Origin of the sequence: Nocardioides sp. (genome assembly GCF_035503875.1) — a bacterium.
Classification (GTDB): Bacteria; Actinomycetota; Actinomycetes; order Propionibacteriales; family Nocardioidaceae; genus Nocardioides.
Window position 1 is genome coordinate 1 of record NZ_DATJTA010000101.1, and the last position, 114,024, is coordinate 114,024.

A 114,024-nucleotide genomic window follows, 5' to 3' on the forward strand; every position below is an offset into this window, starting at 1 on the left:
GAAGTTCGGCAGCGTCATCAGATCATTGCCGAACACCGCCGACTCCGAGGTGAACCGGTCACCCGTCAACTGCATCCCGTCACCAGAGTCACCCGCGAACCGGATGATCACCCGATCGAGCTGCTTCACCTGCTTGGACACGCGCACTCCTCGGACCTCGGGCCACTATTGCTATGAATCATAAACATAAATAACGCAAGGTGTTCCAGTTCATGTTCATCATTGCTATGGTCTTGGGGTCGGGGTGCCCCCGGGGGCACGAGCAAATCTTGTCAGGAGACGTGATGTCAGTGGAGAAGCGGAGCACGAGCACCTACATCGACTCCCGGTGGATCGACGGGGCCTCGGGTGCCTCCCTGGTCTCGTCGGACCCGTCGACCGGATCGCCGCTCGGCGAGGTCGTCACCAGCTCCGTGGAGCAGGTCGACGCCGCCGTGGCCTCCGCCCAGCGTGCCTTCCGCTCGGACGAGTGGCGCAGTTGGGGTCCCCAGCAGCGTGCCGACGCGCTCAACCGCTTCGCCGACATCCTCCAGCGCGAGATGGAGCCGCTCGCCCGCCTCATCGCCTCGGAGGTCGGGACCCCGATCGCCGCGTGCCGCAGCATGCAGGTCGGCGGGCCGATCGAGGTGCTGCGCTGGTACGCCCAGATGGCGGTCCGCGGTCCGCGCGGCGGCTACGAGCAGGCCCTCGGCCACTACGACACCCCCGTCGCGTCCGGCAGCCTGCTGCGCTACGAGCCCGTCGGCGTCGTCGCCTGCCTCCCGGCGTACAACTACCCGCTGAACCTCCTGGTCTGGAAGCTCGGCGGCGCGATCGCGAGCGGCTGCACGGCCGTGGTGCTCCCGTCGCCCCAGGGCATGTGGAGCACCCTGCGGATCATCGAGCTCCTCGACGAGGTCGGCCTGCCCGAGGGTGTCGTCAACCTGGTCGTCGGTGGTCCCGAGGTCGGGATCCACCTCACCGGCCACCCGGACGTCGACCTGGTGTCGTTCACCGGCTCCGACGCCGTCGGCGCCCAGGTGATGGCCCAGGGCGCGCTCGGCTCGCTCAGCAAGGCCGTCCTCGAGCTCGGCGGCAAGAGCCCCAACGTCATCCTCCCCAGCGCCGACCTCGCCGCCACCGTCGGCGCGTCGATCCTGCGCTTCGCCCGCAACGCCGGTCAGGGATGTGCGGCCTGGAGCCGCATCCTCGTCCCCGAGGATCAGGTCGACGAGTTCTGCCGCCTGGCCGACGAGTTCATCGCCGGCGTCGTCGTGGGCGACCCGCAGGACGAGGCCAGCGTCGTCGGACCGGTCATCTCCGAGGCGCACCGCGCCCGGGTCGAGGGCTGGGTCGAGGAGCTGCTGGCCCGCGGCGCGACCTGGGGTGCCGGCGGCGGCCGTCCCGAGGGCCTCGACGAGGGGTCGTACCTGCGTCCCGGCGTGCTGCGCGGCGTCGACCCGGACGACCCGCTCGCCGACACCGAGTTCTTCGCCCCGATCGCCATGGTCTTCGGCTACCGCGACGTCGACCACGCCGTCGAGCTGGCCAACAACACCCGCTACGGCCTGGCGTCCAACGTCTTCGGCCCGCTCGACGAGGCGATCGCGGTCGCCCGCCGGATCCGCGCCGGCACGGTCACCGTCAACGGCGGCTCGGGCATGCGCCCGGACGCGCCGTGGGGCGGCCCCGGCCGCAGCGGCGTGGGCCGCGAGCTCGGCGAGGACGGGTACGCCGAGTTCTTCGAGGTCAAGCACATCCAGTACGCCCTCGCCGGCATCACCCGCCCGCCGGGCACGTGATCGCACCCGAGTCGTCCGTCCGGAACGCGCCGAACTGAAGGAAAGGCACCACACCACATGCTGCTCGAGAACAAGGTCGCGCTGGTCACCGCCGGCGCTTCGGGAATGGGACGCTCCGGCTCCGAGACGTTCGCCGCCCACGGCGCCCACGTCTACGTCGTCGACATGAACGCGGAGGCGGCGAAGGAGGTCGTCGAGGGGATCCGGTCCGCCGGCGGCTCCGCGACGGCGTGCGTCGTTGACGTACGCGACCTCGACGCCCTCAAGGCGCTGGCCGAGCAGGTCACCGCCGAGCACGGCAGGCTCGACGTCCTCTACAACAACGTCGGTATCCCCGGCGCGGCCGGCCTGGACATGCAGGTGGAGGAGTGGGACACGGGCATCGAGATCAACGCCCGCGCCAGCTTCTTCCTCTCCGGCTACCTGACGGACGCGCTCAAGGCCGCCGACAACGCTTCGGTGATCTTCACCAGCTCCACCTCGGGCCTGGTGGGCTCGCCGTTCAGCCCGATGTACTCCTTCACCAAGGGCGGCGTGATCGCCCTGGTGCGCTCGATGGCCCTCGCGCTCGCTCCCGACGGGATCCGCGTCAACGCCATCGCGCCGGGCTCGGTCGAGACCCCCGGCCTGCCCGCCTTCTTCCGGGCCAGCCCGGAGGAGACCGAGAAGCGGAAGGCGGCGTTCTTCGCCCAGATCCCGCTGGGCCGCGCCGCGCAGCCGGAGGAGATCGCCCAGGTGGCGCTCTTCCTGGCCAGCGACATGTCGAGCTTCGTCACCGGGGTCACCATCCCGGTCGACGGCGGCCTGACGGCGAAGTAACGACCCACCCAGCCGGCGACGGCGCAGAGGAGAAACACGCATGGAGTTCGGCATCCTGATGGGCGACCAGCCGGTCTCGGTCTCGCCCACCGAGCACCTCGACCTGATGTTGCGCAAGGTCGAGGCCGCGCAGAAGGCGGGGTTCACCTACCTGACCATCGGTCAGCACTACCTGTACGACGGCTTCCGCTGGTTCCAGCCGATCCCGCTGCTGGCCCGTCTCGCCGCGGAGCTCGACGACCACGTCCGGATCGGGACGACCGTCCTGGTCGGTCCGGTGCAGCACCCGGTGCAGCTCGCCGAGGACCTGGCGACGCTGGACGTGATCACCCGCGGCAAGCTGGTGGTCGGCATCGGCACCGGCTACCTGCCGCACGAGTACGAGGTCTTCGACAAGCCCTTCAAGCAGCGCTACTCGCTGCTCGAGGAGCTCATCGAGGTGATGACCAAGCTCTGGACCTCCGACCGGGTCACGCACCACGGGAAGTTCTTCGACATCGAGGACCGGCCCACCCACCTGCGTCCGGTCCAGCAGCCGCGGCCGCCGATCTGGCTGGGTGCGATGAAGGAGACCGGCGTACGCCGCGCCGCGCGGCACGGCGACGTCTGGACGATCACCCCGCAGCAGACGATCGAGCAGGTCGAGGAGCTGATCGGCGCGTACGTCGACGAGCGCCTCCAGCACGAGCTCCCGCTCAACAAGTTCCCGCTGCGCCGCGAGCTCCAGCTCGGGGACTCCTTCGAGGACGCGCTCACGTCGTTCGCGGACGTCGCCCGCGTCAAGTACGTGTCGTACGCCGGCCAGGGGATGCAGCTGCTCGACCGCGAGCGGGTCGAGAGCGACTTCCTGGAGAACGTCAAGGACCACGTCCTGCTCGGTACCGGCGAGCAGGTGCGCGAGCAGATCCGCGACATCGCGGCGCGGCTGCCCATCGGCCCGCTGCTCGTCCGGCCGCACTGGCCCGGGATGGACGCGGAGCAGACCGAGGCGTACCTCGAGCGCGTCGGACGCGAGGTCGTGGCGCCGCTGCGCGACCTGGAGAGCATCGGCTTCGAGGAGAGCGTCCTCGCCGGCCGTTCCGCCTGAACCACGGCAACGACTCGGCAACGACAGAAGGGCCGCCCGGTTCGGGCGGCCCTTCTGTCATGTCCGGAGCAGGTCGTCAGGCGTCCGTGGGCCGCTTGAGCATCAGGCCCGCGCGGTGGGCGATGTGCACGAGCTCGTCGCGCTGGTTGTATCCGCGGTGCTCGAAGTTCACGATGCCCGAGTCGGTCCGGCTCTTGGACTCCCGCTTGCCGAGGATGGTGCTCTCGGCGCGGATCGTGTCGCCGTGGAAGACCGGGTTCGGGAAGTCGAACTTCGTGTAGCCCAGGTTGCCGAGCGTCGTGCCCATGGTGAGGTCGTAGACGATCATCCCGCCGATCAGGCCGGCGGTGTACAGGCTGTTCATCAGCCGCTGGCCGTGGGGCTGGGTCGACATGTACTCGGCGTCGAGATGGATCGGCGCGGGGTTCATGGTGATCGAGGTGAACAGGATGTTGTCCATCTCGGTGACGGTCCGGCTCCAGGGGTGCTTGAACTCCTGGCCGGCCTCGAACTCCTCGAACCACATTCCGGGCATGGTGGGTCTCCTCTCGGTGGGGGTGCCGTACGGCGCTGCGCCGCGGCACGTGGGACAGCTAGGGAAGGGGCGTGGGTACGGCGCGCTCCGGGTCCGGGTGGACGGTGTCGCGCGCCGGGTGCGCGGGGCGCATGCGGACGAGCAGCAGCAGGCTGGCCACGCTGACGCCGAGCATCACCGTGAAGCCCGGCCGGAGGCTGCCGCTCCAGTCCTGCAGGGCGCCGACCAGCAGGGGGCTGAGGGCGCCGGCGGTGAAGGAGAAGAGCATCGCCATCGCGCTGAGGCGGGTGGCGTCGGCGGCGTCGCGTGCCTCGTCGTGGACCTTCACCAGGGCCAGGGAGCTGATCCCGCCGATGCCGAACCCGGCGAGCAGCGCACCGGGGATCGCCATCCCCGACGGATCCACGACGAGCAGCACGAGGCCCGCGGTCGAGGTCAGCATCACCGTGGCGAACACGCCCCGTCGTCCGTCGATGCGGTCGGTGAGCGGCGCCAGGGACAGGATCGAGACGATCTGGATGGTCTGGAAGACGACCAGGTAGGCGGCGGCCGTCGCGGGCGCGATGCCGGCCTCGATGAAGAGGCTGGGCAGCCAGGCGATCACCCCGAACCCGAGGACCATCGCCACGCTGGAGATCGCGGTGAGGAACCAGGCCCGGCCCTCCCGCAGCGGCAGCCGCACCCGGACGCTGGGTCCGGCGTGGGCGGGAAGCCGAGCGCCGCGCGCGCGGGCGACGAGCAGGGCGGCGACGAGGAGGAGCGCCGTGACCCCCCAGATCGACAGCGTCAGCCGCCAGTCGCCGAGGGCGTCGGTCAGCGGCTGGGCGGTCCCCGCGGCCAGGCCCACGCCCAGGGCCATCGAGGTGGAGTAGATGCCGGTGGCCAGTCCGCGCAGGCGGGGCAGGTGGTGGGCGATGAACGCCGGCACCAGCGTCGACAGCGCGCCGAGCGCGCCGCCGATCAGACCCGCGGTGATCACGAGCGGGACGGGGGAGTCGATCAGGGGCCGGGACAGCTCGGCCAGGCCGAGCAGCACGAAGAGCACCAGCATCGCCGCGTCGCCGCCGTACCGGCGCGACAGGGCGTGCCCGAACGGTGCGCACAGCCCCATGGCCAGCACCGGCATGGCGGTGAGCAGGCTCGCGGTGGTCGCGCTGATGCCGAGGTCGTCGCTGATGAGCGGCACGAGGGGCGGCGTCGCCCCGAAGATCGCGCGCACGTTGACGCCGATCGCGACGATCAGGCAGATCGCCGCCCACGGGGCCAGACGGGTCGGGTCGGGGGAGGGGGCCGCGGTCCGGGGCTCCATTCGGCCCTAGTCCACGGCCGAGGCGGGGCCGCCGACCGCGGCCCGGGCCTTCACCACGTCCTTGGTCGCGTCGACGCCGAGCCAGGCCGTCAGGACACCGTCGCGGCTCCACGCGGCGCGGGCCAGCGACCCGTCGTCGCCGAGCCGGACCTCGACGTCGTCGCCGTCCTCGTGCGCGCCGACGTACTGGAGCTTGCGGCCGAACTGGTCGGACCAGAAGTACGGGACCGGGTCGTACGACGGCCCTGCGTCGGGCGTCAGCAGGCTGGCGACGGCCGCCGTCGCGACCATGCTGGCGTCGTCCCAGTGCTCGATCAGGCGGTGCGCGCCGGTGCGCTCGCTCCAGCGCTGGGCGACGTCGCCGACCGCCAGCACGCCGGGGAGGTTGGTCCGGCACCGGTCGTCGGTGAGGATCCCTCGACCGGTGGCCAGCCCGCTCCCCGCGAGCCACGCCAGGTCGGGCCGGACGCCGACCCCGGTGACCACGAGGTCCGCGGGCAGGACCCGGCCATCCGCGAGGTGTACGCCGTCGCTCTCGACGCGCGCGACAGCGGTGTCGGTGAGCAGCGTGATGCCGGCCCACCAGGGGAGCGTCGCGGCACCGACCTCGGCGCCGAGCGCGCCGGCGAGCGGCTGCGGGCCGTACTCGACGCAGGTGACCTCGCAGCCGGCGCGGTGGGCCGCCGTGGCGACCTCCGCCCCGATCCAGCTGGCTCCGATGATCACGACCCGGGCTCCGGGGGTGAGCCGCTCGCGCAGCGCCAGGGCCTCGGGGAGGGTGCGCAGCGTGAGCTGTTCGCCGTCGCCCGGGAGCCGGACCGGCTCCGCGCCGGTGGCGAGCAGGAGGGCGTCGTACGCGATCTCCTCGCCGGCCTCCGTGACCACGGTCCCGCCGTCGGGGGTGCTGCGCAGGGCGGCCGCCCGGGTGCCGAGCCGGAGGTCGACCTCGAGCTTCGTGACGTCGAACGGCAGCGGCGCGGTGTCGGCGTCGCCGGCGAGCACGTCCTTGGAGAGCGGGGGCCGGTCGTACGCCGCGTCCTGCTCGGCGCACAGCACGGTGACGGGGCCGCGGAACTTCTTGCGCCGCAGGGTCGTGACGACCCGGACGGTGGCGAGGCCACCGCCGACCACCACGAGGTGCCCGTGCTCGAGGTCCAGGCCGGCCCGGTCGCCCACGCTCAGACCCCGGCCTTGGTGTAGTGCTCGCCGAACAGCGGGGTCTCGCCCAGCAGCCGCTCGCCGGGGGTGAACGTGACCGGGATCGAGTGGAAGCCGGCGTTGGTGCCCTGGTCGGGGTAGGTGACGAGCTTGTCGAGGTCGACGACGTAGTCGCCCATCCGCGCGAGGACCTGACGGATCATCTCGCGGGCCATCGCCTTGCCCAGGTGCGAGCCGGCGCAGCGGTGGATGCCCAGGCCGAAGGCCACGTGCCGGTTCGGCCAGCGGGTGATGTCGACCTCGTCGGGGTTCTCGAACTGCTCGGGGTCGCGGTTCGCCGATGCCCAGGCGAGCAGGGCGCGGTCGCCCTTGCGGACCGGGCAGCCCTGGAACTCGGTGTCCTCCATGATCGTGCGGGCGAGGGCCTGGGTGGGGGAGAAGACCCGGAGGAACTCCTCGACCGCGATGTCGACCATCGAGGGGTCGTCGATGAGGCGCTGACGCTGGTCGGGGTTCTGGTAGAGCCACACCAGGGACTGCGTGACCAGGGACGCGGTGGTGCCGACGCCGCCGGAGATGACGAGCTCGAGGATCGAGTAGACCTCGTCGTCGTCCATCCGGCGGCCGTCGACCTCGACGTTGATGAAGTGGGTGGTCGCGTCGTCGGTGGGGTGCTCGCGGCGGTGGGCGATGTGCTCGCGCACGGTGCGGCTGACCCACGGCACGGCGACCTCGGCGGCGTGCACGTACTCCGGCGAGCCGGGCGCCGCGGAGACCAGGGTGTGCATGCCGTCGACGTAGTTCTGGTACTCCGAGGGGTCCAGGCCCAGCCAGTCGATGGTCACCGCTGCGGGCACCGAGGCCACGATCGCGAGGTCCGCCTCGCCCTTCTCGATGATCGAGTCGATGAAGCCGGTGACGTAGTGCTTGATGACCTCGTCGAGGTTCTCGACCGCCGCCGGTGCCGTGACCTGGTTGACCGCCTTGCGGTAGGGGCGGAAGTCCGGCGGGTCGAGCTCGATCGGGATGTGGAACGCCGTCGGGGCCTTGGGGATCGTGACCGACAGCCCGGGGCCGCCGTACTCGTCGTGGCGGGCGGAGGAGAACAGGTCGTCGTCGCGCGAGGCCTGGAACAGCGCGGCGTAGTTCGAGATCACCCAGTAGCCCCCGTGCGCCTCCGTCCACGCCACCGGCGACTCGTCGCGCAGCTTGCGGTAGACCCCCACGTGGTCGCCCGCGTGCTCGGCCGAGTGGTGGTCGAAGTGGACCACGGGACAACGGGACTTCTCAGACATGCATCCTCCTCGGCGCGGGCTTCCCTGGTGAGCCAGATCATGATAATAGTTATACCGAGGGAAGAGTCAAGGGATGCGTGAAGATCCCGAGGGCTCGGGCACGAGAAGGTGGGCCTGTCCCGGAGAAAGCAGTCCATCCAGCAAGGAGCGTCTCGATGAAGATTGTCGCCGATCTCGACAAGTGCCAGGGGCACGGGCTGTGCCGCATGTCTGCTCCCGACGTGTACGACGTGACCGTCGACGAGGGTCAGGTCATCGTGAAGTTCGACGGTGACGTTCCCGAGGAGCTCGAGGACGCCGCCGCCCTGGGTGTCGACTCCTGCCCGGAGATCGCGCTGAGCATCGTGGAGTGACCGCCGGCGCCAGTTGGCGGGCCCCGACCTGGGTCGTGGCCATGCTCGCGCTGGTGCTGCTCGGCACGGCGATCGTCGTCCCGACGCTGGTGGGGCTGCTGTCGGTCGAGCTGTCGACCGACCTGGAGTTCGGCGAGACCGGGCTCGGTCTCGCCGTCTCGGCGTTCTGGGCGGTCACGGCCCTCGCCGCGCCCGTGGCCGGACGTGCCGCGGACGTCCGCGGCTGGCCCAGCGTGGCGGCCCTGGGTGCGGTCGTCACAGGTGGCTGCCTGGTGGGTGCGGCGATCCTCGTCGACTCCTGGCCGGCTCTGGTCGTCGTGATGATGCTCGCCGGGGTGGGCTACGCACTCTGCTCGCCCACCAGCAACCTGCTCGTGGTGCGGATGGCCCCGCTGCGGCGCCGGGCCTCCGTGCTCGGGTTCAAGCAGTGCGCACCGCCGCTGCTGATGGCGGTGGCCGGTGCGTCGCTCCCGGTGGTCGCGAGCCAGCACGGCTGGCGGTGGTCGATGGCGCTCGGTGCGGTGCTGCCGCTCGCGGTGCTGGCGGCCCTCGGCTGCATGCGCGTCGCCGGTGCGGCGGCGCGACGCTCCGGCGAGGCCGGGCCTCGCGGGCGTCCGGCCCGCGCGGCCGAGGGCGACCCTGTGGTGGCGCCCCTGCGCACCGTGCCGGTCGTGGCGGCCGCGGGACTCGGCACGCTCTCGGTCGCGACCCTGACGGGCTTCGCCGTCCTCACGCTCGTCTCCACGGGCCTGAGTGGCGTCGAGGCGGCCGCGGTGGTGTCCGCGGGCAGCCTGGCCGCGGTGCTCGTGCGCCTGCTGTCGGGCGGCTACCTCGACTCCCGGCCCGTGGACGACCTCCGCCTGCTGTACGTCGTGATGGGGCTGGCCGTGCTCGCGCTCGCGCTGGTCGGGGTCGGGCTCTTCGGGGTCGACGCCGGCGCGTCGATGCCCGGGGTACGCCGCTGGCTGGTCGCCGGGGGAGTGATCCTCGGCCTGGTCGCGGCGTGGACCTGGCCGGCGCTGCTCCTGCTCGCGGTGGTCCGGCGTACCTCCCGTCCGGGGTCGGCCAGCGGAGTGCTGCAGGTCGGCAGCGGGTTGGGGTCCGCGGTCGGGCCGATGGGCTTCGGCGTGCTGTCCACGCACGGGGGGCGGGACTGGGCCTGGCTCGCCATGGCCGGACTGACCGTGGCCGCGATGGAGCTGGTCCGCCGGGCCGGCCAGTCCCCGGACCAGGGGGTGACATCCGCGCCACTCAATGATAACTATGATAAGCAACTGAGGTCGACGCTGGTCGAGCCTCTCCGAGCGACCAGAGAGACCAGGAGGATCCATGGACTTCGCAGTGGACGAGACCCACGAGGCCATCCGTGAGGCCGTCCGGGCCATGTGCTCCAAGTTCGACGACACGTACTGGATGGAGCACGACGAGTCCCACGAGTTCCCCTGGGACTTCTACAACGCCGTCGCCGAGGCGGGCTGGCTCGGCCTGAGCATCCCCGAGGAGTACGGCGGGGGCGGGCTCGGCGTGACCGAGGCCGCGATCGTCGAGCGCGAGATCTCCGCCTCCGGGGCGGGCATGGCCGGCTGCTCGGCCGTGCACATCGGGATCTTCGGCTTCGAGCCCCTGATCCGGCACGGCAGCGAGAGCCTGAAGCAGCGGTTCCTCCCGCGCGCGGTCTCCGGCGACCTGCACGTCTCCTTCGCCGTGACCGAGCCGGACGCCGGCACCGACACGCTCAACCTCCAGACTGCGGCCCGCAAGGTCGACGGCGGCTGGCTGGTGACCGGCAAGAAGGTGTGGATCACCAAGGCGCAGGAGGCGGAGCGGATGTTCCTGCTCGTGCGCACCTCGCCGCGCGAGGGCAAGGCGCACCGCGGCCTGACGCTGATGTTCGCGACCCTGGACCCCGAGCACGTCAAGATCCGCGAGATCCCCAAGCTCGGCCGCAACGCCGTCGACACCAACGAGCTGTTCATCGACGACCTCTTCGTCGCCGACGAGGACGTCATCGGCGAGGTCGGCGAGGGCTTCAAGGTCATCCTGGGCGGCCTCAACGCCGAGCGCGTCATCTCGGCCAACGCGGCCCTCGGGCTCGGCGAGGCGGCGCTGCGCCGGGCGGTCAACTACGCCAACGAGCGCGTGGTCTTCGGTCGCCCGATCGGCCAGAACCAGCTCATCGCCGGGCAGCTCGCCGAGGCGCGGATCCGCCTGGATGCCGCGACCGCCATCTGCGAGAAGGCCGCGTGGATGGTCGACAACGACGTCCCGTGCGGCCGCGAGGCCAACGAGGCGAAGTTCCTGGCCAGCGAGGCCGGCTTCAACGCCGCCGACGTCGCGATCAACGTGCACGGCGGCTACGGCTACGCCCGCGAGTACCACGTCGAGCGGTACTTCCGGGAGTCCCGGCTGAACCGGATCGCGCCGATCAGCCAGGAGATGGTCCTCAACTACGTCGCCGAGCACGTCCTCGGCCTGCCGCGCAGCTACTGATCGGAGACCAGCGATGACGAACGACGCACAGCTCCTGGCCGAGCTCGAGAGGCAGCACGCCGCGCAGGCGCTGCTGCACGAGTACCAGCGGCTGGTCGACGCCAAGGACATCGACGGCCTGGCCGAGATCGTGGTCCCCGACGTGGTCCTCGCGCGCCAGGACGGCGAGAGCCGCGGGGCCGAGCAGTTCCTGAACCTCTACCGGAAGTTCGCCGCCTCCGACGTCCAGGTCGCGCACCACATGGTGACCAACGTCGAGGCCCGCGAGCTGCCGGCCGATGGCGACGCTCGGGTGGTCCGGGTCGACTCGTGCTTCCTGGCGATCACGACCCACGCGTCGGGGGAGGCCCGCTTCGTGTGGGGCCGCTACAGCGACGACATGGTCCGCACCGCCGAGCGGTGGAAGATCGCCGCCAAGCGGATCGCCGTCGTGCGCACGGCGTTCGTCGACTCCCTCGCGCCGCTGGCGATGAACTCCTTCGGGCCGCGCCAGACCGAGGATGCCGTGCGATGACCCGCGACCTCGAGGACCGGCTGCGGCGGATCGAGGACAAGCAGCAGATCGCGGACCTGGTCGCGCTCTACGGCTTCGTCATGGACGAGCGCGACCTGGTCGGCCTGCCGACGCTGTTCACCGACGACGCGCGGCTCGGCTCGGCCGACGGGGTCTTCGACGCGCACGGCCTGGCGGCGATCGAGGAGGCGTACGCCGGCCGGTTCGCCGTCCTCGGGGCGACGAACCACTTCGTGCACTCGTCGATCTCGCGGTTCGAGGACGACGACCCGGACCGGGCGCACGGCCTGGTCAGCGGTCACGCGGAGGTGGTGCGCAACGGCGAGACCCTCCTCGTCGCACTCCGCTACCACGACGCCTACCAGCGGACCGCGCGCGGCTGGCGGATCCGCGAGCGGGTGATGTCGTACATGTACTACCTGCCGGTGGCCGCCTACGCCGCCACCCTGCCGACGGCCGACCGCAGCCTCGTGTACGGCGAGCCGCGCCCGGCCGACTGGCCCTCCGTGCTCGCCGGGGGAGACCTGGGCTGGCTGCGCGCCCACTACCACCAGGCGACGTGATGGCCGCCGGGCCGAGCTTCGACCGGACCCACGACGTCGTGGTGCTGGGCAGCGGCTGCGCCGGCATGATGTCGGCCCTCGTCGCCGCGGACCAGGGTGCCGACGTCGCGCTCTTCGAGAAGGCCGGCGTGCTCGGTGGCACGACCGCGCTCTCGAGCGGTGTCGCCTGGCTGCCGGCCAACCGCTACCAGGCCGAGCACGGGGTCTCCGACTCTCCGGACGAGGCGCGCGACTACCTCACCGCGCTGTCCAACGGCCTGATCCGGCCGGAGTTCACCGACGCGTTCGTCTCCACCGTCGACGAGATGCTCGAGTGGACCGAGGAGCGCACGCCGCTGCGGATGCGGCTGGTCCCCGGCTACCCGGACTACCACCCGGAGTTCCCCGGCGGGAAGCCCGGCGGCGGGCGCTCGACCGAGCCGACGCTCTTCTCCTTCGACGAGCTGGGGGAGTGGGCGGACCGGTTCCTCGGCGTACGGCGCTCCATGTACGTCGCCGAGACGCCGGTCGGGGGTGGGACCGGCTTCCTCACCCCCGAGGAGGACGAGCGTCGAGCCGCGCAGCGCCTCGAAGGTCTGGGCCGCGGGCTGCTCGGTGCGCTGTTCAAGGGCCTGCTCGACCACGGCGTCCGGGTGGAGACGGGGGCCGAGGCGACGCGCCTGGTCACCGAGGACGGTCGGGTCGTCGGCGTCGAGTTCGCCGACGGCACCCGGGTCGGCGCCCGGCGCGGGGTCGTGCTGGCCACCGGCGGGTTCGAGCGCGACCCGGAGCTGGTCGCCGCGTTCCTGCGCGGTCCGCTCAGCCACTCGCCCGGTGCCCCGAGCAACACCGGGGACGGTCTGCGGATGGCGATGCGGGTCGGCGCCGGGCTCGGGGTGATGCGCGAGGCGTGGTGGGTCCCGGTCGTCGCCATCCCCGGCTTCGAGGGCGAGCAGTACTCCGGCCACGGGATCCAGCTGGTCCAGCGCGAGCGCACCCTGCCGCGCACCATCATGGTCAACGACGAGGGTCGGCGGTTCACCAACGAGGCCGCCAACTACAACGCCCTCGGCGCGGCCTTCCACGTCTTCCACCCGACGCGCTTCGCCTACGAGAACCAGCCCGCCTGGATCGTCTTCGACCAGGGCTTCCTGGACTCCTACGGCGGCTACGGCGTCCCGCCGGGCGGCCCGGCCCCGGACTGGCTCGACCGGGCGGACACGCTCGAGGAGCTCGCCGGGCGGATCGGCGTACCCCCGGGCGCGCTGCGCTCCACCGTCGACCGGTGGAACGAGCTCAGCGACCGCGGACGCGACGACGACCACGGCCGCGGCGACTCGGCGTACGACGGGTGGTGCGGCGACCGGGACCTCTACCCCGGGACGATGTCCACCCTCGGCCGGATCGACCGGGCGCCGTACTTCGCCGCGCCGATCCACTCCAGCAGCCTCGGCACCAAGGGTGGCCCCCGTACCACCGTGGACTGCGAGGTGCTCGACGTCGAGGGCGCTCCCATCCCCGGCCTGTGGGCCGTCGGCAACGCGATGGCCGCGCCCACGGGGATGGTCTACGGCGGCGCGGGCGGCACCCTCGGGCCGGCGATGGTCTTCGGCTATCGCTGCGGGAGGTCCGTGGCTGCGGTGTGATGGTGGACATGTGACCCAAACCATGCGCACAATACGCAGCAATAGGTTCGCGGTCGGATGCGAACCCGTGTGAGGAGGCCCGTATGCCCGAACGCTCCGCCATCGAGAATCTCGCCAACACCTACTCGCTCTGCTACGACAGCGGCGACCTGGAGACCATGGCCGGCCTCTTCACCGAGGACGCGGTCTTCTCCCTCGTGGTCGCCGGAGGCGACCGGATCGCCTTCGAGTCCCGTGACGCGATCATGAAGCTGATGGGCGACTCGCTGGCCACGCAGACCGACCAGCGTCGGCACATCAACTCCAACCTCATCGTCGAGGGCGAGGCGGACGGGGTCACGAAGACGACCCACTACCTGACCCTCGTGGCCACGGAGGACGGGGCGATCTCCCTGCTCTCCGCCGGCGTGTACTCCTCGACGATCGTCGAGGACGCCGGCGTGCTGCGCTTCCGGACCCTGCACCTCGACCTCGACAAGGCGTACTGATGAACCAAGGGCTCATCCCTGCCAAGTGGGCGTCCCTGACGCCGCAGCGGCAGGCCGTGTACGACGCGCCGAACGACCGGCGCGTGACCTGGGCGGAATTCGACGAGCTGGTCCGGCGCCTCGCCAACGGGCTGCTCGGGCTCGGCCTGGAGAAGGGCGACCGGGTCGCCATGCTCTCCCGCAACTGCGTGGAGTTCCAGGCGCTCTACTTCGCCGCCGGCCGGGCGGGTCTCGTGACTCAGCCGCTGAACTGGCGCCTCGCCGGTCCGGCGCTGCAGTCCGTCGTCAAGGACGCCGCCCCCAAGGTCGTGATCGGCCAGGCCGAGTTCCGTGACGCGCTCGAGGACATCAAGCGCTCCGTCGACGTACCGCACTGGCTGGAGTTCGGGGAGTCGTCCGACGGCACCCTGGACGACCTGATCCAGCGGTCGTCGACCCTGGAGATCGCGACCAGCTCGCTGATCGCGGACGACGACCCGTTCTTCCTGCTCTACACCGGCGGCACCACCGGCGAGTCCAAGGGCGCCCTGCACACGCACCGCAGCGCGGCTGCCGGCATGCTCAACCAGACCGTGGCCGAGCGGATCGTGCCCGACGACGTCTACATGCTGACCGGGCAGATGTACCACATCCCCGTCGTGCTCGCGATGAACTACATGAAGCACGGGTGCCCGCTCGTGCTGATGAACTTCGAGCCCAAGCTCGCCCTCGACCTGATCGAGAACGAGAAGGTCTCCGCCTTCCTCGGCGTCACCACGATGCTGAACTGGATGATGGCGCAGGAGAACTTCGCCGGCTACGACCTCTCCAGCCTGCGCAACATCCAGTACGGCGGCGGCCCGATGCCGTCCAACATCGTGCGCCAGGCCCTCGACTCCTTCCCGTGCACCCTGATCCAGGGCTACGGGCAGACCGAGGGCACGACGATGACGTTCCTCTCCCAGGAGGACCACCTCGACGCCGTCCGGGGCATCCACCCCGAGCGGCTGCGCTCCTGCGGGCGGGAGGGCTTCGTGACGCAGGTCCGGGTCGTCGACCTGGACGGCAACGAGGTCCCGCGCGACGGCATGACCCCCGGCGAGATCGTGGTCAAGAGCCCCGCCAACATGTCCGGCTACCTGAACCGTCCCGACCTCACGGCGCGGACGCTGCGGGACGGCTGGATGTGGACCGGCGACGTCGCCACCTGGGACTCCGAGAGCTACGTCTACATCGTCGACCGCGCCAAGGACATGATCATCTCGGGCGGGGAGAACATCTACTCCGTCCAGGTCGAGGAGGCGATCGCGTCGCACCCCGCCGTCCTGGAGGTCGCGGTCATCGGCGTACCGGACGAGGAGTGGGGCGAGACCGTCAAGGGGTTCGTCGTGCTGAAGCCGGGCCAGGAGGCCACCGAGCAGCAGATCATCGACCAGGCGAAGAGCCAGCTGGCGAGCTACCAGAAGCCGCGGTCGGTCGAGTTCGTGACCGAGCTGCCCAAGGCGCCGACCGGCAAGATCCTGAAGCGGGAGCTGCGCCGGCCGTTCTGGGAGAATCAGGAGCGCAATGTCTGAGACCGACTACGGCGACCGGGTCGGACGGGAGTTCCCGGGGGGCAGCTACTCGCTCGACGTCTGGCGCTGCTGGCTGGTCGCCGACACGCTCCTCGACGACCCGTGGGAGACCACGCCCCACCCGGTGCTGGCCTGGATGGCCGGCGTCGGCGGCATGGGCATGACCTGGGACGACCTGTTCGCCTGGTTCGACGCGTCGGCCGACGACGGCCCGATGTTCGGGGAGCACCGCACGACGCTGCACCGCCCGCTCGAGGCCGGGGCGACGTACGCCGTCTCGGGCCGCGTGGTCTCGGTCGTCCGCAAGGTCGGCCGCCGGGCCGGCGCCTTCGACATCGTCGGCTACGAGCTCGACCTTCACCAGGAGGGGACCCACGTGGCGAACTGCTACAACTCGATCGTCTTCCCCCGCAGGGGAGCGGCATGAGCGCGCCGGTCGCCGTCGGCACCGTGGTCCCGCCCCACGAGCTGGACGTCGACCCGGAGAAGATGAAGGTGATGGCTGCCCTGCTGGGCGACCCCAACCGGATCCACTTCGACTCCCGGCTGCTGGAGGAGCTCGGCCTGGACCCGCGTCCGGTCAACCAGGGCCCGCTCAACATGGGCTACCTGCAGACCATGCTGGCCCGCTGGGCGGGAGGCCGCGACCGGATCCTGTCGTTCCAGGTGCGCTTCCTGGGCAACGTCCTCGCGGGTGACCGGGTCCGTGCGGAGGGCACGGTGACCGAGGTCCGTGCCGACGAGCGCGGCACGATCGCGACCTGCGACGTCTCCCTCACCGTCCTCGGTGGGGCCGTCGCCCTGGCGGGCACCGCCGAGGTGCTCGTCGATCCCGAACCGACCCAGGAGAACGACGCGTGAACCTGACCCACGAACCGGCCGCGGGGCGCCTGCAGTTCCAGCTGGCCTACGGGGACACCGACACGGTGGGCATCGCCTACTTCAGCATCTACTACCGGTGGATGGAGCGCTGCTACTCCACCTGGTTGCACGCGCACGGCATCCGCAGCGGCCAGATGGTCGACGACCTCGGGATCGTCACCGTCGGGATCAGCTCCGGCTGCCGGTACGTCGACACGGTCGAGGTCTTCGACGTGGTCGAGTGCCAGCTGGTCGCCGACCGGATCGGCACGAGCTCGTACGTCGTGGGCATGGAGTTCACCCGCGACGGCGAGCTGGTCACGAAGGGGCAGATGTCCTTCGCCGCCCGCACGCCGGGCGACTTCGCAAAGACGCCGGTCCCGGCGCGCCTGCTCGACGTCATCAAGACGCTTCCCGCCCCGAGGTTCGACGTCCAGGTCTGAGCCGCTCCGAGCCCGTGGTCACGGACCCGAGGTCACGCCCGACGTGACCTCGGGTCCGTCGGCGCGCCCGCGTGCCGGTCCGGCGGACGAGGAGCGGGGCGATTTTGCCAATCCATGCGAATCATCCGGTTCAACCGGTTGACACGATCCTTGATCATCATATTCACTCTTGTCCTAGTTGATGTGACCTCCGACACCCGTCCGACAGGAGCGTGGAAACGATGAGCGAGCTCGGTGCCGAGAACCCGGTCCTGGTGGTCGGTGCAGGGCTGTCCGGACTGGCGACGGCGCTGACCTGCTCCCTGGCCGGACGCCCGGTGATCGTGCTCGAGGCGGCCGACCTCGTCGGGGGCGCCGCGGCGTACTCCGGCGGGCAGGTGTGGTGCGGCGCCAACCACGTCGCCGACCGCGAGGGCATCGCGGGCGACTCGAAGGCGCTCACCGAGACCTACATCCGCGACGTGGCCTCGCACCTGGCCCCCGAGGTCCTCGACGAGCAGGCACTGCTGCGCTGGATCGACACCGCGCCGGACGCGATGCGCTTCTTCGAGGACAACGACGCCATCCGCTGGACGGTCATCCCCGGCCTCGCCGACTACCACAACGAGGCGGACGGCGCGCTCCCGCAGGGGCGCTACCTGACCAACGAGGTCATCGACGGCTCGGTGCTGGGGGAGTGGCGCGAGCGGCTCCGCTACAGCCCGTACTTCCCCGTCGGGACCACCTACGCCGAGCTGCTCGGCAAGGGTCGGCGGGCGACGTACGTCGACGACAGCGGCGACGAGCAGGACGCGGTCAAGCGCTCCCACGCCGGCCTGCCCGCCTTCGGTCTCTCCGACGGCACGCGGTTCGACCGGGCCGCGGACGCGGACCCGCTGACGTACGGCACCGGCGTGGTGGCCAGCTTCCTGGCCCGGGTGCTGCGCGAGGCCTCGATCGAGATCCGCACCGAGCACCGGGTGGTCGAGCTGGTCCGCGACGGCGACGCCGTCGTCGGGCTGCGCGCCGACACCCCGGCCGGCCAGGTCGAGCTGCGCGGTCCCGTGGTGCTGGCGACCAGCACCTACGACTGGGACCCGGACCTGGTCGAGGAGGTACTCGGGCTCTCCGCCGACGACTGGGGCTCGGTGGCCCCCGAGACGCTGCGCGGCGACGGGATCAAGCTGGCCCGCCAGGTGGGCGGCCAGCTCGCCCGGATCCCGGCGAACGCGACCCCGATCCTGCCCGGCTGGCGCTCCGAGGTCGGCACCGGCTTCGGCTACGGCCCGGAGTACGCCATGCCGCACTCGATGATCGTCGACCGGCACGGCAACCGGTACTGCAACGACTCCTACTGGGTCGACATCTGCCGCAAGACCCTCGACCCCGACGACTCCCACCTGCCGTTCTTCCTGGTCTGGGACGACCAGCACCGCGCGAAGTACGGCCTGGCGGCCACCCCGCCCGGCGGCGAGTACCCCGAGGGCTGGGTGTCCTCCGCGTTGACGCTGGCCAAGCTCGGCGAGCAGCTGGGCATCGACGGCGAGCAGCTCACCCGCACGGCCGAGCGCTTCAGCGCGAACGCCGCCCGGGGCGAGGACCCCGACTTCGGCCGCGGCACCGTCGACTACGTCAACAAGTTCGCCGGCGACCCGGAGAACCGGCCGTCGCCGGTGCTCGGCCCGATCGAGCGCGCGCCGTTCCACGGCATCCGGCTCCGTTTCGTCGGGACCGGCATCGGCACCTCGGGCGTCCGCATCGACGGTGACGGCCACGTGCTGGACGAGGCCGGCGCGCCGATCGACGGCCTGTACGCCGCCGGGTCGGTGGCGGCGCTGACGACCACCGGCACGGCGTACAACTCGGGGATCGCGCTGGGGCGGGGCCTGACCCTCGCCTACCTGGTCGGACACGAGCTGTCCGGCAAGTCCATCTCCTGACCCAGACCTCTCGGTGGTCCGCGCTCGTCGGACCAGCAGGAACAACCAACAGCTGGAGGAAACTCATGCGTGGAACTCGGATCCGCAGGACGGTGCTCGCCTCGCTGGCGGCCACCGCGCTGCTCAGCACGGCCGCCTGCGGAGGCAGCAGCTCCGGGAGCGGCGGCGACGGCGGCATCGCCGACGAGATCAAGGTGGTGGCGGTCCGCGACCACACCGGCCCGGTGGCGTACGCCGGCCTCGGTGGCGCCAAGGGCACCGAGCTCGCGGTCGAGGAGATCAACTCCTCCGGCTTCCTCGGCGACGGCGTGAAGCTCGTCGTCGACGAGGTCGACAGCGCCGGCGAGATCGAGCGCGCGTCCAGCGAGATGACCAAGGCCATGTCCGACCGCGACGTCGTGGCGATCCTCGGCCCCACGCAGGGTGCCCAGGCCGCGAGTGTCGCGCCGCTGGTCGAGCGCCAGAAGGTGCCCACCATCTTCACGCAGTCGGGCTCCGAGGGCGTCGTCATCGGCGACTGGACCTTCCGCGCCACCGCGCCGATGCAGGCCTACTACGACATCGCGATGAAGAAGCTCGCCGACGACGGGGTCAAGACGGTCTCCGTGCTCTACAACGCGACCTTCGCGACCTTCGCCGAGCTGGGCGAGGACGTCGTGCCCGAGCTCGCCGAGGAGAACGGCATCGAGATCGTCTCCTCCGACTCGGTCCAGTCGACCACGCAGGACTTCACCGGCCAGACCCAGTCGATCGCCAAGTCCGACCCGGACGCCGTCGTCATGCTGCTCATCGCGCCCCAGTCGGTCACCGCGCTGGGCCAGCTGCGCCAGGCCGGCTACGACAAGCAGGTCATGGCCACCTCGGTGCAGGCCGCCGGCAACGTCTCGGCCGCCGGTGCCGCCGCGCACGGGCTGATGTACCCCGTCGACTACTCCACCGCGATGGACCACCCGGAGGCGCAGGCCTTCGCGACCGCCTTCCAGGAGAAGTTCGGCGAGGAGCCCGACCCGTACGCCGCCGAGGGCTACGACGGCACCTGGTGGCTCGCCCGCGCGATCAAGGCCTCCGGCGACTCCTCGCGCGAGGGCATCCAGGAGGGCCTGACCCAGGTCGCCGAGGAGGGCTTCACCGGCGCCATGGGCGACATCACCTTCGAGGGCAACGACATGCGGGTCCCGGGCGTCGTCGTCCAGTGGGACGGCACCACCGAGTCGCTTACCGACTGAGCGGTTCCACCGCCCGTCCCGGGCATCCCGACCCGGCCGGGCCGCTGGACACGTCCAGCGGCCCGGCACGCCCCGTAGCTCCGAAAGGAGGAGAGACATGCAAGACCTGCTGAACGCCGCCACCCTCGGCTCGATCTACCTGCTGTTCACGCTCGGCATGGCCCTGGCCTGGGGCACGATCGGCATCTTGAACTTCGCCCACGGGGCGACGTTCATGTTCTCGGCGTTCGTCGCTCACGTGCTCTCCCGCGAGACCCCGCTGCCCTTCCTGGCGGCCGTCGCCATCTCCGTGGTGGTCGGCGCGCTGATGTCGGTGGCGACCCAGGTGCTGGCCTTCCAACAGATCATCAAACGGGCCAAGTCCCAACACCATGCGGAGCTGCGGATCCTGATCGGCGGCATCGGCGTCGCCGCGATCCCGCTGGCCATCGCGCAGCGCGAGACCAAGTCCAGCCCGTTCGGCATCAACTCCGACTACACGGCCACGGTGTTCGAGTTCGCCGGGCTGCGGCTCTCCTCCACCGCCCTGGTGATCCTGATCGCCGGCCTCGGCATCGGGATCGGGCTCACGGTGTGGCTGCGCCGGTCCCGGCAGGGCCTGGCCCTGCGCGCGCTCGGCGTCGACGCCGAGACCAGCGCCGGCATGGGCGTGAACCGCCAGGTGATGGCGATCGGCACGATGGCCGTCGCGGGCGCGCTCGCTGGTCTGGCCGGCGCCCTGCTGACCTTCCACCTCAGCGCGATCGCGCCGGAGACCGGCGACCAGCTGATCATCAAGGCGTTCGCCATCGTCGTCCTCGGGGGCCTCGGGTCGATGGCCGGCGCGGTGATCGGCTCCTACGTCCTCGCGGGCACCGAGACCCTCGTCCTCGTCGCCGGCCACGGCACCTGGGTGGACGCCGTCTCGTTCGGCCTGATCTTCCTGATCCTGCTCGTGCGCCCCCAGGGTCTGCTGGGACGCAAGGAGGTGCGTCGCACATGAACGACTGGTACCTGTCGAACATCGTCCTGGTGCAGTCCACGTTCACGACGCTGCTGCTGGCCCTGAGCGTGCAGATCCCGATGCGGATGGGCGTCTTCTCGTTCGCCGGGATCGGCGCCTACGGCATCGGCGGCTACGTCGCCGCGATGTGCATGGTCCACCGGGAGTGGACGACCGTCCCCGCCATCGTGGCCGGCACCCTCGCCGCCGGGATCGCGACCTTCCTGCTCGGCCTCGTCGTGCAGCGGCTCACCGGCCTCTACATGGGTATGGCGACGATCGCGTTCACCCTGATCGTCGCGGTCCTCGCCGTGAACGGCGGCGAGTGGACCGGCGGGGCCTCGGGTCTCTTCGGCGCCCTCGGCGACATCACGACCGGCCTGATCATCGGATGCGCCGTGGTCGTGGTGGTGCTGCTGCAGTTCACCGAGATGGGTGGGCTGGGGCGCCGGATCGACACGGTCCGCGAGGACCCCGAGCTCGCCAACGCGATGGGCATCAACGTCGCGCGCTACCGCCGCCTGTCGTTCCTGGCCTCCGGGCTGGTCGGTGGCCTGGCCGGTGCGCTGGTGACGCTGCTGCGCAGCACGATCACCCCGGACCTGGTCAACTTCCACCTGGTGGTGCTGGCCCTGACCGTCATCGTGGTCGGCGGCTCCGGCTCGTGGATCGGTGCCCTCATCGGCTCGCTGATCTTCGTCTGGCTGCCGACCTGGCTCGTCTTCATCGGCGAGTGGGAGGAGATCGTGTACGGCGTCATCGTGGCGCTGGCGGCGATCTTCCTGCCCTCCGGCGTCCTCGGCGTCGCGAAGAACCTGTGGCACCGATTCCGCACCCGCGACGAGCGCGCCCGGCTCAAGGCCGGTGGCGGCACGCCCGCCGGCGAGACCGGCGACGCCGGCGGCCGCGGACTGGTCCCGAGCGTGGAAGGAGAGGCGTGATGACGACGCGAGCACAGAGCGACGCGCGGCCCGCGGACCGAGGTCCGGGGCAGGTCCTGATGGAGATCCGGGACGCCGCCGTGCACTTCGGCGGGGTCAAGGCGGTCGACGGCATCTCCATGACGCTGGAGGCCGGCAAGATCTACGGGGTCCTCGGTCCCAACGGCTCGGGCAAGTCCACCCTCCTGGGCGCGGTCACCCGGCTCACGCCGCTGACCCGCGGCGAGGTGGTCTTCGACTCCGTCGACTACACGCGGCGGCCGGCGCACCACGTGCACCGGCTCGGGATCGCCCGCACCTTCCAGACCGTCCGCCTGCTGGAGGACCGGACCGTGCGCGACAACATCCTGCTCGGCCAGGACACCCTGGCGCGGGCGTCGCGCAAGGAGCTGGCGGGTGCGGCCGAGGACGTGATGGAGCGCCTCGACATCCGCGAGTACGCGCGGATGCGGCCCGACGAGCTGTCGTACGGCATGCAGCGCCGGGTGGAGTTCGCCCGCGCGATCGTGGGCAAGCCCAAGCTGCTGCTGCTGGACGAGCCGACCGCGGGCATGAACTCCGCCGAGCGCGAGGAGGTCGGGGCGCTGATGCGCCAGCTGCTCGACGAGGGGCTGACGCAGTTCATCGTCGAGCACGACGTGCAGATGATGGTCGACACCTGCGACTACCTGTTCGCCATGAACTTCGGAAAGCTCATCGCCGAAGGCCTGCCGCAGGACGTGGTCCGCCACGAGGCAGTCCAGGAGGCCTACCTGGGTAAGCGGGGGCGCAAGCATGCTTGAGGTGAAGGACCTGCAGGTCAGCTACGGACCGGTGAACGCCGTCCAGGGCGTCTCGTTCGGGGCCGAGAAGGGCAAGGTGACCGTCGTGCTCGGCGCCAACGGCGCCGGCAAGACGACGAGCCTCCGGGCGGTCGCCGGGTTCCACAAGCCCCGTGGCGGGACCGCCAGCCTCGACGGGAAGTCGATCCTGGGTGCTCCGGCGCACCGCGTCGTACGCCAGGGCATGTCGCTGGTGCCCGAGGGGCGCAAGATCTTCTTCCCGCTCACGGTGGAGGAGAACCTGCGCATCGGCGGGTACGCCGCGCCGCGGGGGAGCCACGACACGGCGATCGACGGGATCTACGACCAGTTCCCGATCCTGCGCGACCGCCGCGAGATGCCGGCCGGTCTGCTGAGCGGCGGCGAGCAGCAGATGCTCGCCTTCGGACGGGCGATGATGTCCCAGCCGCGGGTGATGCTCATGGACGAGCCCTCGATGGGGCTGGCGCCGACCATGGTCGACCGGGTGATGAGCAGCGTGCGGGCCATCGCCGACACCGGGATCGCGATCCTCATGGTCGAGCAGAACGCCGACGCCTCCCTGGAGATCGCCGACTCCGTCGTGGTCGTCAACCGGGGCCGGACCGTGTGGTCGGGGCCCGCCACGGAGGCGCGCGAGAACACGGCGATCGTGCACGCCGTGCTCGGGGAGACGGCCCTGGATGGCTGAGCCGGACCTGGCCCCGGGACGACCGGGCGAGAAGCACATCGAGAACCTCGCGGCCGCGCGGATGGCGGTGAGCGACCAGCGCGAGCTCTGGGACGCCCAGACCGAGTGCGTCCTGACCTTCCTGCAGGACGGCGAGCCGACCGCGGTGGTGATGAGCTACCGGGTCGACGACGACGGCACCTTCTGGTTCGCGACGGTCGAGGGACGCCGGCAGGTGCGCGGGGTCGACGGCGACCCCCGGGTCGCCGTCGTCGTGTCCAGCACCGGTTCCGGCCTCTCGGGCCGCCGGATGGTCGCGCTGCGCGGCCGCGCGACGGTGCACCGGGACCGCGCGGTGGTGATGGCCGCCGTCGAGGGGCTCGCGCCGCGCCTGGCCCCCGAGGACCCGGCGGCGTTCGTCCGGCTCCTCGACAGCCCGAACCGGGTCGTGATCGAGGTCGTGCCGACCCGGGTCACCGCCTCGCACGACTCCCGTCGGCTGGCCGGTGACGGCCGCGGCGGGTCGTGAGGGTGCCCGGGTCCGGTGACCTGAGCCTGGGTGCGTGGCTGGCCGAGGTGGCCGCCGACCCGGCCCGCTCGGGTGGCCTGGTCGCGATCGAGGACGAGGTCGTCACCGCGTCGGAGCTGCACCGCGACGCCGACGCGGTGGCCTCGGGCCTGCTCGCGCTCGGCCTGCGGCCGGGGGACCGGGTGGCGGTGCTCCTGCCGGCCCGGGTCGCCGCGCTGCAGACCTGGTTCGGGGTGGCCCGGGCCGGACTCGTCGAGGTGCCGCTCAACCCGGCGGCCGGCTCGCTCGTCCTGGCTCACTGCCTCGCCGCCTCCCGGGTGCGCGCGGTGGTGTGCGACGCCGCGCTGCTGGGCCTCCTCGAGGAGGCCTCGGTGGACGCGGCGGCACTCGACCACGTCGTGGTGGTCGGCGGTGACGCACCGCCCGGGACCGTCGGTTTCGCGGACCTGCTCGACCACCCGGTCGCCGACCTCCCCGTCGTACCGGCCGCCGACACGGCCGTCATCCTCTACACCTCCGGCACCACCGGCCCGCCGAAGGGCGTCCGGCTCTCGCACCGCGCCAACGTGAACCTGGCCCGGCACACGGTCGAGCTGATGGGCTACACCGCGGCCGACCACCTCTACAGCGTCTTCCCGCTCTACCACTCCAACGCCCGGTTCTGCTCGGTGATGGCGGGCCTGCACGCCGGGGCGCGGGTGCTGCTGCACCGCCGGTTCACCGCCTCGGGATTCTGGGACATCTGCCGGCGGCACGGGATCACCGCCTTCAACTACCAGGGCGCCATGATGAGCATCCTGCACAAGCAGCCGCCTCGTGCCGACGACGCCGACCACGCGGTCCGGGTCGGCTTCGGGGCGCCCTGCCCGGCCGAGATCCTCACCGACTTCGAGGACCGCTTCGGCGTCGAGCTCACCGAGATCTACGGCAGCACCGAGGTCTCGCTGGTCTGCGAGATGCCGCCCGCTCGTCGACGGGTCGGCACGGCCGGCCGGGCGTCCTCGATCTACGAGGTCGCGGTCGTCGACGAGGAGGACCGGCTGCTGCCGCCCGGGACGCCTGGCGAGATCGTCGCCCGGCCTCGTGACGGCGGCTGGATGTTCGACGGGTACGACGGCGACGCCGAGGCCACCATCGCCGCGTGGCGGGGGCTGTGGTTCCACACCGGCGACCGCGGTGTGCTGGACGAGGACGGCTACCTGACCTTCCTGGACCGGATGAAGGACACCGTCCGTCGCCGAGGCGAGAACATCTCGACCTGGGAGGTCGAGCGGGTGCTGGCCGAGCATCCGGGCGTGGCCCAGGTGGCAGCGTACGGCGTCGCGTCGGAGATCTCCGAGGAGGAGGTCATGGTGGCCGTCGTACCGGCGACGGGGGAGGACCCGGCCCCCGAGGACCTGTGGGAGCACTGCCGGGGGCGACTGACGAGCTTCGCCGTCCCGCGCTACGTGCGCTTCCTGCCGCAGCTGCCCCTGACCCCGAGCCAGCGGGTGGAGAAGTACCGCCTCCGCGGCGACGGGGTCACCCCGGACACCCACGATCGCGAGGTCCACCGATGAGCGCCCATCTCCAGGGGTACGAGCGGTTCGCCCTCGACTCGCGCGAGTCGGGGGTCCTGGTCGTGACCATGGACCGCGAGGACAAGCTCAACGCGATGGACCAGCGCTGGTTCGCCGAGCTCACCCGGCTGATGCGGTCGCTGGGCAAGGACGGCGACCCGCACCGCGCCGTCGTACTCACCGCACGGGGCCGGGCGTTCTCGGCAGGCGGCGACATCGACATGTTCCACGACCTCGACGGCGACGTGGCCCGGGTCCGCCCGCACCTGGCCCGGGTGTACGACGCCTTCCACGCGGTCGAGAAGTGCGCGATCCCCGTCGTGGCGGCCGTCAACGGCCTCGCCTTCGGCGGCGGCACCGAGCTCGTGCTCGCGTGCGACATGGCCCTGGCGTCCGAGGCGGCGACGTTCTCGTTCAAGGAGGCGTCGGTCGGGCTGATGCCCGGGTACGGGATCGTGCGGGGGCCGGACGTGATCGGCCGGTCGTGGACCCGGCACCTGGCGCTCACGGGGCGGACGGTGGACGCGGCGACCGCGCTGCGGATCGGGCTGGTCCACGAGGTCCACGGTGCCGACGAGCTGCTGCCCGCCGCCGTTGACCTGGCCGAGCAGGTCGCCTCGAACTCGCCCCTCGCCGTCCAGGTGGGCAAGGCGTTCGTGAACCGCGGGACCGAGGTGGGCTACCCCGAGTCGGTCGAGGCGGTTGCGCTGCTGTTCGGCACGACCGAGCACCGCGACGCCGTCGCGGCCTTCCGCGCCCGCCGGTCCTGAGCCTCAGCCGTCGGCCGACATGGTCGGGTCAGGATGATTGCCACGGTGGGTCACTTCGGCTAAATTGCTGATCATGAACACCATGAATATCTGAGGAGGATCGCTGGTGGGCACCATCGATGTGACCGAGCGTCGCGACGTCGTCTGGATCACGATCAACGCGCCGGAGCGACGCAACGCCTACGACCTCGAAATGGCTCAGGCCATGATCGCCGCGGTCGAGGGGGCAGCCGAGGCGCGCGCCGTCGTACTCACGGGGGCCGGAGGCAGCTTCTGCGCCGGCGGTGCCCTGGCCAACCTGGGCGACCCCGACCCGGTCCTGCTGCGACAGCTCTTCACGACCTCGCTGCGGCTGCTCGACGCGATCCGCGCCTGCCCGCGTCCGGTCATCGCCGCGGTCGACGGCCCCGCCGCCGGCGGCGGCAACGAGCTCGTGGTGGCCTGTGACTTCGCGATCGCCACGGAGCGCTCGACCTTCGGGCAGACCGGCCCCAAGGTGGGCTCCGCGCCGGTGCTCGGCGCGACGAACGTGATGGCCGTGCAGATCGGCGAGCGGCGCGCCAAGGAGATGGCGATGCTCTGCCGGCGCTACTCGGCGCAGCACGCGCTCGAGTGGGGCCTGGTCAACGAGGTCGTCCCCGACGACGGGCTCGACGAGGCCGTGGAGCGGTGGCTCGACGAGATCGACGCGCTCAGCCCGCGCTACCTCGAGATCGCCAAGACCAGCTCCAACCAGTGGTGGCACCAGTCGCGCGACAACATGGTCGCCAACCTCGGCGCGCTGATCCAGGCGATCGGCAGCGAGGACATGCGGGAGGGCGCGCGCGCCTTCCTGGAGAAGCGCAAGCCCGACTTCCGTGGCGCCCGGCGCCGGAAGTCCTGAACCGAGGGACCGACCAGTGACCTTCCGCTACTACCGCGACATCACGCCCACCTTCGCCGACCGCTCGAAGTGGACGCTGCCCACGGTGCTGCGGCACCAGGCCCGGGTGCGCCCGGACCAGGTGTGGCTCGATGCCCCCGAGGAGGGGCTCACCTGGACCTACGCCGAGATGCTCGCTTCGGCCGAGCGGGTCGGCCGCAACCTCCTCGCCGCCGGCGCGACCCCGGGCGACCGGGTGGTGCTGATCGCCGCCAACAGCTCGCGCTTCGTCCGCACCTGGATCGGCACGATGGTGGCCGGCCTCGTCGAGGTGCCGATCAACACGGCGTACGAGCACGACTTCCTGGCCCATCAGGTCCGCACCGTCGAGGCGCGCCTCGCGGTGGTGGAGGACGTCTTCGCCGAGCGCATCGTCCAGGTCGCCGAGGCCGCCCGCGACATCACCAAGTTCTGGGTGATCGACACCGGCGAGCAGGACAAGGCGGTCGCGCTGCTGCGCGAGCACGGCTGGGACGCTGCCCCCTGGGACGAGCTCGAGGCGCAGCAGGCCGAGCCCGTCGAGCTGCCGGAGGTCGCGGCCTCCGACCTCGCCTCGGTGCTCTTCACCTCCGGCACCACCGGCCCCTCCAAGGGCGTCGCGATGCCGCACGCGCAGATGTACTTCTTCGCAGACGAGTGCGTCTCGCTGGTCCGCCTGACCGACGCGGACGCGTGGATGTCGGTGACGCCGCTCTTCCACGGCAACGCGCAGTTCATGGCGGCGTACCCGACCCTGGTCGCGGGAGCGCGCTTCGTGATGCGCAGCCGGTTCTCGGCCAGCCGCTGGGTCGACCAGCTCCGCGAGAGCCGGGTGACGGTCACCAACTTCATCGGCGTGATGATGGACTTCATCGCCAAGCAGGACGTGCGTCCCGACGACGCCGACAACCCGCTGCGCTGCGTCTTCGCCGCCCCGACCGCCGCCACGCTGGTCGAGCCGATGAAGGAGCGCTACGGCATCGAGGCCTTCGTCGAGGTCTTCGGCCTCACCGAGACCTCGGCGCCGATCATCTCGCCGTACGGCGAGGCCCGGCCCGCCGGCGCGGCCGGTCTGGCCGCCGACGAGTGGTTCGACGTCGCGCTGGTCGACCCGGAGACCGACGAGGAGGTCGCGGTCGGCGAGATCGGCGAGCTCGTGATCCGGCCGAAGGTGCCGTTCATCTGCTCGATGGGCTACTTCAACATGCCCGAGAAGACCGTCGAGGCCTGGCGGAACCTGTGGTTCCACACCGGGGACGCACTGCGCCGCGACGCCGACGGCTGGTTCTACTTCGTGGACCGGTTCAAGGACGCGCTGCGCCGCCGCGGCGAGAACATCTCGTCGTACGAGATCGAGACGGCGGTGCTCAGCCACCCGGCCGTCGTCGAGTGCGCGGTCATCGCCGTACCGGCGAGCTCGGAGGCCGGCGAGGACGAGGTGATGGCCTACGTGATCACCCAGGGCGACGTCGACTCGGCGGAGCTGTGGGCGCACTGCGACAACCGGATCCCGTCGTTCGCGGTGCCGCGCTTCCTGCGTTTCGTGGAGGAGATGCCCAAGACTCCCTCGCAGCGGGTGCAGAAGGCCGAGCTGCGCAAGCTCGGCGTCACGCCCGACACCCACGACCGTCTCGCCGGCTGACGGCGCCAGGAAGGCAGATCTCGATGCATCCCTACCGCTCCGTCCTGTTCGTCCCGGGGCACAAGCCGCACTGGGCCGACAAGGCCCTGGCCACCGGCGCCGACTGCGTCGTCTTCGACCTCGAGGACTCCGTGCCGGCGCAGGACAAGGAGGCCGCCCGCGAGCTGGTCCACGCCGCGATCGGCCGGGTGGCCGAGACGTCACCCGGCACCGGGGTCTTCGTGCGGCCCAACGCCCTCGACACCAAGATGGCCGGCGCCGACCTCGAGGCGGTGACCCGTCCGGGCCTGACCGGGGTGTTCGCGCCCAAGATCCGCAACGCCACCGACGTGCTGCGCTGGGAGACGCTGATCGACTGGTTCGAGGCACGCAACGGCGCCTCGGGCCTGGAGATGATCGTCCCAGTGGAGATGGTCGACGCGATCACCAACTGCGTGGAGATCGCCGGCGCCTCACCGCGGGTCGGCGCCATGATCGGCCCGACCTCGGAGCACGCCGACATCGCCCGGGCGGTCGGCTACCGGCAGTCCCGCGAGGGCTCGGAGACGCTCTACCTGCGCAGCCGCATCCTGCTGGCCTGCCGGCAGTTCGGCCTGCACGCCCTGACCGGCCTGTGGGAGGACCTCGACGACCTCGACGGGCTGCGCGCCTTCGCCGACTACGGCCTCCAGCTCGGCTTCCGCGGCCAGATCCTCATCCACCCCTCCCACGTCGGGGTGGTGCACGAGGTCTACACCCCGAGCGACGCCGAGGTGGCCTACCACCAGGAGCTCGTCGACACCGTCGAGGCCGCCGTCGCGGCCGGCCACGGCGCCGTCCGCTTCCGCGGCACCCACGTCGACCTCGCCCACGCCGACAAGGCCCGCGACTGGCTCGCCCACGCCCGCCGCGTCCGCGGCGAAGCCTGACCTCGCCCGACGCTGGTTGAGGTGCGAAGGACGAAGTCCTGAGCCTCGAAACCCGGTGAGCCGAGGATCGGCCTGTGGTCGGCGTGGTCGCCTGGCTGGCGGGGTTTCGAGGCTCGCTTCGCTCGCACCTCAACCGGCGTCACGCTGGTTGAGGTGCGAAGGACGGAGTCCTGAGCCTCGAAACCCGGTGGGCCGAGACTCGGCGTCGATCCAACGCGCGATCGAAATGCGAGTGGCCCGGAGCTGATGCTCCGGGCCACTCGCGTTTTGGTCTGGTTCGGCTCAGTGCCCCGTCCACTGGGGGGCGCGCTTCTCGACGAACGCCGCGGCGCCCTCCTTGGCATCGGCGGAACGGCGTACCGGGTCGACGTGCTGCTCCTGCCGGTCGAACTTCTCCGCCAGCGGCCAGTCGACGGAGTCGACCAGCACCCGCTTCGAGGCTGCGAGCGCCAGCGGGGCGTTGCCGGCCACCTCCTCGGCGAGCTTCAACGCCTCGGTCAGCGCCTCGCCGGGCTCGGCGAGGCGGTTGACCAGGTGTACGGCGGCGGCGTCGGTCGCCGGCCACATGCGGCCGGTGAGTACGAGCTCCATGGCCAGGTGGTACGGGATGCGGTGCTGGAGGCGCAGCAGCCCGCCGGCCGCGGCGCTCAGGCCACGCTTGACCTCCGGCAGCCCGAAGTTCGCGGTCCGCGAAGCCACGACGAGGTCGCAGGCGAGCACGATCTCGAACCCGCCGGCGAGCGCGTACCCCTCGACCGCGGCGATCAGAGGCTTGCGCGGGGGAGCCTTCACGAGGCCGGCGAAGCCCTTGCCCTCGACCACGGGTATCTCGCCGCGGGCGAAGCCCTTCAGGTCCATGCCGGCGCAGAACGTGCTGCCGGCGCCGGTGATCACGGCGACGCTCAGGTCGTCGCGGGCGTCCAGGGTCTCCAGGGCCGCGGAGATCTCCTCGGCCAGCTGGAGGGACATGGCGTTGCGCGCCTCGGGCCGGTTCATGGTCAGGACCAGGACCCGGCCGTGCTCGGTGACGTCGAGCTGTGCGGTCATCTCGGTGTCCTCTCTCGTCAGCGGGGCGACATGCGGATCGCGCCGTCCAGGCGGATCGTCTCGCCGTTCAGCATGGGGTTCTCGACGATCTGCATCGCCAGTCGCGCGAACTCGTCGGGCTGGCCCAGGCGGGCCGGGTGCGGCACCTGCGCGCCGAGACCATCGCGGACCTCCTGGGAGAAGCGGGCCAGGATCGGGGTGTCGAAGACCCCGGGGGCGATCGTCGAGACGCGGATCAGCTTGGTGGCCAGGTCGCGGGCCGCGACCAGGGTCATGCCGACGACACCGGCCTTGGCCGAGGCGTACGGGATCTGGCCGATCTGGCCCTCCCAGGCGGCGACCGAGGCGGTCAGCACGCAGACGCCGCGCTCGCCGTCGATCGGCTCGTTCTTCGCCATCCGGGCCGCGGCCAGCCGCAGGCAGTTGAAGGTGCCGACCAGGTTGATGTTGATCAGCTGCTGGTAGAGCTCGAGGTCGCCGGGCGACCCGTCGCGGTTGACCAGCCGGACCGTCCCACCCTTGCCGGCGCAGTGCACCAGCGCGCGGAGCGGGCCGCGCTCCTCGGCGAGGTCGTACGCCGCGTCGACGGCGGTCGCGTCGGTCACGTCGCCGAGGGCGAACTGCCCGCCGATCTCGGCGGCGAACTTCGTGCCGAGCTCCTCGTTGAGGTCGAGCACGACCACCTGCGCACCGGCCTCGGCGAGCCGGCGCGCGGTGGCGGCGCCCAGGCCGGAGGCGCCTCCGGTGACCAGGGCGGATCCTGCACTGACGTCCATCTGAACTCCTCGTTGTTGGGCGGGCTCAGAGCCGCTCGATGATGGTGGCGTTGGCCATGCCGCCGGCCTCGCACATGAGCTGGAGACCGAACTGCTGGTCGTTGTCCTCCAGGGCGTGCAGCATCGTCGTCATCAGCCGCGCGCCGGAGGCGCCGAGCGCGTGGCCGAGCGCGATCGCGCCGCCGCGCGGGTTGAGCCGCGCGAGGTCCAGGTTGAACTCCGCCAGCCAGGCCAGCGGCACCGACGCGAACGCCTCGTTGAGCTCGACGTGGTCGATGTCGCCGAGGCTGAGCCCGGACCGCTCCAGCACGCGGTGGGTGGCGGGGATCGGCGCGGTCAGCATCAGCATCGGGTCGTCGCCGACCACGGACATCGAGTGGATGCGTGCGCGGGGACGCAGGCCCAGTGCGTCGGCACGGGCGCGCGACATGACGAGTACGGCGCTGGCGCCGTCGGTGATCTGCGAGGAGTTGCCCGCGGTGACGCCCCAGGTGACCTCGGGGAACCGCTCGGCCAGCTCGTCGGTGCGGAAGACGGTCGCCAGGCCGGCGAGCTTCTCGGTGCTCGAGCCGGGGCGGATCGTCTCGTCGGCGGCGAACGGCCCGCCCGGCGTGGCGATCTCGACGATCTCGCGGGCGAACCGACCGCTCTCGGCGGCGGTCGCGGCCAGCTCGTGGCTGCGCACCGCGTAGGAGTCCAGGTCGTGGCGGGAGAGCCCCCACTTCGCCGCGACCAGCTCGGCGGCGACGCCCTGCGAGACCAGGCCGGGGGCGTAGCGGCGCGCCACGCCCGCGCCGTACGGGTCGGCGCCCATCCGAGCCGAGCCCATCACCACGCGGCTCATCGACTCGACGCCGCCGGCGACGACGATGTCGGCCTCGCCGGAGCGGATCGCCTGGGCGGCGAAGTGGATCGACTGCTGCGACGAGCCGCACTTGCGGTCGATCGTGGTGGAGGGGACGTGGTGGGGGAGCCCCGCGCCCAGCCAGGCGACGCGGCCGGGCGTGGCCGACTGCTCCCCGACCTGGGAGACGCAGCCGACGATCACGTCGTCGACGGTGCCGGGGTCGAGGTCGTTGCGGCCGACCAGGTGCGTGAATACCTGCCCCAGCAGGTCGACGGGGTGGACCTCGCTCAGCGAGCCGCCGGCGCGGCCTCGCCCGCTCGGGGTGCGGATCGCGTCGACGATCACCGGGTCCGTGGGGAGCGAAGAAGACATGGTAGATGCCTATCATGATCAGCAATAAAGGTCCATGATGGGCGTCACGCCAGCGGCGGACCGATCTCCGGGCAGAGGTCGCCGGCTCGCCGCCTGTTGACCTCAGTCCCGGATATCCATAATAATGATTAGCAATTAGGAGGTGGGTAGCTTGACCCAGTCTGACGAGTACGCCGACGTCCGTGCCATGGCGGCACAGGTCGCCCGCGAGGTCTACGGCCCGATCGCGGAGCGGCTCGACGTCGACCGCACCCCGATCACCAAGGAGCAGCGTCTTCAGCTCGGAGAGCTCGGGCTCCTGGGCATCGCGCTCCCGGAGCAGTACGGCGGGTCAGGTGCCCCGCTGGCCCAGGCACTGGCCGTCATCGAGGAGTTCGGCCGGGTCTGCCGCCCGGCCGGCTTCCAGATCTTCGAGGCCAACACGGGCCCCGCCCAGGTGATCAACCACCTGGGCAGCCCCGAGCAGCGTGAGCGCTGGCTCCCCGACATCGTCACCGGCGAGCGGACGATGGCCGTCGGCATCTCCGAGCCCGACGCGGGCTCGGCGGCGACGGACCTGCGCACCACCGCGAAGGAGACCGACCGCGGCTGGGTCATCAACGGTTCGAAGCGGTGGATCTCCAACGGCGGCGAGGCCGACCAGTACCTGGTGTACTGCCGTCTCAACGACGCCCCCGGCGCCAAGGCGATCGGTGCCATCGTCGTGGACAAGGGCACCCCGGGCTTCTCCTTCGGCGCTTCCGAGCGGCTGATGGGCTTCCGCGGGATCCCCTCGGCCGACCTCTACTTCGACAACGTCGAGGTGCCCCTGGAGAACCTGGTCGTCCCGGCCGGCGACTTCGGCAAGCTGTTCGGCGTCTTCTCCATCGAGCGCCTCGGCAACACCACGATGAGCCTGGCGATCGGCCAGGAGGCCCTGGACCGCACGGTCGCCTACGTCACCGAGCGCGAGCAGTTCGGCAAACCGCTGATCGACTTCCAGAGCGTTCAGCTGCAGCTGGCCGACATGATCCTCGCCGTCGACACCGCGCGGCTGCTGCGCGACCGCGCCGCGGCCACCGCCGGCACCGGCATCCCGAACACCCTCGAGGTGTCGCTGGCCAAGTGCACGGCCAACGAGATGGCCAAGCGGGTCACCGACCTGGCGATCCAGCTGCACGGGGGCAACGGCTACACCGAGGAGTACGGCATCGAGCGCCTGCACCGCGACGCCCACGGCTGGGCCATCGCCGGCGGTACGCCGAACATGCAGCGCTCGCGGATCGTCTCGGAGTACGTCGGCCGTAAGTTCGACCAGCGCAAGTGACCTCCCGCCCCGGTGGGCGGTGAAGAGAGGATGGACCCATGTTCGAGCTGAACGACGCCCAGCGGGAGCTCCAGGAGCGCGCCCTCGAGGTCGCCCGCAAGGTGGAGCCCTTCGCGGCGGAGGCCGACGAGGCCACCGACGTGCACCAGGGCTGCCTGGCCGCGCTCCGCGAGAGCGAGCTGGCCAGGATCGTCGTACCGGCCGGGTACGGCGGCGTCGACGAGGTCCTCGACCCGCTGTCGATCGCGCTCGTCCGCGAGGCGTTGATGTCCTCCTCCGCCCACCTGGACTCGATGTTCGGGATGCAGGGCGTCGGCTCGTACTCGCTGTCCGTCGGCGGGTCCGAGGAGCTCAAGGGCGAGTGGCTGCCGCGGGTGGCCACCCTCGACGCGATCGCCGGGCTCGCGCTCACCGAGCCCGACGTGGGCTCGGACCTGCGGGCCGTGACGACCACGGTCGTCCAGGACGGCGACGAGCTCGTGGTCAACGGGCGCAAGTCGTTCATCACCAACGGCGGCGCGGCGTCCTTCTACTGCGTGCTGGCCAAGGAGGACGAGGGCTACTCCATGGTCCTGGTGCCCGCCGCGACGCCCGGCGTCACGGTCACGCCCGGGGCCGACCTGATCGCTCCCCACATCCTGGGCGAGCTCGAGTTCCGCGACGTCCGCGTCCCGGTCTCGCACCGACTCGGCGTCCCGGGCAAGGCGTTCCGGCTGATGCTGCAGACCCTCGCCGTCTTCCGGGTCACCGTGGCGGCGTCCGCCGTCGGGCTGGCCCAGGCGGCACTGGAGGAGGCGCGCTCGCACGCCCTCTCGCGCCAGCAGTTCGGGGCACCGCTGATCGAGCTGGGCGCCGTCTCGCAGGCGCTCGCCCTGTCGTGGACCGAGGTCGAGGCGGCCCGGTCGATGACCTACCGCGCCGCGGCGATGGCCAAGGCCGACCCGCTCAACACCCTGCACTTCAGCTCGATGGCCAAGGTGCACGCCACCGAGACCGCCGCCCGCGTCGTCGACCGCTCCCTGCAGACGATGGGGCGCTTCGGCCTGGTCCGAGGCTCGAAGATCGAGCGGCTCTATCGCAACGCGCGACCGCTGCGGATCTACGAAGGCTCGACCGAGGTCCTGCTGGACTCCCTGGCGCGCAAGCTCGCCAAGGACGGTGTCTGATGGATCTGCGCCTGCGTGATGACGTCGTCCTCGTCACCGGGGCATCCCGGGGCCTCGGTGCCGAGATGGCGATCGCCCTCGCCCGCGAGGGCGCGCAGGTGGTCGCCGCCGCCCGCAGCCGCGACAGCCTGGAGCAGGTCGCCGCGGCCGGCGAGGGCCGGATCAGCATCGTCGAGGCCGACATGGGCGACGACGAGTCGATCGCGCGCCTGGTGCCCACGGTGCTCGAGCGGCACGGCCGCATCGACGGCCTGATCAACAACGCGGGCATCGCGCCGGCGGGAAAGTTCGTGGACCAGGACCCCGACATCTGGCGCCAGGCGCTCCAGGTCAACGTGCTGGCCCCGATGCTGCTCGCCCAGGCGGCCGGCGCCGCGATGATCGCCGGCGGAGGCGGGCGGATCGTCAACGTCGCGTCGACCACCGGGGTGCGGGGCAAGCCGTACCTGGTCGGCTACTCCACCTCCAAGGGCGCGGTCGTGCGCTTCACCGAGGCGCTCGCCGCCGAGTGGGCGGCCAAGAACGTCCAGGTGAACTGCATCGCACCCGGCGCCTTCCGCACCGAGGCGCAGAAGGCGGTCACCGACTCCGACGACCTGCTCGCGCGGCGGGTCGCGAAGATCCCAGCCGGCCGGATGGCCGACCCCGAGGAGCTGGTCCCGCTGGCCTGCCTGCTGGTGTCCCGACTGTCGTCCTTCACCACCGGAGCGATCTTCGTCGTCGACGGTGGCGAGTCCGGAAAGCTGTGAGGTTGAGATGATCATCGACGCGCACACCCACGTCTGGCCCGACAAGATCGCCGAGGTCGCCCTCGGCGGCAACGCGCTCCCCGGCCTCGAAGCACGGGGGAACGGCACGGTCTCCGGGCTCGACTCGGCGATGGACCGAGCCGACGTCGCGGTCTCGTGCTGTCTCGGGATCGCCAACGAGGCCCGGCACGTGGACGGGGTCAACCGGTTCATCTCCGGGCTCGAGGACGAGCGGCACGTCGGCTTCGGCACGGTGCACGTCGAGCTCAGCGTCGAGGAGAACCTCGAGAGCCTGCGTCGCCACGGCCTGCGCGGGGTGAAGATCCACCCGCTGTTCCAGAACTACGCGCTCGACGACCCGCGCCTGTGGGAGATCTTCGAGGCCTTCGGTGACGAGATCGCCGTGATCACCCACGTCGGGGCCGGGGGAGACGCGCACCAGAACTCCCTGTCCAGCCCGCGGATGATCCAGAACATCGTCCGGACGTTCCCGAAGCTGCGGCTGATGGCGTGTCACTTCGGCGGCTACAAGATCCTCGACGACGCCGAGGAGATGCTCAGCGGCGCCGACGTCGTCCTCGAGACCTCGTGGCCGCCGTCCCTGACGACCCTGGCGCCCGAGCGGGTGCGCGAGCTGATCCGCAAGCACGGTGCGGAGCGGATCGTCTTCGGCTCGGACTGGCCGATGACCTCGCCCGCGGACGAGATCGCCGCGATCCAGGCCCTCGGCCTGAGCGACGACGAGACCAAGGCGGTGCTCGGCGGGACCCTCGCGCGGTTGCTGGGCATCGAGTCCAGCTGGAGCCGTTAGGCGCCGTACGCTCCACGAACAGCGAGAGGGCCGTCGACCGAACGTGGTCGACGGCCCTCTCGCCGTTGGTGCAGGTCGCGGATCAGAACAGGTGGCTCCACGAGATGGGCTCGTTCAGCACCTCGGGGAACTTCCGCTCGGCGTAGCGGACGTACTGGTCGATGTGGTCGGTCATCGCGGCGGCCGAGGCGGCCGGGTCGTGCGAGGTGATCGCCTCGGCGATCGTCAGGTGCGCCTTGTGCACGGCCGCCCGGCGGTTCTCCGGGTAGTCGATGCCGATCGCGGAGCCGTCGAGGATGTCCAGCAGGGCGTCGACCAGGTGCCCGAACAGGGCGTTGCCGGAGCCGTGGGCGATGATCTCGTGGAAGCGCTTGTTCTCCTCCAGGAAGATGCCCTGGTCCCGCAGGTTGTCGCTCATCCGGTCGACGCTGTTGCGGAGCTCGGTCAGGGCGTCGTCGGACATCCGCTGCGCCGCCAGCTCGGCCATCAGCGGCTCGAGTCCGACCCGGGCCTCGGCGATCGTGCGGAACGGGGCGTTGCCGAACTGCAGGAGCAGCGTGAGCGCCGTCGCCAGGCTGGTGGCGTCGGGCTGCTCGACGACCGGGCCGCCGCCGGGTCCGGGCTTGAGGGAGATGACGCCCTGGAGCTCCAGGAACCGCAGGGACTCGCGCAGCGTGCCGCGGCCCACGTCGTACTCCTCCAGCATCAGCCGCTCAGGGGGCAGCCGATCACCGATGGTCTTTCCCTGCTTGAAGATGTCGTCGACGATCCGCTGGGCGACGATCACCGCGGTCTTCTGAGGGCGGTTCCGAGGAGGAGGCATGGGCCTGGGTCCCTGTCATGGCTGTGGATCGATGGGCAGGTTGATGGTAATGATTGGCTGCCGCTCGGGCAGGTGCAACGCGCACATCCGCGGTAGATAGCGGTCGCGGGGCCGCTCGGCGTACCCGACTCAGGCCACCGCGCCGGCGAGCGAGTCGACGGCGCCGGCGTCCAGCCCGAGCTCGGTCAGGACCTCACGGGTGTGCTCGCCGACGGTCGGCACGCCGTCGTACGTCGGGCGCTCGCACTCGTCCATGTGCAGGATCGGGCCGGGCACCAGCGCGGGGCCGAGGACCGTGTTCGCGAGGTCCATCAGGGTGCGCTCGGAGAAGTGCGGGTCGGCCACGACGTCCGAGGAGTCGTTGACCGCCGCCGCCACCACCTCGAAGGTGTCGAGGATGGCGAGCGTCTCGTCGCGCGGGCGCTGCTTGACCCAGTCGATGACGATGGCCTGCATCGCGTCGTTGTTGGCCATCCGCGCCTCGTTGGTGGCGAAGCGCGCGTCCTGGGCGAGCTCGGAGCGGCCCATGGCGTCGAAGAGCCGCAGCGCGATGCGCTGGTTGCTGGCGGCGATCGAGAGCCAGCCGCCGTCGGCGGCCTCGTAGATCCCGCGCGGGCTGGCCGCGCCGGAGGCGTTGCCGTGGCGCTGCATGATCGTGCCGGTGGCGGTGTAGTTGAGGACCGCGTCACCGAGGATGAACATCAGCGGCTCGTACAGCGCGATGTCGACCTCGGCGCCGATGCCGGTCCGCTCCCGGCGGAAGAGCGCCATCGCGGTGCCGAAGGCGGCCGAGATCCCGGCGATGGAGTCGGCGAAGCCGAACGGGGGAGCGGTGGGCGGCGTGTCGGGCCAGCCGTTGAGGAAGGCGTACCCGCTCGCGGTCTCGGCGACGGTGCCGAAGCCGGGGCGGCCGCTGTACGGGCCGCTCTGGCCGAAGCCGCTGACCCGCGCCATCACCAGGCCGGGCTGGGTCTTCGACAGGTCCGCCCAGCCCATGCCCCACGCCTCCATCCGCCCGGGGCGGAAGTTCTCGATGAGGACGTCGGCCGTGCCGATCAGCCGGCGAGCCACCTCGCGGCCGCCCTCGTCGCGCATGTCCAGCGCCACCGACCGCTTACCGGAGTTCAGCCGGGAGAAGCCGATGGAGAGGCCCTCGTGCTGCGGCTGCCACTGGCGGGCGAAGTCACCGCCGTTGGGGTCCTCGATCTTGATGACCTCCGCCCCGAAGTCGCGCAGCATGCGACCGGCGGTGGGGGCGGCGTACATCGATCCGAGCTCGACGACGCGAACTCCGGACAGGGGCTGGGCCATGAGAGGTTCCTCTCCGTGGTGCGGCACGGCGCGGGTGGTGGACCAGCGCGGCATAACGTTGAATATGAATACTATGATTCCGGTGCGCGGTCCACAAGCCCAGGAGTGGTACGTCGTGGACCTACCGCTCCGGCGGCGCCGGTGAACCACGACGCCAGGGCAACGAGCCCTCCAGCTCGATCTCCAGCGAGAAGCTGAGGAACGTCCGCACCAGCACGATCAGGCCGAGGGCCGCCGCGCTCTCCAGGGTCGGATCCACCGTGATCGTCATGACGATGTCCGCGATGATCAGGAACTCCAGGCCGAGCAGGATGGCCCGGCCGACGTTGCGCCGCGCCTGCTCGTAGGCCCCCATCCATCCGACGTGCCGGTAGGACAGGGCCGCGACGACGAAGGCGGCGACCGAGCCCACCGCGAGGATCAGCACGCCACCGATCTCGAAGCCCCGTACGACCGTCTCCATCAACTCATCGAAGTCCGCGCTCGTCATGTGCCCAGCGTCCATCCTCGCGCTGGTTCCCGCACCTGGCTGCGAGCACCCTCGCTCCGCGCGCGTTCGATAAGAGCCGTCTCATTCGGGTCTCACGTCCCGATCATCGCCGGCCTGGAACGTCTTCCTCGTCAGGGCCCTCGGGGCCACGAACGAACAGAAGGAGAAGCCATGGCCCGCTCCGGTGTGATCAAGGCGCTCGCTCCAGCACGGATGGCTCGTGCTGCCGGTTCCAGGTCCGACGACAGCGACGACCGCCGTCGTCGCCGCCGCCGGATCCGTCGTCGGCGTCGGCTGCGTCGCCGCAGCCGCAGCCGCAGCAACTCGCGCACCAACTGACGTACCCCACGAGCCGTGTCCGGGCCGCGTGCCCGGACACGGCTCACCCGTCCGCCCGACCCACTTGAGCCCACCTGAACCCACCCGAGGAGGCACCAGTGCCCGCCTGGTCCCGCGTGAGCGCCTCGCTGCGACCGCAGGCCGACGACGCCCCGCTGGTCGACGACGCGCCGGGAATGACCCTGGGCCAGGTGCTCCGGCGCTTCCTGCCGCGCCTGCGGCCGATGCGCTGGTGGCTGCTGCTCGCGCTGCTGATGCTGGCTGCCGCCCCGGCGATCGAGATCGCCGAGATCTGGCTCTTCCAGCGACTGGTCGACGACGCCCTGGTTCCCGCCGAGTGGCGCCCGCTGATCTGGCTCTCGCTCGTCTTCGTGGGACTCAACCTGGTCAGCGCCGTGGTCTCGGGGCTCGACGACTACCTGACCACCTGGATCTCCCAGAAGTTCCTGCTCGACCTGCGAACCGACCTGTTCCGCCACGTGCTCTCACTGCCGCTGCACGTGCACGAACGCCGACGGCTCGGCGACGTGATGTCGCGGTTGACCTCCGACGTCGCCGCCGTCGAGACCTTCATGGTGGGTCATCTCGCCGGCGGCATCGACGCGGTGGTGCGGCTGCTCCTCTTCGCCGGTGCACTGCTGGTGCTGCAGTGGGAGCTGGCGCTGGCGTCCTTCGTGGTGATCCCGCTGTTCTGGTGGATCTCGACGCGGTTCGCCTCGTTCGTACGACGCCTCTCACGCGAGCGCCGTCGCCGCTCCGGCTCCCTCTCGGCGGTCACCGAGGAGCATCTCGCCAACGGCGCGCTGGTGCAGGCCTACCACCGCGAGGACGAGGCCGCGGCGGCGTACACCCGGCAGAACCGGGCGATCTTCGAGGCGGAGCTGGCCGGCTCCCGGGTCCGGGCGCTCTTCCTGCCGCTGGTCGACCTGACCGAACTGCTCGGCACCCTGATCGTGGTCGGGATGGGGGTGTGGGCCTTGCAGACCGACCGGCTCACGCTCGGCGGCCTCCTGGCGTTCCTCACCCTGCTCGCCCAGTGCTACCGGCCCGTCCGAGACCTCGCCGACCTGCTGCCGTCGATGTACGCCGCCACCGCCGGTGTCGAGCGGGTGGTCGAGCTGCTCGACGAGGAGCCGCCGCGGGACCGGCCGGACGCCGTCGCGTTGGTGGACCCCCGTGGGCACGTGCGTCTCGTCGGCGTGACGGTCCGCTACCCCGGTGCGCCCGGAACCGCCCTGGACCGACTCGACCTCGAGATCCGCCCCGGCGAGATCGTGGCGCTGACCGGACCGTCCGGGGCCGGGAAGTCCACGGTCGTGCGCCTGCTGACCCGCCACCTCGACCCCGACGAGGGCCGCGTGCTCGTCGACGGCCGTCCGGCCACGGACTACCAGGTGCGCTCGCTGCGCGAGGCGGTCACCATCGTCCTGCAGGAGACGATGCTGCTGGACGCCAGCGTCGCCGACAACATCGCCTTCGCCCGGCCCGGCGCCACCCGGGCGGAGGTCGAGGCCGCCGCGCGGGCCGCCGACGCCGACGAGTTCGTCCGCGCGCTCCCGCAGGGGTACGACACCCGGGTCGGCCAGCGCGGTCGCAGTCTCTCCGGAGGCCAGCGCCAACGGCTCGCACTCGCTCGGGCGCTGCTGCGCGACACCCCGGTGCTGATCCTCGACGAGCCGACCACCGGGTTGGACCCGGAGAGCGCGCGTCGGGTCCTGCGCCCGCTGCGCGAGGCCGCCCGCGGGCGCGCGGTCCTGCTGATCACCCACGATCCCGTGGCCGAGGCCTTCGCCGACCGCACCGTGCGGATCGAGCGCGGGAGACACGTCGAACCCGACCTGGAGGTGCACCGGTGAAGCTGCGACGACGTGACGAGGACGCGCTCGGGACAGGCACGCTCGCCGCCGGCGAGGAGGTCCTGCCTGGCTACCGGGTGGTCGCGCTCCTCGCGCACGGCAGGCGGGTGGACACCTACGACGTGTGGTCCGAGCATCGGCAGTGCCGGTGCGTGGTCAAGATCCTGCGTGAGGACCGGCGCGACGATCCCCGGGTCCGCGACGCGGTACTCCTGGAAGGACGGCTGCTGCGCGACCTGACCCACCCGCACCTGGTGCGCGGCTACGAGGTGCACGACCACCCCGCGCCGGCGATGGTCCTGGAGACGCTGACCGGCGCCACCCTGGCCGCGCTGGTCGACGACGGCCCGCTGGGCGCCGGCGACGTCGCACTCCTCGGCCTCCAGCTGTCCTCGGTGCTGGGCTACCTGCACCGCGAGGGCTGGCTGCACCTGGACGTGAAACCCGCGAACGTGGTGGTCGAGGAGGGTCGGACGACCCTCATCGACCTGTCCCTGGTCGACACTCCGGGCTCCGGGCGTCCGGGCGCCGGAACGCGCGGCTACCTGGCGCCGGAGCAGGCCCGCGGCGAGGGTCTCTCGTCGGCGACCGACATCTGGGGCCTCGGAGTCACCCTCGTCGAGGCGCTGACGGGGGAGATGCCGTACGGCGACGAGGCCACCTGGGACTCGAGGCGCCGGATCCCGGTGGTGCACCGACGTGCACCGCGACCGCCCCGTCCGCTGACGAGCGTCCCGCGCGAGCTCGACGAGCTGCTGCGCACCTGCCTGAGCCAGGACCCCGCGGCGCGACCGCGGCTCGACGACGTACGCGCGATCCTGTCGCCACTGGCGGGTGAGGCGGCCGGAACCCGCTAGCCACGAAGTCGGGTTCCGTGTGAACGACGAAGCCCCGCCTCCCGAGAGCCGGGAAACGGGGCTTGACCTGCTGGTGGGCGATACTGGGTTTGAACCAGTGACCTCTTCCGTGTCAAGGAAGCGCGCTACCACTGCGCCAATCGCCCGAGGTGGAGACGGGATTTGAACCCGTGTAGACGGATTTGCAGTCCGTTGCCTCGCCTCTCGGCCACTCCACCAGTAGGAGGTCAAACCAAGAGAGAGACCTCTCCGAGCGGACAACGAGACTCGAACTCGCGACCTCAACCTTGGCAAGGTTGCGCTCTACCAACTGAGCTATGTCCGCCTGCTCCCTGGGCCGTGGCCCTGAGTGCGTGAGAACATTAACCCACGGCCAAGGGCGTGCCAAATCCGGGTCCCGGCGTGGCGCGGGGCCGCGTCACGCCGCGCTTTCGGCGGTGCGCGCCCTCCTAGAGTGACGGGTGTGGGAGCGCGGGTCGCGGCGGGCGACGGGGTCTTCGAGGCGGTCAAGGTCGTCGACGGGCGGCCGTTCGCCCTCGACCTGCACCTTGCCCGTCTCGCGCACGGCGCGGCCGCCGTCGGGCTGCCGCCGCTCGACCAGGACGACGTACGACGCCGCGTGGCCGTCGCGCTGGCCGCGGATCACCTGCCGCTCGGCCGGCTCCGCATCACCTGCACCGGCCCCGGGGTCGTCACGGTGACGGCGTCGGCGATGACGCCCCACCCGGACACGACGACCATCGCCACCGCGCCGTGGCCGCGCAACGAGCGAGCGGCGGTCGCCGGCCTGAAGGCGACGGCGTACGCCGAGAACGTCCTCGCGCTCGCCCGGGCCGAAGGGGCGGGGGAGGCGGTGTTCGCGACCCAGGCCGGCCGGCTCTGTGAGGGCACCACCACCAACGTCTTCTACGTCGTCGACGGCGAGCTGCTCACCCCCAGCCTGGCGAGTGGCTGCCTGCCGGGGGTCACCCGCGCCCTGGTCCTGCAGTGGTACGGCGGTCGCGAGCTCGACGAGCCGCTCGCGGAGGTCCGGGGGCGGGCCGACGAGGTCTTCCTGGTCAGCACCACCCGTGACGTCCAGGGGGTGAGCCGCTGGGACGACCGGACGCTCGCGGCGCCGGGACCCGTCACCCGTGAGGTGGCCGCGACCTGGCGGCGGCGGGAGCCGGAGCTACTCGGTCCCTGACGCCAGCAGCGCGGCCAGCAGCTCGTCGGCGTCCACCTGCTCGTCACCGAGGGCGACGACGTCGAGGGTCCGGGCCAGGAAGACGCCGAGATCGGCCCGGGGCAGCGTCGTGGTCAGGCTGCCGTCGGGGGAGCGGAACCGGATCTCGACCGCCTCGCCCCCGCGTCGCGGCCGGATCCGGATGTCACCCTCCCCGACGGACGACTCCAACCCGGCGATCAGCAGCTCCCGGTCGACCAGCCACGTGACCTCGTCCTGCGGTCCGTGGAACACGACCCGGACGGCGTACGGGTCCAGGTCGGCGAAGGCCAGCGTCGCCGTCAGCGTCGTACGGCGCCCCGAGGGGGTCCGGCAGCGCAGCAGGACGGCCTGAGTCACGGAGGTGGAGGCGGTCATGCTGGTACGACGCCGCGAACGGCCGTTCGGTTCGCGTGACCTGGGTCGCGCCCCGGTTGGGAGGCCGGGCGCGCCATGGGCTACAGTTTCGGCCGCACCACGCGGGCGATTGGCGCAGTGGTAGCGCGCTTCGTTCACACCGAAGAGGTCACTGGTTCGAACCCAGTATCGCCCACCTAGCGCAAACAGGCCCTGACCAGCGGAAACGCAGGTCGGGGCCTGTTCGTCATTTTATGCCGTGTCGGATACGTGTCGGATGCGCGACCTTCAACGCCTAGGTGCCGTGTGCTTCGCTTCGAAGGCAACGTCGTCCGCACCGACAGCGGACCGGGAGTGCCGACCATTGCGCTGGCAGCGGACGCATGGCGCCAGCTCACACCCCACCCAGGCACGCTGTCTTCGCCACCTGTCCGCATCGTCGGAGACGCGGAGATCGACGGCATCGTCCGGAACGTCAGCTCGTGGCTGCAGATGCCGGCGCCCACCAACTTCGTTCGGTTAGGCGATCGGGACACCTGCATCGCAACTAACCGCGTCGCCGCCCGAGACGCTGAGCGGGATTTCTCAATGACGACCCAGACGAGTAGCGGATTCTGCCCACAGTCGGCCTACGCGTCCCACGTTCGAGCCGTCTGCTTCGCGCTGGGGGCTGATGTGCCAACTGACGACGGACGTCAGCGACCGGGTCTGCTGCACTGATCCCCGCGACCGAGTCTCCGCCTTCGTCGCAAATCAAGATATGACTTAGCGGAGGGCTCTCGCCCAAGAATGTTCGCCTCTTGGCAGGCCCGGTCGGGTTCCCGTGAGCCGTGCCTGCCCCGAGGGTTTGGAGGCGTAGATCAGGACACCCGTTGACGGGCGTGAGGTGGATGCCGGGTTCCCGTGCCGACTGTCGGGCGTCCGCTCAGCTGAGGGCGGTCTCCATCTCCACGCACAGGTCGCGCACGCAGTCCTCGAGGGGCTCGCCGGTCTGGCGGTGCAGCAGCCCGAGGCTGAGCTCGGCCACCAGCAGGGCGCCGCCGGCGAGCTCGCTCTCGCTCTCGAAGGTGCGCATGAGCTCCCGGGCGCCCGCCGCGTCGCCGCGTCCGCGCGCTGCGACGATGCCGGCGACGCGTTGCGCGGCCGAGACGACCGGCGCGAGCTCGGCGCGCCGGTCGTCGGGGTCCGCGGTCACAGGATCAGCCCGGGTGTCTGGGTGCGGGCCCGGTCGAAGCGCTGCTGCACGTCGGCCCAGTTCACGATGTTCCACCACTGCTTGACGAAGGTGGCCTTGTCGTTCTTGTACTGCAGGTAGTAGGCGTGCTCCCACATGTCCAGCATCAGCAGCGGGACCATGCAGATCGGCACGTTCCCCTGGTGGTCGAAGTGCTGGATGATGAATGGTCGCTGGGCGACCACGTCCCAGGTGAGCACCGACCACCCGGAACCCTGCACGCTCAGGGCGTTCGCCTCGAAGTGGGCGCGGAACCGGTCGAAGCCGCCGAAGTACTCGTCCAGGACCTGGGCGAGCTCGCCCGTCGGCTTGTCGCCGCCGTCGGGGGACATGTTGGGCCAGAACACTGAGTGGTTGACGTGCCCGCCCAGGTGGAACGCGAGGTTCTTCTCGTAGGCGTTGAGCGGGGCGTACTCCGCCTTGTCCCGCATCTCGGCCAGCTGCTCGACCGTGGTGTTGATGCCCTTGACGTACGTCGCGTGGTGCTTGCCGTGGTGGAGCTCCATGATCTCGCCGGCGATGTAGGGCTCCAGGGCGGAGTAGTCGTAGGGGAGGTCGGGGAGGACGTAGTCGGTCATGTCGCCACCCTCTCGTTGTTGCAAAGAGTTTGCAACAACGAGCCTGGTCGCTATCGGCTCGCGCAGAGGGCCGGTTGGATCGTCCGTGAGTTGTTCATCGGCATCCCAGATTCGCCATGCGCGTCGGGCGTCGGATCGACGACGCCCTAGGCTCCGCTTTTATTGCGCATAATGTGCAACAGCGACAGCGTCGCGTTCATCGCCGTGGAGAGGACACCCGCACCCCATGAGAGCTGCCCGAGCACGATCCGTACGCCGTACGCGGGGGTGGGCCGCTGGCTCCGTCCTGCTGCTGGCGCTTTCCGCCGCCCTCGCCGGGTGCGGTGGAGAATCCTCCGGCGGCTCGGGCGACGCCGGTCGCGACACCATCCGGGTGGCGGTGGCCGAGCCGGTGGGCGACCTGAACCCGTGGGACTTCCTGGGTCAGTTCCACGCGATGGACCTCGTCTACGACCCCTTGGTGGCGTACGGCGAGGGCGGCGAGCTCGAGCCCGCCCTCGCCGAGTCCTGGGAGGTCTCCGAGGACGGACGGATGGTGACGTTCGCGCTGCGGCAGGGGGTCACCTTCCATGACGGCACCGCCTTCGACGCCGAGGCGGCGAAGTTCAACATCGAGCAGTGGGCGGGGCAGGAGAAGTTCTCCTTCCTCGGTGCCGCGACGGTGATCTCCTCGATCGAGACGCCGGACGAGCACACGCTGGTGCTGAAGCTCTCGGAGGCGTACCCGCCGCTGATCCAGGAGCTCACCATCGTGCGGCCGGTGCGCTTCGTCAGCCCCACGTCGGCGGAGGGCGGGAACTACACCGAGCCGGTCGGGACCGGCCCCTGGGTCTACGAGTCGTCGACGGACACGACCGGTGCGTTCGCGCGCAACGAGGACTACTGGGGCGAGAAGCCGTCGCTGGAGCACGTCGAGATGAAGGTCATCCCGGACTCCCAGACCCGGCTGTCGGCGCTGCGCTCCGGTGAGGTCGACCTGATCGGCGGCGGGTACCTGGCCCCGATCAACGCGGTCGAGGCGCAGACCGTCGAGGGCGACTCCAGCCTGGAGCTGCTCACCGGCGACGCCGACACCACGATGTCGCTGATCTTCAACCCCCGGGGGCCGCTGGCCGACCCGGCGGTCCGCGAGGCGGTGTCGCTCGCGACCGACGTCGAGTCCATCAACAACGTCCTCTACGGCGGCACGGACAACGTCGCCCGCGGCTACTTCCCGCCGACCGTGCCGCACAGCGGCACGCCGGTCGAGCGCGCCTTCGACCCCGACGCGGCCGCTCAGGTGCTCGACGACGCGGGCTGGGCACTGGACGGGAAGGCGCGCAGCAAGGACGGCAAGCCGCTCGAGCTGGAGCTGCTCCTGGTCTCCGACCCGGTGCACGGGATGATGGACTCGCGCACCGTCGGCCAAGCGCTGCAGGACGCGTTCGCGAAGGTCGGCATCGGGGTCGAGTTGCGGGTCGTCGACGGGGCGGCGTACTTCGACGAGGAGGCCGCCGGCAACTTCGATCTCGCGTTCTCCACGACGTACGGCGCGCCGTACGACCCGACGAACACCGTGCTGTCCTTCCTCACCAGTGACGCCGAGACGCCGACCTGGACGACGCCCGAGCTGGACGGTCTGGTCGAGGCAGCGGTGGCCGCCAGGGAGCCGGCCGATCTCGACGCCGCGTACCAGGCGATCTACGACTACCTGGAGGAGGCGTCGGCGTTCGTGCCGATCACCAACCCGCCGCGCTACTACGCGGTGCGCTCCGAGGTCGATGGCTTCGAGATCCCGCCGCACGAGTACCACCTCGACCTCACGGGCGTGACGATTGGCTGAGCACCATCGCGTCGGCGGGGCCAGGGCGCGTGCCCTGGCCCGCCACGTGCTCACGGCGGTCGCGGTGCTGCTGGTGGTGACGTTCGCGACCTTCGCGTTGGTGCGGGCGACGCCCGGCAACACGGCGTCGTCGATCGCGGTGCGCCAGGCCGGTCCGGGCGCCACGCAGGAGCAGGTCGACCGGATCCGCGAGGAGCTGAAGCTGGACGACTCCGTCGTCGCGCAGTACGGCGTGTGGCTCTCGCGCGCCGTCTCCGGGGACTTGGGCCGCTCCGAGAAGACCGGGCGCCCCGTCGCGGAGGAGATCGCGGAGAAGTTGCCCCGCACGCTCTTCCTTGCGCTCGGGAGCACGCTCATCGCGGTGGTCGTGGGCTTCGCGGCGGGGATCGTCTCGGCCGCCGTACGGCGGGGCCCGCTGCCCGGGGTCCTGCGCCTGCTCGCGCTGGTGGGCGCGTCGGTCCCGGCGTTCTGGATGGCCTTCCTGCTCATCGTCGTGTTCTCGGAGCGGCTCGGTCTGCTGCCGACGTCCGGTCAGGCCGGTCCGGCCTCCTGGGTGATGCCGTGGGTGGTGCTGGCCGTGCCGGCTGCCGCCACGATCAGCCGGGTCGTGGCGGTCGCGCTCGCCGAGGCGTTGCGTCAGCCCTACGTCACCGCGGCGCGGGCCCGGGGTGCGTCGGTCCGCTCGACGATCTGGCGTGACGCCCTGCCCAACGCGGCGGCCGCGACGCTCAACGTCACCGCGTTGCAGGTCGGGATGGTCCTGACCGGAACGGTGGTGGTCGAGACGGTCTTCGCCTGGCCGGGTCTGGGCGCGTGGTTCGTCGCCTCCGTCGAGTTCCGCGACAACTGGGCGATCCTGGCCGGGGTCCTGGTCTTCGCCGTCGGGTTCATCCTGATCACCCGCACTGCCGACGTCGTGCAGACAGTCGGCGATCCTCGGCTGCGAGAGGAGCGGATCCGGTGAGGCGCGGACTCCTGCTCGGCCTGCCGCTGCTGCTCATCGCGCTCGTGGGCGCCCTGGCGCCGTGGCTCGCGCCGGCGTCGCCGAACGCCACCGACCTCACCGCCAGCCTGCAGCCCCCGAGCGCCGACCACTGGCTGGGCACCGACCAGCTCGGGCGCGACCAGCTGAGCCGGATCGTGCACGCGGCCCGCACCTCGATGGCCATGGCGGCGGTTGTGATGGCGATCGCCATCACCGTCGGTGTGAGCGTCGGTGCCGTGGGCGCGTACGTCGGCGGGGTCGTCGACCGGGTGGTCACGGCAGCGGTCGAGCTTGCGCTCAGCGTGCCGTCGCTGCTGCTGGCCCTGGCCATCGTCGGGATCCGGGGCAACAGCCTGCCCAACCTGATCTTCGCGCTCTCGGTCCTGGCGTGGGCGCCGTACGCCCGGATCGCGCGTGGCGCGGTGCTGGGCTACCGGCGCTCTGCGGCGTCGGACGCGCTGGTCGGACTCGGCGCCCATCCGCTGCGGATCCTGTTCGTCCACGTCGTACCGAGCGCCGCCCGGCCCTCGCTCGTCTTCGCCAGCACCGATGTCGGGGCGGTTGTCCTGGCCACGGCGGGCCTGAGCTTCCTCGGCCTCGGGATCACCCCTCCGACCCCGGAGTGGGGCCAGATGCTCGTGGAGTCGCGGCCCTACCTCGGCACCGCATGGTGGCTGTGGCTACCGCCCGGCCTCGCGATCACGGCCGTGGCACTCTCGGGCAACCTGGTCAGCGAGCACGTCGGGGTCCCGCCCGAGCTGCGCCGGTGGCGGATGCGCCGACCGTCGGCCCCGCGCCAGCCTGAGCGCGTCGTACTCCCGGCGGAGCTGGACGCGGACGCGCCGCTGCTCGCGGTCCGCGAACTCCGGGTGCGCTTCGACACGCCGGGAGGCGAGGTCGTCGCTGCCGACGGAGTCGACTACGAGGTCCGGGCCGGCGAGGTGCTTGCCGTCGTCGGCGAGAGCGGCTCCGGCAAGACCGTCTCCAGCCTGGCCCCGCTCGGACTGCTGGGGGAGCAGGCGCTCGTCGAGGGCAGCGCCAGGTTCCGCGGCACCGAGCTCGTGGGTGCCGACGAGCAGACGCTACGAATGGTGCGCGGCGCGGGGATCGGCATCGTGTTCCAGGACCCGTACGCCGCCCTCAACCCGCTGCGGCGGATCGGCTCCCAGGTGGCCGAGGGTCTGCCCCTCGGTCTCTCGAAGGACGACGCCCGCGAGCGCGTGGTCGAGCTGCTGGGGTCGGTGGGTCTGCCCGAGCCGGCGAGCCTGGTGGACCGCTACCCGCACGAGCTCTCCGGCGGCATGAGGCAGCGAGTGCTGATCGCCGCCGCGCTCGCGGGTGACCCGGCGGTGCTGATCGCCGACGAGCCGACCACCGCCCTCGACGTCACGACCCAGGCCGAGGTGCTGACGCTGCTGCAGAAGCTCGGCCGCGACCGTGGCCTCGCCCTGGTCCTGGTGAGCCACGACCTCGCGGTGGTGGCCGACCTCGCCGACCGGGTCGTGGTGATGAGGCACGGCCGGGTCGTGGAGACCGGCCCGACCGCCGACGTCCTCGCCGGGCCTCGCCACCCCTACACGCGAGACCTCGTCGCCGCCATCCCTGCGCTGGGGCGAACCCCCGGCACCCGGTTCGTCACCGGAGTGGACCACGTCGTAGAGGAGGCACCGTGCTGAGCGTGGAGAACGCGTCGCTGAGCTACGCCGGGCGCCGCGACCGCGCGCAGCGGCACCGTGCGGTCGACGACGTGAGCCTGGAGGTGGCGCCGGGCGAGATCGTCGGCCTGGTGGGGGAGTCCGGCTGTGGCAAGTCGACGCTGGCGCGCGCCGTCGTGGGGCTCCAGCGTCCCGACAGCGGACGGGTGCTCGTCGACGGCGTCGCGCTCGCCGACCTCGGCCGCCGCGAGCGGCGCGCTCACCGCCGTGTCGCGCAGATGGTCTTCCAGAACCCGTCCAGCTCGCTCGACCCGCATCGAACGGTCCGGGCGTCGATCTCCGAGGCGCTGTCGGTCTCGGGCGCGGTGCCGCGCGGGCGTCGTACGGCGCGGGTCGGCGAGCTGCTGGATCTCGTGGGCCTCGACCAGGCCGTCGCGACCCGCCGGCCGCGCCAGCTCAGCGGCGGCCAGTGCCAGCGCGTCGCCATCGCCCGCGCGCTCGCTGTCGGTCCCCGACTGCTCGTCTGCGACGAGCCGGTGACCGCCCTCGACGTGTCGGTGCAGGCCCGCATCCTCAACTTGCTGATGGACCTGCGCGACGACCTCGGCACCGGTTGTCTGTTCATCACCCACGACCTCTCGGTGCTGGCGCAGCTCGCCGACCGGATCGCCGTCATGCACGAGGGCCGGATCGTCGAGGTCGGCCCGGCGCCGCGGGTGCTCGGCGACCCGCAGCACGCACAGACGCGGCGGCTGCTGGCCGCCGTACCCCGCTTCTCGCACGCCACGTCCGACACGAACGGAGACGCCACACCATGACCGATCCCCGGGTCACCCTCGCGCACCAGCTCGTCGCCGAATGGGAGCGCCAGCAGGAGGTCTACATCGCGCACCGCGAGGTCCGCTTCGAGCTGATGCTCGACGTGATCGACCGGCTCGCGCCGCGGACCGACGGCGCGCTGCGCGTCGTCGACCTGGCCTGCGGGCCGGGTTCGGCGACCGAGCGGGTGCTGCGGCGATTCCCCGAGGCCGAGGTCGTCTCGATCGACCTCGACCCGCTGCTCCTCGAGCTCGGTCGGCTGCACCAGTCCGAGGCCGAGCGGCAGCCCACCTGGCTCCACGGCGATCTGCGCGACCCGGCCTGGATCGGCCAGCTCCCGCATCCGACGTACGACGCCGTGGTGTCCACCACCGCCCTGCACTGGCTCACCGGAGCCGAGCTCAGCGCGCTCTACGAACTGGTCCGGGGCCTGATGGCGCCGGGCGGGGTCTTCCTCAACGGTGACTACCTGCCGGCCACCCGTCCACACGGGACGATCGCCCGCGCGGTGCGCGACATCGGCGTGGACCGGGAGCGCACAGCCGTCGCCGCGGGCGCACTGGACTGGAAGACCTGGTGGGAGCGGGTGCGCGCGGAGGAGTCGCTGGCGGCCGAGGTGGCCGCGCACGACGAGGTGTTCAAGGACCGGCGCGAGCACGAGTCGCCGAGCCGGGCGTTCCACCTGGCCGCGCTGCGTGAGGCCGGGTTCCGCGAGGTCGACCTGGTCTGGCACGACCTGGCCGAGGGCCTGGTCTGCGCGGTGCTCTGAGATCTACGCCGTCGCGGCCGGAGCATCGACCAGCTGCGAGGCCAGCAGGTCGACGTACGCCCCACCGGCCGCGACGAGCTCGTCGTGGGTCCCGGACTGGGCGATCCGGCCGCCGTCGAGCACCACGACCCGGTCGGCGGTGCGGATGGTCGAGAGCCGGTGGGCGATGACCAGGGTGGTGCGGCCGTCGCGGACCTCGTCCATGGCGCGGCCGACCGCCTGCTCGCTGGTGGCGTCGAGGTTGGAGACCGCCTCGTCCATCACCAGGATCGGAGCGTCCTTCAGGAACGCGCGGGCGATGGCGATGCGTTGGCGTTGACCGCCGGACATGAGGGCGCCGAGCTCACCGGCGACGGTGTCGTAGCCGTCGGGGAGGCCGGCGATGAACTCGTGGGCCTGTGCGGCGCGGGCGGCCGCCTCGACCTCGGTGTCGGTCGCGTCGGCGCGGCCGAGGCGGATGTTCTCGCGCAGGGTGGTGTTGAAGAGGAACGTCTCCTGCGGGACCAGGGTCATCAGGCGGCGCAGGTCGTCCTGGGGGAAGTCGCGTACGTCGTGCCCGCCGACCGTGATCGAACCGGCGGTGACGTCCCACAGCCGCAGCAGCAGGTGGGCGCAGGTCGACTTGCCTGCGCCCGAGTGGCCGACGAGCGCGACCGTCTCGCCGGGTCGCACCTCGAACGAGACCTCCTGGACGGCAGGGTCGAGGTCCTCGCGGTAGGCGAAACGGACATCCTCGAACCTGACATGGGGGACCACGGGGCCGGCGGGAGGCGTGTCGACGAGGTCGCGGACGGGTGCCGGCGCGTCGATGAGGGTGGTGATCCGCTCGGCGGCGGAGGCCACGACCGAGAGCTCCCGGGCGACCTCGGTGACCTTCAGGACGGGCAGCATCGCCATCGCGGCCAGGACGACCGCGACCGGGAACAGGGTCGGGTCGAGGTCCCCGCGGCTGACCAGTGCAGCGCCGAGGACGAGAACGACCAGGGTGCCGGCGAGCGCGATGGTGTCGGTTGCGGCGTACTCGATGCCGGACCGGCGTCCGTGGGCCGAACGGGCGGCGGCCAGCCGGGCGCCCTGGCGGCGCAGGATCGCGAGGCGCTGCGGGCCGGCGCCGAAGCTGACCAGCTCCCGTAGGCCCTGGAAGGTGTCGGCGCTGTCGGCGCTCATCCGGCCCAGGGACTCGCGCAGCTCGCGGCCGTCGCGCTCGGCGCGCCGGCGCAGCCAGGACGGCACCGAGGCCAGCACGACGAGCACGGGCACGAGGGCGACGGCGAAGGACCAGTGGAAGGTGCCGAGGGTGATCGTGGTGGCCACCGGCACGGTGGTCGCGACCGCCAGCGGGCTCAGGGTGTGGGCGAAGAAGACCTCGATCAGCTCGACGTCGGAGATCGCCGCCGAGCCGAGGTCACCCGAGCGGCGCTCGAGCATGTAGCCGGGGGAGAGACGCTCGAAGGCGTCGTAGACCTCGCCGCGCGTGTCGGCGAGGGCGCGGAAGGCGGCGATGTGGGCGAACGCGCTGTCGGCGACGTTCATCACGACCAGCGGGACCACCAGGCAGACCAGGGCGATGATCCAGCCCTGCAGCTCGTCGCCGGAGGCACCGGTGGCGGCCTTGGCGACGACGTACGCCCCGATGCCACCGGAGGCGAGGGCGAGCAGCTGGTGGAGGGCGCCGGCGAGGTAGGCGACCACGATGAGTCGGCGGTGTCGGCCCAGCAGGGGCATCAGCACCCGCAGTCGACGGGCCAGGGAGCGCGGCTCCGCGTCGGGAGCGGCATGGTCGTGGGCGTGGGTGCTCATCGGGCTGCTCCGGTCTGGGTCGCGACGAGGCCGGCGTAGGTCCCCGACCGGTCGAGGAGGTCGGTGTGGGTGCCGGTCTCGACGACCCTGCCGTGGTCGAGAACGACGATGCGGTCGGCGTCGCGGACGGTGGAGAGCCGGTGGGCGATGACGATGGTGGTCCGCCCCCGCGAGAGAGTGGCGAGTGCCTCGGTGATGGCGGCCTCGTTGGCCGCGTCGATGGCCGACGTCGGCTCGTCGAGGACGAGGACCGGCGCGTCCTTCAGCAGAGCCCGGGCGATGGCGATGCGCTGGCGCTCACCGCCAGAGAGCTTCAGGCCCCGTTCGCCGATGACCGTGTCGTAGCCCTGGGGCAGGCCGGTGATGAACCCATGGGCTCGGGCCGCGGTCGTCGCGGCGACGAGGTCCTCGTGGGTCGCGTCCGGGCGCGCGAGGAGCAGGTTGTCGCGCACGGTGCCGTGGAAGAGGTAGGTGTCCTGGGCGACGACGCCGACGGCGTCGCGCAGCTGGTCGAGTGGCAGGTCGCGCAGGTTGTGGCCGTCAAGGCGGATCACCCCGGACGTGGGGTCGAAGAAGCGTTGGAGCAGACCGACGATCGTGCTCTTGCCGGCGCCCGAGCGGCCGACCACGGCGACCCGCTCCCCGGGCTCGATCACCAGGCTCAGGCCGTCGAGGGCGAGGGCCGAACGCGTCGGGTAGCGGAACGAGACGTCGGTCAGCTCCAGGCGCGGTGGTACGGCGAGCGGGCGCGGCTCGGCGTCGTCGGCCTCGTGGACCTCCGGTTCGAGACGGAGCAGGTCGGCCACCGCGCGGCTGGCCGGGATCGCGGAGTACGCCGCATGGAACGCCGACTGCAGCTCGTTCATCGGCCGGAACGTCTCGCGGGTCAGCAACAGGATCGTGAACAACCCGGCCACGGTGATCTCGCCGGTCGAGGCGTGCCAGGCGCCGAGCCCGATCGCGGCCGTGGTGCCGATCGGCACCAGGAGCTCGCCGATGCTGGAGGTGGCCGACGACGCCCACATCAGCCCGACCGAGTCGCGACAGAACTCCTCGGCACGGTCCGCGAGCTCGCGGCCCCGGCGGCGACTGGCGTTGAACGACTTCAACGTCGCCATGCCCTGCACCGCATCGAGGTTCTCGGAGTAGACACCGCGGTAGGTCACCATCCAGCGGTCGCCACGTTCCTCCATGAGCCGGCTGCCGGCCATCTTGGAGACCGGCGCCAGGAGGGCACACAGCAGGACGATCCCGCCCACCAGCGGGTCCACGGCGACGACGTACGCCGCGCCGAGGCACGCGCCGATCACCGCGGCGTAGACCGCCGGGACGAACCGACCGATCAGCGGGTCGAGCAGCTCGACGGAGTCGACGACCGTCGTCTGCAGGTCGCCGGTGCGCATCCGCTGGGCCTGGCCCGGCCCGAGGTCCAACAGCTTCAGCGTGAGCTGCTCGCGCACCGTCTCCTTCACACGTCCCGAGACCCGCGGCGCCCAGGCGTCGCGGACGACCACCACGCCCACCCGCACGAGCTGGAGGGCGACAACGCCGAGCAGCGGCCACGCCAGCTCCGCGACCGGTGCCCCGCCCACCACTCGTGCGAGGAGGCGGGCGATCAGGAGGCCCTGGCCGACGTACGTCGCGGTCACGAGAAGCATCAAGGCGACGAGGCCGGCGATCTCGACCCGGGAACTCGGACGGAAGGACAAGAACAGCCGGACAGCCTGCCGCATGGTTCTGCCGCTCCTCGTAGGTGTTGCATGTTGTTTGCAGGAGCGAGATTAGGGCAAGTGCCGCTTGGTGGTGTCGGCGAGGTCAGGCGTGGTCAGGGCCTTGCGATGCCCGGATGTCACTCCCCGAACCTTGACCCTGACGACGCGCGAGGTGGCCGGCCGGGAGTCGACAGTTCCGCGGTAGACGACTAGAAGTTGAACGCATAGGCACATTTCCTCGGCGATCGACAACACGTGGCCGCGCAGTCGGCGCCCGTACAGGACCAGGCGGGGATCGTCGGTCGGCCGCTCAGCACTGCCGTTCGCACGAGGCGATAACCTCACCCGGACAACTCCACATCCGCCCAATCCAGGGGAAGCCGGTCGAAGTCCGGCACTGACGCGCAACCGTGGTCCGTCGAGCACATGACGGAAAGTCGGGAGACCTGGCTGGGTGAGAACACCACCACTACTCGCTGTCGCGATCGCAGGGTAGGGGCCGCGGAGCGCCGCGCGATCCCTTCCTGCCACTTGCAGCCGGAAGGAACCATGACAACCGCAGCCACGGGTCCGCGCTTTGCGTTGTTGACCCCGCTCCTCGCCGTCCTGGCCCTCATGGTCGGGTTCGCCCCGGCCCTGGTCGCCGCCCCGGCCTCCGCCGCCACCTCCAACGACCAGCTGGTCGCCCAGCTGCGGTTGATGCAGGCCGAGACCGGCCAGTACATCCTCGACAACTACGAGCCCACCGGACTCGGTGTCGAGTGGAAAGCCCTCGGCCTCGCCCGCAACGACACCCCGGGTGCGCAGGCGTGGCTCGACACCTACTACTCCAATCTCGTCGACGACGTCGTCGAGAAGGACGGCGTACTCGGTGCGGCCACCGAGTACGAGCGGGTGATTCTCGCCCTGGGCGCTTTGAACCGCGATCCGACGGACGTGGGCGGTCACAACCTGCTGGAGGGCGTGGCGGACATGAGCAAGCTCCCGCTGCTCAACCAGGTCATCTTCGCCCTGATCGCCCTGGACTCGCGCGACTACGCGATCCCGACCGTCGCAGGCGTCACCACCCCGACCACCCGACAGGGTCTCGTCGACCGGATCCTGACCGCGGAACTCGCGGCCGGTGGGTGGGCCTTCTTCGGCGCCCGGACCGATCCCGACATGACCGGCATGGCGCTGCAGGCGCTCGTTCCCTACGTGGGCCAGCCCGAGGTCTCCGCGGCCGTGGGTCGCGCGGTGACTGCCCTCTCCGAGCTGCAGCGCGACAGCGGCGGCTACGCCAGCTTCGGCGAGAGCGTCGAGAGCGCCACCCAGGTCATCACCGCCCTGGCCGCCCTCGGCATCGACCCGGACACGGACCCGCGGTTCATCAAGAGCGGCGGCAGCGCGGCCGCGGCGCTCACCACGTTCTACGTCGACGGCGGCGGCTTCTGGTACTCCACGCCGTCGACCACCCGGAACAGCATGTCCACCGAGCAGGGCTTCTACGGCATCGCCGCCTACCTGCGCTTCGTGGACGGACGCAACAGCCTCTATGACATGCGCGACGCAGGTGAGCCCGCGCCGCCCGTCCCGCCGAAGCCCACCCCGCCGACGTCGAACCCCGGCAAGGCGGCCGCCACGGTGAAGGTGACGGTCAAGAAGTCACGGGTCAAGCGCGGCACGAACGCCGTCTTCGTGGTCAAGGTGACGGCCCCCGGGGCGAGGCCGAGCGGCAAGGTCCGCGTGACGTTCGCAGGCAGGAACGTCAGCGCCAGGCTCAACGCCGCAGGTACGGCCCGGGTCAAGGTCCCGGTCAACCGGACGGTCAAGCCGGGGAAGAAGGCGGTCCGGGTCGTGTACCTGGGGGACTCCCGCGTGAAGAAGGCGACCATCCAGACCAAGAAGGTGGTCCGCGTCCGGAGGTAGAGCTCCTCCTCTGGGCGAGGACGGCTCGGCGGCCCTGGCCGCCGGGCCGTCCTCGCGTTCGGAGCATTCCGGCATCAGCCGACCGTGAACTGGGATAGGGTCCGCTCGGGTCGCGCCGGTCGTGGCCCGCCAACCAGTTGCACTCGCGACGGGGGAAGCCGGTGAGACTCCGGCGCTGTCCCGCAACCGTGTGCGGCACGAGCCTGTGCCGCGAGTCGGAGTACCTATCGCGTGTTGTCTGGCTCAATCCTGTCGTGGAAAACGGGAACGTGGCCTGAAGCACCTGCTGTTCGACCTGCACCGCACGCCGCCCCGGCGCCGTGCGCCTGCACGCCGAGCAGCGCGGACCGCTCCGCTCCTCACTCTCCACGCACAGTCGTCGCAAGGAGAGACAAACACACATGGATCCCACGCCCGCCAACCACGCGCGCGGACGCGTGATGGCCTTGATGCTGAGCGCGATCACGACCCTCGCCCTGATCCTGGGGATGGCCCCGGCCGCCTCCGCCGACGACGGCGAGATCGACGTCTACCTCACCTTCGAGGGCTACAACCTCGGCCAGGGCTACTACATCGAGCCCGTGAAGCTGACCGTCCCCGAGGGTACGACCGCCGCCCAGGTGACCGAGTCCGTCCTGGACGACGCAGGCCACGACTTCGCCGACCCGGGGGACCCGACCACCGGCAGCTGGTACCTCTCCAAGGTGGCCGGCATCGACACCGGCGTCGTGGACGTCCCGTCGTACATCACCGACCAGGAGGACTTCGCGCTGACCGTGGAGAACGGCGACGGCTACCTCGGTGAGTTCGACTACTCGAACATGTCGGGCTGGATGTACACCGTCGACAACGTCATGGCCCCCGTGGGCGCCGGCGCGTGGGAGATGGCTGACGGCGAGGTGATCCGTTGGCAGTTCACCATGCACGGCTACGGCTGCGACACCGGCGTGCCCAGCGGCTGCTGGGGTGCCGACCCGTACTTCACGATGGCCGACAAGTCGGACCTGATCCGCGCCCTCGCCGATCCCGACCCGGCGACCGCGACCGAGGACGAGGTCGAGGCCGGACGCGGCGTCGCCATCGCCCCGCGCGCCACCACGGCGCAGGTCGACGCCGCGATCGCTGCACTCACCGAGCCCGAGCCGGCGCCCGCGCGGTGGACCGCCGTGGCCACCCCGGCCCAGGGTCAGCTCCTGAACCGCTTGAACCAGGCCCTGCGGAACCAGTTCGGGCAGAGCGCCGGCAGCTACGACTACAGCGTGCTCAAGAAGGTCCGGGTCAGCGGCACGCTGAACAGCCAGGACTACGCCGACCTGCGCAACGCGGCGTACGCCGGCACGAGCATCGAGGAGCTCGACCTGTCCGGGGTCGTCGACGGGACGACGTTCCCCCTCAACGGGATGACCGCTCTCACCGACGTGAGCCTGCCCCCGGTCGCCTCCTTCACGCTGGCCAACCCGTTCCAGGGCAACACCAGCCTGCGCCACGTGGTGGTGGCCGCCGAGACCTACGTGTTCGGGTCGGCGACGACCTTCAACGGCATCGACACTCTCGAGCGCATCACGTTCCTGCACCCGACGAAGCCGTCGATGAACGCCTCGACCTTCACCGGCTCCAACAACGCCGATCCCGCGAACCGCACCGTCGAGGCCGCCGTTCCGGACGAGACTCGCGGGGACTACGACAAGGAGACCTTCTCGTCGTACTTCGCCGACGTGGTGGAGGACCCGATCGCGGAGGACCGCGCCGAGCTGCAGACCGTCGTCACCGAGGCCGCCGCGACCAGCGAGAACGCAGCCGTGCCGTTCCGATGGACGCTGTTGCAGGAGGCACTGGCCGCTGCCAACGCGGCGCTCGCAGATCCGTCCGCGACAAGCGCTCGGATCTACCAGACGCGTGTGATCCTGCAGACCGCGATCGGCCGTCTGGGCTTCGACGGTCCCGGCCTGTCCCTGAAGGTCACCAAGGGCGCCGACGTGGAGCTGTCGTGGAAGAACGGCACCGCCCAGCACTTCGCGGAGTTCGTGCGGTACCCGCTCGCCAGGATCGCTGCCCTCTCCGACGACGACTACGACGTCTACGTGCCCACCACGCCGGTCGCCTACAGCTCGCAGAAGATCGCCACCGCGCTGATCGAGGGCGAGACCGAGAAGGTCGCCAAGATCTTCACCGTCGCCGCGACCTCGGCCGAGGCACAGTACACGCTGAACCTCAGGCCGCTGGAGGGACGTGAAGACACCTCGTTGTCGATCCCGGGTCTCGGAGCCGGCGACCCGCGGAACCTGTACACCAACGTCGACGACACCGGCGTCGTCAACCTGGAGGTGGGCGAGCACTTCGACCTCGACACGTTCCGCACCTCACAGGCGCAGCTCGACCAGATCAACAACCTCTTCATCGAGCCCGACTACACCTTCGACGTGGCGGGCAGCAGCATCACGACTCGCGAGATCGGCGCCGAAGGCCGTCGGCAGCTGCGGATCAACGCCGAGCAGCCGGGCGTCAGCGTCGTCAAGATCACCTACGACCCGCTGCAGTACCTCGCCGCGAACGACAACGGCACCCCCGGCAACACGAACTGGTCGTTCAACGGCATCGAGGAGCAGAACACCGGCCTGGTCGTCGTCAACGTCGGCGGCTCTGAGGCATCCTTCGACACCGGGATCGACGTCCGCAACGAGCTCGACACCTACTACTTCGACAAGGCCGTCGGCTCGCGTCCGTTCACCTTCACCCCGGACGAGGGCACCACGGTCCGGGTGCACCAGCCGCTCAACCGCGGGGCGTGGGGCACCGGCTGGCGCGGCTACCTGCCCGCCGAGACCGGCGAGTTCACCGTCAAGCTCCGCGCCGGACGCAACATCATCGAGCTCACGAACGGCGACGAGGTCACCTACTACGTCGTCCGCGCCAAGGGCATCGACGTCACCATCGCCAACGGGACCGATCCCGGCCAGCCCTTCGAGACCGGCGACAACGCCCAGCTCACGCTCAGGGGCATCGAGGGCGGCATCGAGAAGCTCGGTGGCATCTACAACCCCGCCTTCATGGCGGGGACGAAGCCGCGGCTGACCTACTCCGACGGCACGAGCACCGTTCAGAGCAACGAGGGCGGCCAGTACACCAGCGCCACCACGACGTACGCGCTCACCTACGCCGTCCCCGCGGAAGCGGAGGCGACGCTGGAGGGGTACCTGTCGATCGGGGGACTCGGCTCGGAGTGGCCCTACCACCGCCAGATCCCGCTGGAGGGCAAGCCGGCCAACCTGAACGCCGTAGCCATCGGTCCCTACAACCTGGGTGCCCTGCCGCCGGTCTACGTCTACGACGGCCAGGTCACCACCAGCCCCGACGTCGTCCCGATCGACCGCACCGCGCTGCAGGCGGCGCTCGACGAGGTCGCCGACCTCGACGCAGCCGACTACACCGCGGACAGCTGGACCACGCTGCAGACGGTGGTCACCGAGGCGAACCGAGTCGTCACGGACGAGGACGCCACCCAGGGTGAGGTCGACGAGGCAGCTCTGGCTCTCGACGAGGCGATCGATCAGCTGGTGCTGCTCACCGCTCCGCAGGCACCGGCCCGGCCCGAAGCCACGGTCGAGGGCAAGGACATCACCGTCACCTGGTCGGCACCCGAGAACGGCGGCTCGCCGATCACCGGCTACACCGTGGTGCTCGCGCCCGGTGAGGGCACGCCGCTGACCCGGACGGTAGCTGGCGACGTGACACGCGCGGTGTTCGAGAACCTCCCCGCGGGCACCTACACGGCGACCGTGGTCGCGACCAACGCGGTCGACGACTCGCAGGCCTCCCCGGCCTCCGCAGGCGTCACCATCGCCGCGGACCCGGTGGCGACCTTCATCACCGCCTCGGCCACACCGACGACCTACGGCACGGCCAGTGTCCTCACGGTCACGGTCGCGCCGGTGAGCGGCGAGGAGAAGCCGTCCGGCACTGTCTCGACGACGGTCGCCGGTCAGACGGTGACCGGAACCCTGACCGAGGGGCGCACGACGCTGCGGATCCCGGCCAAGTCGCTCAAGCCCGGCACGTCGTCGCTGACGATCCGCTACGCGGGCGTCGAGGGACGGTTCACCGCCTCCACGAAGACGGTCTCGGCCACGGTGACGAAGGCCGCGGCCAAGATCAACGTCAAGCCCGCCAAGAAGCAGGTGAAGCGCGGCAAGAAGGTCACCTTCCTGGTGACGGTGAAGGCTCCCGCCGCCGACGTGACGCCGACCGGCAAGGTCCGCCTGACCTTCCTGGGCACCACGAAGACGGTCAAGCTCAACGCCAAGGGCGCAGCCAAGGTGAAGATCACCGTCAAGCGGAAGGCCAAGCCGGGCCGGCGGCCCGTCCAGGTCGCCTACATGGGCGATTCCTACGTCGGCCCAGGGCAGGTGAAGTCCGGAACGGCGGTACGGGTCATGAGGTGACCTGAGTCGATGTGTGCGTGACGGCCCGGCCGATCTCGGCTGCCGGGCCGTCACGCAGATCGCAGACACCAGAGACTGAGGCGATTCGGCGGACCATCCGCCGGAGCCGCATAATGCGGCTGGGCGTCTGCCCACCAAGAACTGAATACCCTCCCTGGGTTCCAAAGCCGGTGCGAATCCGGCGCTGACCCGCAACCGTGAGTCGAGCTCCCGCTCGACGAGTCGGACTGGCCCCGGGAGGCAACGAAAACATCAACCGTCGTGGAAAGCGGGTGGGTGGAAGCGGCCCGTCGGCCGCGCTCCCTCCCCGCGCGGGAGTGGAGAACAAGATGAACCGTCCAGGTCACCGGCGCCGCGTCGTCGCGGCTGCCTCGGCCGCGGCCCTCGGGCTCCTCGTCTCGGTGCTGGGAGTAGTGCCCGCCCAGGCCGAGCCCGCCACCGACGGGTGGCACCCGGGCTTCTGCAAGCAGGGCGAAGGACTCACCGTCGTCGTCGACTTCGGCATCGGGGCGGAGCGTGACCCGGAGGCTCGGTGCCGGGTGGGCGGGACCTACTCAGGCACGGGCGAGCGACGCCTCGATGTGCTCGAGGCGGTCGGATACGAGGTCGGGATGACCGGCGACTTCGTCGGCTTCGTCGACGGGATCGGTCACGACGTGCCCGGCGTCGGCCCGTGGTGGCGGTTCACGACCGTCAGCGGAGAAGGCGCCTGGAGCGAGGATCGAGGCTTCGCGGTGCCGAACAACGCTATGAACTGGTTCCAGGGCGTCTGTTTGAGTATGGAGGGCTGTGTTCCGCGACTGGTGGCGAGGTTCGCGCCGGGCGGTAGCGGTCCCGTCGCCCCGTCTGTGCCCGGCGAGCCCACGAAGCCTCCGGCGCCTGTCGAACCGGCTCGCTCGGCGGTGCGGTTGAAGGTGGTAAAGCTGCCGACCAGCACAAGGCCGGGTGTAGCCCGGGTCACCGTCGGGAGAGCTGCCGGCCGCCCTTCGCCCAGCGGCCGAGTCGTCGTGACCCTGATCAAGGCGAAGCAGGCCAAGCGGATGCGCACGGTGCTGCCGAGCCGACGATCGGCGGCGCGGATCAGGTTGCCCAGACTGGCCAAGGGCCGCTGGCGGGCTGCGGTCGTGTATCACGGCGACGCGAACTACCAGCGGGCCAAGGCCCAGACCAGGCTCCGGGTACGTCGCTGAGCGGGCGGTAGGAGAGATTCACATGGAGCAGGCGCGGCGACTGGGTGCGCTCCCACGAAGGCTGGCTGCCTTCGCAGGGGTGGCGCTGCTGTGCCCGCTCGTTGGACCTGGCCACGCGGACGCGGTGGGGCGGACGCAGTCGGCCCTGTGCGCCAACAACCCCGGCTGCGCACTCATCACGACCACCGACACCGTCAACGTTGGTGATTTCGTCTTTGTCAACGTGCGAGGCAACGCCGGCGTCCAGGTCGGAGTCCGGCTCTACCTCGTGGAGTTCAACGCCCAGGGCACGGTGACCGCGCTGCACCCGGCCGGCGAGACTGCGACCGCGCGGACCCGTGACGACGGGATCTACCGGGGACTGCGCCTAGTTCCCGAGCAGCCACCGGAGTCCCATGCAGGCGGCTGGCTCTGGGTCGGACTGGCTGACGACACCAGCATGGACTTCACCCGACGGCTCGGCGAGCTCATCCCCTACGGCGGCCCGGCCGTACGTCTGCTGGGCGACGGCTACACCCACGTCAAGCCCGTGGATCGACGGCTGTCGATGGAGGTGATCGGTCACGTCAGGGGCATGCCGTACTGGGTGGAGTACCAGACCGAGGCGGGCGAGTGGGTCGACCTCCCGGGTTACGGCGAAGGTCACCCTCAGGTGCTCAACAGCGCGCCCGACAAGCGCGAGCGCATCGAGTACAGCGTGCCGGCGAACTTCTTAGGGCGTAGCGAGCCTTACAAGTTCCGGATCATCAGGGAGTACGGAGGGCAGGAGGCCTCCGCTCCATGGGACGTGGAGCCAGCCCTCTTGTCGGACGAGACGGAGACCCCCGGAAAGGACCTCGATAGGGATGGCGTTCCCGACGCCACGCCGAGCGATCCGACCCCGAGTGAGCCCACGCCCAGCGTGAAGCCGGCTCCTCAACCCGAATCCAAGCCCGCACCCGACAAGAGTGGCGACGAGAAGCCCGACAGCAAGCCCGAGGCGACGAATGGACCGGCGCCGGACCCGGCCACCACCACCACTCCTCCTCAGCAGCCGGATGACGGCGGCGGCGCCTCCACGTCGGCAGACCTCTCGGCGCCCGGGGCGCCCGCGGGAGCGACCGCCGCGGCGGTCCCGGTGGCTCCCGTGCCCGGGCAGAGTTCGCAGCTCGACGCGACAGGCTCGGTCTGGGGACGTGAGCCGGTGGTGAGCCACGCCTCCGGCCCGATCCTGCAGACCGAGGCCGGCGTCGCCCGCGCCTGGGGGCTCCTCGGCCTGGTGCTCCTACTGGCCCCGGGGGGCTGGTGGCTCTTCGCCCGCCGCCGGGCCGCACGCGAGCTCCGCGAGCCACTGACGTGAGCCGACTCCTGCAGCGCGCGGCGACCGGGCTGTGCGCCGGTGTCGCCCTGGGCACGCTCGGTGCCGGCGCTGCCGCTGAGGCAGTGCCGTCGAGCCAGGCTGTTGAGCTCTGCGGCGGCTCGGTGCCCTGCTCGGTCCAGGCCGACTCCACCTGGATCGACGGCCTGCCGGGCGATGTCGCGGTGACCGGCCGGCCCGGCAGCACGGTCGGCGTACGGGCGTTCCGGGTGGGCGGGGACGAGCGGCTGACGCCGTTCGGCCCGTCCGTTGAGGTGACCACCGACGGCAACGGGTTCGGTCGCGCGGACCTGACCCTGCCTCGGCTCGCGGAGGACGAGGAGGCCGGGCCGTTGCTGCTGGCCTTGGAGGACAGCCGGGGCGCCGATCTGACGGAGGTGCTGGGCACCTGGACCGTGCTGGCGTCGCGGAGTCCGTTGGTCCTGGGCGACGGGTACGGCATGGCCAAGCCGGTGGGTACCGACCTCGCACTCCAGGTCACCGCGGCGCTGCCCGGCACGATCCTTGCCGTCGAGATCGAGCGCGACGGGCGCTGGGAATCAGCGGGCGGTAGCGCGCAGTGTCCGGATGCCACGACCGTGTGCGAGCTGATCTACCAGGTTCCCCGCGGCCTGGATCGGGGTCGGCACCAGCTACGCCTGGTGGACACCGCGTCCGGCATCCCGGTCGCCACCTGGGCCGTGCTGCCGAGCGACGCGGGGCAGACGGTGGCCCGCCGTCCTCTGCCCGCTACACCGATGGTCGGGGCCGACCTCGCCGAGGGTGACGTCGTCACGGCGGTGCCACGGCCGCGCGGGCAGAACCTCGACATGCCCGACGTCGCGGTCGCGTCCACGCCCGCGTCGCACGATCCAGTCGAGGTCCGGCGGGCGGCCATCGCGCTGGCCGGGCTGGCGGCGTTGGCGGCGCTCCTGGGAGTCGGGGTCGGCGTACGGCGACGTCTGGTGCCGGCGCGCCTTGGCAGCGATCCCGCCGGGGGAGCGGCGCGTCGTGGCTGAGTCGACAACCGCTGACGAGCGGTTCACCGGTCTGCCCTGGCTGCTCTGGGCCGGCGTGATGGTCCTGGTGGTCACCGCGACCACCAACGTGGCCGTGCTGGGGTCCGTGGCGCTCGGATGCTGGGTGGCGATGGCGGCCCTGGGCGGACCCCGGGCGGAGGTCGGACGCCTGGTCGTCGGTGTCTCATTGAGTCTCGCGGCGCTGTGGGCGCTGCTCGGAGTGGCAGTCCAGCGTCCCGGTCTCGGTGGGGAGGTCGTCTGGCTGCTCCCGGAGTGGTCGGCGGCGACCGGTGGCACCTTCGGTGGCGCGGTGACGAGCGGTCAGCTCCACCTCGCCGCCGCGCGTGGGGCACAGGCTGTGGCGTTGGTGGCGGTCCTGGGGCTGCTCGCGCACGCGGTCTCCGCCTCCGGTTGGCTCCGACTGGCCGGGGCGACCTGGGGCGGGGCAGCTCGGGTCTGGGGGCCGCTTCTCTGCCTGGGCGAGGCCTACGCGGCCCAGCGCTGCGACGCACGCCTGACTCGCCGTTCCGGTTTCGCCGGCTCCGGGCGTGCCGCGGTGCTGAGCGAGATCCTCGAGCGGGCCGGAGAGATCTCCGCGGACTGGTTCACGCCTCGGCTCACGAGACTCGGCCCGCTTCGCGCGCTGGCGGGGGTCGCCGCCGTACTCGCCATCTGCCTGTGGTGGGCGCGCGGCGCGATCTCGCCGACGGCCTGGCCGGAGGTCTCCGGCATCGAGTTGACCCTGCTCAGCCTGGCCGCGTTCATCCTGGTGGGCCTGGCCTTGCATGGTTTCGCCCTGCCGCGGCCGACGGCGAGTGACGCCGTCCCTCTTTTCGGTGCCGTGTCGGTCGGCGGGTGCTGGATGCTGCGGGAGCGCACCGGCGACGCGGAGGCACTCGTCGTGGACTTCGCGCAGGCGCCCGGGCTCCCGGTCTCCGTTCTGCTCTGCCTCGCCGTGCTCCCGGTGCTCGCCGTCGCCGCGGGAGGGCGACGGTGACCCTCACGATCGACGGACTCTCGGTCTGGTTGCCGACGCGCGGCACCGTGCTCGCCTCCGTCTCCGCCGAGCTCACCGGTGTCACCCTGGTGGTCGGACGCAATGGTCGCGGCGCGAGCACCCTGCTACGCGCGCTCGCCGGACGGCTGATGCTCGGTGCTCGGGTCACCGGCCGCGTCGATCTCGACGGACATGCCGTGCTCGGCCTCACCGCGCAGGAGCTCGCCGGCGCTGTCGACTCTTCCCAGCTCGCCGACGACCCCGGCGCATCGCGACAGCAGGCAGCCGAGCGACTGGAGCGCGCCCTGTCCAACCGCGAGGCACGGGTGCTGGTGCTGGACCAGCCGCTCGCGGACCTGGCGCCCGAACGTCGGCCCGCGGCGCTCGCCGCCATCCGGGAGCGCGCCGCTGCCGGCACCGTCGTCGTCTGGGCCGACCACCTCGTCGAGGAGGCCCTCCCCGCCTGTGACCAGGTGCTGGAGATCCTCGCCCCGGACCGGATCGAACAGGTTCAGCGGGCGAGTTGGGTACCGCGCACCCTGCCCGCGCCTCCCGGGCTGGCGCTGGCCCGCGCGATGAACGGCGAGGTCTCTGCGGACGGTTCCCCGGGGTTGGCCGGCCTGATCCCGCACCTGCGCGATCAGCGGCGCGTCGCGGGGGACCGGCTGACGACCGCGGCGCCCGAGGTGACCCGACTCGACCGGCCCCTCGATCTCAGCGACGGCGTCTGTCTGGGCATCGTGTCCGCCGAGGGTGACCGAGAGGCGGAGGTCGACCTGGCCCGTCGTCTGGTCGCGGTGGCGCGGGGTGAGGCGTTCCTGGCCGAGCCGCTCGCCGTACCGCGCGCCGCCCGTGTCGGTGCTCTGGTCCGCGGCTGGGAGCGGCGGCACCGGCTGGCGCCAGGCTCCGTGGCGGCCCACGTCGATCCGTTGGCGCGACTCGACGCTGACCGCGCTGTCGACCGGCACTCGCCGGGCGAACGCGCTGCCCTGACCTGGGGCCTGGCCCTCAGTCGGCCGGGGGCACGCCTGCTGATCGAGCCCACCCGGGGCATGGACCCCGCCGCCCGTCGCCACGTCGCACGCACCCTCCACGACGAGCCGCGCGCCTTCACCTGTCTGGTCTCCAGCGACGTCGAGGTCCTCACCCGGGCCTGCCACCGGATCGTGGTGATCGGCGACGGCGCAATCGTCGCTGACGGGGCCCCGCTCACGGTCCTCGACCGGCTGCCGCACCAGCCGGAGCTGGCGCGGCTGGGAGCGCGGGCAATCCGCGTGCGCGACCTCGTCCCGACGACCACGGAGGTGGCGCTGCGATGAGCGGACGCACCTGGCGCCGGATCGGTGTCCCCTATGGTCGGCGCTCGCTGCTGGTACTCGCCGTCCTGGTGGTCACCGGCCTGGTCTGGATCGGCTGGCCGATCCGGGACTCGCTCACCGCGCAGTCGCGAGCCCAGGCACAGGAGGCGGCGCCCTGGTTGATGACGGCGCTCGTCTGCGGGCTCTTCGCGCTCGCGGTGGCGATGTGGCTGGACGCAGGGCGGCGGCTCGACGCGCTCGCGGGTGTGGCGGGCCTGATCCTCGCCAACACCGTGGTCCGGGCAGTGCTCAATCCCGCGGCCGGCGGTGTCGAGTTCGTCCATGCCCTGCCGCTGCTGGCGGGGGCCGCGCTCGGCGCACCGGCCGGCTTCCTGGTCGGAGCCGCCTCCGCGTTGTCGTCGACGATCGCGTTCGGCGAGCCGGCGAGCACCCTGCCCACCCAGGCGCTCATCTGGGGTCTCAGCGGGATGCTGGGCGGTCTGCTGTGGCGGATGCGCCCCCGCGCTGCCTGGCTGGCGTCCCTGCCGCTCGCCGTGGGCGCAGGTCTGGCCAGCGGGGTGCTGCTCAACCTGATGGGCTGGGGCCAGGAGCCGGGCACCACCCTGACCAGCTTCTACCCGGGACTGCCGCCCGTCGAGGTCGCCGATCGCCTCTGGGCCTACACGCGGGAGACCTCGCTGATCTACGACCTGACCCGGGGCGCGACCACCGCTGTCGTTCTGGGGCTGCTCGGCCATCCGCTGCTGGTCGCGTTGCGGCGCAGTATCGGCGCCGAGACCACCCCGTCCGACCCGCTGGAGCGAGACACGGTGGAGCCCGCCGCGATCGCCCGCCGCGAGGACCGCGCCCAACTCGAACGCCTCTGGAACCACGACGACCGCCAAGGAGCCCAGCCATGACCGACCTCCCCACGCTCCCCGCACCACCGGCCACCGCCATCGGTGCGGCCGACCTCGCACGCGCCGCGGAGATCACGACGGCGATCAGCGGAGCTTTCGCCGGCAAGGTGGTCGGCCAGCAGGCGCTACTGCGTGGACTGCTGGTGTCGTTGATGTCGCGCGGCCACGTGCTGCTGGAGTCGGTGCCCGGCCTGGCCAAGACGCTCTCCTCCTCGGTGCTCGCCTCCGCCGTGCGCGCGGAGTTCTCTCGCATCCAGTGCACGCCGGACCTGCTGCCCTCCGACATCATCGGCACCCAGGTCTTCAACCCGGCCACCACCGAGTTCCGCACCCAGCTGGGACCGGTGCACGCCAACTTCGTGCTCCTCGACGAGGTCAACCGCTCCTCGGCCAAGACCCAGTCCGCGATGCTCGAGGCGATGCAGGAGCGCCAGACCACGATCGGTGGCGAGAGCCACCGACTGCCGGTGCCCTTCATGGTGCTCGCCACCCAGAACCCGATCGACGAGGAGGGCACCTACGTCCTGCCCCAGGCGCAGATGGACCGCTTCCTGCTCAAGGAGGTGCTCGACTATCCGTCTCCGGCAGAGGAGGCCGAGGTGCTGGCCCGCATCGCCGCCGGCGAGCTCGACTCCCAGCACGCCGAGCCGGTGGCGAGCCTCGACGACGTCCTCTTCCTGCAGGCACTGGTCGAGCGGGTGCACGTGGCCGAGTCGATCAACCGCTACATCGTCGAGATCATCAACGTCACCCGTCACCCGGCCCAGTTCCTGCCCACCGAGACGGCGCGCTACCTCGAGTACGGCGCCAGCCCGCGTGGCTCCATCGCGTTCCTGCAGGCCGCGCGCGCCCAGGCACTGCTGGCCGGCCGGGGGCACGTGCTGCCCGAGGACGTGGTCACCCTGCGGCACCCCGTGCTGCGCCACCGGCTCCTGCTCACCTTCGAGGCGCTGGCAGCGCGGGTGCGCCCCGAGGACCTCATCGACGCCGTCTTCGACGCGGTGCCGACCCCGTAACGATGTCGCTGCTCACCAAGGTCAAGACCCGGCTCGCGCTGCATGCGCGCAGGCCGGTCTCCGGGCTGCTCGACGGCCGGTACGCCTCGACGCTGGCCGGGCGCAGCCTCGACTTCGCCGACCTGCGCGACTACCAGCCCGGAGACGACGTCTCCGACGTCGACTGGAAGGCCTCGGCCCGGCACGGCGGACTGCTGGTCAAGCGCTACGTCGCCGACCGCAAGCACACCGTCGTGCTGGTGGTCGACACCGGCCGCGAGCTGGCCGGGCTCTCCGCCTGGTCGGGCGAGGGCGGCGTACCCAAGCGCGACCTGGTGATCACCGCGGCCGGCGTACTCGGCTGGATCGCGATCAGCCACGGCGACTACGTGGGCCTGGTCCACCACGCGGAGGAGGGGCCGACGGCGGTCCGGCCCACGACCCGCGAGCTGGAGCTCGAGCGGATGCTGGTCCGCATCCGGGATTCCAGCACGCCCGCCTCACCCCGCCAGGCAACCACGGCCGTGCTGGAGCACGCGGTGGTCGCGATCCGTCGCCGCGCCATCATGTTCCTGCTGCTCGGCGACGTCGAGATCGACGGCGCCCTGGAGTCGGTGCTGCGCCGGCTGCTGGTCCAGCACGAGCTGGCGGTGATCACCGTCGGCGACCTCGACCCGACCGAGCCCGGACGGGCCGGCCGAGCGGTGAGCGATGCCGGCACGGGACGCCGACTCCCTGCGTTCGCCGCCGCGAGCACCGTCCTGGCCGCCGAGATCGAGGCGACCACGACGGCCAGAGCCCAGCGGCGTCGCGAGACGCTCGATCGGCTCGGGATCGCGCACGCGCACCTCGACGATCCGGACCGCGTCATCGGCGACCTGCTCACCCTCGTCGACAGGATGCGCCGTGTCCGTTGAGCCATGGTCGGTAGCGCTGCAGGCCGCAGAGATCCACCCCCCCGCTGGCTACTCGCCGTGGTGGTGGGCCGTGGTCGCCGCCTGCCTGCTCGGCATCGTCGCCGTCGGCTGGTGGGCACGTCGGGCGCTGCGTGCCGCCGCGGGCGGGGATGACCCGTTGCAGCGGCTGCGGGAGGAGACGCTGACCCGCATCGACCGGGTGGCCGATGACCTGACGTCCGGCGAGCTGAGCGCAGCCGAGGCCGCGGCTCGGCTCAGCGCGGAGGTACGGCGCTTCGTCGGTACGGCGAGCGACGGCGACGCCGACTACCGGGTGCTGTCCGAGCTGCGCCGCAGCGCCGTCAAGGACCCGCGTCTGGAGCCGATGGTGGCGCTGGTGGAGGCCGTCGAGACGTGGGCGTTCGCTCCCGCGGGAGCGGCGACCGAGCCGGTCGGCCCGCTCGTGGAGCAGGCCCGCGAGGTGGTGCGCCGATGGAGCTGATCCAGGGCTGGGTCGGTGCGCTGATCCTCGCAGTAGGGCTGATCGTCGGGCTCGCGGCCTGGTGGTGGGCGCGTCCACGGCGGGCCGGTGGTGCGCCGGTCCTCGTCTCGTCGCTGGACCGGGTCCGCGCGCTCCCACTCTTCCAGCGACTGGCCCGCGAGGAGTGGCGACGGCGACTGCTGGAGCTCACCTGTCTCACGGCGGCTCTGGTGGGGGTCGCGCTGATGGCCGCACGGTTGGTCGGCGTCAGCGACGACTCCGCGGAGATGCGTACCCGTGAGGTCGTTCTCTGCCTCGACGTCTCCGGGTCGATGAGGGAGGTGGACGCCGACGTGATCGACGCCTACCTCGCGCTCGCCGACGACCTGGACGAGGAGCGGATCGGGCTGGTCGTCTTCGACGCCAACGCGGTGACCGTCTTCCCGCTGACCACCGACCACGGCTACGTCACCGAGCAGCTCGCTGCCACGCGGGAGTCGATCGTCGGGGCGGGGCGCCGACCGTTGCCCGGCGTCACGTCGCCGCGGGCCGGCTCGTCGCTGATCGGCGACGGACTGGCCAGCTGCGCCGGCAGCTTCGACCAGACCGAGGCGCTGCGTTCGCGCACGATCGTGCTGGCCACCGACAACGAGGTCGCCGGCGACGCGATCTACTCCCTGCAGCAGGCAGCTGGGATCGCGCGACAGGGCGACCTCATGGTCTTCGCGATCATGCCCGAGCAGGCCGACGCCGACCGCGTGGACGAGATGCGCTCCGCGCTCGCCCCGACCTTGGGCACGGTACTCACGATCAGCCCGGGGGAGTCCACCAACGTGGCGCGGATCAGCTCGGCCATCAAGGCCCAGCAGAAGACGGCACTGATGACGCAGGCCCAGGAGCGGAGCTTCGACCGGGTCACCCCGGGCGCGGCCCTCTTCGTGCTCGGCCTCGCCGGCGCGCTCCTCGCCGCGGGGAGGCGCCGATGATGCTGCAGCCGATCTGGCCGATCCTGATCAGCGCCGTCGTGCTCCTGGCGGCCACGGCCGTCTGGGCTTGGCGGCACTGGCCGCGTCAGTCACGCGGGTCGCGTCTCACCTCGGTCCTCCGGATCCTGCTGGCCGTCGCCGCCGTCGTGGTCGGCCTGCACCCGGTCGGCGCGCTGCAGGTGGAGGTTCCGCGAGAGCGGCCGGTCGACATCGTGGTGGTGCTGGATCGGACCACCTCGATGGGCGCCCAGGACTGGGAGCGCGAGCGACCGCGGATGAGCGGCGCCGCAGCTGACCTCGACGAGCTGATCCGCACCGTTGCCGGGTCCCGGGTCGCGGTCGTCGTCTTCGACGACGAGGCGCGGCTCGCGGTGCCCTTCACCACCGATGCCACCACCCTGAGCGGCTTCTGGCGCACCGCCGGATGGCGGCCGTCGACGAAGGCGTCGGGGTCCGATATCTCGGTCGCCGCCGGCCTGACCACCCAGGTCCTCCGCGAGGCCAAGGAGGAGCGCCCCGGCCACAGCCGCTACCTGATCTACCTCGGCGACGGCGAGCAGACAGCCGAGACCCCACCCGCGTCCTTCGCACCTGCGCGCGAGCTGGTGAGCGGCGCGTTGGTGCTCGGGTACGGAAGCCGTGCCGGCGGGCCGATGACGACGAGCCCGGAGAGTGCCGAGCTGATCAGGCTCGACGGCGAGGTCCAGCTCTCGCGGATCGACGAGGGCGCGCTGAAGGCCATCGCCGAGCAGCTCGGCGCGGAGTACCGGCACCGCACGAGCCTCGGCGACCTGCCCGAGCTGACGACCGAGGGCGCCGCGCCGATCGTCACCGAGACCGTGCCCGGCCAGGAGTACTACTGGATCGTGGCGCTCGCCGCCGCTCTGGGACTGCTCGCCCTGATCGGGCTCTGTGTCACCGGCATCCGGTCCGCGCGCGAGGAGCTGAACGGTGCTCACTGACCCGACCACCCAGGACCACCGCCGGCGGGTCATCGCCACCGCCGTCGTCGCAGTCCTGCTGCTGGGCGCCGTTGCTCTCAAGATCACCGTCATGCAGGTGGGCCAGCGGCTCGGGGAACGAGACTGGCGATCCGGCGACTCCCGGGCGGCGCAGGACTGGTTCGACTGGACGGCCCGGATCAACCTGGTCGAGCGGTGGATCGCGCCGTACAACCAGGGGGTGGCGGCGCACGCACAGCGCCGATGGGACGAGGCCGCCGAGCGGTACGAGCGCTCCTACGACCTGGCCCCCGACTCCGCGCACTGCCGAGTCGCGTTGAACTGGGCGTGGACGCTCGAGGCCGCCGGCGACGAGCTCGATGCGGCCGGCGACCCACAGACCGCGGCACTGCGTTGGAGTGCGGCCAAGACCGTCCTCGACCGGGCCGGCGAGTGCGACGAGAACGACGCCGCGCAACAGCCGAGCAAACCCGAGCCGCCCACGCCACAGCAGCAGCCGAACCAGACCCAGCAACGCCTGGACCAGAAGCTCGAGACCGACGAGCGCCCGCCGCCGGAGAAGCCACAGCCGCCCGATCCCGATCAGCAGGCCGAGCAACTGGCCGAGCGGAACCGCGACGGCGCGCGGGACAAGCAACGCACTGAGGACCAGAGAGAAGGTGAGCCACCGGATGACGGCCCCGTTCGCGCCTGGTAGCCACCACCACGTCGCACGGCGTACCGGCCGACTGCTCTCCGTGCTTCTCGGCACGGTCCTCGGTGCTCTGCTGCTCACCGGCGGCGCGAGCGATCCCGAGGTCACCGGGGCGGTCTCACCCGCCACGGTGGGGGAGTGCCTCGGCGCCGGCCAGGTGTGGCTGCACGTGCAGACCGAGGACGAGCGGGTGCTGCGCAGCGAATGCGTCGGCACCCCCGCCACCGGCCAGGCCGCGTTGGCTGCCGCCGAGGTGGACAGTAGGGAGAGCAAGGGCGGCTACCTGTGCACGCTTGCCGGCTACCCCGAGACCTGCCCGAGCAGCTTCACCGGTCAGTACTGGCAGTACTGGTACGCCGACGGCCTCGGCGCTGACTGGTCCTTCTCCCAGAAGGGCGCCGGCGCCCGACGGCCTACCCCGGGAGGGATCGAGGGCTGGTGCTACAACGCCGACGACGAGAAGCGGTGCGACCTGCCGCGGCTCTCGGCAGATGGCGAACCTGCCGAACGCATCGATCTCCACCAGGACAGCAAGGGGCTCGGGCCGTGGGTGGTCGGTGTCGTGGTCGTGGTCGTGGCGGCGGGGTCGCTCCTGCTCGCTCGTCGGCGTATCCGGTAGGAGCTGGAGGTTCGGGGCATGGACCGGTCGTCGCAGGGGTGCTGCACCGACTCTGGTCGACGGGGCGTTCCGGAACCCCCGCTGGGACGGGCGGATCCGCGGGGTATCGCGGGGCCTGCGGGGGTTGCGTCATCGGCGTACCCGTGCGGCCGTGACCACCATGTAGCGCGTGTAGCGGAAGCGTCCGTGGGGGGTAGATCGCGGTCTGTTCACCGACGACGAGCTGGTGAGTGTCGTGGTTGGCTTCGCACTGATACTCGGCGGGCAGGCACTGGTGTGACGGACGTCGGCTGCCGTCGACTTTCTAGCCGCATGTTCCAGCACCCGCCAGCGGCGCCGCCCGTGTCGTGGCTGAGCTCGCGCTGGCGCACGCGCACGCACGCACCCGCGGAACGTGTGCCCTCCGCCGGCGAAGGCTCTCTCGACGCGTCAGGATTTCGACCCAACGCGTCAGGAATCTGTGAGGACACGTCGACCGCCGTCCGGTGTCGGCGAGCGTGGGGACGTGAACAGGTACGCAGACGTCGAATCCCTCATCCGAGCCACCGACCAGGCATTCCAGGCCACACTGCACGCTGTCCTTGACGGTGACCGGCACGGCGCTCGCGAGGTCCTCCAGGGGGCAGCGCACCGCCGGGGGCTCGTGGACACCGCCCAGGCTGCCCTGCGAGCGCGTCCCTGGGTCCCGAAGCCCCAACTCGTTGCGGAGTTGCGCTTCGTCGTCGAGGTCGGCCGCCTCGGCGACCTCGTTGAGGACTTGGCCCGACACGTCGTGTCCGGTTCCGACCCGGCGCGGCTCAGCCCGTCGCGCCGCTTGGAGGTCGCCGCCTTGCTTGATGCGGGGGAGAGACGCTTCCACCACCTCGCGGACGGCGTGATCGCGGGAGGCCTGGACCCGACCTACCGGGGCTGTGCTGCGACCCTGTACGCGGTCGCCGATCGTGCGGGCCGGGACCACTCGGCCACCGTCGAGCTCTGCGGCGGCCTCGCGGCTGGGCTACTGCGGGTCTCCCGATACGCGGCGGCGGCTGCCTGACGACAAGCTCGGTGTCCGTCGCGGGGATGTCATCTGCGGTGCGCGTTCGCACGGTCAGTCCGGAATCAGCGCGTCTTGTGTCCGGGTCGGCGTGCGTCGAGCACGTCCAGACCCGGCGCAGTCACGGCCAGCACCCCCAACCCGTTCGTCTGCCCTCCTGCAACGACGGCGCGAGCCTGACCCATCTCGCCTGATCGGACCTGGTCAGGAGGGGGCGGCCGGCGTGTAGTGGGTGAGCGTGCATAGCCACCGGTCTTCCCGTCGGACGAAGACGTCCGTGGTCCACTCGTCGGCGTCGTGCCGCCGGCCCCGGAAGTGGGCGGTGTTGGTCGCCCGCACGGTGACGAGTGCGGTGTCGCCGAGTATGCGGACGCGAGGCTCGCCGACCGGAGCCATTGCCGAGTGCGAGAGCTCACCGGAGGCGACGAGGGTGAGGAGTTGCGTTCCGAGCGAGACGCCCGAGGCGGAGACGATCACCCAGTCGTCCGTGACATGGGTCGCCATCCGGTCGGCGTCGTCGGCCACGATCGCGTCAGTCCACGCTGCTTGCGCGGCCAGCACGTCGCGTACGTCGCGTTCGCGACGCGACTTGTCGTGAGCGGGATCGAGTCCGGGGGCCATCCCCCACGGTAGGCCGATCATGGGCCGTCGCTCGACTCTGCGCGCGGGGAGCGCGGTTCGGGTGAGCGGCATCGCCTTCGGGAAGGTCACCACATGAGCGTCCTCGGCCAGCGGCCGGTCCACCGTCCGGCTGCCGAAGAGCAACCGTCCCGTGAAGGTCCGGGCGACCTTCGACCCGTGGACTCGGCCAATGTCGACAGCATCCGCAGCAAGAGGACCACCCTCCGAGTCCGACGCTGACGGACCGGCGGGGAGAGTGGGCGGCCGACTCTTCCCGCCACCCGGGTCGACGGGCGACGGCGCTCTCCACCCATAGCCAGCGACACGCGGCCAGCACCGGTCGCGCCCGGATCGCGCTACCTAGTCTGGCGTCGTGAACGTCGTTCTTCCCGGGCGTCGGGGCCTTCGGTGAACGGCGAGCTGCTGTCGCTGGGCTGGCCGCTCGCCCTGGTGCTCGTGGCCTTCGTCGTTGCGGCTGCCACCGTCACCGGTGTCGCCGGGCTGGGCCCCTGGCTCGCTCCGGTCACGGCAGCGGTCCGGTGCGTGGTTCAGCTCGGCGCGGTCAGTCTCGTGATCGGACTGGCTCTCGGGTCGATGGTGTGGACGAGTGTGTTCGTCGTCGGCATGGTCGTAGTGGCGGCGGGGACAGCGGCGCGGAGGGTCACGGGCGTGCTGCAGTCGCGGGGGATGTGGATGGTGCTGCCGATCGCCGCGGGCGTGGTACCCACCTTGGGGCTGGGACTCGTGAGCTCGGTGATCCCCGCCGAGCCGGTCGCCGTGCTGCCGAGTGCCGGCATCCTGATCGGTGGCGCCATGACGGCCACGACCCTGGCCGGTCGTCGTCTCGTCGAGGAGCTGGACTCGCAGCACGGCGCTTTCGAGGCGGCCCTGTCGCTGGGGTTCACGCGACGTCAGTCGGTGGGCGTCGTTGCTCGCGGCGCTGCCGCGCTGGCACTCGTGCCGGGGCAGGACCAGGCTCGCACCGTCGGCTTGGTGACTCTGCCGGGTGCGTTCGTCGGCGTGCTGCTCGCCGGTGGTTCGGCCGTTGAGGCGGGCGCGGCCCAGGCTTTCATCCTGATCGCGTTGCTCGCCGTCCAGGCACTCGCGGTCGCTGTGATCGTCGAGCTGATCGCGGCAGCCCTGCTGCTACCGGCGTCGCTGACGCTCGCACCGTGAGGCGTGGGGGAGTCGCGTCAGAGGCGGGTGCGCCGCAGCAGCCAGACGAAGTACGGCGCGCCGATGAGCGCGATCATGAGGCCCGCAGGCAGCTGTGATGGGGCGATCAGGGTCCTGCCCAGCGTGTCGGCGACCAGGACCAGAAGCCCACCCAACACGATCGCGACGGGGATGACGCGGCCGTGACGTGCTCCGACGAGGGTGCGGGCGAGGTGCGGTGCGACGAGCCCGACGAAGCCGACCGTGCCGATGGCCACGACGGCCAGCGCGGAGAGTAGCGCCGACAGGCCGAGGACGCCGAGGCGAGCGCGGTCGGTGGCGACGCCGAGGATGCGTGGGGTGTCCTCGTCGATCGCCAGTAGGTCGAGCTGCCGGCGCATCGCGATGAGCAGTGGTGCGGCGATCAGCAGGGCGATGGCGACGGGTACGACGTCCTCGGTCGAGCGTCCGTACGTCGTCCCCGAGAGCCAGGTGAGGATCCGGGGCGTCTGCCAGGGATCGGACCGGAGGAGCAGGAACGTCGTGGCGGCGGTGAGTGCGTAGCCGCAGCCGATGCCGGTGAGGACGAACCGGTCGGGCAGCAGGCCGCCGCGCCAGGCCAGGGCCGTGGTCAGCGCGAAGGTCGCCAGCCCCGTCGCCACGGCCATTCCCACCAGCGCGGCCCGGCCACCGCCGCCGAGTCCGGTGGTGACGACGATGACCGCCCCCAGACCGGCGCCCGCGGTGATGCCGAGGAGTCCCGGCTCCGCCAGGGGGTTGCGGACCACACCCTGGACCCCGACGCCGGCGAGGGCGAGCGCCGCTCCGCCGAGGACGGCGGCGGCGATGCGCGCGGCCCGTTCGTCGAGGGCACGGTCGACGAGGGCCGGCGCACTGTGGTCGAGCCACATCCCGAGGTCGCCCAGCCGAAGCCACAGGCTGCCCGCCATCAGCGCGACGACGATGGACGCCAGGAGGAGCACGACGGCGACCGAGGTGACCAGGACGAAGCGCCGGCGGCTGCGCAGCGCCGAGCGAGTGGCGGGAGGCACCCGTGTGCTCTGGGCATCGCGGACCCTACGGGCGAGCAGCACGATGATCAGCCCGCCGACCAGGGCCGTGGGGATGCCGGTCGGGATCGCGACGGCGGCGGTGGCGCCGAGGACGGCGCGCAGCGAGACGTCGGCGAGCAGGATGAGCAGCGCCCCGAGCAGCCCCGACGTCGGGATGAGGAACGCGTGGCGGCGCAGGGCGGCCACGTGAGGAACCAGGAGGCGCGCCAGCACCGGAGCGCCGAGCCCGACGAAGGCGATCGGCCCGGCGAGGGTCACGGCCGCGCCGGTCAGCAGCACGGCGCACAGGACGGCGATCGTCCGGGTGGATCGGACGGGTACGCCGAGTGAGGACGCGGCGTCCTCGCCGAGACCGAGAACGTCGAGACGGCGGGTGATCAGGAGCGAGACGAGCAGTACCGCGGCGATCACCGGCGCTGCCCGGAGCGATGCGTCGAGGTTGAGCTGGGTGAGCGAGCCGCTGCCCCAGGCGAACAGGCCGGTGGTCTGCTCCTTGAAGAGGATGAGCAGCATCGCTGTGGCGGCGTCGAGCGCCATCGCGACGGCCGATCCTGCGAGGACGAGCCGTGTGGTCGTCGTACCGGCGCCCAGGCCGGTGATGCCGAGTACCAGCGCGGCCGCGAGGAGCCCGCCCGCGAACGCGACTCCGCTCGACGCCCACAGGGGGGCGGAGATTCCGAAGGCCGCGACTGCGGTGAGGGCGAAGTAGGCGCCTGCGGTGACGGCCAGGGTGTCGGGAGAGGCGAGCGGGTTGCGGGTCACCGACTGCAGCAGGCAGCCGGCGACGCCGAGCGCGAGTCCGACGGCTGCGCCCGCGCACAGACGTGGCAGCCGCGAGCCCAGGAAGATGTCGTACGCCGAGACGCCGCCGGCGTCGACCGGCTCGCCACGCAGTGCCCGCAGCAGGTCGCCTGCTCCGACGCCGGAGGTGCCCTGGGTCAGGTGCACCAGCCCGACCGCGAGGACCAGGACGGTGAGCGCGAGCAGCAGTCCGAAGCCGCCGATTGCGGTGCGGCGGCCGGCATCGGACTCGACCGGGGCGGTGGCCTCGGTCGAGCCCGGACGCGTGAGGGTGGTGGGTGCGCTCACGCCCCGGTGATCACCGCGACGAAGGCGTCGATCGCCTGCTCGCCCGATCGCGGGCCGCCGGCGCCCCAGACGCCCGGGGGGAACTCGTAGGCACGGTCCTCCTTGACGGCGGGCAGCGACTTCCAGATGGAGTTCTTCTCCAGTTCGGGCACGTAGCTGTCCTCGGTTCCGTCGTTGGCGTAGATCAGGTTGGCCTCGCCCACCGCGGTCAGGCCCTCGATGTCGGTCTGGGCCAGCCCGTACGCCGGGTCGACGCCGCCGCTGCCGTAGGAGTCGTTGATCTTGTCGGTCCATGCTCCCGTGAGACCCAGCTCCTCGCCGAGCTCGGTGAACAGGGCGCCCTGGCCGTAGGGACGGATGACGACGTTGCCGCCCTCGATCCACCCGTCGAAGAAGACGAAGTCCTCGCTGGCGAGGCCGGCGTCGGCGACTTCGGCCTTCGCGTCGGTGAGGTGCTGGTCGAACTCGGCGAGCACCTGGTCGGCGCGCTCGGTGCGGCCGGTGGCCTCGCCGATCATCGAGAACACCTTCTTCATGTTGGCGATCTGCCCGCTGCCGTCGGCGCCGATGGTGGCCAGGACCGGAACGTCGCGCTCCTCGAGCTTCTTCAGCAGCTCGTCGTCGGTGCTGTACGCCTCGATGACGATGAGGTCGGGGTCGGTGCCGTAGAGCGCGTCCAGGTCAGGCTCGCCGCGCTCACCGACGTTCGTGACGGAGTCCGGGAGCTTCTCGGCGCTGACATAGGTCTCGTAGCCGTCGATCGAGGCCGCGCCGACCGGCGTGACACACAGGGAGAGCAGGTCCTCGGTCTGCTGCCACTCCAGTACGGCCACCCGCTCGGCAGGCCGGTCGAGCTCGACGGTGCGACCGAGGCTGTCGGTCAGCGAGACCGGTCCGGACGTCGTGGCCACGTCCTCGCAGCCCTGTGCGGTGGCGACGTCGTCGGCCGACGTCTTCTCCTGGCTGACATCGGTGGTGCCACAGGAGGAGAGAGCGAGCGCGGCGACGCCCGCGAGGACCGTGGCGGTGAGGCGACGGGCAGCGGTCATGGGAGGTCCTTTCGGGGACGGTGGGGGTGGGGCGTGTGTGGAGGGGAGTGTCGGCTGACCGGGTCGATGCGCAGGCGACGGCTGCGCTCGTCGAGGCTCACCTCGACGTTCAGCCCGTAGGCCAGGTGGATGTTCTCGGCGGTCAGCACGGCGGGTGCCGGTCCTTCGGCGAGGACGCGCCCCGACGCCATGAGCAGCAGGTGGTCGGCCACCTGCGCGGCGTGGTCGAGGTCGTGCAGGACGACGCCGACGGCGACGCCGTGCTCGTCGGCCAGGTCGCGGATCAGGTCGAGCACCTCGACCTGGTAGCGGAGGTCGAGGTGGTTGGTCGGCTCGTCGAGCAGGACGACGCCGGTCTCCTGGGCGAGGCACGCGGCCAGCCAGACGCGCTGCAGCTCGCCGCCGGACAGCTCGCCCGCGGCCCGGTCGGCCATCGGTACCAGTCCGGTCGCCTGCAGTGCCCGGTCGACCGCCGCGCGGTCGTCGGCGCTGAGGCCGGCGAACCTACGGCGGTAGGGGTGTCGGCCGAAGGACACCACCTCGCGGACACTGAGTCCCTGGGGCGCCGTTCGGGACTGGGCGAACAGGGTCACCTCGCGGGCGAAGGCCCGCGCGCTGAGCGTGGTGACCGGACGCGGCGCGTCGTCGGTGTCGTCGACGCGCAGGTCGAGGCGCCCGGCGTCGAGGGAGTGCAGCCGGGCGATGCCGCGCAGCAGCGTGGACTTGCCGGAGCCGTTCGGACCCACGAGGGCCGTGACGCGGCCCGCCCGGAGCTCGATGTCGACGCCGCCGACGACGACCCGGGTGTCGAACCCGAGCACCAGGCCGGCGCCGGACAGGCGCGACGGCTCGGCCGTTCGGTGGATGGTGTCCATGTCCGTCCTGCGTTGGGTTCGTCGGCGGAGGGTCAAGCCCGCGACGTGCGCAGGTCTAACTAAGGATTGCCTTGCCTTATCAGGCTAGTTCGCCCCGGAGACGTCCGCAATCGGGAGAGTGCGCCATCGGATACGGCGAAACGGACACGCTAGGGGCGGCCGTAGGCTCCCGGCGTGGTGCCGACGACCCGCTTGAAGACGGCGATGAAGGTGCTCGCCTGTGCGTAGCCCATCTCATCGGACACCTCGTGGACGGTGAGCCCCTCGGCCATCAGGGCGATCGCGTGGTGCACGCGCAGGGCCTGGCGCCATTGGTTGAAGGACAGGCCGGTGTGTGCTCGGAACAGGCGGGTGACCGTGCGCTCGCTCAGCTCCAGGGCGTCCGCCCACTGGGTGAGTGAACGGTCGTCGGTCGGGTGGTCGAGGAGAGCCGCGACGATGGGACCGATGCGTTCGGCGCGCGGGACGCGCAGCGTGAGCTGTTGCTCCGAGGGTGCCAGTACGTCGAACACCACCGCCTCCGCCCGCAGCCGCGCCTCGGGCGCAAGATCGGGCCGCTCGAGGTGGGTCAGCAGCGAGGCAAGCACGGGGGTGATATCGACCGCTGCCGGCTCGTGGAAGGTGATGGGGGAGCGTTCGGGGTCGAAGAGCGCGTCGTACAGGGACGTCCCGGCGGTGGTGCGGCCCGAGTGGATCGTGCCCGCAGGGATCCAGAGGCCGTGCCCCTCGGGCACCGTCACCACGCGATCCCCGAGATCGACCGTCATCGTCCCCCCACGGACCCAGACCAGCTCGTGGAGCGGGTGGTGGTGCGGGGCGAACTCGAGCGGCGGCTCGACGTACGCGCTCTCGGAGAGGATCGCGAACGGCTCGGGCACCGACTGCGGGGAGTCGACCTCGTGGAGGACGACCGTGCGTGGCTCGCGGCGCCACGAACCGCGGACAGCGGTGCTCACGAGTCCAGGATCTCCACGACCCGCTCGGCCATCCGGTCTGCGCCGAAGTGGTCGTCAGCCGTGATCGTCACGACCGCGTCGCCGAGGAAGACCAGCAGCTGCCCATAGGCGCCGTGCAGACGCCAGGCCGCGCCCGGGCCGCCCCATCCGCCCAGCGAGTACCGCTCGTAGCCGGGGTCCGCCTCGTGCCAGCTCCACCCCGAGCGCATGGCCTCCGGCCACTGCGGCGACACCACGCGACGACCCTCCCACAGGCCGTCGTCGCGGATCAGTTGTCCGATACGGGCCACCTCCATCGTGCTCAGATGCAGGCCGCCGGCCGCGACGATCCAGCCGTGCGGGCAGCGATCCCACTCCGGCCCCTCGATGCCGAGCGGCGCGAACAGCCGGGTGAGCAGCCACTCGTGGACGTCACCGACCACCGTGGCGAGCGCGCGCATCGCGGTGTAAGTGCTGGCCGTGGAGTACTGGAAGACCCGTCCAGCCGACGGCCGGGCGAGGAACTCCCGGGCGAGATCGGGCCAGTCCGTCATCATCGTCTCGGACCAGGGCAGGTCGATCCCGCTGGTCATGCCCAGCAAGTGTCGCGTCGTCACGCCCTCGACACCTTCGCCCAGCTCCCATCCTGGGAAGTGGCGTGCCACCGGTGCGTCGACGTCGAAAAGCCCCGCGTCGGAGGCCATGCCGACGGCCAGGACGCACACGCCCTTGGCGACCGAATGGACGTCGCGGCGCGCGTCCGGGCTCCAGTGATGGGCGGCGCTCTCGTGGCCGATCAGGACGTGCGCGCCGTACGCACGGAAATCGTCCTCGGCTACAGCACGGACGATGCGGTCCAAGACCTCCGGCGCACGAGCCACGGGGGCAGTATGCCGGATGGCGGACTGTGTGACCGCCTCCGTGGATCTCGTCCACGGAGGCGGCTATCCGGTGCTCTCGACCCTTGGGTGCTGAAGGAGACGGAGGGCAGACGGCAGTCGGCAGCACGGACTTAGAGCCACAGGGCATACGACCTCCGACACGGGCTACCGGGTAGCTGTCGACGCCCGCCACGGATGAAGGTCATCAGGCACGGACGACGGCCGCGCCCCGGTCCGCGCCGCGCTGGCCGGGGCGTACGTGGGATCCCGCTGAGGGTTCGTAGGCGGGTGACGAGCCGTGACCGGAGGGATGCGTACCCGTGCGCCGCCAGCTGGTGGGAGATCGACAGCTGCCGTGGGGTGTCCTGTGGGTACAACGCGGACATGTCCACCGCCGTCTTCGAACCCCACCCCCTGGTGCTCCTGCTCGGAAAACCGGCAGCAGACTTCACGTGTGGCGATCTCGTCCGAGCCGCGGAGGAGCTGGAACTGCGCCAGGTGAACCTGCGCTACGTCGGCGGGGACGGACGTCTGAAGACGCTGGCGTTCGTCGTCAACTCCCGTGAGCACCTCGCCGAGATCCTGACCCGGGGTGAGCGGGTGGACGGGTCCAGCGTCTTCGAGGGCACTGACACCGAGGCCAGCGACGTCTACATCGTCCCGCGTCATCGCACCGCCTTCCTGAACCCGTTCGGGGAGCGCACCTCGCTCGACGTGCTCTGCTCCTTCTACGACCAAGACGGTCAGCCCCTCGACTACGCGCGCGAGCAGATCGTCCGGCGAGCCGCGGAGGTGCTCACCGCGGAGACGGGCATGGTGCTCGAGGCGTTCGGTGAGTTGGAGTACTACCTGGTCGAAGAGCGCGACCGGACCTTCCCGGCGGAGGAGGAGCGCGGCTACCAGGAGTCGACGCCCTACTCGAAGGGGCAGCAGGTGCGCGAGCAGGTCCTGGGTCACCTGTCCGCGATGGGCGTCCAACTGAAGTACGGCCACGCAGAGGTCGGCAACATCCTCCGTGACGAGCAGCAGCTGGTGCAGCACGAGATCGAGCTCTGGCCGGTGCCCGTCGAGCAGGCCGCGGACGCGCTGGTCCTGGCCAAGTGGGTCGTGCGAGAGGTCGCCGACGCGCACGGCGTGGAGGCCACCTTCGCCCCCTCGGTCAGCAGCGACGGGGCAGGTAGCGGGCTGCACGTCCACACCCGGCTGGTCCTCGACGGTGCGAGCGCGATCGTGGACGAGGATGGGATCAACGACACCGCGCGGCGGCTGATCGCCGGCTACCTGTCGTCGGCCAGGTCGCTCACGGCGTTCGGCAACACCGTGCCGACGTCCTACCTACGCTTCGCCGACGGCGACGAGTCGCCGGAGGGCATCTGCTGGGGCGAGACCGATCGCACCGGACTGGTGCGCGTGCCGCTGGCCTGGCGTGGGCGCGTGCTGCCCGACATGGTCGCGCACGCCAACCCCGGCAGCTCCGAGCCGATCCCCGAGCCGGACATCGACCCCCAGACGGTCGAACTCCGGCTCGGCGACGGCTCCGCGGACGTCCACCTGCTCCTGGCCGGAATGGCCGTCGCGGCCCGCCGGGGCCTTGCCGACCCCGACAGCCTGGACCTGGCCGCACGGATGAGCACCGCCGACCACGACGACTTCGAGCAGCTGCCGACCTCCTGCGCCGAATCAGCCGATGAGCTCGAGCGCGAGCGGGCGTTGTTCGAGGCAGACGGCGTCTTCCCTGCCAACCTCATCGACGCCGTGCTCGAGCGGCTCCGTGAGGCCGACGCTGCCGTCGACATGAAGAAGGTCGCCAAGAACGACGACGCCCGCGCCGAGCTCGTCGAGCGCTACTGGCACGTCGGCTGACGGTAGGGACCGCGTGCCCGCGGTCGACTTCACGCACACCGTGCGCGCGACGCCACCACGCGCGTCCTGGGGCGGGCTCTCTGCATCCCGACGTCGATGCGGGTGTCGTTGCCACAACACGTGGCCGCCGAAGGAGATCGAGTACCGCGACCTCTACCTGCGGCCGCGGCGGAAGCTGTCTCCCGAGCCGGAGCCGATGGGCCCCGAGCACGCCGCCCCCGACGGCTTCTACCAGGCGCCGCTCACCGTGACCGACCAGGTCGAGATCCTCGCCTGGAGCACCGAGGCGTTCACCGAGCCGACCGAGATGATCGGCACCGGCGGGGCAGGGGCTGCGGTACGTCCGCGGTCGATCAGACCAACGTGTCCCTCGAGCTTCATGACGCGGATGCCGGTCACCCACAGGCACATGGTCATGCGGCTTCCATGTTTGGATCTTCGATAGCTGGATCAGGAGTCGGCGTCCTCCCACCAGGAGCACGGGCTCTCCGGCGACACGTCGTCGATGGTGCCGACGTGCAGGCCAGGTGACGCCTCTTCCTTGCTGAAAGCGGCCACCCGCCGCCCGTAGGCAGCCAACGGCTTCCAGAATCGGAACCCTTCCTCACGCTCTACGAGCCAGTCCTGCGTGGCGGGCCGCCACCGGCAGAGGTGATCGCTGTTGTCGACCAGCCAGAGATGAAAGAGCGGCGCCAGCGCGAGCGGCTGCCCTGGCTCGGAGGCGACGCCTGGCCGCGGCTCCCACGTGCCCCAGTTGCCTCGCCAGGCGATCTCCTGGACGATCCCGTCGATGTCGACTGCCGCTACTCGCATTTCTCCGCCGTTTGCGACGGCGGCGATGTGCCCGCCCGGCGGGAATTTCGGGCCTGCCAGGTTGAACCAGTCGTTCCACTGACCGTTCCAGTGCCGGCCGCGCATGTCACCGTCCATGTCGATCGCCCAGATCTCGCTGACATCGTCGTTACGGCATGCGGCCGCGATCGGCGCACCGGGCGGGAACGTCGCCCCGTCGAGCGGTCCCCAGTCCCGCCACGGGTTGCCGTTCCACCAGCTGCCGCGCATGGTGCCGTCCTTGTCAACAGCGAAGACGTCCATGAAGTCCGAGTTGCGGGTGCAAGCGCCGACCGCAGCGTGCGGAGGGAGCCAGGCCTCCGACATCGGCTGCCAGCGGTGCCAGACACCTTTGCCCCACCAGGCGAGATGGACCTGGCTGTTGATGACTGTGAATGCGTCCATATAGTTGGGGGACCGGGAGATCAACGCCACCGGCTGCAGCGGCTCCAGTTTCGGGCCATCGGTGATCGGGTGCCACACGTGCCAGCCCTCAGAGCCCGAGTAGGTCAGCGACTGCGCCTGCCCGTCCCCGGCGACGAGCACGGACGTGTCCGTGTGGCGGACGACGCCGCTGATCGCCTGTACCTCGGCGACCTGAAGCGACTGGTAGGCGTGCTCTGCCGGTACAGCGGTCCGGATGCTTGAGCTCTCGCCCCACTTGTCCACCCCAACGAAGTTCGTGAAGCCGCTCCGGACACGGGCAGAGATCGACTCCCCGGCCTTCGTCCGGTACAAGATCTGCTGCGTCGCTGGCGGGCGGACCGTGTGGTGCGAGTCGGTCGAACCTCGGTAGCAGCTGAGCTCGAAGAACTCCGCGTCCGAAGGCCGCGTCCACCGCAACGTCATCGTTCCCGGCCCCAACAACGGCTGCTGAAACTGTGGCACCCCACGCCTATTGCCCGAGCTGATGTCGGGCCTGGCCGACGTCGACATCGTGATGTACAGCACGTGCTCGTACCACGGCTGCTCCACGCCAGCGTCATCATCGAACGAACCGAGCCACGTCCCGTCGTCTGCCTGCAGTCGCGGAAAGACGCCGACGAACAGCTGCGGCCTCGGTGCCGGCAAGTACACCTTCTGCTCGAGAGGCTTCTCGTCCTCGATCTCGATGAACCCGACTTGCACGGCCGAGTCATTCAAGGCGCCCGTGCCGTCTCCCCACCGCACGTCGACGGCGTCGCAACCATCCGGCCCGAACCGCCACCGAACCAGCGCCTCGCACTGGCCGCCACTCTCTGGCCCCGTCTGTTCGACGTGAGCCCACTCCAAATATCGCATCACCTTTCTCCCTCACCTCGACTGTTTTCGATGGTCGACGGGCCGAAGCCGGCGCGGCAACGGGTTCTGTCAGGCCACGCAGGACATGCGCGCTCTCCCAACTCGACATCTGGCGCGTTGACGCCTTAGCCGCGACCAACAACACCGCGGACTGACCGAGCCGTCCGGCCCGATCCCGTCCCCTGGAACCCATCTACCTGGAGGGCTCACGACGGTCCGAGCCGCGTGCTGGGGCCTCGGGGCGGGGACTGCTGCGCGGACAGGTGACGGGTTGGGTGACTGGGTCCTGTCGGAGTCTCCGGTCCCAGGGGTCCTCGCGGTGCCAGCTGACCGTGTTGCGCGTTAGGCTCGAGCGCGGACCTTGTTAGTTGTCGGAGCATGGCTGACGCGAGAGCTCGGAATGGGCTCGCTTTGAATCGCAGACGGCTACACATGTCCGCCGGGTCAACAGGTGCCGCGAGCGGCATCGTCGCAGGTCAGCGCGCATTCCTGGGCCGGAGATCACGGACGTGCGCAGGGATTTGCAGTTCCGCGCAACACCGCCAACGTGTTCCGATGACGCACCCCCTGGAGTTGCGACTCCCCACCGCACTGTGTGGGACTCGACCGTCTTGCGCCGTCCCTCGAGCAAGGGAGCGCAGGTTTCATGTCATGCAGGCTGAGCGATCTGACAGCGCACGGCGAGCTTGCTAAGGACTGCCGAGCCCCCTGGCGAAGCAGCAAACGGTGAGGCAGGTGGAGGGCAGATGCCGAGCATCAGGCACCTGTCCATCCGCGGGCTTCGGCGCGCTTCCACGCAAGCTCGACGAGGCGTTCCGAGGCCTGTGATGGTCGGCCAGACCTTCGTGATCGACCTGGATTACAGATCCGAACCCAGTATCGCCCACGCACGCGAATCGGCCCCTGGCCAGCGGAAACGCTGACCAGGGGCCTTCGTGCTACTACGGGCTTGCTATCCAGGTGCTACCTGGTCGCACGTGTCTGTAGCGTCTCCGGCGTCGCGAACGTTGAGGCCGCGCGCATCGACCACGTACTCGGACTCGCCATGGCGCTGTTCGCTGATTCTGGCAAGGAGGCGTTCGGGCTCGATGGCGGCAACCCAGATGCGACCCTGGCCGCGGTTGTGGAGTCGGTCTGCGAACCACTTCGCTTGGTGTACCTAGCGTTGGCGGGCGGTGGACGTCACGAGAGCGTCGAGCTTGCGGTCCGCATCGGTGGTGGCAAGGAGTGCTTCTGCACCGACGACGAGGGGCGGGACGGTGTGTGCGCGGCTCGCCTCGGCGTGACGCTGGAGGCCGGAAGCCGGTTCACCGACCGAGGTGGCAGTCGTCGAACCGTTCGCCACTCCCGCATCCGCAAGAGTGAGCTGCTGACCAAGTTGACTTAGCGCGTCTTCAGTTCGACGACCTTCTCAGTCATGAAGTCGTCACTGAAGAACTTCAACGTGGCCGTCCCGCCAGGCTCGGCTCCTGGGAAGGCCAGCGAGATGTTCGCGGTGCTGTCGGCGCCAAGGTCAGATGGCCCCTGGAACTCGGTCGCCTTGGACTGGCGTCCTTTAGGGCTTCGGTAGGTGGCCTCATATGACGCCACGGTCACTGGCTCCTGCCCTGACCTGACCTCGGCGATCACGAAGAGTGCCCCGCTCTGGACTGACTGATACGCATACAGCAGCCGAGCGCTCCCCAGTTCGCCTGCCCGCGCCGGCTTCTTTGAGCCAACGCTGAGGCGCTCGTCCAGTGATTCGCCGTTGATCGTGAAGTTCACGATCTTGCCGTCGCGGCCCTCGATGTTCTCAAAGAGCAGGCAGGTGTCGTCGTCCGTCGGGTCGGGGCAGAACTCGTACCCGTCGCCTTCGCGTTCGGCAGTTGTGCCCTCCAGCCCCGGTGCGCCCCCGTCGACATAAGCGGTCATCGACGCTGCCAGGTAGCCGACGTAGGCCTCTGCGATCGATCCAGGCTCAGCGAGAGCACGAGCCTCTTCGAGCTGGGCTACGTCATAGCCAGCAGCAGCGTCGAAGTACTCCTGGAGATCCTCCTCCGAGGGCAGATCCACCGTCTCGTCGGCGGCCTCGGCCTGGGCTGAAGAATCGACCTCCGAAACGGTGCCTGCATCATCGTCCGCTGCCGAAACAGGCGGATCCTCGCTGCACCCAGATGCGAGTACGCCTGCAAGAACCAGTGAAGCCGCGACCGCCAAGGCGGATCGAACTGAGGAGAAGGGCATTGAGGAGCTTCCGATCGTCGATGAGTCGGCGCCAATAGTGGCCCCTGGAGCCTCCCGTGTCCTCAGTTTCACTCAGCGACAGGGGCACGGTGACGACCCTCACTTCCGCTGGAGCTTTGCTGTTCCTTGAAACCCCTGGGCGCGAGACGGGCGGACTCAAACTGACCGGACTTTCATCCAAACGACCACGTGCGGGTTGGCACGGACCTACCGTGGACGGGTGCGCCTTCAAGCCTTCATGCTCGCCCTTGTCGCTTCCTCGGTGCTCGCCCCGGTGACACCGGCCCATGCGGCCGGAGGCGCTGTCCAGTCGCCTGACGGCGTCTTGTGGCAATGTCACGAACATAACTACCGCTACCAGATCGAGCTCCCTCCGGGTGCCTACGGCTGGTCGGCCGACGTGACTATCTCGGGTCCGGATGGGCTCGAAGTGAGCACTGACTACCTCTACGACGACGAGAACCCGACGCATGGAACCTCGTCGTTCCAGATCTGCTCTTTCGAGATGGCGGGCCGATACACCGTCAGCACGGATGTTGAGTGGCACGACTACGACTACAACTCATCTTCGTTCTCATTGCCCGATGCGTACTTCAAGATGCGCGACCCCAAGACGCGCACTTCGTTGACTGCAGCGCCGCGGAAGCCGCGACCCAACGCCGTCGTCAAGTTCCGGGTCGTCAGCAAGGACGAGCGGCCGAACGGCTACTTCGGAACCTCCTACGCATCCGTAGTCCTGGAGGTGAAAGCTGGCAACAAGTGGAAGCGAATCGGCCGCAAGTCAGCGACCAACCAACGAGGCGTTGTGACCCTTCGCGCACGCTACACAGGAGGACGCAAGGCGGTGCGGGCGCGGACGTTGGGCACCGACTCGGCGAGCGGGTCGACGTCGCGAATCGTGAAGTTCCGCTAGTCCTTCCGCTGATGGCGCTTGCCCTCGGACGCGGTCGAATTGATGCTCCGGGCGACCTTCTCCGCATGTGCATCGGCGGTGCACTCCATGACTCGCTCCAGTCGGCGAATGGTCTTGTCCTGCGCCTTCGTCTGCTCCCGAAGCGCCTTCACGGTGCGGTCCGCGGTAGCCAGCGGCCCGCCGAAGGCGGCGCCACCAGCAGCCGCAGCGACCTGAGCATTGAGGCGATCGCGCTCCCCGTAGAGGCTCGCGTACTCCATCAGCTCGGCCGGCGGGAGCACGGCGCAATACCGGGCCAGGACGAGGCCTTGCTTGGTGATGAGTTCCGCGAACGCCGGTCTCGTGCGCCCCTTGCCGCGCAGCCTTCGGATGATCTCGATGAGCTCCTTCGAGTCCGCGATGTCTTCCCGCAGCGCACCCGAGGCGGTCCGCCGCTGTCCTGACCACGGATTCTTGGACGCTTCGAAAGTGTCATTCCCGGACCGTCGACGGGGCGTCGTCCGCAACGTCGTCGAACTTCGCTTCCAGCGCGTCCCGCTTGCGCGGCTCACGTTCCAGCGCTCGCTCGGAGACGCGCAACGTCTGGTTGAAAGCACGGAGACCGGAACGCAACGGGCGTACGAGACCAGGCGCGTCAAGGGATAGGTCCCACTGACCTCCGGTAGCGCGACCATCCAGGCGGCTCGGCGCCAACTGGTCACGCACTGGTCCCGCGTCGTTGGGCAACTGGACTCCCGCCGTCGCCAGGGTTCTGCCTGGCCCCCGGGTTCCGCCCGGAGGCCATTCCTTTGAACCTGTACTGACGGGACTGAACAGTGAGCAATGGATCGAGGCGCGGGTGGCGGACGGTCACCGGCACCACCATCGTGGGGTTGGCCGTGGGCGGGGTGGTGGCGCCCGCGCCGCCGGCTCAGGCCGAGTCGGCCCCCGTCGTCGTCGAGGGGATGAACCTCGACCGGGGCGGGACGGCGGTGGTGAACCAGGTGGAGAGGGAGGAGATCGCTCCCGGCCTGGTGCACGTGGGCTGGGATCGGCTGGGACCGGACGGGTGGCAGCACATCAACGTGCTCAAGGCCGAGATGTCGGACTCGACGGTCAAGATGCGCTACCTCACTCCGGAGACGGTGTCGGGCGACGGCGGCACCGTCACCGACATGACCGAGCGGGCCGGCGCGATCGCCGGCGTCAACCTCGATCGCTTCGACATCAACAACTCGACCGCGGCCACGGGATGGGGCATCCAGGACGGCACGATCATCAAGTCCGGCAACCCTGACGCTGCAGCCTCGGTCGGGATGACCAAGGACGGCCTCGGAGCACTGGTCAACCTGGCGCTCGTCGGCTCGGCGACGTTCGCCGACGACACGGCCGTGACGATCACCGGTGTCAATGTCTCCGGGGCGCCCGCCGACGGCGTCACGCTCTACAACTCGCAGTGGGGCGCCTTCTCCCGGGCCCGCACCTTCAACTCGGTGGCGGCGGCCGGGGTCGAGGTGATCGTCGGTGCCGACGGCAAGGTCGTGTCGGTGAGCGACACCGTGGGCGAAGGGACGCTGCCCGCCGGGCAGCAGGCACTGGTGACGTCCGACGCGAGCCCGGCGGCCGTGAGGTTCCGTGCCCTCAGCGCCGGCGATCCGGTCGACATCGCCTACGGCATCAACGAGGACAACGTCGACATCGCCGAGGCCGGCGGTGCCTGGCACCCGTTGGTCACCGACGGCGTCGCTGCGCCGTTCGACCCGGCCCAGGACTACTTCACCGGAGTCAACCCGCGGACCATGATCGGCTTCAGCGAGGACCGTCGTACGGCGTACTTCGTGGTGGTCGACGGCCGGACCGCGGTCGCCCGGGGCATGGGCTTTCCCGAGATGGCCCGGCTCCTGGTCGACCTGGGCGCGGACGACGCGATCAACGCCGACGGTGGCGGATCCAGCCAGATGAACGTACGGCGCGTGGGGGCGTCGAGCACCACGATCGCGAACTCGCCCTCCGACGGCTACGAGCGCCATGACGGCGACGGCATGGGCCTCGTCCTGGCTCAGCAGGGCTCCGGGCGGCTGGAGGGCTACGCCGTCGAGCCCGCGTCCCAGGAGGACGACGCCGACCGCGTCTTCACCGGCTTCCGGCGCACGCTGGTGGGTCGCGGGTACGACGAGACGCGGTCGGCCGTCGACGAGACGCCCGGCACCTGGACCAGCGCCGACCGCCGCATCGCGACCGTCGCCGACGGAGTCGCGACCGGCAGGGAACGGGGCTTCGTCGACATCCGGGCGACCCGTGGCATCGCCGTCGGTGCCGCGAGGCTGCAGGTGCTCGGCGAGCCGACCCGCCTCACGGTCGATCACACCGTGGTCAACCTGGAGCGACGGGGGTCCAGTCAGGTGCTGGCGATCACCGGGCGCGACGCCCAGGGGTTCACCGCTCCGGTCGAGCCCGCGGACCTGACGGTCGAGAACCCGGCTCCCGACGCCTTCCAGGTCGAGCCCACCCCGGACGGGAGGTTCCTGGTGACCGCCGTCGGTGACGAGGGCACCGGGACGATCACCTTCCGTGCGGGCGAGCTGACGGCCGAGGTCGCCGTCGCCGTGCCCCTGGAGGTCCGGCTGATCGACGACTTCTCCGACGTCAGCGGCTGGACCACCGCCCACGACCGTGCGCCCACCGGCGCACTGGTGCCCGGCGAGGGACACGAGGGTGACCCGAGCATCAGGCTGAACTACGACTTCACCGAGTCGGTCGGAACCCGCGGCCGGTACGCGGTGGCACCCGGCGCGGTCGCCGGCGGCTCCGGTGGCATCGACATCCCCGGGCGCCCGCAGAAGCTGTCGGTCTGGATCAAGGGCGACGGCAACGGCTCCCTGCTGCGGCTGCAGGTGATGCAGGCCAACGGGGTGCGCAACTGGCTGGACGGGGTCGACGAGAGCACCGGCGAGCCGACCTCGCTGTACGCGACCTGGACCGGCTGGGAGCGCAAGGACTTCGTGGTGCCCAGCTCGTTCGCGTTCCCGCTGAAGCTCGAGCGCATCCGCATCCTGGAGACCGTCGCGGCCAAGCAGTACACGGGATCGATGGAGTTCTCCAAGATCTACGCCTATTTGCCGCCCGAGGGCGTCGAGGCGCCGGTCGTCGCGCGGGCCGAGGACCCGGTCGTCGTCCCGACCGACGCCACCGACGACGACCCGCTGCGGGTCGCGGTGATGTCCGACGCCCAGTTCGTGGCGCGTGATCCCGACAGCGGCGCCGTCCAGGGCGCGCGGGACGCGCTCGAGGAGATCGTCGCGGCCGAGCCCGACGCCCTCGTCATCAACGGCGACTTCGTGGACGAGGCCTCGCCGGCCGACTTCGACCTCGCGCGGAGCATCCTCGACGAGGAGCTCGCCGACGCGGAGTTCCCCTGGTACTACGTCCCGGGCAACCACGAGATCATGGGCGGCCCGATCGCCAACTTCGTCGACGAGTTCGGGCCGGCGAACCACACCTTCGACCTGGAGAACACCCGGTTCGTCACGCTGAACTCCGCCACCGGCAAGCTGGCCGACTCGTTCAGCCAGATCCGTGAGCTGCGTACCCAGCTCGACGACGCCGCCACCGACCCTCGCGTCACGGGCGTCGTGGTGTTCTCGCACCACCCGATCGACGACCCGCTCCCGACGAAGGGCAGCCAGCTCAGTGACCGCAAGGAGGCAGGGCTCCTCCAGGACTGGCTCACCGACTTCCGCGCCGACAGTGGGAAGTCGATCGCCTTCGTCGGATCGCACGTCGGTGTCTTCCACGCCGAGACGCTCGACGGCGTACCGCACCTGATCAACGGCAACTCCGGCAAGGGACCCGCCTCGACGCCGGCCAACGGCGGATTCACCGGATGGACGATGCTCGGCATCGACCCCGTGGACGGTCGGTGGCAGCACGCCGAGGACCTGGGTTCCGACTGGCTGAGCGCGGAGATCAACACCCGGGTCGACCGGCTCGACGTCGCGGCGCCGCCTGCCGCGTTGCGGGTCGGCGACGTCTTCGACACCGACCCGCAGGTGACCCAGGACGACACCTCGTCCTTCGACCTCGGCTACCCGTCGAGTTCGCGCTGGTCGGGGTCCGACGGGGTCTTCGTCGGCGCCCCCGCGGATGCGCCCACGGACGCGATCGCCGCGATCGACCCGACCACGCACGAGCTGACGGCCCTGCGCGCCGGTGCCGGGACACTGGAGCTCGCGGTCAACGACGGCACCGCGTCGCTCGACTTCAGCGTGACCGGCGGCGAGATCAGCCTCGACGACGACACGCCGAGCTTCGGCCAGACCCTCACCTCGCAGCTGGGCTCCTGGGTCGACGGTGCCGACGTGACCTACCAGTGGCTGCGCGGCAGCACCCCGATCGTCGGTGCGAACGACGCGGCGTACGTCGTCGGGCTCGACGACGTCGGCCAGGACCTGAGCGTCCGCGCGACGGTCACCGGCGCGGGACGAGCACCGGTCACCGTCTCGGCTCGGACCGCGACAGCGGTCACCCCGGCTGTGCTGCCGGCACCGACCGTCGGACTGACCGGCGACCCGGTCGCCGGTGGAGCCCTGCGCGCCGAGCACGGTGCGTGGCCTTCCGGCACGGAGCTGACCTACCGCTGGCTGCGGGACGGCGCCTCCATCGCCGGTGCTCGATCCAGCAGCTACCTGGTGGAGGGCGAGGACGTCGGCCACCGGATCCAGGTGGTCGTCACCGGTCATCTGGCGGGTCACACCGAGGCGTCGGCCACGAGCGCGGCCACGGCACTGGTCACCAGGCCGACCACGCCCCCCGACCCGGACCCGGTCCCGGAGGTCGTCGTCTCCGCCACGCCGTCCATCAACGGGGTCGGCCGCGTCGGCGTCCGGCTGCGTGCCGTGGCGAACCGCTGGGAGGACGGCACGGCGCACAGCTACCAGTGGCTCCGTGCGGGCGCGCCGATCGCGGGGGCGACCGGCGCGACGTACCTCCCCACCGCGGGTGACCGTGGCCAGCGGCTCAGCGTCCGCGTGCTCGGCGCCAAGCCCGGCAAGGTCGCCGTCAGCCGTGACAGCCGCCCGACCGCTGCCATCGCGGCAGGCCGGATCACCACGAGCAAGCCGAGGCTGCGCGGCGTACTCGAGCGCGGCGAGGTGCTGCGCGTGGTCACCGGCAGGTGGGACGGCGCCAGGCTCACCTATGCCTGGTTCCGCAACGGCAAGCAGGTGCGGATCACCACCAAGCCGCGATACCGCCTGAGTGTGGCCGACGTCGGCAAGCGGATCCGGGTGACGGTCAGGGGCACCAAGCCCGGCTACACCCCCGCGAAGCGGAGCACCGCGCGGTCCGCCCAGGTGCGGCGCTGACACCCACGTGCGTCGACACGGCCCGGTACCTCCCCGGAGGTGCCGGGCCGTGGCGCTCGGCAGCGCCGGCGCGGACGGCTGGGGTGGTCAGGTGAGCGCGACCGTTCCGCTGGCCAGTACGGCGGCGCCGAGCGAGACGACCACGCCCGAGGCGACGACGCCGACGACCCGGCTCGCACGGGCGCTGATCGAGGCGCCGGACACGGATCCGACGCCGGCGAGCAGGAGCTGCCAGGCCAGGGAGGAGAGCCCCACCGCCGTCACGAAGACCGCGGGGGCGAGCCGGGAGTTGTTCGACGTCGTGACCGCACCCGCCAACGCCACGAAGTACACCAGCGTGATCGGGTTGACGGCGGTCAGGACGACGAAGCGGGCGAAGGCTCGCCAGGCCGAGGTCGTCCTGCCGACCGGTCCGGCCGGGGTCGCGCCACCGGCCCGCCACGCCGCGATCAGCTGGCGCCCGCCGATGCCCACGATCACGAGACCGGAGAGGAGCAGGAAGGCGCCGCGGTGGTGCTCGACCGTCGCGGAGACCCGTACGCCGAGCACGGTCGCGAGCGCGCAGTACACCAGGTCCACGAGCGCCACCCCGACAGCGGCCGCGGCGGCGACGCGGAACCCGTTCTCCCATCCCTCACGCAGCAGCAGTACGCCGATCGCGCCGAGCGGCATGGCCACCCCCAGGCCGGCGACACCTCCGGCCAGGGCCGGCGTCCAGATCTCGCTCATCACGAAGACGAGCCTGCGCGAGCCGGACGCTTGCGACCGACGTACTTGCGGCCGAACGCTATCTTGTTGCGTGTGGACGGACTGGACGAGCAGATCATCGGCCATCTCCGCGAGAATGCCCGCTGCTCGTTCAGTGATCTCGGCCGCATGGTCGGTCTCAGTACCAGCGCCACCGCCGCGCGCGTCCGTCGGCTCGAGGCTGACGGAGTGATCCTGGGCTACACCATTCGGACCGGCCAGGACGTCCCCGGACCTCGCGGCGGGCTCGTGCTGTTCATCGACGTCCGACTCGCGACGGACACGCGCGGCGAGGCCTTCCTGGAACGGGTCCGGGACATCAGGTCGATCGCGGAGGCCATTCACGTGACCGGCCCGTTCGACTACCTGCTCCGCGTGTACGTCCCCGACACCGGCGCTCTCGATCGCCTCCTCCAACGACTCAAGACCGAATGCGGGGTGGCGCAGACGCAGACCCGCGTCGCGCTGCGCGCGCTCTGAGGTCCGACATCCCGGGCCTGCCGGTCGGCAGCGTCACTCCAGGTTCGGTTGCGACCCGAAGCGGCGTACCTCCTGCGGCCAGCCGCAGCCCTCGGCGAGCCGGCCGGCCCACCGCTTGGCGGCCTCGTCGTCGGCGACGTCCACGACGGCGAAGCCGCCCAGCCACTCCTTGCTCTCGACGTACGGCCCGTCGGTGACCAGGGCGCCGCTGCCGGTGGGCGCGGCGCTGTAGATCGGGCCGTCCTCCTCGAGGCCGCCGGCGAAGAGGTACACGCCGGCCTCCTTCATCTCGTTCACCACCGCCATGGCGAGCGGTGCGCGCCCGCGGAACCACTCCTCGGAGTGGTCGCCCACCCACTGCTGGTTGAAGTAGATGAGGTACTCGGTCATGTCTGCTCCTCGTTCCGAGGCGGACCCGAGGTGGCCCGCGTTCATCTTCCCCACGAACGGCGGGGTCCGGATACGACAGTGTCGTACCGAACTGCTCGGACGTCTGGCGTGTGGGTACACGGCACCATGACCTTCTCCCGTCCTGTCGTCCTGGTCACCGGTGCGTCGAGCGGGATCGGTCGGGCGGTCGTCCTGCGTGCGGCGGCACAGGGGGCGCACGTCGTCCTCGTCGCCCGGGGACGCGCGGCCCTGGAGGCGGCGGCGCGCGACTCCGAGACCGCGGGCGCGGCGTCCACGACGGTCCTGCCGGCCGATGTCGGCGACGACGACGCCGTCGCGGAGCTGGTCGCCTCGGCGGTACGCCGCCACGGCCGGCTCGACGTCGTGGTCTCCAACGCCGGCGTCGTGTCGTACGGCCGGGCCGAGGAGGTGCCGGCCGAGGTCTTCGACGGCGTCGTCCGCACCAACCTGACCGGGGCGGCCAACCTCACCCGACACGTCCTGCCGGTGCTGCGTCGCCAGGAGGAGGGCACGCTCATGTTCGTCGGTTCGGTGATCGGCCACGTCGCCGTGCCGTCGCTGACCGCCTACACGGTGAGCAAGTGGGGTCTGCGCGCCCTGGTCCACCAGCTGCGCCTGGAGAACCGCGACGTCCCGGGCGTCCACATCGGGTACGTCGCACCCGCGGGCGTCGACACCCCGATCTACCGGACCGCCGCCAACTACGACGGGTACGTCGGCCGGCCGCCCCCGCCGGTCGCGAGCGCCGACCGGGTGGCCCGCCAGATCCTGGCGGGTCGACCACCCGCGGCTCGGCGCGCAGCTCAGCCTGGTCAACCACGTGGTGAGGTTCGGCTTCAGCGCGCTGCCGCCGGTGTACTCCCGGATCGTGGGGCCGCTGTGCTACCTGCTCACGGTCGATCTCGGACGCCCCCTCGCGGCCACGTCGGGCAACGTCCTGACGAGCCGCTCGGAGGACGACCCCGTCCGCGACACGGCTGCGCGGGCGTCGCTCCCGGTCTCCCTCGGGCGGAACGTGCGCGCGCTGCTGGGCGGTGGCGCCCGGTGAGCCCGACGTACGACGCCATCGTGGTCGGGGCCGGCCCCAACGGGTTGGTCGCGGCCAACCTGCTCGTCGACGCCGGGTGGTCGGTGCTCGTGCTGGAGGCCCAGCCGAAGGTCGGCGGCGCGGTGGCCAGCGACCGGGAGGTCCATCCCGAGTTCGTGCACGACACGTTCAGCGCCTTCTACCCGCTCGCCGCGGCCTCGCGGACCATCGGCTCGTTCGGCCTGGACCGCTTCGGGCTCGAGTGGACGCACGCGCCCGCCGTGCTCGGGCACTGCCTGCCGAGCGGGGAGTGGGCGGTCCTGCACCGCGACCGCGACGTGACCGCGGGGCTCATGGACGCCCAGCACCCCGGCGACGGCGACGCGTGGCTGGAGCTGTGCGGGCAGTGGGACCGGATCGGCGACTCCCTGGTCCAGGCGCTGCTGACCCCGCCCCCCCGGTGCGGGCCGGGCTCTCGGCGCTGGGCCGGTTGCGGTCCGTCGGTGGTCTCGGCTTCGTGCGCCAGCTGCTGACACCCGTCGCGGACCTGGGACGGACCCGCTTCGGGGGATTCGCGCCCCGGATCCTGCTCGCCGGCAACGCCGGGCACGCGGACATCCCGCTCAACGCACCCGGCTCCGGCCTGATGGGCTGGGTGATGACCATGCTGGGGCAGACGGTCGGCTTCCCGGTGCCGGTCGGTGGCGCGGGGGTGCTCGCGGAGGCGATGGCGGCGCGGCTGCGGGCGGAGGGTGCCGAGGTGCGGTGCGACAGCGAGGTCACCGCGATCGAGGTGCGCGGTGGCCGGGCCGTGGCGGTGCGCACCCGGGACGGCGAGCGGTTCGCGGCCCGGCACGCGGTGATCGCGGACGTCGCCGCGCCCAGCCTCTACGGCCGTCTGCTGCCGGCCGAGGCCGTCCCCGCGCGCACCCGGACGGCGATGGCGTCGTTCGAGATGGACCCCGGGACCGTCAAGGTCGACTGGGCGCTCGAGGGGCCGGTCCCGTGGGCCGCGCCGCCGCCGTACGCCGCCGGGACGGTGCACGTCGCCGACTCGGTCGAGCAGATGGCCCTGGCCATGCACCAGGTGAGCTCGCAGACCATCCCGGCCGCGCCGTTCCTGCTCACCGGCCAGATGACCACCACCGACCCGACCCGCTCACCGGCCGGCACCGAGTCGTTGTGGGCCTACACCCACGTGCCCCAGCAGATCCGAGGCGACGCGGGCGACGGCTCGGTCCGGGGCGTGTGGGACCGCGACGACTGCGAGCGGTTCGCGGATCGGATGCAGGCCCGCATGGAGCAGCTCGCGCCGGGCTTCGGCTCCCACGTGCGGGCGCGGCGGGTGCTCGGGCCGCGCGAGCTGGAGGCCCGGGACGCCAACCTGATCGGCGGCGGCCTCAACGGCGGCACGGCCCAGATCCACCAGCAGCTGGTCTTCCGGCCGGTTCCGGGGCTCGGCCGGGCCGAGACCGGCGTCTCGGGCCTCTACCTGGGCTCGGCGTCCGCGCATCCCGGCGGCGGCGTCCACGGCGCCCCCGGGTCGAACGCCGCCCGCGCGGCCATCGCCCACCGTCGGCGGGTGCTGTGGTGACCGGATGGTCACCCCGGCGGGTGGGTGTCGAGCGGAGGATCCCGGCTACCAGGCAGTCAGGGATGACGAGGTGAGTCTGCGACACGATCTGGGACCCCGGCTGTGGCGATCGGGCTACCGCGCCCTGCCCGAGGAGCGTGCCCGGCACGACGAGGCGGACGTCTTCACGACGACGCTGCTGGGCCGGCGCGCCGTCGTCGTCCGTGGCCGCGACGGTGCCCAGCTGTTCTACGACCCGTCGGTGATCGAGCGGAGCCGAGCCGTGCCGGCGCGCTCGCCCACCTGCTGTTCGGCCGCGGCGCGGTGCACGGTCTCGACGACGAGCAGCACCAGCAGCGCAAGGCGATGTTCCTGGAGATGCTCGGCGACGAGAGCACGCGACCGCTCGCCGAGGCGATCGGCGTCGATCTTCGGCAACGCGCGGAGCGCTGGGTCGGGAGTGAGGTCAGGCTCTTCGACGAGCTGGTCGAGGTGTACGGCGCCGCCGTCCAGGCGTGGGCAGGCATCCACGCCGACGCCGGCGCGATCAGGAGACAGAGCCGACGGCTGGCCGCCATCGTCGACGGATTCGGCGGTGCCGGCGCCGCCTACCCGCGGGCCTGGCGGGCCCGCCTGGTGGCGAACCGGTGGGCGCGCTCGCTGGTCGAGGAGGTCCGGGCCGGGCGCTGCACCACCACGCCGGGCAGCCCACTCCAGGCCCTCGCCACCGGGCCGGGCCGCGACCTCTCGTCGCGCGTCGCCGGCGTCGAGCTGCTCAACATCCTGCGACCCACGGTCGCGGTCGCCTGGCCGGCCACGTTCCTGGCCCGGGCGCTGGTCGAGCACCCCGCGTGGCGACCGCGGCTGCACGACGACCCGTCGGGGGAGCGCCGTACCGCCTTCGGGCACGAGGTACGGCGTACCTGCCCGTTCGTTCCGGCACTGGCCGGCCGGGCCCGCGCCCGGGCGGAGATCGACGGCACGGTCCTCGAACCCGGCGACCTCCTGGTGCTCGATGTGCCCGGCACCCACCGGGACCCACGCCACTGGGACGCTCCCGACGACTTCCTCCCCGAGCGCTTCGCGGGGGTCTGGCCGGATCCGTTCGCCTTCGTACCGCAGGGCGGCGGAGACCCGGCGACCGGGCACCGCTGCCCGGGGGAGCCGCTGACCGTGGCGATCCTCGACGAGACCGCCGCCGTCCTGGCCGACCTCGGCTACCGGATCGTCGGCTCCGCGGGCCACGACCCGCAGCGGATCCCCACGCTGCCCGGCGGCGGACTGGTGATCCGCGTCGACGCGTAGTGATCGCCTACCGGCGCGGTGGCAGGGCGTGCAGCGTCACGTCGGAGAGCACGCCGTCGGCGGCCCGGGCGGTCAGGTAGGTGCACGCCGGCTGGCGCCGCCGGTCGGTGGGGGAGCCGGGGTTCAGCAACCGCAGGCCGGAGGCCGTGGTGGTGTCCCACGGGATGTGGCTGTGACCGAAGACGAGGACGTCGAGGTCCGGGAACGACGCGCTGCATCGCTCCTCGCGTCCTGCCGCCGCGCCGGTCTCGTGCACGACGCCGAAGCGGACGCCGCCGAGCTCGACACGGGCGACCTCGGGCAGCCGCTCGCGCAGCGGACCGTGGTCGTTGTTGCCGTACACCCCGACCAGGCGTCGCGAGTGCTCCTCGAGCTCGTCGAGGAGGGCCACGTCCACCCAGTCGCCCGCGTGGATCACCACGTCGGCGGCGTCCACCTGCCGCCACACCTCGTCGGGCAGGGCGCGAGCGCGTTTCGGCAGGTGGGTGTCGGCCAGGAGGAGGAGCGCCGTCATGCCTCCAGTGAACGACGGTGGTGGATCAGCGCCTCGCGTATCGACCGGGGCGGCCGGGTACCGAGACGGCCACGCACCGCCGTCGAACGGAGACCCGCCTGTTGCCCGCCTCGGAGACCACCGCGGTCCGCGTCGCCCTGTCCAACGACTACGAGCTCGTCCTGCGCGGGCTGGCGGGCCTGCTGGCGCCGTACGCCGAACGGGTGCGGGTGGTCGGGATCTCCACCGATCCGGACTTCGAGGAGGAGGTGGACCTCGTGCTGTTCGACGCGTTCGGGCGACTCGCGCCCGGAGACGAGAAGCTCCGGCGCGTGGTCGCGGACAACCCGGCGGCGCGGGTGGTCGTCTACAGCTGGGACACCTACCCGCCCGACGTCGCGCGGGCCGCGGGCGCCGTCGGCTGGATCCACAAGGGCGTCGAGCCGGAGGAGCTCGTCGACCTCCTCGAGCGCGCGCACCGCGGCGAGAGCATCGAGGCACATCCGGACGCCGTCCCGGACCTGTACGACGAGGGGATGACGGACTGGCCCGGGAGGTCGGCCGGCCTCAGCGCGCGCGAGGCCGAGGTCCTCTCCTTCATCTGCCAGGGCCTGGAGAACACCGAGATCGCCGAGCGGTGCTTCCTGAGCATCAACACGGTCAAGACCTACATCCGTACGGCGTACCGGAAGATCGGCGTCAGCCGCAGGTCGCAGGCGATCGTCTGGGCGATCGACCACGGCCTCGGCGAGAGTGGGTGGCGCCCGTAGGGCGAGCCGTTCGATCCGTCCGGTGCGGGTCAGCCGAGTTCGTCGGTGGCCACCTCGGGCTCCTGCTCCCGGTTGCGGTCGATGTCCTTCGGGTCCTGTTCCAACCGCTCGGCGGCGTCGGCGGTGTCGATGTCCTCCTCGCCCGGGACGCTGCCCAGGTCGACGGGACGCTCTTCTGAGTGCGGTGTGGTCATGAGATCCGGTACCCCCCGTTTGCCCCTTTACTAAAGAGGGCACTTAGAAGGCGCCGGCGGCCCCTGACGAGCAAGGGCGAACTTACGCAGCGCGTTCGAGACGACGGGGCCGGCCGGCCAACCAGGTCGTGATGGTGCGGTTGGATCGCCGCGTGACCTTCTCCTGGACCGGACTCGCGCTCGCGGCCGCGATCCTGCTCCCGAACGCACTCGTCGTACTCCTCCCGCCCCGCGAGGGCCTGCGGGTCCTGGCGTCCACCGGGCCGGTGCCCGGAGTCGTCGAGCGGATCGGCCAGGTCGGCTGCTCGACTGCGGCCGTGCTGTGGGGACCCGACCGGGGCGCCGCCCCGTGGGGCTGGACGATGCTCGCCGCCGTGATCGCGTACGCCGCCCTCTGGGTGCGCTACGTGCTCGGCGGCCGGCGCGCGGGCAGTCTGCTCTCCCCGGTATGGGGCGTGCCCGTGCCGATGGCGGTGCTGCCGGTGGTCGCCTTCGGCTGTGGTGCCGTCTGGTCCGCCTCGCCCTGGCTGGCCGCGGCGACGGCGGTCCTGGCCGTGGGGCACCTGCCGAACAGCCTGCGAACCGGCCGGCTCCTGCGCGCCGACCCGGCCCGCACGGGGGGTGTCAGCCCGGACGGGCGGCGCTAGTCTGACCCGATACGGCCGGTCATGCCCGGACCTCGCACTGACGTTGGCCGTAGCGCCAGCGCGACGGCGAGACGGATGACAGTGGCTGTGCCCTGGTCCTGCGAGACGGAGCTCCCTGGTGAGGCGCGCAGTGCCTCGCGCGCCCGCGCGTTCGTCACGGAGGCGTTGCGCAGCCACGAGCTGGACCATCTGGTCGACGACATCGGGCTGGCGACGAGCGAGCTGGCGACGAACGCCGTCCTGCACGCGCGCACGAGGTTCACCGTGATCGTGAGCGCGTTCGAGGAGACGGTGTTCCTCGAGGTGCTGGACCGGTCGCCCGTGAACCCGACCGTGGGCACGGCGCGGACGTCCGACGCGAACGGGCGCGGGATCGGCGTCGTCCAGGCGGTGAGCCGGGACTGGGGAGTGATCGCCCGCGAGCCCGACGGCAAGTCGGTGTGGGCGGCCTTCGACGTGACGCCGGGTCCGCGGGGCTGAGCGCCGCGCGGCGTGGAGCCCGCCGGTTCAGTCCGGGGGCCGCGTGGTGAGGTCCGGGATGCTGGTCGGGTCCTCGGTCACCGCCTGCGCGACACGGCCGAGCAGCTCCTGGTGGCTGCGGGCGTAGGAGCGCAGCATCTCGAACGCGTCGTCCATGCTGACGCCGTGGATCTGCGCCAGCACCCCCTTGGCCTGCTCGACGACCACTCGGCTGTTCAGCGCTGCCTGGAGCTGCTCGGTGAGCACCTCGCCGCGGTGGATGGCGCGTTCCTGCAGCAGCCCGATGGTGGCGATGTCCGCCAGTGCCTGGACGATCCGGACCTCCGCCGGCGACAGGTGGCCGACCTCGGTGCCGAAGAGGTTGAGCGCCCCGATCACGGTCTGGCGCAGTCGCAGCGGGAAGGCGTGCACCGACCGGAATCCGGCGGCGACGGCCCAGGGCGCGAAGGAGGGCCAGAGGTCGCCGGCCTCCTCGAGATCGGCGTCGATCACCGGCTCGCCGCGCTGGTAGCAGTCGTGGCACGGACCCTCGTCGGCCTGGAGCTGGAACAGCTCGAGCGTCCTGGCGCGCTCGTCCGAGGCGGCCATCAGCTGGAGCCGGCCGTGCCGGTCCGCGAGCAGGACCCCGGCGCCCTGGATCCGCACGATCTCCGTGGTGTGGCCGGCGACCATCCCCAGGAACTCGATCAGGTCGAACTCGTCCACGAGGGTGTCGGCGACCTCGACCAGCACCTCGGCGAGCCTCTCGGCGGGAACCATCGACATGGCGGACTTCCTTCACGAACCCGGGCGCACCATCGGCCCTGGGGTGAGGGACCTCATGGCTCGTCCGGCTCGAAGACCAGCCTACCGGCGAGCACATCGTCCGCGAGGTCGCTGAGGCGCTGGCTCCGGGTGAAGGCGCGTGCTCTCATCCGGGCCATCGCCACGAGCGGTGGAACGCCGAGCTGGACCATGACCATGCCCTGGGCCTGGAACACCTCGTACCGGCCGTCGAGGGCGTCGTGCACGACCAGGTCGGGCTCACGCGGAGCCAGTTGCGCGTCGAGCAGGCCGGTGGTCGCCGCCTCGGCGAAGCTCATCGCCTGGTCGAGCGCCAGGTCCGAGAGCGCTCCTACCTCCTCCCGGTACACGGCCATCGCTCCCAGCCTGGCGCCGCCGACCCCCAGGGGGAAGGCGAACAGGGCGCGGACGCCGTAATCCTGGACGGCGGGGGAGTAGATCGGCCACCTGCTCCGGCCCGCGGACCGGAGGTCGGCGACGAGGACGGGCTGCCGGGTCGCGTGGGCGTCGAGGAACGGTCCCTCGCCCAGCGTGAACTGCAGGGCCTCGAGCTGCACGGTCGCGGGATGGGAGGCGGCGACGGTCACCGGTGTCCGGTCGTCCACGCTGAGGTTGATGCTGACGCCGGTCGCGGGCAGCGCCCGTGCGGCGGCCCGGCACAACCGCTGCAACCGGCCGGCCGAGGCGGGTCGGTCGTCCGCGAGCGACGCCTCGTCGGCGACGAGCTGCTGCACCTGCGCGAGGCTCATGTCACGGGAGGTCCGCTGCGAACGGGGTGGTCACCGCCGCCTCCACGGTGTCGACGGTGAGGAAGAGCCGGTCGGTGCGGGTGAGGGTCAGGATCCGGCGTACCGGCCGGGACGGGGCCACCAGACGCACCCGACCGCCCACCTCGACCGCGCGGCGCCGTACGTCGAGCAGGACGCGGAGTCCGCTCGCGTCCAGGAACGTCACGGCGCGCAGGTCGAAGACCACGCACGTGGCCTCGGCGCTGAGGACGTCCCGCACGAGCGGCTCGGCCTGCACGTCCATCTCGCCCCGGACCTCGACGACCGTCCACGGACCCGACGGGCGCGACCGCGCGGAGATCGCCTCGGTGGTGAGGGAGTTCGATCGATGAGCCGCCATCCGGACCCTCGCTGCTGTTCATGGCTCACGATGGCGGGGACTCGGCCACTGACCTCTTCATCGTCGTCCTTCGAGCCACCGAAGTACATGCCCCGAAAGGGGGAGAAGCGGGCCTCGTACGACGCTCCTTTCGTCACCTCGATGTTGCGGGCGTCACACCTTGAGTTCACATGCCTGAAACATGCCGGTTTCATTGCGTGTCTTTCCCTGGCTAGGTTCGCAAGGGTCTCGGCTCCGCCAAGCCGCGAAGAGTGTCTGGCTCGTACAACGAGGGATTGAGTGCTCATGAGTGGAAACGCCGTACGCCTGCAGGCCATCAAGGACGTCGAGGCCTACGTGCCCCCCGCGGTCAGCTTCGACCCCGGCGAGGAGCCCGGCGCGATCTTCGGCCAGAACGTCTTCAGCCTCTCGGTGATGCAGAAGCGGCTGCCCAAGAACGTCTACCAGTCGGTGCTCTCGACCATCGAGAAGTCCGCACCGCTCGACCCCGCCTGCGCCGACGCGATCGCCTCGGCGATGAAGGACTGGGCGCTGGAGAAGGGTGCGACCCACTACGCGCACGTCTTCTACCCGCTGACCGGCCTCACCGCGGAGAAGCACGACAGCTTCCTCGACCCGGTGGGCGACGGTACGGCGCTGGCGTCGTTCTCGGGCAAGACCCTGACCCAGGGTGAGCCGGACGCCTCCTCGTTCCCGAACGGCGGCCTGCGCAACACCTTCGAGGCGCGCGGCTACACCGGCTGGGACGTGATGAGCCCGGCGTACATCCTCGAGAACCCCAACGGCAACACGCTGTGCATCCCGACCATCTTCATCTCGATGACCGGCGAGGCCCTCGACCACAAGACGCCGGTGCTGCGCTCGCAGCAGGCGATGGCCCTGCACGCGAGGCGGGTGCTGAACCTCTTCGGCCACGCCGAGCCCGAGAACGTGGTGGCGTACTGCGGCCCCGAGCAGGAGTACTTCCTGGTCGACAGCCACTTCTTCCTGGCCCGTCCCGACCTGCTGAACGCCGGCCGCACCCTGTTCGGCGCGAAGCCGCCGAAGGGCCAGGAGTTCGACGACCACTACTTCGGCGCCATCCCCGAGCGCGTGCTCGGCTTCATGATGGACACCGAGCGGGAGCTCTTCAAGCTCGGCATCCCGGTCAAGACCCGGCACAACGAGGTCGCCCCCGGCCAGTTCGAGGTCGCGCCGATGTTCGAGCGGGCCAACGAGGCCTCCGACCACCAGCAGCTGCTGATGACGACCTTCAAGTCGCTGGCCCGCAAGCACGGCATGGAGTGCCTCTTCCACGAGAAGCCCTTCGCCGGCGTCAACGGCTCCGGCAAGCACGTGAACTTCTCGGTCGGCAACTCCGAGCTCGGCAGCCTCCTCGTGCCCGGCGACAACCCGCACGACAACGCGCAGTTCCTGGTCTTCTGCGCCGCGGTCATCCGCGCCGTGCACAAGTACGGCGGCCTGCTGCGGGTCTCGGTCGCCTCGGCGTCCAACGACCACCGGCTCGGTGCCAACGAGGCCCCGCCGGCGATCATCTCGATCTTTCTCGGCGACCAGCTGGCCGACGTCTTCGACCAGGTCGCCAAGGGTGGCGCGACCCGCTCCAAGGAGAAGGGCACGCTGACCATCGGCGTCGACACGCTGCCCGACCTCAGCAAGGACCCGGGCGACCGCAACCGCACGAGCCCGTTCGCGTTCACCGGCAACCGCTTCGAGTTCCGCGCGCCCGGCTCGCAGCAGACCGTCGCCGTACCCATGGTCATGCTGAACACGATCATGGCCGAGGCGCTCGACTACTGCGCCACCGAGCTGGAGACCGCGGTCGCCGCCGGCACCGACTTCGACGAGGCCGTGCAGAACCTGCTCGCCGACATCGTCGCCAACCACGGCGCGGTCATCTTCAACGGCAACGGCTACTCCGACGAGTGGCAGGCCGAGGCCGAGCAGCGCGGCCTGAAGAACCTCCGCACCACCGTCGACGCGCTCCCCGAGCTGATCTCGCCCGAGGCGATCGAGCTGTTCGCCAAGTACGACGTCTTCAACGAGCGCGAGATGCACAGCCGCTACGAGATCGGCATCGAGCAGTACGTCATGACGCTGCGGGTCGAGGCCAACCTCACCGCCGAGATCGGTACGACGACGATCCTGCCGGCCGCGGTCCGCTACCAGACCGAGCTGGCCGGCAACGTCGCCGCGCTGAAGGCCGCCGGCGTCGAGGCCGACCTCTCCCTGCTGCAGTCGGTCTCCGCCCCGCTCGCCGAGCTGCGCGCCGGGCTCGCCGAGCTGACCACGGCCCTGGCCGACCTGCACGACCACGAGGGCATCGCCGAGGCGACCTTCGCCCGCGACGTCGTGCTCCCGGCGATGACCGGGGTGCGCGAGGCCGCCGACACGCTGGAGGGCGTCGTCGCCGACGACCTGTGGCCGCTGCCGACGTACCAGGAGATGCTCTACATCCGCTGACCTCACGCTGGTTGAGGCGACCCTGACGCTGGTTGAGGTGCGAAGGACGAAGTCCTGAGCCTCGAAACCCGGTGAGCGGAGAGTCGGTCTCGATCGAGGTCGCGTGTGTGGGGGTGCGGGGTTTCGAGGCTCGCTTCGCTCGCACCTCAACCGGCGTGGAGCGCGGCGTATGACGCTGGTTGAGGTGTGAAGGACGAAGTCCTGAGCCTCGAAACCCGGTGAGCCGAGAGTCGGCCTCGATCGAGGTCGCGTGTCGGCGTGCGGGGTTTCGAGGCTCGCTTCGCTCGCACCTCAACCGGCGTGGGGCGCGGCGTCTGACGCTGGTTGAGGTGCGAAGGACGAAGTCCTGAGCCTCGAAACCCGGTGACCCGAGAGTCGGCCGGGAACACCCGGACCGGCCTCTCGGTTCCTTCCGACATGACCACCATCGGACTGATCGGAAGCGGCAACATCGGCAGCGCCGTCGCGAGGCTGGCGGTAGCCGCCGGGCACGACGTCGTGCTGAGCAACAGCCGCGGCCCGGAGACCCTGCAGGACCTCGTCGACGAGCTCGGCCCGCGCGCCCGGGCGGGGACCACGGAGGAGGCCGCCGAGGCGGGGGAGATCGTCGTGGTGACGATCCCGCTGAAGGCCTACCGGAGCGTCCCGGTCGAGCCGCTGCGCGGCAAGATCGTCATCGACACCGGCAACTACTACCCGCAGCGCGACGGCCAGATCGCCGAGCTCGACGACGAGTCGACCACCACCGCTGAGCTCGTCCAGGCTCACCTGCCGGAGTCCCACATCGTCAAGGCGTTCAACAACATCAACTTCGGCGCGCTCGCCGAGCTGGCCCGCCCCTCCGGCGACCCCGAGCGGAGCGTGCTCGCCATCGCCGGCGACGACGCCGGCGCCAAGGCGCGCGTGGGCGAGTTCCTCGACAGCCTCGGCTACGACACGTACGACGCCGGCCCGCTCAGCGAGGGCTGGCGCTTCCAGCGCGACCTGCCGGCGTACGCCCAGCTCTACAGCGCCGACCCGCCCGGCACCTGGCCGCCGCAGACCCACCGCCGCGTCGACGAGGCGTTCCTGGTCGAGCAGCTCGGGAAGGCCAAGCGCTACCGCGACATGTGATCAGCAGCGGAAACCCGGGCGAGGACACGACGGACCCACCGATACGATCGGTGGGTCCGTTTCCTCTGCACCACCCCAGGAGCTCCCGTGTCCGACATCAAGGTCGTCCTCGTCACCGCCGATGCGCGTGAGGACCAGGCGACCACGGCGGGCACCAAGGCCTGGCAGCTCTTCGCCGACGACGCCGAGATCATCGCCGCGCGGGTCAACGGGGACCTGAAGGACCTCAGCTACGTCCTGGTCGACGGCGACGTCGTCGAGGGCGTAGCGATGGCCAGCAAGGACGGCCACGACATCCTCCGGCACTCGACCGCGCACGTGATGGCGCAGGCGGTCCAGCAGCTGTTCCCGGAGGCCAAGCTCGGCATCGGCCCGCCGGTGACCGACGGCTTCTACTACGACTTCGACGTCGAGACCCCGTTCGTGCCCGAGGACCTCGCGAAGATCGAGACCGCGATGCGGAAGATCATCAAGGAGGGCCAGCGCTTCGAGCGCCGCGTCACCACCGACGCCGACGCGATCAACGAGCTGCAGGACGAGCCGTACAAGATCGAGCTGATCGGCCTCAAGGGCGGCGCGGGCGCCGACAGCACCGAGGGCGCGAGCGTCGAGGTCGGCGCCGGCGAGCTCACCATCTACGACAACGTCCGCCGCAACGGCGACGTCGCGTGGAGTGACCTGTGTCGCGGCCCGCACCTGCCCACCACCAAGCGGATCCCCGCGTTCAAGCTGATGCGCAGCGCGGCGGCGTACTGGCGCGGCGACGAGAAGAACAAGATGCTCCAGCGCATCTACGGCACCGCGTGGGAGTCCAAGGAGGCGCTCGAGGAGCACCTGCACCGGATCGAGGAGGCCGAGCGCCGCGACCACCGCAAGCTGGGCCGCGAGCTCGACCTGTTCAGCTTCCCCGACGAGATCGGCTCCGGCCTGGTGGTCTTCCACCCCAAGGGCGGCGTGATCAAGCGGGTGATGGAGGACTACGTCCGCCAGCGCCACATCGAGGAGGGCTTCTCGTACGTCGGCACGCCGCACATCACCAAGGACCAGCTCTTCTACACGTCGGGGCACCTGCCGTACTACGCGGACACCATGTTCCCGCCCATGGAGTTCGAGGGTTCGAACTACATGATCAAGCCGATGAACTGCCCGATGCACAACCTGATCTACCGCTCGCGCGGGCGGTCCTACCGCGAGCTGCCGCTGCGCCTGTTCGAGTTCGGCTCGGTCTACCGCTACGAGAAGTCCGGCGTCGTCCACGGCCTGACCCGGGTGCGCGGCCTGACCCAGGACGACTCGCACTCCTACGTCACCCCGGAGAAGGCGCCCGGCGAGATCCAGCACCTGCTCGACTTCGTGCTCGGGCTGCTGCGTGACTTCGGGATCGACGACTTCTACCTGGAGCTCTCGACCCGCGACGACTCCAAGCCCGACAAGTTCGTCGGCTCCGAGGAGGAGTGGGCGGTGGCGACCAAGGTGCTGGAGGACGTGGCGTTCGCCTCGGGGCTCGAGCTGGTGCCCGACCCGGGCGGGGCGGCGTTCTACGGCCCGAAGATCTCGGTGCAGGCCAAGGACGCGATCGGCCGGACCTGGCAGATGTCGACCATCCAGTACGACTTCAACCAGCCCAAGGGCTTCGAGCTCGAGTACAACGGCGCCGACGGGCAGAAGCACCAGCCGGTGATGATCCACTCGGCGAAGTTCGGCTCGCTCGAGCGGTTCTTCGGCGTACTCGTCGAGCACTACGCCGGCGCCTTCCCCCCGTGGCTCGCCCCGGTCCAGGTGCAGGCGATCCCGGTCGCCGACACCTTCAGCGACTACCTGCACGACGTCGCGAAGCAGATGCGCGCCCAGGGGCTGCGGGTCGAGGTCGACGACTCCGACGACCGGATGCAGAAGAAGATCCGCAACGCGCAGCTGCAGAAGGTGCCGTTCATGCTGATCGCTGGCGCCGACGACGTGGAGGCCGGTGCGGTGTCGTTCCGCTACCGCGACGGCCGGCAGGACAACGGCGTACCCCTCGCCGAGGCGATCCAGCGGGTCGTCGACGCGGTGGCCTCGCGCGAGCAGGTCTAGCGGGTCTCGTAACGCGCCACCGTCATGCCGCCGAGCACCCGCTCGTCGGTCTGGCGGAGCCAGTCGTGCTGGGCGAAGGTCAGGCGCTGTACGTCGCTCAGGTTGACGAAGGCGCAGCGGAACGGCGCGTCGGGCCGGTCCGCCCGGATCTTGGTGAGCACCCGGTCCAGCACGAAGTGCTCGAAGGGGTTGAAGAGGTAGGCGCAGGTGACGTCGCGGTAGTCGTACGTCACCGCGTCGGCGACGAGGACGTCCACGGGGGAGCGGGCACCGCGCATCCGCTCCACGTTGTCGAGGGCGACGTCCACGATCTCGGGACTCAGGTCGATCCCGACCACCCGGGCCACCCGGCGGCGGGCCGCGAGGCAGATCACCCGCCCCTTGCCGCAGCCGATGTCGACGAGGACGTCGTCGGGGCGCAGGTCCAGGTCGTCGAGGACGTCGCCGACGATCGCGTAGTCGACCGATGCGGCATGGCAGCCGTCGGGGATGTTCGTCTGGACGATCCCGTGGGTGTCGACGTGCAGCAGCGCGTCGTACCCGAGATTCCGCAGTCGTTCCATGATCTGCATGCGTCGGAGGCTGGCACGCGCCGCGGCCCGCGCGGAGCGGCTACGGTCGTGATCATGAGAATTGGGGATGGCCGCGCCGCCGTCCCCGGTCTGCTGTTCGCGACCCTGCTGCTCGCGGGCTGCTCGTCCGACTCGTCATCGGCCCCGGAGGCTGCGCCCTCCTCGGCCCGGCCCACGTCGGTGGTGACAGCGGTCCAGGACGAGGGGTCCTCCCGCCTCCGGGCGCTGGCCGAGCTGGCCGAGCAGCGGGCTGCCGCGATGCCGCCGCCGAGCGAGACCCCGACCGTCCGGACCGTGGGGGAGCCGGTCCTGGGTGCCGACGCCAGCTGGCCCCAGTGCCCGCAGGGCATGGGCATCCCGGAGCGACCCACCCAGGGCTCGCCGATGCCGCTGCCCGAGGCGGAGTACGTCGTCCTCGGGCTCACCAACGGCCCCGGCTTCACCGAGAACCCGTGCCTGGCCGACCAGGTCGCCTGGGTGCGCGAGCGCAACCTGATGGCGGCGGCGTACGCCGTCGCGAGCCTGCCCGACGCCGACCAGGTCGCCGAGCACGGGGCCGACGGACCGTTCGACGCCGCGACCGAGCTGGGGAGGCTCGCCAACGCCGGCTACCAGCAGGGCCTCGCGAACGTCGCCACCATGCGCCGTGCCGGCCTCGGCTCGCCGATCGTCTGGGTCGACGTCGAGCCCGTGCCCGACTTCGACTGGGGCGCCGACACCGCCGCCAACGGCGCCGTCGTGGAGGGCGCCGTCCGCGCGTATGCCGACGCGGGCTACGACGTCGGCGTCTACTCCACCCCGCACCTGTGGGAGGGCGTCGTCGGCGACCTCGCCCTCGGCCTCCCCGAGTGGCGCGCCGCCGGCCACACCTCCCGCGCCGAGGCCCTCGACCGCTGCGGCCCCGACTGGTCCATCCAGGGCGGCGCCCCCGTCCTCGCCCAGTGGGTCGAGGCCGACCGCGACCAGAACGTCACCTGCCCCGGCATCGAGACCGACCTCGCCCGCTGGTTCCACCAGTACTGACCATCGACCCATCGCTGGTTGAGGTGCGCGAGGCTTCAGGTCCGATCTGAGACGCTGGCTGTACTGCGAGGGCCTTCAGGTCCGATCTGTGACGCTGGTTGAGGTGCGAAGGACGAAGTCCTGAGCCTCGAAACCCGGTGAGTCGAGAAGCGGGGTCGGGTACGGGGGCGGGGGTGCGGTCTCCGATCGGCACCAGGCCGTTTCGAGGATCACGGGGATAACAGGGTCACCGCAGGTGGCACTCGTCGTCCCTGGTCGCGGCCGCCTGTGGATGGGCGGCTGCTTCGGGTCGACCGCTGTGGCCACCGTCGAGGAAGCTCAGTACGACGGCGCCGAGTGACGCTGGTTGAGGTGCGAAGGACGAAGTCCTGAGCCTCGAAACCCGGTGAGTCGAGAAGCGGGGTCGGGTACGGCGGCGGGGGTGCGGTCTCCGATCGGCACCAGGCCGTCTCGAGGATCACAGTGATAACGGATCACCGCACGGTCCTTGCGGGTTGGCGGCTGCTTCGGGTCGACCGTTGTGATCACCATTGCGGAGATCAGTGCGGGCGCCCGATGACGCTGGTTGAGGTGCGAAGGACGAAGTCCTGAGCCTCGAAACCCAGCGAGCCAAGAGGCAGTGGCGAGCGAGCACTCCCGGCCGCTGTGGATGACGACCCCGGACTGTCGGTGCCCGCATTTACCATCTTTGTATGGCCATTCGGGAACTCCACGACTGCGACAACGCATCCGCGTTGCTCGCCTACGTGGGCGCCGAGAGGCAGATCGAAGCTCGAGCCGCCGCCCGCCAACTAGCCGCCGCGGTCGCCTGGGCCGGCATGCACTCGACTGATTCGTTGGACGAGGCCGCGACCCTGGTCGCCAGTGCCGAGGAAGCGCTGACGATCGCCGGCCCCGGCGCCCCGCTGGTCGCCGAGTTCAGCGTGCTGGAGTTCGCCGCCGCCCTCGGGCTCTCTTCTGACGCGGGTCGGATGTACCTGGGTGAGGCGGTCGAGCTGGCCCACCGGCTCCCGCGCATCTACGCCCGGGTCCAGTCCCTCGACCTCCCGGTCTGGAAGGCCCGCCGGATCGCCAAGTCCACCGTCGACCTCCCGGTGGCGGGTGCCGCCTACGTCGACGCCCACCTCGCAGCGGTCGCCCATAAGGTCTCCATCGCCCAGCTCGACCGGACCGTCGAGGAGGCCCGGGTCCGCTTCGACCCCGACGAGGCCGAGGCTCGCCGGATCGCGGCGCAGGAGGGACGGCACTTCGACATCGAGACCCGCCAGGTCTCCTTCGACGGGTGCGTCGACGTTCACGGCACGTTGGATCTGGCCGACGCGCTCGACCTCGAGGACGCCGTCGCCCGTAGGGCCCGTGACCTCGGCACTCTCGGCCTCGACGCGCCACTCGACGTAAGGCGCTCCATCGCCGTCGGGGACCTCGCCCG

104 protein-coding genes, 4 tRNA genes and 2 riboswitches (1 of these 110 only partly in view) are annotated in these 114,024 nt (G+C 71.1%); of the genes, 72 read left to right on the top strand and 36 right to left on the bottom strand.

Annotated elements, in window-relative coordinates; genetic code table 11:
• Positions 1–284 precede the first annotated feature (284 nt).
• Genes VMF51_RS24240 through VMF51_RS24250 form a run of 3 tightly spaced genes read left to right on the top strand, consistent with a single transcriptional unit; the run spans position 285 to position 3,687 of the window.
• A complete protein-coding gene (locus VMF51_RS24240) occupies positions 285–1,781 on the top strand; it encodes an aldehyde dehydrogenase family protein (RefSeq protein ID WP_325477059.1) in 1,497 nt (498 codons plus the stop codon).
• A gap of 57 nt (positions 1,782–1,838) precedes the next feature.
• Positions 1,839–2,600, top strand: coding sequence for an SDR family NAD(P)-dependent oxidoreductase (locus VMF51_RS24245; protein WP_325477060.1), 762 nt, complete (start codon positions 1,839–1,841; stop codon positions 2,598–2,600).
• A gap of 40 nt (positions 2,601–2,640) precedes the next feature.
• Positions 2,641–3,687, top strand: coding sequence for an LLM class flavin-dependent oxidoreductase (locus tag VMF51_RS24250; protein ID WP_325477061.1), 1,047 nt, complete (start codon positions 2,641–2,643; stop codon positions 3,685–3,687).
• A gap of 76 nt (positions 3,688–3,763) precedes the next feature.
• Here the strand turns inward: VMF51_RS24250 and VMF51_RS24255 are convergent, their stop codons facing one another.
• The 4 genes from VMF51_RS24255 to VMF51_RS24270 are packed head-to-tail and all read right to left on the bottom strand — an operon-like array spanning position 3,764 to position 7,984.
• A complete protein-coding gene (locus VMF51_RS24255; protein WP_325477062.1) occupies positions 3,764–4,222 on the bottom strand; it encodes a MaoC family dehydratase in 459 nt (152 codons plus the stop codon).
• 58 nt (positions 4,223–4,280) lie between these two features.
• The gene (locus tag VMF51_RS24260; protein ID WP_325477063.1) at positions 4,281–5,531 is read right to left on the bottom strand and encodes a CynX/NimT family MFS transporter; all 1,251 of its coding nucleotides are present in this window, start codon (positions 5,529–5,531) and stop codon (positions 4,281–4,283) included.
• Positions 5,532–5,537: 6 nt separating this feature from the next.
• Entirely contained in the window at positions 5,538–6,707 is a 1,170-nt protein-coding gene (locus VMF51_RS24265; RefSeq protein ID WP_325477064.1) for an NAD(P)/FAD-dependent oxidoreductase, read from the bottom strand.
• A gap of 2 nt (positions 6,708–6,709) precedes the next feature.
• The gene (locus VMF51_RS24270; RefSeq protein ID WP_325477065.1) at positions 6,710–7,984 is read right to left on the bottom strand and encodes a cytochrome P450; all 1,275 of its coding nucleotides are present in this window, start codon (positions 7,982–7,984) and stop codon (positions 6,710–6,712) included.
• Between the two features lie 155 nt (positions 7,985–8,139).
• Between VMF51_RS24270 and VMF51_RS24275 the strand changes: the two genes are divergently transcribed.
• The 23 genes from VMF51_RS24275 to VMF51_RS24385 all read left to right on the top strand — a co-directional run bounded on the left by VMF51_RS24275 (position 8,140) and on the right by VMF51_RS24385 (position 29,721).
• Complete coding sequence (locus VMF51_RS24275) at positions 8,140–8,337, top strand: ferredoxin (protein ID WP_325477066.1); 198 nt, start codon at positions 8,140–8,142, stop codon at positions 8,335–8,337.
• Complete coding sequence (locus VMF51_RS24280; RefSeq protein WP_325477067.1) at positions 8,334–9,707, top strand: MFS transporter; 1,374 nt, start codon at positions 8,334–8,336, stop codon at positions 9,705–9,707. The genes VMF51_RS24275 and VMF51_RS24280 overlap by 4 nt, the downstream gene beginning before the upstream one ends.
• Complete coding sequence (locus VMF51_RS24285) at positions 9,667–10,827, top strand: acyl-CoA dehydrogenase family protein (protein WP_325477068.1); 1,161 nt, start codon at positions 9,667–9,669, stop codon at positions 10,825–10,827. The genes VMF51_RS24280 and VMF51_RS24285 overlap by 41 nt, the downstream gene beginning before the upstream one ends.
• Positions 10,828–10,840: 13 nt before the next feature.
• Positions 10,841–11,341 carry a nuclear transport factor 2 family protein gene (locus tag VMF51_RS24290; RefSeq protein ID WP_325477069.1) on the top strand — a complete coding sequence of 167 codons (501 nt, stop codon included), beginning with the start codon at positions 10,841–10,843 and terminating at the stop codon, positions 11,339–11,341.
• Positions 11,338–11,904 carry a nuclear transport factor 2 family protein gene (locus VMF51_RS24295; RefSeq protein ID WP_325477070.1) on the top strand — a complete coding sequence of 189 codons (567 nt, stop codon included), beginning with the start codon at positions 11,338–11,340 and terminating at the stop codon, positions 11,902–11,904. Before VMF51_RS24290 ends, VMF51_RS24295 begins: the two co-directional genes overlap by 4 nt.
• On the top strand, positions 11,904–13,529 hold the full coding sequence (locus tag VMF51_RS24300; protein WP_325477071.1) for an FAD-dependent oxidoreductase: 1,626 nt from the start codon (positions 11,904–11,906) through the stop codon (positions 13,527–13,529). Before VMF51_RS24295 ends, VMF51_RS24300 begins: the two co-directional genes overlap by 1 nt.
• Positions 13,530–13,612: 83 nt before the next feature.
• Complete coding sequence (locus VMF51_RS24305) at positions 13,613–14,017, top strand: nuclear transport factor 2 family protein (RefSeq protein ID WP_325477072.1); 405 nt, start codon at positions 13,613–13,615, stop codon at positions 14,015–14,017.
• Entirely contained in the window at positions 14,017–15,570 is a 1,554-nt protein-coding gene (locus VMF51_RS24310; RefSeq protein WP_325477073.1) for an AMP-binding protein, read from the top strand. Before VMF51_RS24305 ends, VMF51_RS24310 begins: the two co-directional genes overlap by 1 nt.
• Entirely contained in the window at positions 15,563–15,997 is a 435-nt protein-coding gene (locus VMF51_RS24315; protein ID WP_325477074.1) for a hypothetical protein, read from the top strand. The genes VMF51_RS24310 and VMF51_RS24315 overlap by 8 nt, the downstream gene beginning before the upstream one ends.
• Positions 15,994–16,431, top strand: a complete 438-nt coding sequence (locus tag VMF51_RS24320) for a MaoC family dehydratase (protein WP_325477075.1) — start codon at positions 15,994–15,996, stop codon at positions 16,429–16,431. Before VMF51_RS24315 ends, VMF51_RS24320 begins: the two co-directional genes overlap by 4 nt.
• On the top strand, positions 16,428–16,874 hold the full coding sequence (locus VMF51_RS24325; RefSeq protein WP_325477076.1) for an acyl-CoA thioesterase: 447 nt from the start codon (positions 16,428–16,430) through the stop codon (positions 16,872–16,874). Before VMF51_RS24320 ends, VMF51_RS24325 begins: the two co-directional genes overlap by 4 nt.
• Before the next feature lie 221 nt (positions 16,875–17,095).
• Positions 17,096–18,793 carry an FAD-dependent oxidoreductase gene (locus tag VMF51_RS24330; RefSeq protein ID WP_325477077.1) on the top strand — a complete coding sequence of 566 codons (1,698 nt, stop codon included), beginning with the start codon at positions 17,096–17,098 and terminating at the stop codon, positions 18,791–18,793.
• A gap of 65 nt (positions 18,794–18,858) precedes the next feature.
• Positions 18,859–20,019 (top strand): ABC transporter substrate-binding protein, encoded by a 1,161-nt coding sequence (locus VMF51_RS24335; protein WP_325477078.1) that lies wholly within the window; start codon positions 18,859–18,861, stop codon positions 20,017–20,019.
• 97 nt (positions 20,020–20,116) lie between these two features.
• Positions 20,117–21,001, top strand: a complete 885-nt coding sequence (locus VMF51_RS24340; RefSeq protein ID WP_325477079.1) for a branched-chain amino acid ABC transporter permease — start codon at positions 20,117–20,119, stop codon at positions 20,999–21,001.
• Entirely contained in the window at positions 20,998–21,942 is a 945-nt protein-coding gene (locus VMF51_RS24345) for a branched-chain amino acid ABC transporter permease (RefSeq protein ID WP_325477080.1), read from the top strand. The genes VMF51_RS24340 and VMF51_RS24345 overlap by 4 nt, the downstream gene beginning before the upstream one ends.
• Positions 21,942–22,724: an ABC transporter ATP-binding protein gene (locus VMF51_RS24350; RefSeq protein WP_325477081.1), complete on the top strand. Its 783-nt coding sequence runs from the start codon at positions 21,942–21,944 to the stop codon at positions 22,722–22,724. The genes VMF51_RS24345 and VMF51_RS24350 overlap by 1 nt, the downstream gene beginning before the upstream one ends.
• Before the next feature lies 1 nt (position 22,725).
• Positions 22,726–23,433 (top strand): ABC transporter ATP-binding protein, encoded by a 708-nt coding sequence (locus VMF51_RS24355; RefSeq protein ID WP_325477082.1) that lies wholly within the window; start codon positions 22,726–22,728, stop codon positions 23,431–23,433.
• Positions 23,426–23,941, top strand: a complete 516-nt coding sequence (locus VMF51_RS24360; RefSeq protein WP_325477083.1) for a pyridoxamine 5'-phosphate oxidase family protein — start codon at positions 23,426–23,428, stop codon at positions 23,939–23,941. Before VMF51_RS24355 ends, VMF51_RS24360 begins: the two co-directional genes overlap by 8 nt.
• A 2-nt stretch (positions 23,942–23,943) precedes the next feature.
• Positions 23,944–25,500, top strand: coding sequence for an AMP-binding protein (locus VMF51_RS24365; RefSeq protein ID WP_325477084.1), 1,557 nt, complete (start codon positions 23,944–23,946; stop codon positions 25,498–25,500).
• A complete protein-coding gene (locus VMF51_RS24370; RefSeq protein WP_325477085.1) occupies positions 25,497–26,270 on the top strand; it encodes an enoyl-CoA hydratase/isomerase family protein in 774 nt (257 codons plus the stop codon). Before VMF51_RS24365 ends, VMF51_RS24370 begins: the two co-directional genes overlap by 4 nt.
• 106 nt (positions 26,271–26,376) lie before the next feature.
• Entirely contained in the window at positions 26,377–27,153 is a 777-nt protein-coding gene (locus VMF51_RS24375; protein ID WP_325477086.1) for an enoyl-CoA hydratase/isomerase family protein, read from the top strand.
• A gap of 16 nt (positions 27,154–27,169) precedes the next feature.
• Positions 27,170–28,813, top strand: coding sequence for an AMP-binding protein (locus VMF51_RS24380; RefSeq protein ID WP_325477087.1), 1,644 nt, complete (start codon positions 27,170–27,172; stop codon positions 28,811–28,813).
• A gap of 23 nt (positions 28,814–28,836) precedes the next feature.
• A complete protein-coding gene (locus tag VMF51_RS24385) occupies positions 28,837–29,721 on the top strand; it encodes a CoA ester lyase (RefSeq protein ID WP_325477088.1) in 885 nt (294 codons plus the stop codon).
• A gap of 282 nt (positions 29,722–30,003) precedes the next feature.
• Here the strand turns inward: VMF51_RS24385 and VMF51_RS24390 are convergent, their stop codons facing one another.
• Genes VMF51_RS24390 through VMF51_RS24400 form a run of 3 tightly spaced genes read right to left on the bottom strand, consistent with a single transcriptional unit; the run spans position 30,004 to position 32,763 of the window.
• Entirely contained in the window at positions 30,004–30,768 is a 765-nt protein-coding gene (locus tag VMF51_RS24390) for a crotonase/enoyl-CoA hydratase family protein (RefSeq protein WP_325477089.1), read from the bottom strand.
• Positions 30,769–30,785: 17 nt separating this feature from the next.
• Positions 30,786–31,544: an SDR family NAD(P)-dependent oxidoreductase gene (locus VMF51_RS24395; protein WP_325477090.1), complete on the bottom strand. Its 759-nt coding sequence runs from the start codon at positions 31,542–31,544 to the stop codon at positions 30,786–30,788.
• A 25-nt stretch (positions 31,545–31,569) separates the two neighbouring features.
• Positions 31,570–32,763: a thiolase family protein gene (locus tag VMF51_RS24400; protein ID WP_325477091.1), complete on the bottom strand. Its 1,194-nt coding sequence runs from the start codon at positions 32,761–32,763 to the stop codon at positions 31,570–31,572.
• A gap of 151 nt (positions 32,764–32,914) precedes the next feature.
• On the opposite strand from VMF51_RS24400, the gene VMF51_RS24405 reads away from it, so the two are divergent.
• The 4 genes from VMF51_RS24405 to VMF51_RS24420 are packed head-to-tail and all read left to right on the top strand — an operon-like array spanning position 32,915 to position 36,795.
• On the top strand, positions 32,915–34,069 hold the full coding sequence (locus VMF51_RS24405) for an acyl-CoA dehydrogenase family protein (RefSeq protein ID WP_325477092.1): 1,155 nt from the start codon (positions 32,915–32,917) through the stop codon (positions 34,067–34,069).
• Between the two features lie 38 nt (positions 34,070–34,107).
• The gene (locus tag VMF51_RS24410) at positions 34,108–35,235 is read left to right on the top strand and encodes an acyl-CoA dehydrogenase family protein (RefSeq protein ID WP_325477093.1); all 1,128 of its coding nucleotides are present in this window, start codon (positions 34,108–34,110) and stop codon (positions 35,233–35,235) included.
• On the top strand, positions 35,235–35,984 hold the full coding sequence (locus tag VMF51_RS24415) for an SDR family oxidoreductase (RefSeq protein WP_325477094.1): 750 nt from the start codon (positions 35,235–35,237) through the stop codon (positions 35,982–35,984). The genes VMF51_RS24410 and VMF51_RS24415 overlap by 1 nt, the downstream gene beginning before the upstream one ends.
• 7 nt (positions 35,985–35,991) lie before the next feature.
• On the top strand, positions 35,992–36,795 hold the full coding sequence (locus VMF51_RS24420; protein ID WP_325477095.1) for an amidohydrolase family protein: 804 nt from the start codon (positions 35,992–35,994) through the stop codon (positions 36,793–36,795).
• Between the two features lie 82 nt (positions 36,796–36,877).
• Here the strand turns inward: VMF51_RS24420 and VMF51_RS24425 are convergent, their stop codons facing one another.
• From VMF51_RS24425 to VMF51_RS24435, 3 genes are all read right to left on the bottom strand, one after another.
• Positions 36,878–37,582, bottom strand: a complete 705-nt coding sequence (locus VMF51_RS24425; RefSeq protein ID WP_325477096.1) for a FadR/GntR family transcriptional regulator — start codon at positions 37,580–37,582, stop codon at positions 36,878–36,880.
• A gap of 165 nt (positions 37,583–37,747) precedes the next feature.
• On the bottom strand, positions 37,748–38,929 hold the full coding sequence (locus VMF51_RS24430; protein ID WP_325477097.1) for a CoA transferase: 1,182 nt from the start codon (positions 38,927–38,929) through the stop codon (positions 37,748–37,750).
• 121 nt (positions 38,930–39,050) lie between these two features.
• Positions 39,051–39,419, bottom strand: a complete 369-nt coding sequence (locus tag VMF51_RS24435) for a DUF1622 domain-containing protein (RefSeq protein ID WP_325477098.1) — start codon at positions 39,417–39,419, stop codon at positions 39,051–39,053.
• A 437-nt stretch (positions 39,420–39,856) separates the two neighbouring features.
• Here VMF51_RS24435 and VMF51_RS24440 point away from each other — a divergent pair, with 437 nt between their 5' ends.
• Together VMF51_RS24440 and VMF51_RS24445 are read left to right on the top strand one after the other, a co-directional pair.
• Positions 39,857–41,614: an ABC transporter ATP-binding protein gene (locus VMF51_RS24440; RefSeq protein ID WP_325477099.1), complete on the top strand. Its 1,758-nt coding sequence runs from the start codon at positions 39,857–39,859 to the stop codon at positions 41,612–41,614.
• A complete protein-coding gene (locus VMF51_RS24445) occupies positions 41,611–42,471 on the top strand; it encodes a serine/threonine-protein kinase (protein WP_325477100.1) in 861 nt (286 codons plus the stop codon). The genes VMF51_RS24440 and VMF51_RS24445 overlap by 4 nt, the downstream gene beginning before the upstream one ends.
• Positions 42,472–42,542: 71 nt before the next feature.
• Here VMF51_RS24445 and VMF51_RS24450 read toward each other — a convergent pair.
• The 3 genes from VMF51_RS24450 to VMF51_RS24460 form a co-directional block, all read right to left on the bottom strand.
• Positions 42,543–42,617 (bottom strand) — tRNA-Val (locus tag VMF51_RS24450).
• A gap of 1 nt (position 42,618) precedes the next feature.
• Positions 42,619–42,689, bottom strand: a tRNA-Cys gene (locus tag VMF51_RS24455).
• 34 nt (positions 42,690–42,723) lie between these two features.
• Positions 42,724–42,796: transfer RNA gene (locus VMF51_RS24460), tRNA-Gly, on the bottom strand.
• A gap of 138 nt (positions 42,797–42,934) precedes the next feature.
• On the opposite strand from VMF51_RS24460, the gene VMF51_RS24465 reads away from it, so the two are divergent.
• Complete coding sequence (locus VMF51_RS24465) at positions 42,935–43,657, top strand: aminotransferase class IV (protein WP_325477101.1); 723 nt, start codon at positions 42,935–42,937, stop codon at positions 43,655–43,657.
• On the opposite strand, the gene VMF51_RS24470 is transcribed toward VMF51_RS24465, so the two are convergent.
• Positions 43,643–44,053: an SsgA family sporulation/cell division regulator gene (locus VMF51_RS24470; RefSeq protein ID WP_325477102.1), complete on the bottom strand. Its 411-nt coding sequence runs from the start codon at positions 44,051–44,053 to the stop codon at positions 43,643–43,645. The genes VMF51_RS24465 and VMF51_RS24470 overlap by 15 nt on opposite strands.
• A 103-nt stretch (positions 44,054–44,156) precedes the next feature.
• Between VMF51_RS24470 and VMF51_RS24475 the strand changes: the two genes are divergently transcribed.
• Positions 44,157–44,228 (top strand) — tRNA-Val (locus tag VMF51_RS24475).
• 729 nt (positions 44,229–44,957) lie between these two features.
• On the opposite strand, the gene VMF51_RS24480 is transcribed toward VMF51_RS24475, so the two are convergent.
• Both VMF51_RS24480 and VMF51_RS24485 read right to left on the bottom strand, forming a co-directional pair.
• The gene (locus VMF51_RS24480; protein ID WP_325477103.1) at positions 44,958–45,227 is read right to left on the bottom strand and encodes a hypothetical protein; all 270 of its coding nucleotides are present in this window, start codon (positions 45,225–45,227) and stop codon (positions 44,958–44,960) included.
• The gene (locus tag VMF51_RS24485) at positions 45,224–45,844 is read right to left on the bottom strand and encodes a superoxide dismutase (protein ID WP_325477104.1); all 621 of its coding nucleotides are present in this window, start codon (positions 45,842–45,844) and stop codon (positions 45,224–45,226) included. Before VMF51_RS24485 ends, VMF51_RS24480 begins: the two co-directional genes overlap by 4 nt.
• Before the next feature lie 226 nt (positions 45,845–46,070).
• Between VMF51_RS24485 and VMF51_RS24490 the strand changes: the two genes are divergently transcribed.
• The 5 genes from VMF51_RS24490 to VMF51_RS24510 are packed head-to-tail and all read left to right on the top strand — an operon-like array spanning position 46,071 to position 51,894.
• Complete coding sequence (locus VMF51_RS24490; protein WP_325477105.1) at positions 46,071–47,666, top strand: ABC transporter substrate-binding protein; 1,596 nt, start codon at positions 46,071–46,073, stop codon at positions 47,664–47,666.
• Entirely contained in the window at positions 47,659–48,630 is a 972-nt protein-coding gene (locus VMF51_RS24495; RefSeq protein ID WP_325477106.1) for an ABC transporter permease, read from the top strand. The genes VMF51_RS24490 and VMF51_RS24495 overlap by 8 nt, the downstream gene beginning before the upstream one ends.
• Positions 48,627–50,327 carry a dipeptide/oligopeptide/nickel ABC transporter permease/ATP-binding protein gene (locus VMF51_RS24500; protein ID WP_325477107.1) on the top strand — a complete coding sequence of 567 codons (1,701 nt, stop codon included), beginning with the start codon at positions 48,627–48,629 and terminating at the stop codon, positions 50,325–50,327. Before VMF51_RS24495 ends, VMF51_RS24500 begins: the two co-directional genes overlap by 4 nt.
• Positions 50,321–51,124, top strand: a complete 804-nt coding sequence (locus tag VMF51_RS24505) for an ABC transporter ATP-binding protein (RefSeq protein ID WP_325477108.1) — start codon at positions 50,321–50,323, stop codon at positions 51,122–51,124. Before VMF51_RS24500 ends, VMF51_RS24505 begins: the two co-directional genes overlap by 7 nt.
• A complete protein-coding gene (locus VMF51_RS24510) occupies positions 51,121–51,894 on the top strand; it encodes a class I SAM-dependent methyltransferase (protein WP_325477109.1) in 774 nt (257 codons plus the stop codon). Before VMF51_RS24505 ends, VMF51_RS24510 begins: the two co-directional genes overlap by 4 nt.
• Positions 51,895–51,897: 3 nt before the next feature.
• Here VMF51_RS24510 and VMF51_RS24515 read toward each other — a convergent pair whose 3' ends face one another.
• Together VMF51_RS24515 and VMF51_RS24520 are read right to left on the bottom strand one after the other, a co-directional pair.
• Positions 51,898–53,694 (bottom strand): ABC transporter ATP-binding protein, encoded by a 1,797-nt coding sequence (locus VMF51_RS24515; RefSeq protein WP_325477110.1) that lies wholly within the window; start codon positions 53,692–53,694, stop codon positions 51,898–51,900.
• A complete protein-coding gene (locus VMF51_RS24520) occupies positions 53,691–55,427 on the bottom strand; it encodes an ABC transporter ATP-binding protein (RefSeq protein WP_325477111.1) in 1,737 nt (578 codons plus the stop codon). The genes VMF51_RS24515 and VMF51_RS24520 overlap by 4 nt, the downstream gene beginning before the upstream one ends.
• A 309-nt stretch (positions 55,428–55,736) precedes the next feature.
• Positions 55,737–55,874, top strand: a riboswitch (cobalamin riboswitch).
• An 81-nt stretch (positions 55,875–55,955) separates the two neighbouring features.
• Between VMF51_RS24520 and VMF51_RS24525 the strand changes: the two genes are divergently transcribed.
• The 16 genes from VMF51_RS24525 (at position 55,956) to VMF51_RS24600 (ending at position 75,182) form a co-directional block, all read left to right on the top strand.
• Positions 55,956–57,314 carry a hypothetical protein gene (locus VMF51_RS24525; RefSeq protein ID WP_325477112.1) on the top strand — a complete coding sequence of 453 codons (1,359 nt, stop codon included), beginning with the start codon at positions 55,956–55,958 and terminating at the stop codon, positions 57,312–57,314.
• Positions 57,315–57,413: 99 nt separating this feature from the next.
• Positions 57,414–57,561, top strand: a riboswitch (cobalamin riboswitch).
• Between the two features lie 154 nt (positions 57,562–57,715).
• Entirely contained in the window at positions 57,716–61,753 is a 4,038-nt protein-coding gene (locus VMF51_RS24530) for an Ig-like domain repeat protein (RefSeq protein WP_325477113.1), read from the top strand.
• A gap of 317 nt (positions 61,754–62,070) precedes the next feature.
• Positions 62,071–62,943 (top strand): hypothetical protein, encoded by an 873-nt coding sequence (locus VMF51_RS24535; RefSeq protein WP_325477114.1) that lies wholly within the window; start codon positions 62,071–62,073, stop codon positions 62,941–62,943.
• 22 nt (positions 62,944–62,965) lie between these two features.
• Complete coding sequence (locus VMF51_RS24540) at positions 62,966–64,282, top strand: hypothetical protein (RefSeq protein ID WP_325477115.1); 1,317 nt, start codon at positions 62,966–62,968, stop codon at positions 64,280–64,282.
• Positions 64,279–65,298 carry a hypothetical protein gene (locus VMF51_RS24545; protein ID WP_325477116.1) on the top strand — a complete coding sequence of 340 codons (1,020 nt, stop codon included), beginning with the start codon at positions 64,279–64,281 and terminating at the stop codon, positions 65,296–65,298. Before VMF51_RS24540 ends, VMF51_RS24545 begins: the two co-directional genes overlap by 4 nt.
• Complete coding sequence (locus tag VMF51_RS24550; RefSeq protein ID WP_325477117.1) at positions 65,291–66,295, top strand: hypothetical protein; 1,005 nt, start codon at positions 65,291–65,293, stop codon at positions 66,293–66,295. Before VMF51_RS24545 ends, VMF51_RS24550 begins: the two co-directional genes overlap by 8 nt.
• Positions 66,292–67,614, top strand: a complete 1,323-nt coding sequence (locus tag VMF51_RS24555) for a hypothetical protein (RefSeq protein WP_325477118.1) — start codon at positions 66,292–66,294, stop codon at positions 67,612–67,614. The genes VMF51_RS24550 and VMF51_RS24555 overlap by 4 nt, the downstream gene beginning before the upstream one ends.
• Complete coding sequence (locus VMF51_RS24560; protein WP_325477119.1) at positions 67,611–68,513, top strand: hypothetical protein; 903 nt, start codon at positions 67,611–67,613, stop codon at positions 68,511–68,513. Before VMF51_RS24555 ends, VMF51_RS24560 begins: the two co-directional genes overlap by 4 nt.
• Complete coding sequence (locus VMF51_RS24565) at positions 68,510–69,529, top strand: AAA family ATPase (protein ID WP_325477120.1); 1,020 nt, start codon at positions 68,510–68,512, stop codon at positions 69,527–69,529. The genes VMF51_RS24560 and VMF51_RS24565 overlap by 4 nt, the downstream gene beginning before the upstream one ends.
• A 2-nt stretch (positions 69,530–69,531) precedes the next feature.
• Positions 69,532–70,425: a DUF58 domain-containing protein gene (locus VMF51_RS24570; protein WP_325477121.1), complete on the top strand. Its 894-nt coding sequence runs from the start codon at positions 69,532–69,534 to the stop codon at positions 70,423–70,425.
• Positions 70,415–70,906 (top strand): hypothetical protein, encoded by a 492-nt coding sequence (locus tag VMF51_RS24575; protein ID WP_325477122.1) that lies wholly within the window; start codon positions 70,415–70,417, stop codon positions 70,904–70,906. The genes VMF51_RS24570 and VMF51_RS24575 overlap by 11 nt, the downstream gene beginning before the upstream one ends.
• Positions 70,897–71,871: a VWA domain-containing protein gene (locus tag VMF51_RS24580; protein WP_325477123.1), complete on the top strand. Its 975-nt coding sequence runs from the start codon at positions 70,897–70,899 to the stop codon at positions 71,869–71,871. Before VMF51_RS24575 ends, VMF51_RS24580 begins: the two co-directional genes overlap by 10 nt.
• The gene (locus VMF51_RS24585; RefSeq protein ID WP_325477124.1) at positions 71,868–72,833 is read left to right on the top strand and encodes a vWA domain-containing protein; all 966 of its coding nucleotides are present in this window, start codon (positions 71,868–71,870) and stop codon (positions 72,831–72,833) included. Before VMF51_RS24580 ends, VMF51_RS24585 begins: the two co-directional genes overlap by 4 nt.
• Positions 72,823–73,530, top strand: a complete 708-nt coding sequence (locus VMF51_RS24590; protein ID WP_325477125.1) for a hypothetical protein — start codon at positions 72,823–72,825, stop codon at positions 73,528–73,530. The genes VMF51_RS24585 and VMF51_RS24590 overlap by 11 nt, the downstream gene beginning before the upstream one ends.
• Positions 73,505–74,146: a hypothetical protein gene (locus VMF51_RS24595; RefSeq protein WP_325477126.1), complete on the top strand. Its 642-nt coding sequence runs from the start codon at positions 73,505–73,507 to the stop codon at positions 74,144–74,146. Before VMF51_RS24590 ends, VMF51_RS24595 begins: the two co-directional genes overlap by 26 nt.
• Positions 74,147–74,651: 505 nt before the next feature.
• On the top strand, positions 74,652–75,182 hold the full coding sequence (locus tag VMF51_RS24600) for a hypothetical protein (protein ID WP_325477127.1): 531 nt from the start codon (positions 74,652–74,654) through the stop codon (positions 75,180–75,182).
• 204 nt (positions 75,183–75,386) lie between these two features.
• Here the strand turns inward: VMF51_RS24600 and VMF51_RS24605 are convergent, their stop codons facing one another.
• Positions 75,387–75,803: a nuclear transport factor 2 family protein gene (locus VMF51_RS24605; protein WP_325477128.1), complete on the bottom strand. Its 417-nt coding sequence runs from the start codon at positions 75,801–75,803 to the stop codon at positions 75,387–75,389.
• A gap of 408 nt (positions 75,804–76,211) precedes the next feature.
• Here VMF51_RS24605 and VMF51_RS24610 point away from each other — a divergent pair, with 408 nt between their 5' ends.
• Complete coding sequence (locus VMF51_RS24610; protein ID WP_325477129.1) at positions 76,212–76,979, top strand: ABC transporter permease; 768 nt, start codon at positions 76,212–76,214, stop codon at positions 76,977–76,979.
• Between the two features lie 17 nt (positions 76,980–76,996).
• Here VMF51_RS24610 and VMF51_RS24615 read toward each other — a convergent pair whose 3' ends face one another.
• The 5 genes from VMF51_RS24615 to VMF51_RS24635 form a co-directional block, all read right to left on the bottom strand.
• Positions 76,997–79,120, bottom strand: coding sequence for an iron ABC transporter permease (locus VMF51_RS24615; RefSeq protein WP_325477130.1), 2,124 nt, complete (start codon positions 79,118–79,120; stop codon positions 76,997–76,999).
• Complete coding sequence (locus VMF51_RS24620; RefSeq protein WP_325477131.1) at positions 79,117–80,169, bottom strand: iron-siderophore ABC transporter substrate-binding protein; 1,053 nt, start codon at positions 80,167–80,169, stop codon at positions 79,117–79,119. The genes VMF51_RS24615 and VMF51_RS24620 overlap by 4 nt, the downstream gene beginning before the upstream one ends.
• Positions 80,166–81,044: an ABC transporter ATP-binding protein gene (locus tag VMF51_RS24625; protein ID WP_325477132.1), complete on the bottom strand. Its 879-nt coding sequence runs from the start codon at positions 81,042–81,044 to the stop codon at positions 80,166–80,168. The genes VMF51_RS24620 and VMF51_RS24625 overlap by 4 nt, the downstream gene beginning before the upstream one ends.
• A gap of 149 nt (positions 81,045–81,193) precedes the next feature.
• A complete protein-coding gene (locus tag VMF51_RS24630) occupies positions 81,194–82,000 on the bottom strand; it encodes an AraC family transcriptional regulator (RefSeq protein ID WP_325477133.1) in 807 nt (268 codons plus the stop codon).
• Positions 81,997–82,860 (bottom strand): serine hydrolase domain-containing protein, encoded by an 864-nt coding sequence (locus VMF51_RS24635; RefSeq protein ID WP_325477134.1) that lies wholly within the window; start codon positions 82,858–82,860, stop codon positions 81,997–81,999. Before VMF51_RS24635 ends, VMF51_RS24630 begins: the two co-directional genes overlap by 4 nt.
• Before the next feature lie 384 nt (positions 82,861–83,244).
• Between VMF51_RS24635 and VMF51_RS24640 the strand changes: the two genes are divergently transcribed.
• Complete coding sequence (locus tag VMF51_RS24640) at positions 83,245–84,723, top strand: glutamine synthetase family protein (protein ID WP_325477135.1); 1,479 nt, start codon at positions 83,245–83,247, stop codon at positions 84,721–84,723.
• 228 nt (positions 84,724–84,951) lie between these two features.
• On the opposite strand, the gene VMF51_RS24645 is transcribed toward VMF51_RS24640, so the two are convergent.
• The gene (locus tag VMF51_RS24645; RefSeq protein ID WP_325477136.1) at positions 84,952–85,140 is read right to left on the bottom strand and encodes a hypothetical protein; all 189 of its coding nucleotides are present in this window, start codon (positions 85,138–85,140) and stop codon (positions 84,952–84,954) included.
• Positions 85,141–85,173: 33 nt separating this feature from the next.
• Positions 85,174–86,682, bottom strand: coding sequence for a hypothetical protein (locus VMF51_RS24650; RefSeq protein WP_325477137.1), 1,509 nt, complete (start codon positions 86,680–86,682; stop codon positions 85,174–85,176).
• Positions 86,683–87,880: 1,198 nt separating this feature from the next.
• Here VMF51_RS24650 and VMF51_RS24655 point away from each other — a divergent pair.
• On the top strand, positions 87,881–88,222 hold the full coding sequence (locus VMF51_RS24655) for a hypothetical protein (protein ID WP_325477138.1): 342 nt from the start codon (positions 87,881–87,883) through the stop codon (positions 88,220–88,222).
• On the opposite strand, the gene VMF51_RS24660 is transcribed toward VMF51_RS24655, so the two are convergent.
• On the bottom strand, positions 88,219–89,058 hold the full coding sequence (locus tag VMF51_RS24660; protein ID WP_325477139.1) for a hypothetical protein: 840 nt from the start codon (positions 89,056–89,058) through the stop codon (positions 88,219–88,221). The genes VMF51_RS24655 and VMF51_RS24660 overlap by 4 nt on opposite strands.
• A gap of 220 nt (positions 89,059–89,278) precedes the next feature.
• Between VMF51_RS24660 and VMF51_RS24665 the strand changes: the two genes are divergently transcribed.
• Positions 89,279–89,971 carry a hypothetical protein gene (locus VMF51_RS24665; RefSeq protein ID WP_325477140.1) on the top strand — a complete coding sequence of 231 codons (693 nt, stop codon included), beginning with the start codon at positions 89,279–89,281 and terminating at the stop codon, positions 89,969–89,971.
• Here the strand turns inward: VMF51_RS24665 and VMF51_RS24670 are convergent.
• The gene (locus VMF51_RS24670; RefSeq protein ID WP_325477141.1) at positions 89,968–90,522 is read right to left on the bottom strand and encodes a hypothetical protein; all 555 of its coding nucleotides are present in this window, start codon (positions 90,520–90,522) and stop codon (positions 89,968–89,970) included. The two genes, VMF51_RS24665 and VMF51_RS24670, sit on opposite strands and share 4 nt — an antisense overlap.
• A 264-nt stretch (positions 90,523–90,786) precedes the next feature.
• Here VMF51_RS24670 and VMF51_RS24675 point away from each other — a divergent pair, with 264 nt between their 5' ends.
• Positions 90,787–95,313 (top strand): phosphodiester glycosidase family protein, encoded by a 4,527-nt coding sequence (locus tag VMF51_RS24675; protein ID WP_325477142.1) that lies wholly within the window; start codon positions 90,787–90,789, stop codon positions 95,311–95,313.
• Between the two features lie 87 nt (positions 95,314–95,400).
• Here the strand turns inward: VMF51_RS24675 and VMF51_RS24680 are convergent, their stop codons facing one another.
• Positions 95,401–96,042 (bottom strand): LysE family transporter, encoded by a 642-nt coding sequence (locus tag VMF51_RS24680; protein ID WP_325477162.1) that lies wholly within the window; start codon positions 96,040–96,042, stop codon positions 95,401–95,403.
• Positions 96,043–96,114: 72 nt separating this feature from the next.
• Between VMF51_RS24680 and VMF51_RS24685 the strand changes: the two genes are divergently transcribed.
• The gene (locus VMF51_RS24685) at positions 96,115–96,540 is read left to right on the top strand and encodes an Lrp/AsnC family transcriptional regulator (RefSeq protein ID WP_325477143.1); all 426 of its coding nucleotides are present in this window, start codon (positions 96,115–96,117) and stop codon (positions 96,538–96,540) included.
• Positions 96,541–96,573: 33 nt separating this feature from the next.
• Here VMF51_RS24685 and VMF51_RS24690 read toward each other — a convergent pair whose 3' ends face one another.
• Complete coding sequence (locus tag VMF51_RS24690; protein WP_325477144.1) at positions 96,574–96,930, bottom strand: YciI family protein; 357 nt, start codon at positions 96,928–96,930, stop codon at positions 96,574–96,576.
• Positions 96,931–97,056: 126 nt separating this feature from the next.
• On the opposite strand from VMF51_RS24690, the gene VMF51_RS24695 reads away from it, so the two are divergent.
• From VMF51_RS24695 to VMF51_RS24705, 3 genes are all read left to right on the top strand, one after another.
• Positions 97,057–98,511 (top strand): SDR family NAD(P)-dependent oxidoreductase, encoded by a 1,455-nt coding sequence (locus VMF51_RS24695; RefSeq protein ID WP_325477145.1) that lies wholly within the window; start codon positions 97,057–97,059, stop codon positions 98,509–98,511.
• Positions 98,496–99,572, top strand: a complete 1,077-nt coding sequence (locus VMF51_RS24700) for an NAD(P)/FAD-dependent oxidoreductase (protein ID WP_325477146.1) — start codon at positions 98,496–98,498, stop codon at positions 99,570–99,572. The genes VMF51_RS24695 and VMF51_RS24700 overlap by 16 nt, the downstream gene beginning before the upstream one ends.
• 303 nt (positions 99,573–99,875) lie before the next feature.
• Positions 99,876–100,856, top strand: a complete 981-nt coding sequence (locus tag VMF51_RS24705) for a cytochrome P450 (RefSeq protein ID WP_325477147.1) — start codon at positions 99,876–99,878, stop codon at positions 100,854–100,856.
• 7 nt (positions 100,857–100,863) lie between these two features.
• On the opposite strand, the gene VMF51_RS24710 is transcribed toward VMF51_RS24705, so the two are convergent.
• Positions 100,864–101,370, bottom strand: coding sequence for a metallophosphoesterase (locus tag VMF51_RS24710; RefSeq protein WP_325477148.1), 507 nt, complete (start codon positions 101,368–101,370; stop codon positions 100,864–100,866).
• A 101-nt stretch (positions 101,371–101,471) separates the two neighbouring features.
• Between VMF51_RS24710 and VMF51_RS24715 the strand changes: the two genes are divergently transcribed.
• A complete protein-coding gene (locus VMF51_RS24715) occupies positions 101,472–102,119 on the top strand; it encodes a response regulator transcription factor (RefSeq protein ID WP_325477149.1) in 648 nt (215 codons plus the stop codon).
• Positions 102,120–102,148: 29 nt separating this feature from the next.
• On the opposite strand, the gene VMF51_RS24720 is transcribed toward VMF51_RS24715, so the two are convergent.
• On the bottom strand, positions 102,149–102,313 hold the full coding sequence (locus tag VMF51_RS24720) for a hypothetical protein (RefSeq protein ID WP_325477150.1): 165 nt from the start codon (positions 102,311–102,313) through the stop codon (positions 102,149–102,151).
• Between the two features lie 152 nt (positions 102,314–102,465).
• Between VMF51_RS24720 and VMF51_RS24725 the strand changes: the two genes are divergently transcribed.
• Both VMF51_RS24725 and VMF51_RS24730 read left to right on the top strand, forming a co-directional pair.
• A complete protein-coding gene (locus VMF51_RS24725; protein WP_325477151.1) occupies positions 102,466–102,960 on the top strand; it encodes a hypothetical protein in 495 nt (164 codons plus the stop codon).
• A gap of 75 nt (positions 102,961–103,035) precedes the next feature.
• On the top strand, positions 103,036–103,440 hold the full coding sequence (locus VMF51_RS24730; protein ID WP_325477152.1) for an ATP-binding protein: 405 nt from the start codon (positions 103,036–103,038) through the stop codon (positions 103,438–103,440).
• A gap of 27 nt (positions 103,441–103,467) precedes the next feature.
• Here VMF51_RS24730 and VMF51_RS24735 read toward each other — a convergent pair whose 3' ends face one another.
• Genes VMF51_RS24735 through VMF51_RS24745 form a run of 3 tightly spaced genes read right to left on the bottom strand, consistent with a single transcriptional unit; the run spans position 103,468 to position 105,351 of the window.
• Complete coding sequence (locus VMF51_RS24735) at positions 103,468–104,205, bottom strand: GAF and ANTAR domain-containing protein (RefSeq protein WP_325477153.1); 738 nt, start codon at positions 104,203–104,205, stop codon at positions 103,468–103,470.
• A 53-nt stretch (positions 104,206–104,258) separates the two neighbouring features.
• Positions 104,259–104,972 carry a GAF and ANTAR domain-containing protein gene (locus VMF51_RS24740; protein WP_325477154.1) on the bottom strand — a complete coding sequence of 238 codons (714 nt, stop codon included), beginning with the start codon at positions 104,970–104,972 and terminating at the stop codon, positions 104,259–104,261.
• 1 nt (position 104,973) lies between these two features.
• Entirely contained in the window at positions 104,974–105,351 is a 378-nt protein-coding gene (locus VMF51_RS24745; RefSeq protein ID WP_325477155.1) for an STAS domain-containing protein, read from the bottom strand.
• Positions 105,352–105,636: 285 nt separating this feature from the next.
• On the opposite strand from VMF51_RS24745, the gene VMF51_RS24750 reads away from it, so the two are divergent.
• The 3 genes from VMF51_RS24750 (at position 105,637) to thrS (ending at position 111,000) form a co-directional block, all read left to right on the top strand.
• The gene (locus VMF51_RS24750; protein WP_325477156.1) at positions 105,637–107,814 is read left to right on the top strand and encodes a glutamine synthetase III; all 2,178 of its coding nucleotides are present in this window, start codon (positions 105,637–105,639) and stop codon (positions 107,812–107,814) included.
• A gap of 417 nt (positions 107,815–108,231) precedes the next feature.
• Positions 108,232–108,927: an NADPH-dependent F420 reductase gene (locus VMF51_RS24755; protein WP_325477157.1), complete on the top strand. Its 696-nt coding sequence runs from the start codon at positions 108,232–108,234 to the stop codon at positions 108,925–108,927.
• A gap of 87 nt (positions 108,928–109,014) precedes the next feature.
• Positions 109,015–111,000, top strand: coding sequence for a threonine--tRNA ligase (gene thrS / locus VMF51_RS24760; RefSeq protein ID WP_325477158.1), 1,986 nt, complete (start codon positions 109,015–109,017; stop codon positions 110,998–111,000).
• Here the strand turns inward: thrS and VMF51_RS24765 are convergent.
• Positions 110,997–111,572: a class I SAM-dependent methyltransferase gene (locus VMF51_RS24765; protein ID WP_325477159.1), complete on the bottom strand. Its 576-nt coding sequence runs from the start codon at positions 111,570–111,572 to the stop codon at positions 110,997–110,999. The genes thrS and VMF51_RS24765 overlap by 4 nt on opposite strands.
• 54 nt (positions 111,573–111,626) lie before the next feature.
• On the opposite strand from VMF51_RS24765, the gene VMF51_RS24770 reads away from it, so the two are divergent.
• Together VMF51_RS24770 and VMF51_RS24775 are read left to right on the top strand one after the other, a co-directional pair.
• Complete coding sequence (locus VMF51_RS24770; RefSeq protein ID WP_325477160.1) at positions 111,627–112,595, top strand: hypothetical protein; 969 nt, start codon at positions 111,627–111,629, stop codon at positions 112,593–112,595.
• Positions 112,596–113,287: 692 nt separating this feature from the next.
• A protein-coding gene (locus VMF51_RS24775) for an HNH endonuclease (RefSeq protein WP_325477161.1) crosses the window boundary here: on the top strand, positions 113,288–114,024 show its 5' portion. Its footprint extends 553 nt past the window's final position; only the first 737 of its 1,290 coding nucleotides appear in the window; it begins with the start codon at positions 113,288–113,290; the stop codon falls past the right edge of the window.

Bases quoted from the DNA above. Each gene is read 5' to 3' on its own strand.
- VMF51_RS24690 (WP_325477144.1), bottom strand. From the start codon at position 96,930: ATGACCGAGTACCTCATCTACTTCAACCAGCAGTGGGTGGGCGACCAC.
- VMF51_RS24765 (WP_325477159.1), bottom strand. From the start codon at position 111,572: ATGCAGATCATGGAACGACTGCGGAATCTCGGGTACGACGCGCTGCTG.
- VMF51_RS24370 (WP_325477085.1), top strand. From the start codon at position 25,497: ATGAGCGCCCATCTCCAGGGGTACGAGCGGTTCGCCCTCGACTCGCGC.
- VMF51_RS24395 (WP_325477090.1), bottom strand. From the start codon at position 31,544: ATGGACGTCAGTGCAGGATCCGCCCTGGTCACCGGAGGCGCCTCCGGC.
- VMF51_RS24275 (WP_325477066.1), top strand. From the start codon at position 8,140: ATGAAGATTGTCGCCGATCTCGACAAGTGCCAGGGGCACGGGCTGTGC.
- VMF51_RS24620 (WP_325477131.1), bottom strand. From the start codon at position 80,169: ATGACCGCTGCCCGTCGCCTCACCGCCACGGTCCTCGCGGGCGTCGCC.
- VMF51_RS24755 (WP_325477157.1), top strand. From the start codon at position 108,232: ATGACCACCATCGGACTGATCGGAAGCGGCAACATCGGCAGCGCCGTC.
- VMF51_RS24595 (WP_325477126.1), top strand. From the start codon at position 73,505: ATGACGGCCCCGTTCGCGCCTGGTAGCCACCACCACGTCGCACGGCGT.
- VMF51_RS24560 (WP_325477119.1), top strand. From the start codon at position 67,611: ATGAGCGGACGCACCTGGCGCCGGATCGGTGTCCCCTATGGTCGGCGC.
- VMF51_RS24570 (WP_325477121.1), top strand. From the start codon at position 69,532: ATGTCGCTGCTCACCAAGGTCAAGACCCGGCTCGCGCTGCATGCGCGC.
- VMF51_RS24645 (WP_325477136.1), bottom strand. From the start codon at position 85,140: ATGACCATGTGCCTGTGGGTGACCGGCATCCGCGTCATGAAGCTCGAG.
- VMF51_RS24730 (WP_325477152.1), top strand. From the start codon at position 103,036: ATGACAGTGGCTGTGCCCTGGTCCTGCGAGACGGAGCTCCCTGGTGAG.
- VMF51_RS24720 (WP_325477150.1), bottom strand. From the start codon at position 102,313: ATGACCACACCGCACTCAGAAGAGCGTCCCGTCGACCTGGGCAGCGTC.
- VMF51_RS24245 (WP_325477060.1), top strand. From the start codon at position 1,839: ATGCTGCTCGAGAACAAGGTCGCGCTGGTCACCGCCGGCGCTTCGGGA.
- VMF51_RS24520 (WP_325477111.1), bottom strand. From the start codon at position 55,427: ATGCGGCAGGCTGTCCGGCTGTTCTTGTCCTTCCGTCCGAGTTCCCGG.
- VMF51_RS24240 (WP_325477059.1), top strand. From the start codon at position 285: ATGTCAGTGGAGAAGCGGAGCACGAGCACCTACATCGACTCCCGGTGG.
- VMF51_RS24350 (WP_325477081.1), top strand. From the start codon at position 21,942: ATGACGACGCGAGCACAGAGCGACGCGCGGCCCGCGGACCGAGGTCCG.
- VMF51_RS24430 (WP_325477097.1), bottom strand. From the start codon at position 38,929: ATGGCCCAGCCCCTGTCCGGAGTTCGCGTCGTCGAGCTCGGATCGATG.
- VMF51_RS24290 (WP_325477069.1), top strand. From the start codon at position 10,841: ATGACGAACGACGCACAGCTCCTGGCCGAGCTCGAGAGGCAGCACGCC.
- VMF51_RS24710 (WP_325477148.1), bottom strand. From the start codon at position 101,370: ATGACGGCGCTCCTCCTCCTGGCCGACACCCACCTGCCGAAACGCGCT.
- VMF51_RS24385 (WP_325477088.1), top strand. From the start codon at position 28,837: ATGCATCCCTACCGCTCCGTCCTGTTCGTCCCGGGGCACAAGCCGCAC.
- VMF51_RS24415 (WP_325477094.1), top strand. From the start codon at position 35,235: ATGGATCTGCGCCTGCGTGATGACGTCGTCCTCGTCACCGGGGCATCC.
- VMF51_RS24680 (WP_325477162.1), bottom strand. From the start codon at position 96,042: ATGAGCGAGATCTGGACGCCGGCCCTGGCCGGAGGTGTCGCCGGCCTG.
- VMF51_RS24360 (WP_325477083.1), top strand. From the start codon at position 23,426: ATGGCTGAGCCGGACCTGGCCCCGGGACGACCGGGCGAGAAGCACATC.
- VMF51_RS24390 (WP_325477089.1), bottom strand. From the start codon at position 30,768: ATGACCGCACAGCTCGACGTCACCGAGCACGGCCGGGTCCTGGTCCTG.
- VMF51_RS24270 (WP_325477065.1), bottom strand. From the start codon at position 7,984: ATGTCTGAGAAGTCCCGTTGTCCCGTGGTCCACTTCGACCACCACTCG.
- VMF51_RS24485 (WP_325477104.1), bottom strand. From the start codon at position 45,844: ATGACCGACTACGTCCTCCCCGACCTCCCCTACGACTACTCCGCCCTG.
- VMF51_RS24305 (WP_325477072.1), top strand. From the start codon at position 13,613: ATGCCCGAACGCTCCGCCATCGAGAATCTCGCCAACACCTACTCGCTC.
- VMF51_RS24510 (WP_325477109.1), top strand. From the start codon at position 51,121: ATGACCGATCCCCGGGTCACCCTCGCGCACCAGCTCGTCGCCGAATGG.
- VMF51_RS24770 (WP_325477160.1), top strand. From the start codon at position 111,627: ATGAGAATTGGGGATGGCCGCGCCGCCGTCCCCGGTCTGCTGTTCGCG.
- VMF51_RS24470 (WP_325477102.1), bottom strand. From the start codon at position 44,053: ATGACCGCCTCCACCTCCGTGACTCAGGCCGTCCTGCTGCGCTGCCGG.
- VMF51_RS24695 (WP_325477145.1), top strand. From the start codon at position 97,057: ATGACCTTCTCCCGTCCTGTCGTCCTGGTCACCGGTGCGTCGAGCGGG.
- VMF51_RS24300 (WP_325477071.1), top strand. From the start codon at position 11,904: ATGGCCGCCGGGCCGAGCTTCGACCGGACCCACGACGTCGTGGTGCTG.
- VMF51_RS24295 (WP_325477070.1), top strand. From the start codon at position 11,338: ATGACCCGCGACCTCGAGGACCGGCTGCGGCGGATCGAGGACAAGCAG.
- VMF51_RS24515 (WP_325477110.1), bottom strand. From the start codon at position 53,694: ATGAGCACCCACGCCCACGACCATGCCGCTCCCGACGCGGAGCCGCGC.
- VMF51_RS24255 (WP_325477062.1), bottom strand. From the start codon at position 4,222: ATGCCCGGAATGTGGTTCGAGGAGTTCGAGGCCGGCCAGGAGTTCAAG.
- VMF51_RS24540 (WP_325477115.1), top strand. From the start codon at position 62,966: ATGGAGCAGGCGCGGCGACTGGGTGCGCTCCCACGAAGGCTGGCTGCC.
- VMF51_RS24640 (WP_325477135.1), top strand. From the start codon at position 83,245: ATGTCCACCGCCGTCTTCGAACCCCACCCCCTGGTGCTCCTGCTCGGA.
- VMF51_RS24250 (WP_325477061.1), top strand. From the start codon at position 2,641: ATGGAGTTCGGCATCCTGATGGGCGACCAGCCGGTCTCGGTCTCGCCC.
- VMF51_RS24660 (WP_325477139.1), bottom strand. From the start codon at position 89,058: ATGCCCTTCTCCTCAGTTCGATCCGCCTTGGCGGTCGCGGCTTCACTG.
- VMF51_RS24735 (WP_325477153.1), bottom strand. From the start codon at position 104,205: ATGTCGATGGTTCCCGCCGAGAGGCTCGCCGAGGTGCTGGTCGAGGTC.
- VMF51_RS24260 (WP_325477063.1), bottom strand. From the start codon at position 5,531: ATGGAGCCCCGGACCGCGGCCCCCTCCCCCGACCCGACCCGTCTGGCC.
- VMF51_RS24410 (WP_325477093.1), top strand. From the start codon at position 34,108: ATGTTCGAGCTGAACGACGCCCAGCGGGAGCTCCAGGAGCGCGCCCTC.
- VMF51_RS24490 (WP_325477105.1), top strand. From the start codon at position 46,071: ATGAGAGCTGCCCGAGCACGATCCGTACGCCGTACGCGGGGGTGGGCC.
- VMF51_RS24340 (WP_325477079.1), top strand. From the start codon at position 20,117: ATGCAAGACCTGCTGAACGCCGCCACCCTCGGCTCGATCTACCTGCTG.
- VMF51_RS24525 (WP_325477112.1), top strand. From the start codon at position 55,956: ATGACAACCGCAGCCACGGGTCCGCGCTTTGCGTTGTTGACCCCGCTC.
- VMF51_RS24580 (WP_325477123.1), top strand. From the start codon at position 70,897: ATGGAGCTGATCCAGGGCTGGGTCGGTGCGCTGATCCTCGCAGTAGGG.
- VMF51_RS24435 (WP_325477098.1), bottom strand. From the start codon at position 39,419: ATGACGAGCGCGGACTTCGATGAGTTGATGGAGACGGTCGTACGGGGC.
- VMF51_RS24335 (WP_325477078.1), top strand. From the start codon at position 18,859: ATGCGTGGAACTCGGATCCGCAGGACGGTGCTCGCCTCGCTGGCGGCC.
- VMF51_RS24330 (WP_325477077.1), top strand. From the start codon at position 17,096: ATGAGCGAGCTCGGTGCCGAGAACCCGGTCCTGGTGGTCGGTGCAGGG.
- VMF51_RS24320 (WP_325477075.1), top strand. From the start codon at position 15,994: ATGAGCGCGCCGGTCGCCGTCGGCACCGTGGTCCCGCCCCACGAGCTG.
- VMF51_RS24345 (WP_325477080.1), top strand. From the start codon at position 20,998: ATGAACGACTGGTACCTGTCGAACATCGTCCTGGTGCAGTCCACGTTC.
- VMF51_RS24605 (WP_325477128.1), bottom strand. From the start codon at position 75,803: ATGGCCCCCGGACTCGATCCCGCTCACGACAAGTCGCGTCGCGAACGC.
- VMF51_RS24285 (WP_325477068.1), top strand. From the start codon at position 9,667: ATGGACTTCGCAGTGGACGAGACCCACGAGGCCATCCGTGAGGCCGTC.
- VMF51_RS24400 (WP_325477091.1), bottom strand. From the start codon at position 32,763: ATGTCTTCTTCGCTCCCCACGGACCCGGTGATCGTCGACGCGATCCGC.
- VMF51_RS24750 (WP_325477156.1), top strand. From the start codon at position 105,637: ATGAGTGGAAACGCCGTACGCCTGCAGGCCATCAAGGACGTCGAGGCC.
- VMF51_RS24315 (WP_325477074.1), top strand. From the start codon at position 15,563: ATGTCTGAGACCGACTACGGCGACCGGGTCGGACGGGAGTTCCCGGGG.
- VMF51_RS24420 (WP_325477095.1), top strand. From the start codon at position 35,992: ATGATCATCGACGCGCACACCCACGTCTGGCCCGACAAGATCGCCGAG.
- VMF51_RS24745 (WP_325477155.1), bottom strand. From the start codon at position 105,351: ATGGCGGCTCATCGATCGAACTCCCTCACCACCGAGGCGATCTCCGCG.
- VMF51_RS24310 (WP_325477073.1), top strand. From the start codon at position 14,017: ATGAACCAAGGGCTCATCCCTGCCAAGTGGGCGTCCCTGACGCCGCAG.
- VMF51_RS24655 (WP_325477138.1), top strand. From the start codon at position 87,881: ATGGCGCTGTTCGCTGATTCTGGCAAGGAGGCGTTCGGGCTCGATGGC.
- VMF51_RS24740 (WP_325477154.1), bottom strand. From the start codon at position 104,972: ATGAGCCTCGCGCAGGTGCAGCAGCTCGTCGCCGACGAGGCGTCGCTC.
- VMF51_RS24625 (WP_325477132.1), bottom strand. From the start codon at position 81,044: ATGGACACCATCCACCGAACGGCCGAGCCGTCGCGCCTGTCCGGCGCC.
- VMF51_RS24530 (WP_325477113.1), top strand. From the start codon at position 57,716: ATGGATCCCACGCCCGCCAACCACGCGCGCGGACGCGTGATGGCCTTG.
- VMF51_RS24585 (WP_325477124.1), top strand. From the start codon at position 71,868: ATGATGCTGCAGCCGATCTGGCCGATCCTGATCAGCGCCGTCGTGCTC.
- VMF51_RS24565 (WP_325477120.1), top strand. From the start codon at position 68,510: ATGACCGACCTCCCCACGCTCCCCGCACCACCGGCCACCGCCATCGGT.